We start from the raw sequence: 115343 nt of genomic DNA on the forward strand, positions 1-115343 counted from the left end.
GGTATGTTTTAGTGATATCATCTTTATTTCTTACAATTATAATTAGTGCAATCTCATATCATCTGTTTGAAAAGCAATTTTTAAAACTCAAAAGATATTTTTATTGAAAACAAATAAGCATAAGGTCTAGATTTAACGCTTAATAAATTTTTTGTTCAGAATCTGTCCGTTGGATAAACGGATTTTAGCAATATAGGACGCCTGGCTTAAATTAGTTAAATTGTAGGTTTCACTAGTACTGTTTGCTCTCAAACTATATATTTTCCTCCCCAACATATCCAAAATGGCAATTTGCAAGATTTGTAATTGGTCATCGTTTAGTTCGAATTGAACTTCGTCATTTTGAAGCTCGAAAATTGACAATTGACTAGGGTTTGCAAAGTAATCGTTTGTTGATAACGTATTAGCGGTGAATACAATTTCAAACCGACTATTAAAAGTACCGACTTCCGAAGTGAACGAATAATTGGCCTCAGAAAGATTATGCGTAATGTTGAGTAAATTATCCTTCAAATAAATAGTATTTGACTCCATAAATGCACCTTCTATTTGAGCTATATTTATTGTGTATTGGGTTGATGTTGGCGCCATAGTTTGAAATCCTAAAGGAATCACTTCTTCTAAATTTAAACTTGTTGGGGATTTCCCTTGAATTGCAAAATTTTTATCCGTTCCCTCAATTATAGAATAAAAAGAGGTATACACATTGTAGGTTTGTCTGGGCGCATCATAGGACATGCCATCAAAACTGTCGGTTGCACCTTCAAGGTAACTAATCAAAATTTGACCAAAACTATTGTTGCTTGAGGTCAAATTCAACCAAAGTCTTTCATTGGGAGTGTTATTGGCGGCTTTAAAAAACTGACTGTTGTCATTCGTGTCCTTAACCCTCATATCGTTGTTAAATATGATTTGAGTACTATAAATTGGGCTAGTACCAGTTGGAGTGGCATCATTTTCCATGGTTACAAAAAATCCTTGACAAGAAGGAATGTATCTATCGTTATCTGCTCCAACAATAGGAGAGACACCATCTCCGCCAGCTGTTTGTCCAGACAAATTAATGATGGCATAATCTGCCTGCGAAAAATTTTCATTTTCGTTACCATTTGCGCTGCTAGAAGGCGCTGTGTTTTGCGACCATAAATATATCGCGCCAGCTATTTTTCCTGTAAGATAGTTTTCTTCAAAGAACTTTTCCACGCTAAAGGCAGAAGGGTATGGATTGCCAATAAGATTCCAATTGTCATCGTTAAGTTCTGTGTCATTTCTATAAATATCTACTTCAATACTGCCATTGTTAAATGGGCCTTCAAAGGTATATTTGAATTGAAAGGGAGGAGTTCCTAGTGTGCTGTTGAATAGTCCGGCATTATGGGTGGAAGCATAACCTTTGCCAATTTCCATTAACTCAGAACCTGGAACCCATGTCCAATCGTCGCCATCGTCGTCAATACCATCTTGCCCTGGCGATGCAGTATTATCATTATTGGATTCCATAGTAGCATCCAGATAATTTTCGGCTGTAAATTTGTAGCGTCTATTCACTGAAGATTCGGCCAAACCTGTATGGATTTGTTCATTGGTAACAGGAGAGCTCCAATAGGTGTATTCATACCAATGATTCATTGGGGCAGTAAATTTCTCCACGGTAATTTTTGAAGGGTCATTCAAAACGTCTCCCTCAATTATTCCATCGTCATTGAGTTGGACAAAAGCACCTTGAGAAGCTACAATGATATTGCCATTTACCGTTAAATCATTTGACACCTCTACATAGGTGTTGTTGGCAATAGTAAGCGTATATTCTGAATTTACAATTAGGCTACAGGCTTCGAAACTGGTTTGTCCGTCAAGGTTAGTTCCAGTGTCATAATCTGCATTTATGATTATCGCTTTGTCTGAAGTAGGAGGAGAGGACCACGAGCTGCCATCCCAAATAGCCATGGTGGAAGGAAGGGATATGGCGCTGGAGTTTTGGTAACAGGTAGTGCCGCTTTCCATGACTTGACAATAGTATTGGGCATCTTCAATTTCGGTAGTATCTAAAATGACAAGTGTATTAGAGGAAGTTCCAGAATAGATAGCATTATCAGAAAGTGGCGTCCAATTGGATTGTGATGGGGAAATGTAGAGCCAAAGATAAACCAAGTCGTTCATATCGTCTATTTCGTTGTAGCCCTCGATTGCTTCTATGTTTAGGGAAGTAGAAGTGCATCCTAAACTCGTGGCGTAAATAGTGTTCACGGTAGGAGGTATGCCAGTAGAAAAATCATAGTTTCCTATATCGGAATAATCTACATCGTTACAATCTTCCCAATTGGAAATGTTCCAATCGGAAGTACTAAAAGTAGGGTTGGGCAAGGACAAAGAAGCAATGCGTTCAAAAGTAGCGCCACTTTCTCCAAGCCACAATCCATAGGCCCAAGTTTGATCTCCTAAAACACCAAAGGAATCTATCAAAGCACTGTCTTCATAAAGCCCAATAAAATCATGGCCAATACTGGTATTGTAGTCTTTATGGAAATTAATGCTCACACCAACGGTAGTTATTTCCAATTCGGCCAAAGACCCATCGGCGCCATCGGCAGCACATTGGGTGTCCGTGGTTCCCATCACCACAACAAAGGTATCGTTCTGAAGGATTGTCCCAGAGTTTAAAGTAATAGTATTGTAGCTGGAGGTGTTCCCATTGTTATAGACTCGTAAACTATAATTTGTAGTTGAAAAATCAATGTTAGAATTGGTGGCATTGTATAATTCTACATAAGATAAACTTCCGGTTGGGGAATCCGTTACTTGACTAATGAACAGGTTGTCCAAATTTGCAGAATTACTGGTGTCACATCCAGAGATTGATTGGTCAATTAGGGTGAAAGTATTACTGAAGATACAACCACTGGCCAATTCTACACTGACCGGCCCACCTATGGTTACGTTCGACGGGATACTAACGGTTAGTTCTTCAGAAGAGTTTGAAACTATGGGAAGAGACAAGCCATTAAGTGAAGCAGTTGCTCCCATAAGGTTATCTGTAGAGCTTATGGTGACTTCCGTGCCAATTGGGCCTTCGGTAGGGGTAATTGTGCCACTTGTTGAAGGGCAGGTGGCCGTGCCTTCAATCGTAAACGTATAAGGGTTTTTATTGGGGTCTGAATTTACAATGGAAACAACGCAGCTTCTGGTCCCAGAATCTGTGGTGGGTTGAAAGGTAATGCTGAAGTCTGCATAGCTGCCAATGGAAATGGCGTAGGGAGTGGAGGCCGTTACATAGAAATCGGCCGTATCTCCAGAAAGGGAAATGTTGGAAACTTCAAGAACGTCACTGCCAGTTTCGTTTGCAATGCGAAAACTCTTGGTTTGACTCCCGGAATTGATGGTTTGTGATGCGAAAAGGGTATTGTTTAATCCAGAAGTTGTGGTGCTACCATTAGCAATGGTGGGATTGGCTCCAATCACGCCTCTCACAATAATATTTGGAGCGGGCGTATATCCTTCTCCTAATAAATTGATAACGCAATCTCCTTCGTTATTATCATTGTTAATTATTTCCAAAGTACCATTTAAGAGGCCATCACTAAGAGGAGAAAACCTTATTGTAACAATCGTACTTGAACTGGGATTGACCACAAGAGGCGTTGCAACACTGGGAAGTATTACCGGGGCAACAATTGAAAAATCCCCTGTGAGGTTAAAATTGGTGATTTCCAAATCGGCGTTGCCAATATTTTCAATGGTGAAATTGACATCCGTATAACTATTGTTACTTTCTGTAATACCAAAGTCTATGGTGTAGCCACAATTTTGAGGGTTTGCATCGGCGTCCAAAAGTTTTAATTCTGGACTTGGACTTCCGCTAAAGGCTGTTATTGAAATGTTGTCTATGGCAAATTCATCTCTAGATCCTGTTCCCGAAATGTCATCACCACTCCAACGCAAATAATAAAAGGCACCATCAGCAACAGCCAAATCTGTAAGAGTGATGCTCTTTGATGAGGTATTTAAAGTAGCCGTTGCGGTTTCAGGGGAATTGTAATCCAGTGTTGTTTCGTTGATATATGTTGTGTTATCATCGGAATGTGAAAAATTGAAGCTATTGCTCCGTTCTTGGTCATTAAAACAGAGAATATCATAAGCCAATTCCAAAGAATTAATAAGGTTCCCTGTGTTGTTTTGAATGCGCAGTGTTAGGTCTCCCGGAGTCCAATCGCTACCACCAGGTTGGATTCCTAGTGCGATATCGCCATTATTACTAAAGGCGTACCAACCACCCGTTGATTCGCCATAAGTAGAAGTCCCTCCAGCATAATCTCCTGAATCTCCAGTATCTCCAAAGCTTAGATTTCCATCACTGTTTCCTGTATGGGACCAGGCATCGGAATCTAATTGCCCACTGTTGGGGTTTGGAGACCAGCCACTACCAGTAAAGGCATTGTTGTTTACATTGGTTACGGTGTTGTCAAAATTAATAGTGTAAGGGACACCGGTTGAGTTGATTTCTAATTGTCCAAAACTATATGTTGCCACAAAGGCGATAGCAACAAAACTGAGGGTTGGTTGTTTTGTCATTACGGATTAATTAATTGGTTGGTAAAAAATGAAGACTTAAATATAAGTAAAATATCTAATATTCAGCAAGTTGTGAGTTTTTATGAAATTATTTAATTGTTGTTATTTTTGAAACATGCAAACACACAAAACCTATACGGTAGAGGAAGCCATCAAAAAGCTGGAGCATTATTGCGCCTATCAGGAGCGTTGCCATAAGGAAGTCGTTCAAAAATTACGAACAATGCACATGATCCCTGAGGCCATTGACCATATCGTGGTGCATTTGCTTGAACATAGGTTTTTAAATGAAGAACGCTTTGCCAAAAGTTTTGTGAGGGGAAAGTTCCGAATCAAGAAATGGGGACGAAATAGGTTGAAGAATGAACTAAAGTTTAAGGAAATTTCCGCTTATAATATCAATTCGGCTCTAAAGGAAATTGATGAGCAGGACTATATGGAAGTGTTTCATAGCCTGGCAGAAAAGCAATGTGGAACCATTAAGGAAACCAATACTTTTAAGAAAAAGAAAAAACTAGCAGATTACCTGCTGTACCGTGGGTGGGAATCCCATCTGGTCTATGAAAAGGTGAATGAATTGATCCGATAAAAAAAGGCTGTTTATTAAACAGCCTTTTTTATATATGATTTGTTACTTCAATTTACAGATTGAAGGAAGCTCCAAAGCTAATGGTAAACTGATTGTGCAATTTCTCTGCAGGGGTTAAATGGCCAGTGTCGTAAAAAGCGATTGGGTAGGTAGCTTCGGTAAACACGCCAAAACCTGAGGTAAAGAAATAACGCGCTCCTAAGTGCCCTCCAAAATTCTTGATGCTAAAATCCAATCCAGGGTATAAATCGAAATCTTCGTGAATGTTGATAACATTTCCCAAATGTGCATTAAAGCGTGCTTTAACATCAAAACGGTCAATAAAATCGGCATCAAGGAATTCAGGAACATCCAAAGCGTAGGTAGAAGCGAACCCTAAAGAGATGTTTTCCCCAAGACCGAAGTCGTAGGTCGCGTTGATTCCCGTAGCGCGGTCTTGAAAATTGGCCCCAATTTGGAATTTTTTGTCGCCTTTTCCTTGAAAGGCTTGCGAGTAGGTTAAGGTGGCACATAACAAAAATGCCACAAATAGAATATTCTTCATGTTATTTGGTTTTTTGAGTGGACAAATATAGCACAACCAAAGAAGTTATGCGTTAAGATTTATTCTATTATGGGTCCGTGTAATGGCTTGTTCATTTTTCCAGTCGATCCATTTTTGTCCTTGTAAACGCCTCATGAAATTGTCCAAATATCGCAATACGAAGACATTATAAATGGCGATTCCCAAATTTTTAGGATGTCTTGGAATGGCCCTTAAACTCATAGAAAAACCAGGAGTTAGATATTTCATATAGTGCCAGAAACCTTCGGGCATGTAGAGTACTTCACCATGTTTCAATTGAGTTGTGTAGCCTTCTACATTTTTCAGGGCTGGCCATTGGTTGAAATCTGGATTTGAAAAATCGATATCTTCCCTGGTAATTAAGGAATAGGGGATTTTATAGAGATGTTTGTTTTGGTTTTGATTGAAAAGAATGATTTGTTTGGTCCCTTCAAAATGAAAATGAAAGATGTTTGCCAAATCAATATCGTAGTGCATAAACGTGTGCGAATTTTCTCCTCCAAAGAATAACATTGGCAGCTTCTTCATGAGCTTGATACCAAAATCTGGAAAGGAGAAATCACTTTGTAGTTCTGGGACTTCCTTAAGGATATTCCAAAGAAAGATGCGGTATTTGGTGGGTTCGCTTCTTAAAAGGTCGATGTATTCGGCCATTTTCATGGTGGCGTGTGGTTGATTGAAACCATCTTCGTGATGTACTGGTCGATCATCGTAAAGCGGAACCGTTCTGTCTCCCGAAACAGATTTCATATACTCCAATGACCATTTGGAATAAGCCGGCCAATCTTCAGTTAAAGATTCAATAACCACAGGTTTCTGAGGCTTGAAGTAGTTTGCAATAAAGTCCTCTTTGGTAATAGTTTTTACGCGAGGAATGTTATGAAGCTTCAATAGAAAAGTATGAATAGTTAACGTCTAAAGTTAAGAAAAGGTTAGGACATGATATTCATACTTTTGCTATTGTTGAAAACTTGCTTTTGAGACCTATTTAAAATGATAAGTTACCCCGAACAGTACATTGCCTTTAGGCATTGGTACTAAGTTAGTTTCGTAATATTCTTCGTTGAAAATATTGTTAGCGTAGAGAGATACATCCAATTGTTGAATACTCACGGTAAGGCTTGCGTCCCATACAGTATAAGCCTGTCCTGAGGTGCGTTCGGCGTATTTGTAGGTCAAACTTGGTTGTACAATTTTAAAGAAATGACCACGGTAGGTTGCTGTTGCCTGATGCTTTAAAGAGTTGATAGAATATCTTGAATAGTCGATATCCAAATCTTTAATTTCATCTTCTATAAAGGTATAGCCAAGATCGATGTGTTGTGTGAGTCCAGACAGTTCAAAATGATAATTAAGGTTGGCTTCAAAACCTTTAGTGTTCAAATCTCTTATGTTTTCTGCTTGCCAAAGATCGTCCTCATTTACTTTTACATAATCAATAAGTTTTTGGGAATCTCTGTTGAAGAATGCCACAGTAGCATTGATAGATTTTCCTAGGAATTTAATCCCTATTTCCTCGGCAATGGCCTCTTCAGGATCCAATTGGTCATTTCCTAAAGTTGTTGGGTCGCTGTAGTATAAATCGGTGTAGGTGGGGATGCGGTATGTATAACCAATATTTCCGTAAAGTTTTAATTGATCGGAAACGGAATATCCTACATCTACTCCAGGGAATGCATGGAATTTAAAATCTGAAAAATAGGTTACTGCCACTCCAGGAGTCACGTCGAATTTGTTGTTGAAAAATTTGAAACGGTGCTCCAAGAAGAAGTTGGTCATAAAACGATCACGCTTTCCAAGATTGTTACTTGAGAGGTAGATTTGTGCCAAATCCACTCCAAAACCGGTAGTTCCAATTTTGGTGTTGTAAGAACCGTGAAGTTCCGCCGCAATTTTATTTGTTTGGTGAAGGTTTCTATAGCCTTCGGGGTTGGTTCTTGTATATAAATACATGTCTTGGTTGCGTCTCCAATACACTCTAGGTTTAAGGGTTAGGCTATTATTTCTGTAAGTAGAGGATAGGCCAACCAAGCTAGCTTGTGTCTCTTCATATTGATTTACTGCTGAAGGGGAGGCGTAAAATCCGTTGGCGCCAAAATCACGTTCTTGGAAAGTGGCAATCAAATCGATGGGCATGTGGTTTTTGTTGAAACTGCTTTTCAAAAAGTAATTCTGATTGTCATAATCGGTGTTATAACGATAGCCCTCAGAGGTGTTTCTGGAATAGTGAATGATGTGCGAGGTATTGCTAAGCTCACTACCTACTGTTACCGACGCATTTTTCTGCCCGAAAGAACCAGCTTGTACTCCTAAATCTACTCGGTTGTCCATAGATTTTTTAGTCACAATATTGACTGCTCCCGTGAAGGCATTTTGGCCAAAGACTCTAGCGGCGGGCCCTTTGATGATTTCAATACGTTCAATTACTTCCAAGGGCAATGCCAAGTTCATACTGTGGTGACCGGTTTGTGCATCTTCCAACTTAATTCCGTCAATTAACAATAAGGTCTGGTCAAAACTTCCACCGCGTATATAAAGATCGGCTTGAGAGCCAAAAGTTCCACGACGACGAACATCCACTCCGGCTACTTGTTGTAATAAATCGGGAAGATTGGTAGCGGGGCTTTCCTTGATATCTTTTGAGGTGATTACAGTAATGGTTCTTGAGTTTTCTTTAAAGGGAAGGTCAATACGTGTGGAGGTAATGATGACTTCGTCTAGGGAATCCATTTTTACAGGTTCCACTTGGGCAGTACCTATTAAAGTTGACAATATAAATGCCGATGAGAGTAATTTGCTTTTCATGAATTGATGTAATTTAACCCTGCAAAAGTCGTAACTTTCCGGACGAGTAAACTAGTCCAGTTTTAAAACTATGAATAGTCCGGTTAATAACCTCTTAAAACAGCTGATTTTTTTTGAAAAGTCAAGTTCAACAGCTGTTTATATTCAAATAGCACAACAAATTATCAATGCTATTCAGAGGGGATATCTTTCCAAAGGTACGGCATTGCCGGGAACGCGAAGTTTTAGTCAGATTTTCGGTATCCATAGAAATACGGCTGTGGCGGTTTATGACGAATTGGCCTCACAGGGTTGGGTAGAGATTCTGCCCAATAAAGGAACCTTTGTATTGTTGCCAGAACAACGAACGGCTCCCATTAAGGCCTCGGTACAGCAATTAGATCAGGTTTATAATTATTCTAAAACTACTGGTTTTCCATTTCAACAGTCCTTTCATTTGGCGTCTACGGCTCAGGAAACAAATGCGAAATATACCATTAATGATGGGCAACCTGATTTAAGGCTGCATCCGGTGCATCAATTTTCAAGGTGGTACAGTGCGGCCATGAAGCGAAAGTCGCTAATTTCAAAATGGAACCATACAAGCGAATTGTCGGCTTCTGTATTTGAAACCCAATTGTGCAATTATTTAAACGCTACCAGGGGATTTCACATACAGCCTAATGATCTACTTAGTACGCGTAGTACCGAAATGAGTCTGTACATCGTCTCTCAGTTGTTGATCAAACAGAATGATGTGGTGATAGTGGGGCAATTGGGAAATTATGCCTCAAACATGATTTTTCAGCAGGCTGGGGCTGCGATTAGGACTATTCCTGTGGATGCACATGGGTTGGATGTCGGTTTTATCCGGACACATTTTGTAAAGGGAAGTATTCGTTGTGTATATGTGTGTGCTCATAGGCATTATCCAACCACTAAAACTCTGAGTGCCGAACGACGTTTAAAACTTTTGGAATTGGCGAAAGCTTATCAGTTTGCCATTATCGAAGATGATTATGATTACGATTTTCAATTTGAAGGTTCAGCCATGTTGCCAATGGCCAGCGCCGATGCCAATGGTCTGGTGATTTATTTGGGAAAATTGGGGCAGTCTTTGTTCCCAAGTTTTCAAACTGGCTTTGTAGTGGCTCCTGAGAACTTGATTTTGGAGGCGAAAAACTATTTGCAATTATTGGACCGTCAAGGCGATTTAATTCAGGAGCAAATGCTTTCGGAATTGATTAGTGAAGGGGAAATGTACCGTTTAGTTAAGAAGAATGTCATTGTTTATAAACAACGGCGAGATTATTTGTGTAGTCTGTTGAAGACTTATTTTAAGGATATCATTTCTTATGAAATTCCGGCTGGAGGGTTAGCGATTTGGTTACAATTCAAATCCAAAATTTCTTTGGTAAAATTGGCTGAACAAGCAGAAAAGCATGATTTGTTTTTGCCAAAAACTATTTTGTATCAAGATGCGGAAACCTGCGCCATAAGGTTTGGTTTTGGACATTTAAATGAAGAGGAAATTCAATTTGTCGTTGAACGTTTGAAAAGGGCGTATGATGAGGTGGCTTAACTATATTTTATTTTTTTACGGTTAAAAATTATTGATAAACGATAATTTTTAATAAGTTTGTTTTAAAAGAAGTTGTCCTATGAAGAAATTAATCCTTTTAAAATGGCTAGTGAGATACCTTTGGATTACAGGAGTTCTTGCTATGGGCGTAATGTTATTCTCCTATCTTCATTTTATATTTACCGGTACACTTAATGCCATTGTTAAGATTAATGGTGTTGAAGTGCAAGGAATGACAATTGAAAAGCACATTTTCTTATTGTTAATCTATATTTCTTTGGGCTTGGTGCTTAGAGCGGTTTTTCTTTTGGATGATGTACTGGACTATTTTAAAAACTTAAAACCGTTTAGTCAATCTGTAATCAAAAATTTCAATGAAATAGGAGTTCTCTTTGTTGTTATTGCATTGATTACTGGTATACCATCGTTTTTATTGTCGGTTTATCTCGGAAATGACATTGAACGGACTTTTTCAGTAACTCCAGGACCAATCATAATGGTTATGTGTCTAGGGTTGTTTTTTATGGTTTTAAGTGAGTTGTTTAAAATAGCCAAAGCTGCTAAAGAAGAGAATGAATTAACAGTTTAGGGATGGGGATTATTGTGAATGTGGATGTGATGTTGGCCAAGCGTAAAATGAAAAGTAATGAGCTTGCAGAGGCGATTGGGATTACTACTGCCAATCTTTCTATTTTAAAAACAGGCAAAGCTAAAGCAATTCGGTTTTCTACTTTGGAAGCTATTTGCAGAGAACTCGATTGTCAACCAGGCGATATTTTGGAGTATGTGGAGGGTTAAATTTTATTAACTGAGTCATAAAAACAAAAAAGCCAAACGTAATTGTTTGACTTTTTCTATCTCTAAGTTTCCGAATCTTATTTTTCAACAAGAATGATTACTTTATTGTCTTTCATTTCAACAGTTCCAGAATCTATGTTTAAGGTCAACACCTTGTCATCTGTATGCAACGGGATGATTTCGGCAGGCAATTCCTTAAATCCAGGAAGGCTTTTGGTGTGCGTATGGATTTTAATGGTGCCTTGTTGCAACAACGAGATAATAGGCGCGTGGTTTTGCAACACTTGGAATTCACCATCAACTCCAGGCAACACTACTGAGTCCACTTCTGAACTGAACAATGTAGCTTCTGGCGATACTATTTCTAAATACATAGTTTAGTGTTTTATTAAGCTTCAGCAAGCATTTTTTCTCCAGCTTCGATAGCTTCCTCGATAGTTCCTTTAAGGTTGAACGCTGCTTCTGGCAAGTGATCCAATTCACCGTCCATAATCATGTTAAATCCTTTGATAGTTTCTTTAATATCTACCAATACTCCAGGAATTCCAGTAAACTGTTCTGCTACGTGGAAAGGCTGAGACAAGAAACGTTGTACACGTCTTGCACGGGATACCGCCAATTTATCTTCTTCAGACAATTCTTCCATACCAAGGATGGCGATAATGTCTTGTAATTCTTTATAACGTTGCAATAACTCTTTTACACGTTGTGCACAGTTGTAGTGCTCGTTTCCTAAAATGTCAGCAGTAAGAATTCTAGAGGTAGAATCTAATGGATCTACCGCAGGGTAGATACCTAGCTCAGCAATTTTACGAGACAATACCGTTGTAGCATCCAAGTGGGCAAAGGTTGTTGCAGGTGCCGGGTCAGTTAAGTCATCCGCAGGTACGTAAACCGCCTGTACAGATGTAATAGATCCTTTTTTAGTAGAAGTAATACGCTCTTGCATCGCACCCATCTCAGTTGCCAATGTTGGTTGGTAACCTACCGCAGATGGCATACGTCCAAGAAGTGCAGATACCTCAGAACCAGCTTGTGTAAAACGGAAGATGTTGTCAACGAAGAACAATACATCTTTTCCTTGTCCGTCACCAGCTCCATCACGGAAATACTCAGCAATTGTTAAACCAGACAAAGCAACACGTGCACGTGCTCCTGGTGGCTCGTTCATCTGTCCGAATACGAAAGTCGCTTTAGAATCTTTCATTTTAGACTTATCTACTTTAGATAAATCCCATCCACCATCTTCCATAGAGTGCATGAAGTCTTCACCGTAACGGATAATTCCAGACTCTAACATCTCTCTCAAAAGGTCATTTCCTTCACGAGTTCTTTCACCTACACCAGCAAATACTGACAAACCACCGTGACCTTTTGCAATATTGTTGATCAACTCCTGAATCAATACCGTTTTACCTACACCGGCACCACCAAATAATCCAATTTTACCTCCTTTTGCATAAGGCTCAATCAAGTCGATTACTTTAATACCTGTAAATAATACTTCAGTAGAAGTTGATAAATCTTCAAATTTTGGAGCCTCTCTGTGAATTGGCAAACCAGATGTTCCAGCTTTTGGCAAATCACCAAGACCGTCGATAGCATCTCCAATTACATTAAACAAACGTCCGTAAACATCATCTCCAATTGGCATTTGGATAGGAGCACCAGTAGCGATAACTTCTGTTCCTCTGCTCAAACCATCAGATGAATCCATCGCAATTGTTCTAACAGTATCTTCACCAATGTGAGACTGTACTTCTAGAACAAGAGTGGAACCATCAGGTCTCTTAATCTCTAACGAATCGTAAATTTTTGGAAGTTCTGAATCAGCACCGAATTCAACATCGATAACCGGTCCTACTATTTGTGCAACTTTACCTGTAACTTTTGACATTACTTATATGTTTAATGTTTAGATATTTTAATACTGAAAAACAAGGACTACGCATTGAAGCAGGCTCCCCGTTTTTTGCGCTGCAAAGATATATTTTTTTAATTTAATAATAAAGCCATTTTTTTTAGTTTTTCAGGATAAAAAAACGCCTACTTGATAGAGTTTGACAAGTAGACGTTTTTTATGAAAATTCTTAGCTATTTTATTGAAGGGTAGGAGCGTAGTTTGTTGGGAAGTTTCCTATATCTACTAAATTTCCTGAGGCTTCAAAATTGGAACCGTAAGTTAGGTCTATAGCTTTTAGGAAGGCATTTGCTATAGCCGCGTAACCCCTTGAGGTAAGGTGTACACCATCCAAAGAGATGGCACCTCCGGTAACTAAATTGGCGTTTAGGGTGAAATCTCCATCTGTTAAGCCTCCGTTGGCCAATTGGTGTAGCATTACGTTGGTATCCACCATGGCCAAACCAGCAGAAGAAGCTGCTGCTTGAATAGTCGCATTAAAATTATTAGTGGCAGTTGCTATTTCGGTTTGCTCTGTTGGAATCAATACCCATTTGTCTTCCAGAGGTAAGGTGATCCCCTCTACTGCAAATTGTGCTGCTAAGGCTTGAGGTAATCCTTGAGCCATTAAAGCTCCTGCGTAGGGAGTGTTCACTGTACCAATTACAGTACTACTGGTCAACACAAATAAGTCATTTTCGTTGGCCTGTCTTGTCTGTCCGTAGGTTTGTCCTAATAAAGCGGCTACCAATGGAGCTGCTTCCTCAGGAAGTCCAAATTGACCTATAAAGGCAGGGAAAGTTGGGCTGGCCATTAAGGCTCCCGTAATAGTAGATGAAATATCTTCTAAGCTTTCGTCCTTAATCACTACGGCACTGGCTTCTGTTTCTGAAAACACAATGGTTCTTTCGGGAGCTCCGATAGCTACGTAAACTTGGTTTAAAGCACCAAAAATAGCATTCAAGGTTGGGATTTGAGGCCCGAAATCAGGGTTGGAAGGATCCAGCGGATTGTAAGGAACGGTTGTAAAATGTGGAATTGTTGTGATGTCTGGAATATTGGCCACTACTCCTTTAGCACCTCCTGATGTTAACGTGGTCACCAAGGTAGATATGGCATAATCAAAGGTTGGCTGGTCTGTAATAGGTGAAGACCCATCGGCACCACTTAAAGCATATCCTAAAACGTCATTGTTTCCTATCCACATAGTAAAGAAGGATGGGTTTTGAGCCATGGCCATTTCAATAACACTTGCATCTGGAGTGGCCCCCGTCATTCTTACAAAATAAGGATTGGCCAATCCTGCTGATAGGTTAGCTAAATTTCCATAACCCGGAGCCAAAAGGTGAAAACTTTTTGCCCCTGGAACTCCCATATTGTTGAAAGGTCCGGTTGGATTGTTGGCAGCGATATCAGTGGTAACAGTTACAGGTCCAATCACCGATTCCAAAGATACTGGTCCTGCACCCCCAAACACCAATCTTGGAGCGGCAATGCGATTTCCTGCAAGAGCCAATCCACCGTAATTATCGTTCATTAATGGTTGGGTGAAACTTCCGCCACCGGCCAAACTGAATTGAGAGGCCAAAATGTTCGGGAAGGAATTTTCTTGAGAGGCTATAAATAATGCCCCATCGGTATAACCAGAGGTCAATGAATTCCCCAAAGAAACATAGTTTGAAAAGTCGGCTTCACCCGCAGTCAATTCCGGTAGGGGTTCAGTGCTAGGAGCTATTGTGTCGTCACTGTCGCAGGCCATGAATCCTAAGGAGATGGCGAGCAACCATATATATTTTGTATTCATATTAATGATGTTTGCTAAATGTTATAGGTTATTGATTGTCCATGAAACGTAGTACATAGATCCTATGTATCCTGTACCAATGGCAGTAAAGTACTCGTCACCCAATAGGTTGGTGGCTCCAGCCTTAAAGCTAGACTTGATAGATGGTACTCTGTAGTTTACCTGGGCATCCAAGGTGTGGTATGCAGGAATTGCTCCGTCACCAAAAGTTGCTTGCCAGTAGTAGTCATCGCTCCATCTCCAAGCAAGGTTAAATCCAAAGTTTTTGAAAAGGTCTGTATGTCCAAAAGAAGCCTTTACTTTATGTTCTGGCGTGTTGAAGTTGGTCCTGAAATCTGGGTAAGCGGCTTGATCAAAATCTTGTTTCGTGTACGTGTAACTTCCACCTAAATCGAAATCACCAAATATTTTCGTTGAAACCCCAAGGGAACCACCATAAGAATTTACATCAGCTTCTGAATTTGTATAGGTCTGGTATACATTGTAATCGCCATTTGCAATGGCTGCAATGGAAAGTCCATTATCACCAACTTCTCCATAAAGAGGGGCTACTACATTTTCATTGGAAATAAAGTCTTTATATCTATTGTAGTAAACACTTAAGTCGATAATGTTCTTTTCCAATTTACCACGGTAGCCAACTTCAAAGGAGGTGACACGTTCTGGTTTCACTAGGTCTGGATTTCCTATTTCCAATAGGGCAGGGTTACCTGCTTGGGCAAAGGCTTGTACGGATGATGCTGAATAGGAGTTGTTATAAGCAGCCGCTCCTGTTTGCGAAATATTGGAAGGTTGCCCTAATAATTGTCCTGAAGCACTAATAGCATAATCTCTAGAGTAACGGTCTAAATTGTCTGGGGCTGCACCCACCAAAACAGCGCGTCCGGCATCCAATCCTATAAATAAATCTTGTGTTGTTGGGTTTCTAAATCCAGTTTGAACAGAGGCACGGATGTTATGGTCTTCATTAACCGTTAAACCTGCCGATAATCTTGGTGAAAGAAATCCGTCAAAGAATTCTGATTTGTCATAACGAATGGATCCAGTTAATTTTAGGGACATATCGTTGTCAAACTTGAAAAGTTTCTGCATTTGAGTGTAGATCCCAAATTCAGAATAATCAATTGCTCCGTCGTAATCGGTATAGATGGTTCCAGAAGAATTAAGACTGTACTGTCTGAAAGAACCTCCAACTTGAATTTCTACCACATCCCATAAATGTGTAAAGTTGTAGTTGGCATCGGCGTGGTAATATTTGGAAGCATCTTGGAATTTAGATCCCGTGCTTAAATTTGGATCGCTGATACTTCTGTTGAAAGCCGCCTTGAACTCAGGAGACCCTGGTTCATATCTGCCTGTATCGGCTTGAGCACGTGCAATGGCATGAGCTTGCTCATTCGTAGCTCCAGCCAAGGTGGCCTGTACATAGGTTCCAGTATATTCTCCAAACCAAGTTTGATCGTCTTTCCACGCTCTGTTAATATTGATTCCCGTGAAGACCATGTCGTAAGAATCTCCAGCTTTATCGGATACTACATAACCTCTTACAAAGAAGTTGTTGTTGCGAACTTCCAATTTGTGTTGTTGTTGGAAGAAGTTGTCAATGGTATATCTGTTAGTCCCTTGATAAATAGTTGAACCTGTTCCAACTTTACCAACATAGGCAATTTCAAAATCATCAGCCATAGGTCTGAAATACAATCCCCAATCGGCTTTGATACTTTCGGCGTTATAATCGGTTAAATCACGTTCCTCATACCCTGTTCTACTCACGTCTACTGAAGGGACTAAGGATTCAGCACCGTTTGGAAGAATTCCCAATCCAACTAAGGCAATGGCAACATCTCTAATGTCTGTAGACACTTCATCTCCATAAATATTGTATCCATCATAACCAACACTTTCTCTGGTGGCTCCAGTTCCTGGTTTTCCTTCATAATTGTTGGCAACCCAATCGGTTCCTTTTAACCAACCAAAATTCACCTTGGCGGCAAATTTGTCACTGAATTTGTAGGCAGCTCTAATCCCTGCATCACGATAGGTATTGTCTCCCGCAGCATCCTGTGAAGTGATCCCTTGCTTGTAGTACCCACTAATACCTTGGTGGTCAAATGGGTTTTTACTACGCATGAACAGGATACCATTAAAGGCATTTGCACCGTACAAGGCCGAAGCGGCCCCAGGCAATAATTCCACACTTTGAATATCGGTTTCGTTCATCCCAACCAAGTTTCCTATAGGAAAGTTAAGGGCAGGAGTAGAGTTGTCCATACCATCTACCAATTGCATAAAACGGGTGTTGGAAAAGGTGGCAAACCCTCTTGTATTAATGGCTTTAAAGGTTAAACTGTTGGTGTTAATGTCTACACCTTTCAAGTTTTCTAGTCCATCGTAAAAATCTGCAGAAGCGGTATTTTTGATTTCTTTCAAACCGAAGCGTTCCACGGTTACGGGCGATTCAAAAATTCGCTCTGGAGTTCTGGAAGCAGAAATGACGATTTCGTCCAGTTCTGTCCCCTCGTTCAAAATAATATTGATGGTTTGTGGGTTGGTTGTAACTTCTTTGGTGACACTTTGAAATCCAACGCTACTTACTTGAATGTTAAAAGGAGGTTCTTGATTAACAACAAAGGAATAATTTCCATCAAAATCCGAAATAGTTCCTTCGGAGGACCCAAGAGCGATGATATTTGCTCCTGGAAGAGGTTGGCCATTTTGGTCGGTAATTTTTCCTGATACAGTTGTTTGCGCAAACGAATAGGCACAAAAAAGCAGCATGAGAATCTTAGGGAGTGTTTTCATGTTTTTGAATTAGTTATTAGTGGCGCCAATATATATAAACTTTGAGAACTTTCAATGAAGAATTTTCAAAAAACTATGCGCGCATAGTAGTTTTTGATAAAAAAGATATGTCTATAATAGTAAATAGATAAAAAAAACCTCTAAAAATGCTAATTCTACATTGCATTCTTAGAGGTTTTGTTGTTTTTAAAGAGTTGATTTACATTACTCTACCGTAACGGATTTTGCTAAGTTCCTAGGTTGATCCACATTTTTACCTAACATTACGGCTATATGGTAGGATAATAATTGTAGTGGAATTGTGGTTAATAATGGTGAAAGGGATTCCAAAGTTTCTGGAACTTCAATGACATGGTCAGCCAATTCCTTAACACTTTCGTCACCTTCCATGACAATTCCTATAATTTTTCCTTTTCTGGATTTAATCTCCTGAATGTTGCTTACTACTTTTTCGTAATGTCCCTTTTTGGTGGCAATCACCACAATTGGCATGTTTTCATCAATCAATGCGATAGGGCCGTGCTTCATTTCTGCGGCAGGATACCCTTCGGCGTGGATGTATGAAATCTCTTTTAATTTAAGAGCGCCTTCCAAAGCAACAGGGAAGTTATAGCCTCTTCCCAGATAAAGACAGTTTTTGGAGTCTTTATAGATATCGGCTATTTTCTTTACGATTTCATCTGATTCCAGTGCCTTTTGAACTTTTTCAGGAATAAGTTCCAATTCAATTAAATGATGTCTGAAGTCGGAACTTGATATCGTGCCTTTAGCTCTGGCCAATCTTAGGGCAATTAAAGACAGTACAGTGATTTGTGTGGTAAAGGCTTTTGTTGAAGCGACTCCAATTTCTGGCCCAGCGTGGGTGTAGGCACCAGCGTCCGTTTCTCTCGCAATGGATGACCCTACTACATTACAAACACCAAAAACAAAAGCGCCTTTGGATTTTGCCAATTTGATGGCTGCTAAAGTGTCTGCTGTCTCCCCGGATTGGGAAATGGCGATTACGATATCCTTCTCTGTGATGATTGGGTTTCGGTATCTGAACTCCGAAGCATATTCCACTTCTACCGGAATTCTGGCCAAATCCTCAAAAATATATTCGGCAACCAAACCGGCATGCCAAGAGGTTCCACAGGCTACAATGATAATTCTTTCGGCGTTCAGGAATTTTTTCATGTTGTCCTCAACACCTGCCATTTTAATAATGGCTTGGTCTGTAAGCAAACGTCCTCTAAAAGTGTCTAGAATGGCACTAGGTTGTTCATATATTTCCTTGAGCATGAAATGTGGATAACCTCCTTTTTCAATTTGCTCAAGATTTAACTGTAATTGTTGGATGTAAGGGTCTACTTTAGTGTCATCATAAATCTTACGAATTTTGATGTCCTTGTCGCGACGGATAATTGCCATTTCTTCGTCCTCTAAGTATACAGCATTTTTAGTGTATTCCAAAAATGGAGATGCGTCACTGGCAATAAAAAATTCGCCTTCGCCAATTCCAATGGCCAAGGGACTCCCCAATCTAGCTACAACAATTTCATTAGGTTTTGTCTTGTCAAACACTGCAATGGCGTAAGCACCGATGACTTGGTTTAAGGCTACTTGAACTGCTTTACCAAGTTTCAGGTTTTCTTTCTGCATCACGTCTTCAATCAAATTTACTAATACCTCGGTATCGGTGTCTGATTTGAAGGTAAACCCTCTTTGAATCAATTCTTTTTTTAGGGATTCATAGTTTTCTATGATACCGTTATGAATGATTACCAAATTCCCTGAATTGGAAAGGTGCGGGTGTGAATTGATATCGTTTGGAACTCCATGCGTCGCCCAACGAGTGTGACCAATTCCCAAGGTTCCTTGTGTTGAAATTTCCTTTGTAATACGATCTTCTAAATCTGTAACTTTTCCTTTGGTTTTGGAAAGTTTGATATCGCAATTGTCATAAAGTGCGATCCCAGCACTGTCGTATCCTCTATATTCTAAGCGTTTTAATCCTTTTATGATAATGGGGTGGGCCTCACGATGCCCAATATACCCTACAATGCCACACATAATGTTTTAGTTTTCTGGTTCTGTATAAAAAATCTCCAAATATACTTTTTTGTCTTCATCCGCTGTATTGTTTCCAAAAAGTACCGTTCCTCTAGGGGAAAGCACGGAGCTTACAGGTACTTTTACGTCGTCAGCGGTTAACATCTTGGCTTGGGTGGTAGGTAGTCCAGTGCTACTGTTAATTTCCAAATTAACATTGGTAGAAACCACCAAACCTAATTTTACATTTGTAGAGTCGTTTTCTATAAGGCTTTTTACGTGTTCTGTAATTCTAAGTTTGTACTTGATTCCTTCTCCATCGGTTTCATCATCTACGCGTTCTAGTTTACCTAAATGATTGGTTCTTGAATAAAGAGGTGAAGTGGAGCTTGCAATATCTCCTAGATAATCGGTCAAATATCTTTCATTGTCAATATCGTAAAGATAAATACGGTCTGGCTCTTCACCATTCACTTGCGATTGATCTACATGGAAAACAAGATTTGCTTCGTTGATTAGTCGTCTTCTTTTTACAAACTTTCCTTCCTCATCTGTTTGGGCAAAGAAGTTCTTGAAATTTTCAAAGGTGTTGTCACTTTCTGTATTTTCATCAAGGTCTTCTCCATCAAAAAGTTTTACGATTGCCATAGATCCTTGACCTCCTTTTAGGTAGAGTTTTTCATCTCCGTCCAAATCATTACCGTCCATTAAAGGAAGATTGAATTGGTTTTCCAAAAAGTTAACGCGATTTCCCGAAAAGGTTAGGGTATAAGAGGCTTCGATTCTGTCTCCATCTTCTACACTAGGATCTTTGGTATAGTATATTGTAATGTTTGCGGAAGTAGAAGACATATTAAGCATGGACATATGTCCAGATTCTCCCACTTCTTCAACTTTAAAATAAATGCCTCTAAAGTAGTCGTTGAAGTTGTTGGAGTTACTTAATACAGCATCTCCTTCTTTGGAAATGATTTTTTGATTCCAATATCCAGGATCTAATTTTAATCTAAGTGCAGGAGCCAAGCGCTCGCTCACTTCATATTCTGGTTCCTCTCCCTCTTCAACTTCATCATCGGAAGGTTCGGTAAGGATGATTTGTGCTTCGCTTGGTTTGAAATTTTGAAGTAGAGGTGGTTCGGTATCGCTTAAAAGTTCTGCAATTGGCGTGCCTTCCAAAGCTGTTGGATCAATCATCTCTGTAGGTGATGTAGCTCCATTGGAATAATAGCGTTGGCTTTCATCAAATTCAGAATTTGGATCGAACCCTCTTAAGAAATAAGTGCTTTCATACAGCGACAATTTAATGTAACCGTCTCCAAAAATAGAATCCAGTTCATAAGTGCTTCCGCCTTCATCTGCAGTCCCTGTAACGGTACTGAAGTAAGGAATAGTCATTACAACAGAGTCAATTTGCGTGCCTTCCCCAAAACTTGGATCGGAGGTGGATTGCGCCAATTGGGTTACAAAACTGGCAGTTGTACGTCCGTAAGTAGGGTCGTCATAAATTCCCAGAAGGTTGGACGGTAGATTATTGGTTTGAACGGGTCTGAATTGTTCCCCTTCACCGCCAAGTGCCCTGTTGTAAGTGATTACATCGTAAAGGCTTGTCTCTGAATTGAAGTGGGAGTTGTTATCGCTATTGATAAGGTCCGAATCCAGAGTGGAAAAATCTTCATTACAAGCAATGGTAGCCAAAGATAGTACTGCCAGTACCGCAATGTTTTTTAGGGCAATTGTTTTCTTTTTCATGTAAGCGATTCTTATTTTAAGACTTCGGTAGTGTAAAATTCTGTATAAGGCTCCATAAATTCATCTGGAGCGTAATAGTCAAGTACAGGTTTACCGCAAGCTTTTAAGTATTCGGTCAATTCGTCAGGGATTACCTCAGACCCTTGTATCAACGCATCGGAATGGTCTATGGCCACTTTCATGATGTTGTTGTAGTTTGGGGTTTCCAAAACCTTGACCATATCTTGATCGATATTGTCGAACTTTATTTTGTTGATCATTTCACTATCTAACGTTCCGTCGAAACTTTGATTGTATACCGAAGTTACAATTTTACTTTCATTGAAAAGCGGCTCGTTCTTATAAAATTCTTTTAGGTAAAGAGGAAGCAATGAAGCCATCCATCCGTTTACATGGATGATATCTGGTGACCAATTAAGTTTTTTTACAGTTTCAATCACCCCTTTTGCAAAAAATATAGCACGCTCGTCGTTATCTGGAAATAGCTTTCCTTCTTCGTCGGTCAATGTAGCTTTGCGCTTAAAATATTCTTCGTTGTCAATAAAATAAACCTGGATGCGTTCTTTTGGGATAGAAGCCACTTTGATGATCAATGGCATGTCTAAATCGTTTATCACTAGGTTGATACCGGAAAGGCGAATTACTTCGTGTAATTGATGTCTTCTTTCATTAATGTTACCATACCTAGGCATAAATATTCGTATCTGGCCTCCTTGTTTGTTTACCATTTTTGGAGCTTCAAATGACATCGATGAGATCTCTGTTTCTGGTAAATATGGTACAACTTCGGAAGACACATACAATATTCGCTTATCTTTCATAAAATAGGTTCGATTTAGTAAATTAGAAATAAAAAACATGCAAAATTACAAAATTTTATGCAGATTGCCAGTAAAATATTAGTTTTGCACGCTGTTAATGTTTTGTTGTCACGTGAGAATTTATTATAAATCCAGTGAGTTAAAAAGCACTGTCGAGGAACTCAAAGCCCAAGGACGTAGCATTGGTATGGTACCTACCATGGGCGCTCTGCATAGAGGACATCTGTCCTTAATCCAGCAGGCATTGGATGAAAATGATGCCGTTGTGGTAAGCATTTTTGTGAATCCTACCCAATTCAATAATCCAGAAGATCTTGAAAAGTATCCAAGAATGTTGGAAACCGATGTAGAGCTGTTACAGCAGCTTAGCGACGAAATTATGGTGTTTGCACCTTCGGTGGACGATATTTACGGAGCGGAAGTTGAGTCCATATCTTTTTCTTACGATGGTTTGGAGCATGAAATGGAAGGACGGTTTAGGGACGGACATTTTGACGGTGTTGGAACCATTGTAAAGCGCCTTTTTGAAATAGGTCTGCCCAACAATGCCTATTTTGGCGAAAAGGATTTTCAGCAATTGATGATCATCAAAAAGTTGGTTGAAAAGTATGGAATCCCTGTAAATGTCATAGGTTGCCCAATTTTTAGAGAAGCAGATGGTTTGGCAATGAGTTCTAGAAACATTCGGTTGAAACCTGCGCACAGGGAGGCTGCTCCTTTCATCTACAAAACGCTGCAAGCTGCCAAAGATAAGTTTGGCACAGAAAGTGCTAAAGCAGTTACCGATTGGGTTGAAAGTCAATTTTCGAATAATGAATTGTTGGAATTGGAATATTTCATTATTGCAGATGAACAGACCCTGAAAACAATAACAGAAAAAACGAATACAAATGCATGTCGCGGTTTTATTGCCGTGTATGCAGGTGATGTTAGACTTATAGATAACATTGCCTTAAATTAATATTTTTTGCCTCATGCAAATTCAAGTAGTAAAATCTAAGATTCATAGAGTTAAGTGTACAGGTGCAGATCTGAATTATATTGGAAGTATTACCATTGATGAAGATCTAATGGATGCGGCCAATATTATCCAAGGGGAGAAGGTGCAAATTGTGAACAATGATAACGGTGAGCGATTGGAAACTTATGTAATTCCTGGGCCTAGAAATAGTGGTGAGATTACCTTAAATGGTGCTGCAGCTAGAAAGGTTGCGGTTGGTGATACCTTGATCTTGATCACTTATGCCTTTATGGACATTGAAGAGGCTAAAACTTTTAAGCCTTCATTGGTTTTTCCAAACGAAGCCACTAACTTGTTAAACTAATTCCTAAGATTGAATTCGAAGCTTAAAACCATCCTGAAATTAACACTGCCATTATTGTTGGGTGTTGTTTTAGTGTGGTATTCGCTGTCCAAGATATCAATCGGGGAACTCATTGTATACTTTAAAAAGGCAAACTACTTCTGGATTGTCTTAGGGATTCTTTTTGGGTTTTTAAGTCATTTGTCAAGAGCCTATCGTTGGAAGTTTTTATTGGAACCATTGGGGTATCATCCTAAAATGACCAATAGGTTGATGGCGGTTTTTGCTGGGTATTTAGTGAACTTTACCATTCCGCGGGCAGGTGAGGTTACAAGGGCCACCGTACTCACCAATTACGAAGGTGTGCCTTTTGAAAAGGGCTTTGGGACCATCGTGTCTGAACGTGTTGCTGATCTTGTGGTGCTCCTCTTGATTATAGTGACTACCTTGTTTCTGGAGTTTGAATTCATTTATAATTTCTTCATACAAAAATTTGATGCCATCAAAGTGCTCTCTGCAGGGGGGATTTTACTTGTTTTAGGATTGGGCATGATTGTTTATTTCAAGAAAGGAAAATCCAAATTTGCTGTAAAGGTAAGGGCCTTTGTGGTTGGTTTATTGGAGGGAGTATTCAGTATCTTGAAAATGAAGAAAAAATGGGCATTCATTGGACATACCTTTTTCATATGGATCATGTATCTTTTAATGTTCTACGTAACCTCTTTGGGAATTGAAGAATTACAGCCTATCCCATTAGCTGCAATTTTGGTAGGTTTTATTTCTGCAACCTTTAGTATTGCCGCTACTAATGGAGGAATTGGTTCCTATCCAGAGGCGGTGGTTTTGGCCTTTACCTTGTTCGCATTACCAGTGGATCCAAGCAGGGCTTTTGGGTGGATTATGTGGTCCACACAAACCCTTATGCTTACACTTTTGGGAGGATTATCTTTAATTTGCCTTCCAATCTATAATAGAACCAAATAATTTTATAAATTGCCGTAACAATATAAATGAAGGAAAATTATGCATAAGTTTTTCATGCTTTTGGTATTTGTTTTGGGCTTTCAAACGTTTCAATCCCAAGTGCTGTTCGAAACAATGGAGTCATCCATTTTGGGAGAAACTAGAGAATTGAAAATTCAACTGCCGTCCAATTACAACCCGGAGGATAAAACAGAGTATCCAATTATCATTGTGTTTGATGGGGATTATCTGTTTGAGCCAGTGATCGGTAATGTTAATTACCAGTCCTATTGGGGGGAAATGCCAAAATGTATTGTTGTAGGAATTAATCAGGCTTCTAGTCGAGAGGTGGATTTTTTCTATGATGATGAAACTTATTTTCCTGCTCATGAAGGAGCTCGTTTTTTTGAATTTGTTGGTGTGGAGTTGATTCCTTACATCGAGAGTAAGTTTAAGGCTTCTAAATTTAGAATTGGAGTAGGGCATAATTTAAGTGCCAATTTCATGAATTATTACGTGTTTAAGGAATTTCCAATCTTTAGGGCTTTTGTGGAATTCAGTCCAGATTTGGCCCCGGAAATGGCCAATCGTTTGGAGCAACGCCTAAATAATATTCCAATAGATACCTTCTTTTATTTGGCAACCGCAGAAAATGATTTGGGTAATTTAAACCAAAGTATTGTCAATCTTGACAAAACTTTAAGTGTTATTGAAAACCCAAAATTGCATTATAGGTTCGATAATTTTGATGATGCCAATCATTATTCATTGGTAGGTCTGGCAATTCCAAAGGCCATGAACCAGATTTTTTCTTTGTATAAGCCCATCAATAAAAAGGAATATACTGAAAATGTGCTCCCTTATGAAGGGTCTCCTTATGAATATTTAATGAAGAAATATGAGGATATCGAGCTGTTTTATGGCTTTGAAAAACAAGTTGTGGAAATTGACTTAAAGGCTATTGCAGCTGCTTCAAAGAAAAAGGGAGATATGGAATCTTTAAAAAATGTATCCAAATTGGCGAAAAAAGAGTATCCGGATTCTATGATCAGTGCCTATTACCAAGGTATGTATTATGAGGAAGAGGGCAATATGAAAAAGGCCCTGCAATACTACCAATCAGGTTTGATGCTGAACGAGTCTGAGTACATTGATAAGGACATGCTTCTGGAAAAAGTTTATAGCATCAAAGACCAAAATTAATACAAATAATTGCATTTCATCGATTTTTTTTAGCAGGTTAACTTATTTTTGGTATGTTTACTATCCTAATCCAAACCTACTAAATGATGAATAGAAATCTACTTTTTGTCTTCGCACTACTTACCTTTAGTGTTAGTTTTGCCCAGGTTAAACGAGAAAAGTTTCAGTCCCGAAAGCTAAATACTACTCGAGAAATAAAAATTAAGTTGCCGGCAGGTTACGATCCAAGTTCGCCTTTAAAACATCCTGTAATAGTGGTGTTTGATGGCGATTATCTTTTTGAGGCAGTTGCAGGCCAAGTAGCTTTTCAAACCTACTTTGATGAGATGCCCAAATCCATTATTGTAGGGATTGAGCAAGGGAAGCAAAGATTATATGATAGTTATTACGATGAAGTCACTGGAATGCCAATAGAATCTGGAGAAAGGTTCTACAGGTTTGTTTCAGAAGAATTATTGCCATACATAGATAGCAAGTACAACACGAGTAAATTTAGAGTAGCTGTTGGGCACAATGTGATGGGGAATTTTATCAATTCATTCTTGTTGAGTGCAGACCCAATGTTTAATGCCTATGTTAATTTAAGTCCTGATTTTAAAGGGGAAATGAAGGAGAATGTGGTAAGTCGATTGAAGTGGATTGATGAGGATATCTTCTATTATATGGTGACTAGCGATCATGATTTTGCGCCTTTAAAAGATAATATTCGTGAAGTGGATGCCAATCTTCAAGGCGCCAAAAACAATTCATTGACTTATTATTTTGATGAGTTCAAAGGGGATACGCATTACATGTTGGTTACCGGAGGAGTTTCAAAAGCGTTGGATAAAATCTTTGAGCTGTATAAGCCTTTGGACGAAAAGGAGCTAAAAGAAAAAGTATTCCCGTATGAAGGGACTTTGGATCGTTACATTGTAGATCGTTATAAGAGAATTGAAAACCTCTTTGGAATTTATAAGCCAATAACCGAAGAAGAATTTGAAAAAATTGTTGAGGTAGCCGAAGAGCGCGAGGATGTGGAATCTTTGGAGAAAATAGGTAAATTGGCGAATAAGCAAGATCCTAATTCATCCTTGGGAACCTATTATTTGGCCTTGTATGCCGAGAAAATGGGTAAAACCAAAAAGGCTGTTAAATTATACGAAAGCGCTTTGGAACTTAACGAAATGGCACATATAGATAGAGATTTCATTCTTTCTAAAGTTGAAGATTTAAAGTTTGCAGCCGAAGAAGTAGACGACGAAGCAGAAAACTAAAAAGTACAAAAAAATACCAATCACTCAATTATTTTGCTGTCCCCAATGCCGATGTATTGGGGATTATTTTTTTGCGGTCATTTATTCCTTATTTTAGCCTAAATTTCTAAATATGGCCAAGGTTAAAACTACGTTTTATTGTCAAAATTGCGGTACTCAATATTCAAAATGGCAAGGGCAGTGTACCTCCTGTAAAGAGTGGAATACCATTGCAGAGGAAGTCCTTCAAACTCCTGAAAAGAGTGATTGGAAAAGTCCTGCTTCAGCTTCCAAAAAACGTGCAGCGAAACCTTTGCTTATCAATGAGATTGATGCTTCTCAAGACGCTAGGATAGATGTGGTTGACAAGGAATTCAATCGTGTGTTGGGTGGCGGATTGGTGCCGGGATCCCTGACACTTTTGGGAGGAGAACCTGGCATAGGAAAAAGTACCCTGCTACTGCAAATGGCCTTGCGATTGCCTTATAAAACACTTTATGTTTCTGGAGAGGAAAGCCAAAAGCAGATTAAAATGCGTGCCGAGCGTATCAATCCTAGTTCTAGTAATTGCTATATTTTAACAGAAACCAAAACGCAAAATATCTTCAAGCAGATTGAGGAATTGCAACCAGATGTTGTGGTTGTGGATTCCATTCAGACATTGCATAGCGATTATATTGAATCTTCTGCAGGGAGTATTTCTCAAATTAAGGAATGTACAACTGAGCTCATCAAATTTGCCAAAGAAACAGCGACACCGGTAATTCTTGTTGGGCATATTACCAAAGATGGGCACATTGCTGGGCCTAAAATTTTGGAGCACATGGTGGATACGGTATTGCAGTTTGAGGGAGACCGAAACCATGTGTTTAGAATTTTACGAGCCAATAAAAACCGATTTGGATCCACCAATGAATTGGGGATTTATGAAATGCAAGGAGCAGGCCTTAGGGAAGTGAGTAATCCTTCAGAAATTCTTATTTCCAGAAAGGATGATGAGCTGTCAGGGAATGCGGTAGCAGCCACTTTGGAAGGTATGCGCCCCTTGATGATTGAAGTGCAGGCCTTGGTGAGTACGGCGGTCTATGGGACGCCGCAGCGTAGTGCCACGGGGTTTAATGCGAAACGTCTCAATATGTTGTTGGCAGTCTTGGAAAAACGCGCTGGTTTTAGGTTGGGAGCCAAAGATGTGTTTTTGAATATCACAGGGGGAATTACCGTAGATGACCCTGCCATCGACCTTGGAGTCGTGGCGGCTATTTTATCCTCAAATGAAGATGAAGCCTTGCCGAAAGACTACTGTTTTGCAGCCGAAGTTGGGCTTTCCGGTGAAATCAGACCCGTGCAACGAGTTGAACAACGTATTTTGGAAGCTGAGAAGCTTGGATTCTCGACCATTTTTGTGTCCAAGTACAATAAAATTTCGTTGAAACAAACAGCTATTAAAATTCAGATGATTTCCAAAATCGAAGACTTGGTAGGCTTTATTGTGTAAGTGACATTTTCAAGGTGACCATTTTCCTCCAAATAGCACGGCTATTTCTCTAAAAATCATTAATTTCGCAGGTCCAAAAGAATTAATGACAATATGAGTACGAAATTCCCTGAATATAAAGGTCTTGACTTACCTAAAGTAGCCGATGAAATGTTGGCCTATTGGAAAGAGCATTCCATTTTTGAAAAAAGTGTCACGTCTCGAGACAACGCAAAACCTTTTGTGTTTTTTGAAGGGCCTCCGTCGGCAAATGGTCTTCCTGGAGTGCACCACGTTTTGGCACGTGCCATCAAGGATATCTTTCCTCGCTATAAAACTATGAAAGGGTTTCAGGTAAAGAGAAAGGCTGGATGGGATACTCATGGACTTCCAATTGAATTGGGAGTTGAAAAGGAATTGGGAATTACCAAAGAGGATATTGGAAAAACTATTTCAGTAGAAGATTACAATGCAGCTTGTCGTAAGGCGGTGATGCGTTACACGGATGTGTGGAACGACCTTACTGAAAAAATGGGGTACTGGGTGGACATGGATGACCCGTACATCACTTACGAGCCAAAATACATGGAAAGTGTATGGTGGTTGTTGAAAGAAATCTACAATAAGAATTTATTATACAAAGGCTACACGATTCAGCCGTATTCTCCAAAAGCAGGGACTGGTTTGAGTTCTCATGAGCTGAACCAGCCGGGAACCTATCAGGATGTGACCGATACTACGGTAGTGGCGCAATTCAAAGCTAAGTCAGAATCCTTACCAGAGTTTTTGCAAAACGAAGGAGATATTCATTTCTTGGCTTGGACGACTACACCTTGGACTTTACCGAGTAACACAGCCTTGACTGTGGGGCCAAAAATTGACTATGTATTGGTTGAAACTTTTAATCAGTACACTTTCGAGCCTATCAAAGTTGTAGTAGGAAAGCCTTTGGTAGGAAAGCAGTTTTCGGGGAAATATGTCGTAGCGGAGTCTCAAGCAGATATTGATAATTATTCAAAAGAAAATAAAAAGATTCCCTATCGCATACTTAAGGAATTCAAGGGAGCAGATTTAGTGGGGATTGCCTATGAGCAATTATTGCCTTACGCCTTGCCACATAATAATCCAGAGAATGCCTTTAGAGTGATTTCGGGAGATTTTGTAACAACTGAAGATGGTACTGGAATTGTACATACCGCACCAACTTTTGGTGCCGATGATGCCATGGTAGCCAAACAAGCGACTCCAGAAGTACCACCGATGTTGGTAATGGACGAGCAAGGGAATTTGGTGCCGTTGGTGGACTTGCAAGGAAAGTTCAGACCAGAAATGGGTGAGCATGCCGGGAAATATGTGAAGAACGAATATTATGCCGATGGCGAAGCGCCTGAGCGCTCGGTAGATGTTGAGATTGCCATCCGTTTAAAAGAAGAGAACAAAGCCTTTAAGGTTGAAAAATACAAACACAGCTACCCTAATTGTTGGAGGACCGATAAGCCTATTTTGTACTATCCATTGGATTCTTGGTTTATCAAGGTAACCGATGTGAAGGAACGCATGTTTGAATTGAACGAAACCATCAACTGGAAACCTAAAGCTACTGGAACAGGACGTTTCGGAAATTGGTTGGCAAATGCTAATGATTGGAATCTGTCTCGTTCTCGCTATTGGGGAATTCCATTACCAATTTGGAGAACCGAAGATGGCAAGGAGGAAATCTGTATTGGTTCTGTAGAAGAATTAAAAGCCGAAATGCAACGTGCTATTGAAGCAGGTGTTTTGGCGGAAGATATTTTCAAGGATTTTGAAGTAGGTAATAATGATGATGCCAATTACGCGAAATTAGACTTGCACAAAAACATTGTGGATCAAATCACTTTGGTATCAGCTTCTGGTAAGCCAATGAAGCGTGAAAGCGATTTGATTGATGTTTGGTTTGATTCGGGATCTATGCCGTATGCACAGTGGCACTATCCTTTTGAAAATAAAGAGAAAGTTGATGCTCATACGTCTTTCCCAGCCGATTTTATCGCGGAAGGAGTAGACCAAACGCGTGGATGGTTCTATACGCTTCATGCCATTGCGACGATGGTGTTTGATTCGGTTGCTTATAAGAATGTGGTTTCTAACGGACTTGTTTTGGATAAAAACGGCCAAAAAATGTCCAAGCGCTTGGGGAATGCCGTAGATCCATTTGAAACCTTGGCCAATTATGGTGCCGATGCTACACGTTGGTACATGATTTCCAATGCGAACCCTTGGGATAACTTAAAATTTGACCTTGAAGGCGTAGAAGAGGTAAAACGTAAGTTCTTCGGGACACTTTACAATACCTATTCTTTCTTCACTTTATATACCAATTTGGACAACTTCACCTATAATGAAGCTGATATTCCTTTGGAAGAAAGACCAGAGATTGATCGCTGGATCTTATCTGAATTACATACTTTAATACAAAAAGTTGACGAGTATTATGCCGAATACGAACCAACAAAGGCTGCCAGAGCAATTTCGGACTTTACTCAGGATTACTTGAGTAACTGGTACGTGCGTTTAAGTAGAAGACGTTTTTGGAAAGGCGATTACCAATCCGATAAGATTTCGGCATACCAAACCTTGTATACCTGTATGCTAACCTTGGCGAAACTTGGGGCGCCGATTGCGCCATTCTACATGGACAAAATTTACCAGGACTTAACAAAAGTGACACAAAAAGAAAACTTTGAAAGTGTACATTTGGCAGAGTTCCCTGTGAGCGATCCTGCTTTTATAGATAAGGAGTTGGAGCGTAAAATGGAAAGCGCACAAACCATTTCATCATTGGTGTTGTCATTGCGTGCTAAGGAAAAGATAAAAGTGCGTCAGCCATTACAAAAAATCATGGTTCCAGTGAACAGTGAACAGCAAAAGTCTGAGATTTTGGCGGTTGCAGATTTGATTACTTCGGAAGTAAATGTAAAGGAAATCGAAGTTTTGGAAGATGCTTCTGAGATTTTGGTGAAGCAAATCAAGCCGAATTTCAAAGTTTTGGGCCCTCGTTTTGGAAAAGATATGAAATCCATTGCGCAGATAATCAGTGGATTTACATCTGAGGACATAAAAAAAATGGAGCAAAGCGGTGAAATGGATGTTGAAATTAATGGAAAAAGTATTACATTAGAACGTTCTGATGTGGAAATTACCTCACAAGACATCGAAGGTTGGCTTGTAGCAAACGAAGGAGCTCTAACCGTTGCACTGGATGTTACAATCAATGATGAACTTAAAAAAGAGGGTATTGCAAGAGAGTTGGTAAACAGAATCCAGAACCTTAGAAAAGATTCAGGATTTGAGCTTACAGATAGAATTGCGGTCCACTTGCAAAAGGATGAACAGATTAGTAATGCGGTAAAACAAAATATCGATTATATAAAAACAGAGACGTTAACAGATCAATTGGAAATTTTAGACATTGTAAACAATGGTGTAGAGATTGCCTTTGATGATGTAAATACCAAACTGTTTATTCAAAAATTATAAGATTATGGCAGTAGAAACTAACAACAGGTATTCCGATAAGGATTTGGCAGAGTTTAAAGTATTGATTCTAGATAAAATTGAAAAGGCAGAACATGATTTGGGACTTTTAAAAAGTGCTTACATGAACGACCTTAATAATGGTACTGATGATACTTCACCAACGTTCAAGGCTTTTGAAGAGGGTAGTGAAACTATGAGTAAGGAAGCTAATTCACAACTGGCAATTAGACAGGAAAAGTTTATCCGAGACTTGAAAAATGCCCTTATACGAGTAGAGAATAAAACTTATGGTATTTGCCGTGTAACTGGTAAATTAATCAGTAAGGAGCGCCTAAAGTTAGTGCCACATGCTACATTGAGTATTGAGGCAAAAAACATGCAGCAATAAGTATACTTATAACATTAAAACTGCGCCCTGTATTTTTACAGGGCGTTTGTTTTTTGTGTACTTAAGGATTCTAAATTTATTAAGTACCTACAATCAATTTAATAAATCCTATTTTTGTGTTTCATCAATACTAAACCATGTCAATAAAAAGAGCATTTCTGTTAATCCTGTTGATATTGCTTGTTGACCAAATCAGCAAAATTTACATTAAAACCCATTTTGAACTTAGGGATCGCATTGAGGTTTTTGAATGGTTTCATATTGCCTTTGTTGAAAATGATGGAATGGCATGGGGAACCAAAATCAGTGATTTTGTATCCTTTATTTCAGATAAAACAGCCAAGTTGAGCCTGACACTCTTTAGGATTGTGGCTGTTTTTGGGATTGGCTATTGGTTGGTGTCTTCCATTAACAAAAAGGCCTCCAAAACCCTAATTTGGGCTGTAGCCTTGATTTTCGCAGGGGCTTTAGGCAACATTATCGATTCGGTTTTTTATGGGGTTGTATTCAGTGACAGTATCAATAGAGTCGCTGAATTTATGCCTGAGGACGGAGGTTACGCTGGCTTGTTCTATGGCAACGTCGTGGATATGCTACACTTTCCTATATATAGCGGAATCTACCCAGAGTGGGTTCCTTTTGTGGGCGGGAAGAGTTTTTCTTTTTTTGAGCCTGTTTTTAATGTGGCCGACATGGCTATAAGTACCGGGATAGGAATTCTGATCGTCTTCAATAGAAAAGTATTCCCGAAACCTTCAGATCAATTGGAAGGTTTGGATAAGGAAATTGTAGACAAAAAGGATGCTACTCAGTTAGAGAATGTATAGATGGTTTTTGGAGTGACGCAGTAGTCGAGAGGAATATCGGCTTCATGCATGTCTTCAAATGATGATTCTGCTTCAAAAAATGACAGTCCAATTTTTATGGCATTTGGTTTGCACCTGGCCAAAAATGTATCGTAAAATCCCTTGCCATAACCAATCCTTTGTCCATGGTCGTCAAAAGTCAAAAGTGGAACAAAAATCACATCCAATTTGTCATTGGCAATTTCAATCCCATCTTCAGGTTCCGGAATCCCATAAGCGTTAACCTTTATTACGGTGTTGTCGGTCAACAGAAAATTGGTCATGGTACCCGCCTCGAAATCACTTTTTGAAATAACTATGTTTTTGTCTTTCCCGGAAAGAATGTTCAGGATGAAATCGGTTTGTATTTCTTTCTTAGACGCAATGCTTAAAAACAAATGGTAAAAGGAATGCTTCCAAATGTCCATTTTTAAAAGCTGATTGGCAATATCCATGCTCAATTGGTCAATCTCATCTTCTGTAAGGTTGGCTCGCTTGGATTTATATAGAGTTCTTAATTCAGACTTGGTCATTTTTAAGTTTTGTACTGATATGGAATAAGGCATCTCCTTGATAGACAATAGGGAGTTCGTTTACATTGATAATATATCCCGAATAAATGGCTTTTACAAAATGGTTGAACTTGCCGTAGGGATCAGTAATGTTTCCAATAATCTCGCCCTTGGTGACTTTTGAATTCAGGGTTGCCGAAGGTTTGAACATTCCAGAATAGTTGGCACGCTGCCAACTGCTATCTAGAATGGTTACCGTATCTACTTTTGGTTTGGATGCCTTGAATTTTGTTGAAAGCATTCCTAAGTGCTGCAATACGCGTTTCACTCCATTCACGCCTGTATTTGTAATGTTGACGTCAATATGGGTAGATTTTCCGCCCTCAAATAGTAAAATAGGCTTTCCTTGTTTGCTACAAGTATTCCTAAATGATTTTTTGATGTTTTTGGAATATAAAATAAAAGGCGCTCCAAACACATTGGCCAATTCATCCAATGTAGGGTTGTTTTTGGTAATGCGTACTTGTGGCGCGTTGAACCTTCCCGATCCTCCAGTATGGAAATCCATGATAATATCTACATCAGGAAGCACTTCGCTTACCAATTTATGAGCTACCCGACTGGCCAAAGAACCTTTTTTTGTGCCGGGAAACACACGGTTTAAATCCCTTCCGTCCGGAAATTCACGTTTTAGGTTGATAAATCCGAACACATTGATTATTGGAATACAAATGATGGTGCCGCACTTAGGTTTGTTGATGCCTTTGGCAATGATTTGCCTAATGATTTCAACCCCGTTCACTTCGTCGCCATGAATGCCGGCGGTTAAAAGTAGGACGGGCCCCGGTTTTTTGGAGCGCTCCACGATTACAGGAACATCAATGCTGGAAGTGGTGTGTAAATTGGCTACCCCAAAATTCAATTCACAACGCTCACCCGCTTTAATGTCTTTGCCAAGTATGGATATGATTGGTTTTTGGGTATAGGTCATCTATCGGTTCCTTTCAATATAGGTTATAATGGCTCTCGCAATATTTTTGCCAGTAGCTTCCTCTATGCCTTCCAGCCCTGGAGTAGAGTTCACTTCCAAAAGCAAAGGCCCTCTGTCAGACTGAAGCATGTCTACACCGCATACAGGAAGTTTTAGGGCTCTAGAGGCCTGCATGGCCAGTTTCAATTCCGCTTCGTTAAGTTTAATGATTTTGGCAGTACCTCCCCGGTGTAAATTAGAGCGGAATTCACCTTCTTTTCCTTGGCGTTTCATTGCGCCAACTACTTGTCCATCTACAACCAATGCTCTAATGTCTGCTCCTTTGGCTTCTTTAATAAATTCTTGCACGATTACTCTAGCTTGTAATCCGTTAAATGCTTCTAAAACAGATTCTGCCGCACTTTTGGTTTCTGCCAAAACCACGCCCAAACCTTGGGTTCCTTCCAGGAGTTTTATGATTACCGGAGTTCCCCCAACATGATCGATTACTTCCTCAACGTCTCTGGAATAGTTGGTGAACACCGTTTTTGGCATCCCAATTCCTGCTTTGCTCAGGCGTTGTAGACTGCGTAGCTTATCTCTTGAGCGCTGAATGGCATCTGAGGTTACAATGGTGAAGACGTTCATCATTTCAAATTGACGCACCACGGCGCATCCGTAAAAAGTAATGGAAGCTCCAACCCTAGGGATAATGGCATCCACATAATCCAAATACCGGTCTTTGTAAAAGATGGTAGGTTTTTCTTTTTCAATGATGATGTCGCATTTTAAAGGGTCTATGACTTCAACCTGATGCCCTCGCTTCCGCCCCTCCTCAATGAGGCGTTGCGTAGAATATAAATAAGAATTTCTAGAAAGAATGACTATGTTCATGCGCGTTTACTTGCGTTAAAAGATATGTTTTGCTGATCTACATCAACGAGAAATTTTTTGCTTAAAAACTGTCTGCCAATGAGAACAGGGAATTTCATATCGTCTCTAGTGCTTAAAGTTAAGTTAATCTTGTAGGTTTTACCAAAAAATATGACATCGGTTTTTATTTTAAACCTATTTTCCTTGTAACCATTGCTGCTTTTTACATTGGTTCTGGAATAGGAGTTGAAAGTAACCTGGACACCACTAAAATTTGGATGGCCCTCACTGTGAAATGTGCAGATGAGGCTGTTGTTTTTTTCGATGATTTTTGAGCAATGTATAGCAGAAGTATAGGCGCCAGTATCTATCTTGACATCTACTTCAAATAGTTGTAGCTCAGGAAAATCAATCCTGTCTGTGCGGCCTATGGTTTGTGTTTTCATTGCTGAATTAAAAAGTGTACCAAGTTAGTGAATTACTAATATCAATGTTAGGTTTGTCAATATAATTTTTGGGGCAATTAACATTTTGGCTGCCGAATGAAAACCATGAAAATGGTTACCTTTGAATGATGAGCCAAACTTCACTTGAAATTCAGTTGCAAACCTTGCCAAATCAGCCAGGAGTCTACCAATATTATGATGCTGAGGGGAAGATTTTATACGTTGGAAAAGCAAAGAACCTGAAAAAAAGAGTCAGTTCTTATTTTACAAAACAGCACGATTACGGAAAGACTCGGGTATTGGTGAAAAAAATTGCCAGTATCAAGCATATTGTCGTTGATACAGAGACCGATGCTCTGCTGTTGGAAAATAACCTGATTAAAAAGTATCAGCCCAAATACAATGTCATGTTGAAGGATGATAAATCCTATCCTTGGATTTGTATCAAGAAGGAGCGGTTTCCAAGGGTGTTTTCCACGCGAAGGGTCATTAAGGACGGTTCGGAATATTTTGGTCCATATACCAGTATGAAAACCGTGTCTACCTTGTTGGAGTTGATAAGAGGGTTGTTTCAGCTAAGAACTTGTAATTATGATTTGGCGGAAGAAAAAATAGAAGCGGACAAATACAAGGTGTGTCTGGAATATCATTTGGGAAATTGCAAAGGTCCTTGCGAAGGCTATGAAACGGAAGGGGAATACCATGCCAATATTGCCTCGATAAAGGAGATTTTAAAGGGGAATTTTAAGGACTCCTTGTCTCATTTTAAAAAGCAAATGCAGGTCTTGGCGCAAGATATGAAGTTTGAAGAAGCCCAAAAAATAAAGGAAAAGATTGAAGTGCTGGAAAACTATCAGGCAAAATCTACCATCGTCAATCCGAAAATCAGTAATGTAGATGTGTTCTCCATAGTGAGCGATGAAGGTTATGGGTATGTCAATTTCCTTCAGTTGTCATACGGTTCCATCATCCGTTCCCATACTTTGGAAATCAAAAAGAAATTGGAAGAAACCGATAAGGAGCTTTTGGAGTTGGCGATAACTGAACTTAGGCAGCGTTTCAATTCCAATTCCAGAGAAATCTATGTGCCTTTTAAAGTTGATATTGGAGATAATATAAAAGTGACGGTTCCAAAGTTGGGAGACAAAAAGCATATTCTGGATCTTTCTATCAGAAATGCAAAGTACTACCGTATGGAGCGCTTCAAGCAAGTGAAGATTACAGATCCTGATAGGCATGCCAACCGCATTATGGCACAAATGAAGGCCGATTTACGGTTGCATGAGGAACCGCGGCATATTGAGTGCTTTGATAATTCCAATATTCAGGGAACAAATCCAGTGGCCGCCTGCGTGGTATTTAAAAATGGGAAGCCAAGTAAAAAGGACTATCGGCATTTCAATATAAAAACAGTTGAAGGACCAGATGATTTTGCCTCAATGGAAGAGGTGGTGCACAGACGTTATAAAAGGCTTTTGGATGAGGGGCAACCACTGCCACAATTGATCATTATTGATGGAGGAAAAGGACAATTGTCTTCGGCGCTTAATAGTTTGGAAATCTTAGGTTTACGTGGAAAAATTGCGATCATCGGAATTGCGAAGCGTTTGGAAGAATTATTTTACCCAGAAGATCCAATTCCCTTATATTTAGATAAAAAAAGCGAAACCCTCAAGGTCATTCAGCAATTGCGTAATGAAGCGCACCGTTTTGGTATAGAACATCATAGAAACCGGAGAAGCAAAAGTGCTCTTAATACGGAGCTGGAGACTATTCCGGGTATTGGTGAGAAAACCATTGTGGAACTAATGACACATTTTAAATCGGTAAAACGGATTTCCCAAGCCTCTCTTGAAGATCTCACTGCCGTAGTAGGGCCTTCCAAGGCGCAAAAAATAAAAGCCTTTTATGTAAGCAAATGAAGCAATATCTACTCGTTATAATCATTTTTCTATCTTTTGTAGGTCTTGGGTTGGCCCAAGAAGTTCCTGCCAAGGATTCTTTGAAAATTGGTTTGGTATTGAGTGGCGGTGGGGCTAAGGGATTTGCCCATATCGGGGTGTTGAAAGTACTGGACAGCATTGGACTAAAGGTAGATTATATTGCAGGTTCCAGTATGGGGGCTATTGTTGGTGCGCTCTATTCCTCTGGCTATTCGGGGAAACAACTGGATTCCATTTTTGGAAGTGTTGACTATGACGAGGTGATCACGGATTACTTGCCAAGGGAATCCAAGACCTTCTATGAACGCGAGAATTCTGAAAAATATGCCTTAACCTTACCTTTTAATAGGTTTAAGTTGAAGTTGCCCTCGGCCATTTCCTCCGGGCAAAACATATATAATTTATTGACTTACCTAACCCTTCCTGTCAGTGATGTTGAAGAATTCGACCAGTTGCCAATTCCATTTTTTTGTACGGCAACCAATGTTGAAACGGGAAAGGCCGTCTATTTGGAAAGGGGCAATTTGGCGCAGGCTATTACAGCTAGTGGCGCCTTTCCTTCCTTGTTTCAACCGGTTATAATAGATGATCAATTATTGATAGATGGCGGGGTGACCAATAATTACCCTATTGATGAATTGAAAGCTAAAGGGATGGATGTAATTATAGGGGTGGATGTTCAGGATGAACTGGCTACCAGGGAAGAGCTTACTTCCGCTCCCGATGTGCTTCTTCAAATTAACAACTATAGGACCATAAATGATATGGTATGGAAATCGAAGAAAACAGATATCTACATCAAACCGGATATTAAGGATTTCTCGGTCATCTCATTTAGTGAGGGGCAAAGGATTGTGAAAAATGGAGAAATGGCGGCGAGGGAAAGTCTTCCAGCCCTTGTCGAGCTTTCTAAAAAAGTTTGGGATGCCAATGATGCTCCAAAGGCAGTGTTGAAAAGTCCCGATAGCATCAGAATCAATTCTATTAAGATTAGGGGCTATGAGAGGTATACTAGAGCTTATGTTTTGGGGAAACTGAAGCTTAAAAGTAATTCTACAGTAAGCTATACCGATTTTAGTCGAGGTGTCAATAATTTGATGGCAACCAATAATTTTGACAGTTTTGAGTATCGGTTCCAAAGATCCTATGGAGTTGAAGGCTACGATTTGTTGGCCACCATAAAAGAAAATGAAACCACTAATTTTTTGCGATTTGGATTGCATTATGACGAACTTTATAAAAGTGCTGCCATTTTAAACCTTACCCGCAAGCGGACTCTTTTTGATAATGATGTACTATCCTTAGACGTGGTTCTTGGTGATAATATTAGGTATAACTTGGATTATTTTATAGATAGAGGATTTTATTGGAGTGTTGGCTTACGAACCCGTTTCAACCAATTTCACAGAGGGGTCAATTCGCAATTGATCGTGAGGAGTTTTGAAGAGGAAATGAATAATGTAAACAAGGTGGATATAAGGTTGCAGGATTTTAACACGCAATTTTATGTACAGACCTTATTTAGAAAGGATTTTGCTTTAATTGCAGGTGTTGAGCATAAGCACTTAAGAATTGCTTCCCAAACCTTGGTGAATCAGTTTAGTAACAACAATGACGATGAATTTTTGTTTGAGAATACCGATTATTTGAGTTTGTACGGAAACATTAAGTTGGATACTTATAGCCATAGGGATTTTCCAAAAAGTGGTTTTTATTTTAATGGAGACATTCATTCATATTTTTATGCCTCCAGTTTTAATGAAAATTTTAGACCCTTTACACTTGCCAAGGCAGATATAGGCTATGCTTTTAGGATAACGAAGAGATTGTCCATGAATATTTTGGAGCAAGGTGGGTTTAAAATGGGGGACAATGGGACTTCTTCCTTGGATTTTGGACTGGGAGGTTATGCCAATAATTTCATCAATAACTTCGTTTCTTTTTATGGGTACGATTTTGTGACCATTACCGGGAATAGCTTTGTAAAGAGTACGTTTACCTTAGATTACGAATTTTTTAAAAAGAACCACTTACTGCTCGCGGCCAATATAGCCAATGTTGAAGATAATATTTTTGACACGGGAGAGTGGTTGACCACTCCGAATTATTCAGGTTTTGCTGTGGGCTATTCTTTTGAAACCTTTTTAGGTCCTATTGAAGCTAAATATACTTGGTCTCCAGATACGAAAAGGGATTATTGGTTTTTTAATCTAGGGTTCTGGTTTTAGTGGTTCAAAATATGGCTTAGCGCTTTGAGAATATAAGCTCTTCGGGATTTATTAAAAATCTACAAAAATTTTACGATATTTGCAGAACATCGCATGGTTTTAAGAGAAAACTATAAGGTTGCAAAACGCTCCTGATAAATAGTAAACAAGAATTTTAAGTGACACATTTTTGGACAGGTTTATTGGCGCATCTTCATTTTCTTATCAAGAGAAATCCTGAATAAGTAGGCGTTTTGTGCCTTCTACACAGGCGGAAATGCCGCTTGTTATTTTTACTTTCAACTATTAAAATTATTAACAATGCCTTTTTATCATAAACTAGGGAACATACCCCCAAAACGTCATATACAATTTCGAAAGCCGGACGGCAGTTTGTATAGTGAACAACTTTTTGGAACCATAGGGTTTGATGGCATGTCCACCAACTCCTATCACGAACAACGACCAACTCAGGTCAAAGCTATTCAAAATCAATATAGCGTCGCTCCAAAGATTGCTAGGGAAAACAACATGCAATCCTATCGTTTTAGAGGGTTTCAAGTGAAGCCGGAAAACGATTATTTGGAGAGCCGAAAAACCGTGCTTACCAATAGCGATTGTAGTATTATTTTGGCTGCTCCAAAGCAATCTACAACAGAATATTTTTACAAGAATACTGATGCTGATGAGTTGATTTTCATCCATAAGGGAACAGGGAAATTGCGTACCCATCTCGGAAATCTAGACTTTAAATACGGAGATTATTTGTTAGTGCCTAGAGGCATTATCTACAAAATAGATTTTGATACGGATGATAACCGCTTGTTTATAGTGGAATCACGTCGTCCTATTTACACACCTAAGCGTTACCGCAACTGGTTTGGGCAATTGCTGGAGCATTCGCCATTTTGCGAGCGTGACATCAGACGTCCTGAAGAATTGGAAACCTACGATGAATCGGGAGACTTTCTAATCAAGGTGAAAAAGCAGGATGATATGTTTGATATGGTGTATGCGTCCCATCCTTTTGATGTGGTTGGTTATGATGGCTATTGCTATCCCTACGCCTTTTCAATCCATGATTTTGAACCTATAACCGGACGGATCCATCAGCCGCCACCGGTGCACCAAACTTTCGAGACCGATGCTTTTGTGGTGTGCAGTTTTGTGCCGCGTTTGTATGATTATCATCCAGAAAGTATTCCAGCACCATACAACCATAGTAACATTGATAGTGATGAGGTGCTGTACTATGTGGATGGTGATTTTATGAGTAGGAATGATATTGCCGCAGGGCATATTTCATTGCATCCTGCTGGGATTCCTCATGGACCACATCCGGGAGCAACCGAACGTAGTATTGGGAAAGAGAAAACTGATGAATTGGCCGTTATGGTAGATACCTTTAAGCCGTTAAAAGTTACTGAAGAAGCATTAAAAATAGCAGACGAAGATTATTTTAAATCTTGGTTGGAACACTAAAAAATTAAAGATTATGAGTAAAGAAATTAAGTCGGTTGAATACGGACTGGAAAAAATATTTGAAGGGGCAGAAGACTTTTTGCCTTTGTTGGGGACTGATTATGTAGAGTTGTATGTAGGTAATGCAAAACAAGCGGCTCATTTTTATAAAACCGCTTTTGGATTTCAATCTTATGCCTATAAAGGTTTAGAAACGGGTTCGAGAGATGAGGTGAGCTATGTACTGCTTCAGGATAAAATTAGATTGGTTTTAACGACACCTTTGAATAGTAAATCTCCAATTAACCAGCATATTGTAAAGCATGGAGACGGTGTGAAAGTTGTGGCGCTTTGGGTAGAAGATGCAAGAAGTGCTTATGAAGAAACTACCAAAAGAGGTGCCAAATCCTATATGGTGCCAACCGTTGAAAAGGACGAATTTGGTGAAGTGGTGAGAGCTGGTATTTATACCTACGGAGAAACGGTTCACATGTTTGTGGAGCGCAAAAACTACAATGGACAGTTCATGCCTGGGTTTGTGAAATGGGAATCGGATTATAATCCGACGCCAACAGGTTTAAAATTCATAGACCACATGGTAGGAAATGTTGGTTGGGGTGAAATGAACACTTGGGTAAAGTGGTATGAAGACGTGATGGGCTTTGTGAATTTCCTTTCGTTTGATGATAAGCAAATCCATACGGAATATTCAGCCTTGATGAGTAAGGTAATGAGTAACGGTAACGGTCGTATCAAATTCCCAATTAATGAACCTGCAGAAGGCAAGAAACGTTCTCAAATTGAAGAGTATCTAGATTTTTACGAGGGTTCAGGTGTACAGCACATTGCTGTAGCTACGGATGACATTATCAAAACTGTTTCTGATTTGCGTTCTAGAGGCGTGGAATTCTTGTCAACACCACCGGAAGAATATTATAGAGCAGTTCCTGGAAGGTTGGAAGAGTTCAGTCATGAGCTTCGCGAGGATATCGAAACCTTGAAAGGCTTGGGAATCATGATCGATGCGGATGAAGAAGGATATCTATTGCAAATTTTTACCAAACCGGTTGAAGATAGACCAACCCTGTTTTTCGAGATTATCCAAAGAATGGGAGCGCGTGGATTTGGAGCTGGGAATTTTAAAGCCCTTTTTGAATCCATCGAAAGAGAGCAAGAAAAAAGAGGAACATTATAACAAATTTTTAACGTTCCACGTTTTAAAAAACTCCATCGGGCAACTATGGAGTTTTTTGTTTTTTATACATTTGGAACAGTAATTGTTTGTCAGCTTTTTTAACAGCCTCATGATTTGCCAAAAGTTAGGAGGACAAGATACTTTTAACATGAAATTTAATCTTTTTTTTCTCAGTTTTCTTTTCTTTGCGCAAATTGCTTCGGCTCAGGACAAAACAGCTTTTGAGGGAGGTGAATGGTTCAAGTTTAAGATGAGTTATAGTGGCTTTTTAAAGGCAGGTAACGCAACACTTGAAGTGCATGAAAAAATGCTGGATGGTAAAGAAGTATATCATGTAGTAGGTAAAGGATGGACTACAGGAGCCATTGGTTGGTTTTTTAAAGTAGACGACCATTACGAAAGTTATTTTGATAGGCAAACTGGTGCGCCATATAAGTTCATAAGGAAGATTGACGAAGGTGGCCATACCAAGGATATTGAAATCAAGTTTGATCACGATGAAAACAAGGCTCATGTCAAGAACCATAAAAATGGCGGAAGGCAAGAGTTTGCTACAGAAAAGGATGTGCAGGATATGGTGTCGGCGTTTTATTATTTACGCAATAATTATGACACTGATAGGATAAGGGTTGGAGATGTGGTGAAACTGAACATGTTTTTTGATGAAGAAAACTATGTGTTCAAACTTAAGTTTTTAGGAAGGGAAACCATCGAAACAGAATTTGGTAAAATAAAGACACTTAAATTCCGTCCATATGTAATGGCTGGCAGGGTGTTTAAAGAGCAAGAAAGTTTAACACTATGGGTGAGTGCAGATAACAACAAGATCCCATTAAAAATAAAGGCAGATTTGGCAGTGGGATCGTTACGGGCAGAACTAGAATCCTTCAGGGGGCTGAAACACTCATTCCAAATTCAATTTGACTAACTAACATATGGCCAACCCAAATAAATTTGACAATGTAATAGAAGAACTTGAGGACAAGTTCCAATCCATCAATCAAAATACCGAGGACCATTTAAAAGGGCTGCTTTACAGTAAGCCCATTACATATTGGGATTATATTCAAACAGATGCCCTTTTGGGATTGCAGATTCAGCGTACACAGTTACCTGATGAAATGGTGTTTATTGCCTATCATCAAATCAATGAGCTGTTGTTCAAAATGATTTTGTGGGAAATTGAGCAGGTAGCGGAATGTAAAGAGCTAAAAGCCGATTTCTTTGCAGAAAAGGTAATGCGCGTTAGTCGATATTTTGATATGTTGACCACTTCTTTCAATATCATGCGAGAAGGTATGGAAGTGGAGCAATACATGAAGTTCCGCCATACGTTGACACCTGCAAGTGGTTTCCAAAGTGCGCAGTATCGTATGATAGAATTTGCTTCAACAGAGTTGATCAATTTGATTGATTACAGGTTCCGTGCCACCATAGACAGAAATACACCATATACCCATGCTTTTGAGCATTTGTATTGGCAAGCTGCAGGAAAGGATTACAAAACTAGCGAAAAGTCAACACTTTTAGTTAATTTTGAAAAGCGCTATAAGGATGATTTCTTGAGGTTTATGGAAAGTTATAACACCAAAAACCTTTGGACTAGATTTAAGGAGCTGCCAATGGAAGCTCAAAAAGATGAAAATCTCGTGCAGGCCATGAGGCATTACGACTATACAGTCAATATCACATGGGTGATGGCACATTACAATACCGCAAGGCATTATATTGAAAGTGGTCTTGGAGACGGAGAAGCAACTGGAGGAAGTGACTGGAAGAAATATATGCACCCCAAATATCAAAGGCGTATATTTTTCCCAGAGTTATGGTCCCAAGATGAGTTGGATAACTGGGGAGAGAATATTTAAAATTGATATAATTTAATGCAAACAAGATTATTAACAGCACTATTTGTGTGTGTGACATTTTTATCATGTAAGGATGATAAAAAGGTGAAAGAAGAGAAAATTGAGCCGTTACAAACTTTTGTTGAACCTGCAGAAATTCATGAGTTTGGATTCAATCTTAATGAGTTCATTGTAAAGCGCGATACCATTAAAAATGGGGATAGTTTTGGAGCTATCATGGAGCGCAACAGAATTGGATACCCTCTTATTTACAATATTGTAGAGAGCGCAAAGGATAGCTTTGATATTGCTAGAAGACTTCAAGTAGGAAAGCCTTATACCTTATTGTGTTCCAAAGATTCATTGGAGCTTCCGCAGTGTTTTATTTACCAACCTAATCAGGAGGAATATGTGGTAATTAATTTTAAGGACTCTATCCATGCCTATACCAATAGAAAGCCTATTAAGTATATGGAAAAGGAAGCAACCGGGGTTATTGACAGCAACATTTCTGAAACTTTGGAAGCTCAAGGCTTGAGTCCGCGACTGGCCTATATGATGGCCGATGATATTTATGCCTGGACCATAGATTTTAGACGTCTGCAAAGAGGAGATCGATTTAAGGTGATTTACACAGATAAGTATATTGATGACAGTATTTATGTAGGGGTAGATCACATTAAAGCGGCTTATTTCGAGCATAATAACGAGCCTTTCTATGCTTTTCAATTTAAAACAGATACCGTAAAAGGTATCGTTGACTACTTTAATGAGGAGGCTAAAAATTTACGTCGTGCGTTCCTGAAGTCACCCGTTAAATTTGGACGAATTTCATCTAGATACAATCTTAAGCGTCGTATTGCCTATTATGGATACAAGGTAAGACCACATAAGGGAACCGATTTTGCGGCGCCCATTGGAACGCCTATTATGGCAACTGCCAATGGAACCGTAACCGAATCTACTAGACGCGGTGGTAATGGAAAATATGTGAAGATTAGACATAATGCTACCTACGAGACACAGTATCTGCATATGAAAGCCCAAAACGTTAAGAAAGGGCAATTTGTAAAGCAGGGAGATGTTATTGGTTGGGTTGGTATGACCGGTAATACTGGAGGTCCTCACGTTTGTTACCGTTTCTGGAAAAATGGAAGGCAAGTGGATCCGCTAAGGGAAAAATTGCCAGAAGCCAAACCTATCTCAGATAGTTTGAAAACAAGATACATGGAATATATTTCGCCAATAAGAGGTCGCCTTGATGGAATTCAGTTTGAAGGGATTCAGGAAGAAGAAGAATTTTTGGCGGAAGAAACATTAATTACACAAGCAAAATAAAAATGGCATTAAAAGCAATAAACCCTACGACTACAGAGGCATGGACGCAGCTGAAAGAGCATTTTGAAACCCTTAAAGATGCTCATATGAAAGATTGGTTTGCCCAAGATCCACAAAGGGCAGATAATATGACCATTTCATGGGAAGATTTTTACGTAGACTTCTCCAAAAACAGGATTACAGGAGAAACGCTTGAGCTTTTGCTGAAATTGGCAGAGGAAGTAGATCTTAAGGATGCCATTTCAAAGTATTTTGGAGGTGATGTCATCAACGAAACGGAAGGTAGAGCAGTACTGCATACAGCTTTAAGGGCCCCAAAAACTGCTGAGGTTTTGGTGGATGGTGAAAATGTCATGACCGAAATCTATGAGGTGAAGGAAAAGATGAAGGCTTTTACCAATCAAGTCGTTTCAGGAGAGTTAAAAGGGTATACAGGAAAGGCATTTACCGATATCGTGAACATAGGAATTGGTGGATCTGATTTGGGTCCTGCCATGGTAGTGGATTCACTTACCTATTATAAAAATCACCTAAAGACACATTTTGTAAGCAATGTTGATGGGGATCATGTGAATGAGGTCATCAAGCATCTAGATCCGGAAACAACCTTGTTTGTGGTGGTGTCCAAAACGTTTACTACTCAAGAAACTTTATCCAACGCAAGTACCATTAGGAACTGGTTCTTGATCAATGCGCCGGAAGAAGCAGTCGCCCAGCATTTCGTAGCGGTGTCTACCAATATAGAGCGTGTAAAGGCGTTTGGAATTGATGAAAGCAATATTTTTCCAATGTGGAATTGGGTAGGCGGCCGTTTCTCTTTATGGAGTGCGGTTGGATTGTCTATCAGTCTTTCTGTTGGATTCGAGAATTTCGACAAGTTGTTGTTGGGAGCCCACAAGATGGATGAACATTTTAGAACTACCAGTTTCGATAAAAATATCTCCGTGATATCTGCACTGTTGAGTGTGTGGTATAATAATTTCTTCGGTGTTGAAACCGAGGCGGTGATTCCTTATTCTCAATATTTAAATCAGTTTGCGACTTATTTGCAGCAAGGGATTATGGAAAGTAACGGAAAGAGTATCGACCGAAGCGGGAATCCTGTGAACTATCAAACAGGAACCATCATTTGGGGAGAGCCGGGAACCAATTCGCAACACGCTTTCTTCCAATTGATACACCAAGGGACAAAATTAATTCCAGCAGAATTTATCGGGTTTGCTCAAGCATTACATGAAGATAAAGATCATCAAGACAAATTGATGTCCAACTTTTTGGCACAAACAGAAGCCTTGCTAAATGGGAAGACAGAACAGCAGGTGAAGGATGAAGGTGCTTCAGGTAGTTTAGTGCCATTTAAAGTCTTTGAGGGCAACAAGCCTACAACATCTATATTAATTGAGAAATTAACGCCAGAGAGTCTTGGAAAATTGATTGCCATGTACGAGCATAAGATTTTTGTGCAGGGGGTTGTTTGGAATATTTTTAGCTACGATCAATTTGGTGTGGAATTAGGAAAACAACTTGCCAATACTATTTTGGAAGATATCAACGCATCAGGAAGTGGTAACAGTCATGATGCTTCCACGCAAAACCTTTTGGAGTTTTATAAAAAACTTTCTTAATAAATGTTAAAAAACTTTTAACAGCTTTCATGTTTAATTGTTGATGGTTTGATATTAATCATTAACTTTCAGGTGCTTAATTGCTAACATTGGGGTAATATTTGATTATCATTAATGAGTAATTTTGATAAAACTAATTCAAATTTCAACAATTAAACATGAAAAACATTTACCAGTTACTATGTGCAGCTGCTGTATTTTTATGTACTTCGGCGCTGTTCTCACAGAGCACTATCAAAGGTAAAATCATCGGTTCAGACTTCAGTGAACCATTACCAGGTGCAAACATCATTGAAAAGGGAACATCAAACGGGACAACTACCGATTTTGATGGGAATTTCACAATTACTACACAAGCAACTTCGGGAGAATTGGTGATTACCTATGTAGGGTATACCACTCAAACCATCACCTTTAGTGGTGATCAGGATTTTGGTGTGATTACTTTGGAGTCTAGCGAGGTTGGTTTGCAGGAAGTGCAAATTATTGCCTCTGTAGCGGTCGATAGAAAGACTCCTGTAGCGGTGTCCACGGTAAAGGCTGAAGAAATAGCCTTAAAGTTGAGTACTCAAGAATTTCCTGAAATTTTAAAATCTACACCAGGAGTGTATGCTACTAGAGCTGGTGGTGGATATGGAGATGGAAGGATTAACTTGAGGGGATTTGATTCAGAAAACGTTGCGGTTATGATCAATGGTGTTCCTGTCAACGATATGGAAAACGGAAGGGTCTATTGGTCTAACTGGGCTGGTTTAGGAGATGTAACGTCCACCATGCAGGTGCAGCGTGGTTTAGGGGCCTCAAAGGTGGCTGTGCCATCAGTAGGGGGGACCATTAATATAATTACAAAAAGTACGGATGCCGAAGCTGGAGGAAATATTATTTCCAGTATTGGTAATAATGGGTACTTGAAATATGGGATGACGTATTCCACAGGTTTGACTTCAAAGGGTTTTGCTGCTACAGTAAGCGCTGCTAAAATCTCAGGAGACGGTTATGTTGATGGGACTGAATTTTCAGGGTTTAACTATTTTGTGAGTTTGTCTCAACAGTTGAATGATAAGAATAGATTGACCTTTAGTGCGTTTGGAGCGCAGCAAGAACATGGACAGCGTTACAATAGATCTACTATTTCGGAGTTGCAAGCAACGGAATCTGGACCTAGAAGGGCTAACAAAGATTGGGGATATAAAAATGGGGAAGTATATCATCAATCTTTTAATTTTTACCACAAACCGCAATTGTCTTTAAATCACTTATGGGAAATCAATGATAATTCTGCTTTGTCAACTGCCCTTTATGCTTCTTTTGGTAGTGGTGGTGGACGTAGAGATGAAGGGAATAAAATTGGAGCAAGTGACTACCGAATTGGAAGTTCAGGATTGCAGCCTATAGATTTTGATAGAATTGTGGATGAAAATATTGCTAATGGCGCATCTGGTTCTACAGATATTATTTCTTCATCAAGAAACTCGCACGAATGGTATGGTATTCTTTCAACGTACAAAAATTCACTCAGTGATAACTTGACAATTTCAGGAGGGCTGGATACGCGATATTACATAGGATCGCACTGGTATGAGGTAGATGATTTGCTTGGAGGCCAGTTTTTCCTAGATAATGAGTCGGATACCTTTGCTTATGGCAAACCACTAAAAGTTGGTGATCGTTATAATAAGGATTATGATGGCATTGTGCTTAGATATGGTCTTTTCGGTCAAGCTGAATACCAACTAACAGATGACTTAAACTTCTTCCTTGCTGCGGATGTGTCTAATTCCAACTATAAGAAAAAAGAGTTTATGAATAGTGAAATTACCGGCAGCAGAACTTCAGATGCTGTGGATTTTCTTGGTTTTGGTGTGAAAGGAGGAGGGAACTACAACTTGGATGTCAATAATAATGTGTTTGTTAATGTTGGGTATTTTTCAAAGGCACCTTTTGTAATTTCAGTTTTCTTGGATGAAGATACGTTAGATGCCAATAAGGACGCTACAAATGAAAAGGTCTTTAGTGTGGAAGTAGGTTATGGGTTTAGAGGAGAAAAGCTGTCTGCAAATGTGAATTTGTATCGAACTAGCTGGTTGGACAAAGCTATCAATGGGTCATATCCAGGAGCAACTCCTGAAGCAGATAGAATTTATTATAACCTAACAGGAATGGATGCTTTGCACCAAGGTATTGAAATTGATCTCCGTTATAGGTTGTCAGACGACTTAACTTTTACTGGTATGGCTTCTATAGGAGATTGGAAATGGAAAAGTGATGTGTCGGCAATAATTAGGGACCAAGACGGAGAAGAGATTGATGTGGTTGATGTGTTTGCAAAAGATTTGAAAGTAGGTGATGCCGCTCAAACAACCTTTGCTTTGGGAGCTAATTATAGGTTTGCAGATAGATCTAGAATCTATTTGGATTATAATTATGCGGGGAATATGTATTCTTCCTATTTGGTTACTAGTCGTGGAAGTGCTGATCTCCCAGATACATGGGAAACACCTGCCTATGGGCTATTTGATATAGGTGTAAGTCATACTTTTGATTTAGGCTCCTTTGAAGCCGTTTTGAATGGGAAAATTAATAATGTTTTTAATACAGAATATATCTCAGATTCTAATGACGTGGATGGAACTGCTGCCAGTGCTTTAGTTTATTATGGAGCAGGTAGAACTTATAGTGTAGGTTTAAAACTTAATTTTTAAAGAAAAGTGATGAAAAAAGTATTTTATTTATATGCAATGTTTTTAGGGGCAATTATTTGTTCTTGTAACCCTATGGATGACCTGCACGATGAAGCCAGAGAAAATGCGGCTGGAGTGGTGGAATCATTTGATTTGACTTTAACGGATGATGATTACGATGAGTTGGACCTGCAGTATGGTAGTTTCAATTCAGAAGATGAAGCTAGAGAAATGTTGCCTGACTATTTGGCTGAATTGTATCCCTATTTGGATGCTGGGTCATCTGTTAATGTATTCTATAACCTTTATGTTGGAAATGCAGAAGGGCTGGAAGATTATACAGATGCAGATGTCTATGAATTGACAACTGCAGATTATGCGGCTTCAGGCAGTGATGCTTTTGGGTACTATCCAAACGTCGATGCTACAGAAGAGATTATGTCGGTTTTGGATTCGCAAATAGAATCTCCTTCAGAAGGGCAGATCGTATTGGTGCAATATAGACAGTATTTGGAAGTGCCGGAAGTAGGCTTTGCCAATTTATATGAATATGGGTTTAATGGTACTCTGGATGGATTTGAGAGTGTTAATGTGGTTGGTGATCAAGTGTGGGAAGCAGACTCTTTTGGAGGTGTAGAATATGCCTATATGAGTGGATACGATGGTGGGAGTATCGTGAATGAAGATTGGTTGATTTCTCCTGAATTGGATTTATCGGGGGAGTCCGATATAAGAGTTCAAATTAACCAGGCTATCAATTATGCCAGCGACTTGTCATTATTAGGTGTGTGGGTGACTTCAGACTATACTACAGGAGGAGACGTGTCTGCAGCTACATGGGAAATGATTGATTTTGCCAATGCCCCAGCAGGGAATAATTGGGATTTTATCCTTTCTGAAGATTATGATTTGTCTGCTTATGATGGGCAAACGATTCATATTGCTTTTAAATATGAATCCACTGCAGATGAGTCTGCCTCATGGGAAATAGATGAGTTATTGGTGAAATCGTTAGGTGTTTCTGGAGATTATGATTCCAAAGGAGAGTACTTTGTGTATTCTGAAGGTGCTTGGGAAGTGATGGAGGGTGTCTATTATCTAAGTTCCGTGGATTACAACTCTATGGGTGAAGGCTCTGGACAACCAGGACAGTATGATAATTTCAGTAGTTCTGTTCCTGCAGATAGCTATATACCTACCTTCTTGAGTATTGAGTATCCATACGCGCAAGAAGAAGAGCAGATGTTTGTAATCTATAAGTACTATTCAAGTTCTGCTGGAGCGGTTCAAATAAGAGGAAATTCTTATACGGTAGTTGAAGGCGAATGGACAGCATACCAATCTACTATTGAATCTAGTTTACAATTTGGTTTTGATGGAACAGAATGGGTACCAGACAATACAATTCAATATACTTTAACTGGTGCCGATTATGATTATATAGCTGCAGCTTATGCCGCTGAGCCAGGATTTGAGGCGGCCGCTGGAAATTTGGCAAATTATGGTAACTTTAATAGGACAGGAGGGAGTACATCTTGGAGTGATGAGATGATGTTTACGGTGTTGACAGACCTATTGGCAAATGTTATTGATCCAACGGCAGAAGAAGGACAGAAATATGTACTGAGCTATGATGTTTACAATGGTAGTAGTGCCATTGAAACCATGAGTCTTATTAAAGAAGGCGGTGAGTGGGTGCTCAATGTGAATGACTAGGCAGCTTTAGTTAAATGCATCAAAAAAGCCATCAACAACGTTGATGGCTTTTTTGTTTTTTATGGATATATAATTAGTTCCAGGTAATGGTTTCCATAATATGTTTGATGTCGTTTTTTAAGTACACGGCAGCCGGATAAATGGAGTCGTAATTAGGTTTTGCATAAAAGTACAAAGAACCTGTTAAAAAGTGGTTGACGCTGTCTGTAACATAGAATTGCGATTGGCTGGCGGCATTGCCTCCAACTTCGTAAAACATCCCAAAAACGTTATGTAATTTGTTTTCGTAGGGCTGTTCAATGATCTCATCGGCTTTTACAACGTGCTTTTGTGTAAGGTTTTGGGCATCTTTAATAAGAGACTCCAAATTGTCCTTGTTCACTTGTTTATAGGTTAGGTAAATGGTGCCTTTCATTTCCGGGTACTGAATATCCAAACCAAAGGTCTTTTTTGAAGGATCAACTTTTATGTTGTCTATGTCCTCTGCCAATTCATTTTGTTCAAAAGAAAATGGCAAGGCAGTCCTAACTGAGTGATAAGTAGCTTGAGGGTAGTCTAAACGTAAAAACGCCTTAGGTTTAGGGATGGGGTCTTCTGCGCATGAAAAACAAAGTCCTGCCATTATAAGTGCTACTAATCTCTTCATTTTAATGTGGTATTGTCCTAAAAAGGATTTTTTAGGCGTCTAAAATAGTAAACTTTACCTGTTTAATACGTTTTTTGTCCAAAGCCTCTATAGTGAAAACGTAGTTTTTGAAATTTATTTTACTGTTGCGCTTTGGGAAAAGTCCAGAAATTTCCAGAACAAATCCCGCAATGGTTTCGGCTTCACCTTTATGGTCTTCAAAAACGGATTCGTCATCTATCTTGATGATTTTGTAGAAGTCTTTTAAAGGGGTTTTGCCTTCAAAGGAATAGTTTTTATCGTCAATGATGGTATAGGATAAATCATCGTCATCAAACTCGTCGCTTATATCTCCCACAATTTCCTCGATAACATCTTCCAAAGAAATCACCCCAGAGGTGCCTCCGTATTCATCTACTACAATAGCTAAGTGAACTTTTTTGCTTTGGAATTCCAGCATCAAATCGTCCAACTTTTTGTTTTCGGGAACAAAAAATGGTTCTCTTAGTAGGGCAGTCCAGTCAAATTGTTTTTTGTCAATATGGGGGAGTAAATCCTTAACATATAAAATCCCAATGACGGAGTCTATGCTGTCCTTGTAAACAGGAATCCTGGAATAGCCGTTTTTGGTGATTTGCTCAATAACTTCACTGTACTTCTGGTCGGTTTGAAGAGCGAAAATATCCATTCTGGGTTTCATGACCTGCTTGGTGTCCGTATTTCCAAAGGAGACGATGCCCTGTAAAATTTTATGTTCTTCCCTAGTGGTGTCCTGTTCACTTGTGAGTTCTAAGGCCTGTGATAATTGATCGACGCTTAAATTGGATTTTTGCTTGCCCAATTTGTTATGGATAGCAATGGTGAAATAACGCATTGGGAGGGTGAAAGGAGTAAAAATCACATCCAATACCTGTAGCGGAATGCTCATGAAGGTGGAGAATTTTACTCTATTTCTGCTGGCGTATATTTTCGGAATGATTTCTCCAAACAATAGGATAAGGAAGGTGATGACAACTACTTCCAGAAAAAACTTCATCCAATGACTCTCGATGGAGGCGAATAGGTGTTCTCCCAAAAAGGCAAATAGAATAACAATACCAACGTTTATAAAATTGTTGGCAACTAGGATCGTGGCCAATAATTTTTTGGGACGTTCCAAAAGTTTGGAAATGATTTTAAATGTATTTGGCTTTTCTTCAAGGCCAGTATCGATATCTGACCGGGTCAATGAGAAAAAAGCAACTTCGGCACCAGAAATAAGTGCAGAGCAAATCAATAAAACAACGAGCAGGGCAATTCCAGAAATTAAGGGAATGTTGATGGATAATAATGGTAATATTAAACTCGGGGGTTCAGGGTCCAATTCAAAAAAGATTAGTTAAACATATTAAAATGGAAGATCGTCATTTCCATCCATTGGCTCTGGGGCCGTATTTTGTGTGTTTTCCGTTTGCGGCTGTGGACTGCCTCCAGAATTTTGAGACTCACTTTTGGTGGTTAAAAATGTAAAGTCTGTGCACTGAATTTCTGTCGAGTAACGGTCCATGCCTTTTTCGTCCTGCCATTTCCTGGTTTTGATACGTCCTTCTACATAAATGCGATCCCCCTTGGTGAGGTATTTTTCGCAAATTTCGGCAGCTTTGTTTCTTACCACTATATTATGCCACTCTGTATTGGTTACACGTTCGTTGGTTTGTCTGTTGGTATATGTTTCATTGGTGGCCAAAGGAAAGCGGCCTACACAATTTCCTCCTTCAAAATAATGCAGTTTGACTTCATCTCCCAAATGCCCAATTAGCATTACTTTATTTAAGGTTCCTGACATATAGTTGTGGTGTTTGTGTTAGCAAAATTAACCATTTTTAAATGACTTTCTTAAAAGTAAGAAAAATTTGTGAGTCTTTATAATGGGAATCGAAATTCCTCCAGAAAGTTCCCTATCAGGATAGGGGTCGGGAATTGTTTTAAGTCAACAATTGGAATGCCTTCCTCCGGTAATTGGTCTATTTCTACAACCCAAAACTTGGTGTGCAAGTTCTGGTGGGACAATTTATGGATAATAGTGTCCTTATTATATAAGGAGAATTCAAAATCGCTACCCTTGAAATATTCTTGAACCAATGGATTTGTTTTAAATGACGAAGCGGTTAATGGCTTGTCTGTTTCTATTAAGGGAAATTGATAGAGGTTTTGCCAAATGCCTTTTCCTGTACGTTTCTTAAAAGTGGTTTCTCCTTTGGAAGAGATCAAAACCAAAAAATTGAAATGCTTTTTACTAACCTTCACTTTTTTCAGTTTTACAGGAAGTTCCCCGATGGTTTTGGATTGTAAAGCAACACAAGAATTGTTTAATGGACAAGCACTACAGTCAGGATTTTGTGGTTTGCATTGTCTGGCACCAAACTCCATGATAGCCTGATTGTAATCGCCGGGATTAGATTGGTCCATTAAAGTTGTGGCAAGTTCCTTAAATTCTTTAATGCCTTTGGTACTATTAATAGGAGTGTGGATGCCGAAGTGTCTAGCGAGTACCCGATACACATTTCCATCTACAACGGCGGTAGGTTCGTCAAAGCATATTGAGGCTATAGCGCTTGCAGTATAATCTCCAATACCTTTTAATTGTAAAAGTCCTTTATAGTTGTTGGGGAATACACCTTTTAGTTCGTTTGCAATATATTTGGCTGTAAAGTGAAGGTTACGTGCTCTGGAGTAATAGCCTAGGCCTTGCCAAAGTTTTAAAACCTCCTGTTCGTTGGCCTTGGCAAGCTCGAAGATGGATGGAAATTCCTTAACAAAAGCTTCATAATAGGGTAATCCTTGTTTTATTTGGGTTTGTTGTAAAATAATTTCGGAGAGCCAAATGTGATATGGGTTTTTTGTTTTTCGCCATGGGAGACTTCGTTTGTTTGCTGAGTACCAATGAGTTAATTTCTCCTTAAAATTCATTTCTATTTTTTAATTTTTGCGAAAATAATCCTTTATAAGCTTAAATTTTAATTAATTAGGTTTGAAATATTGAAATTAAAATTCCTATATTTGCATCCCTTAATAATTAATAATAACCCTAAAATTAAATACGATGACAAAAGCTGATATAGTAGCGAAAATTTCCGACAAATTAGGAATGGAAAAAGGCGACGTGCAAGCAACAGTAGAAACTTTCATGGAAGAAGTAAAGGCTTCTTTAGAGAATGGAGACAATGTATATTTAAGAGGTTTTGGAAGTTTCATCATCAAAACTAGAGCAGAAAAAACAGGAAGAAATATTTCTAAAAATACAACTATCAAGATTCCTGCTCACAATATCCCAGCGTTCAAACCTGCAAAAGTATTTGTAGAAGGCGTAAAAACAAATGTAGAAGTTAACTAACTTTTTAACCTAAATATTAATTTTTAAAAATACAATTTATGCCAAGTGGTAAAAAGAGAAAGAGACACAAGGTAGCGACGCACAAGCGTAAAAAAAGAAGACGCGCTAACCGTCACAAAAAGAAATAAAATGAAAAAGTAGTTTTTTAACTACTTTTTCATTTTTTTAAGTAACGTTCTTTGATATTTAGTTCATGACAATTTTGCCCTTACCTTGGCAAAACATGAGCTTAACGGAAAATACTTTCTGTGTCAAAAATTAAGAGTATAATCCATCTGCCTCCAAAGCTTTTTTGGGGTGGATATAAATTTACAGTATGGATAAAGAATTGATTATAAGATCAGGTTCCGATATTGTTGATTTTGCCTTATTGAAAGATGGAAAACTTATTGAATTACATAAAGATGAAGAAGACAACAACTTTTCGGTTGGTGATGTGTTTATAGCCAAAATTAGAAAAGCTGTTCCGGGTCTAAATGCCGCATTCGTGAATGTGGGTTATGAAAAAGATGCTTTTTTGCACTATCATGATTTAGGTCCAAAACTACCTTCGCTTTTAAAATTCGTAAAACGTGTAAGCACAGGAAAAAACACCGATTTTTTACTCAAAAACTTTCAATTTGAAAAGGATATCGATAAGGATGGCAGCATTTCAAATGTGTTAAAAGCCAACCAATCTATCTTGGTTCAGATTGTAAAAGAGCCAATTTCCACCAAGGGTCCCCGTATCAGTTCAGAACTGTCTATTGCAGGGCGCTATTTGGTGTTGGTGCCGTTTTCGGATCGCATTTCAATTTCTCAAAAAATTGAATCCAAAGAGGAAAAGGACCGTTTGAAACGCTTGGTAAAAAGCATTACTCCAAAAGGATTTGGAGTTATTGTACGTACCGTAGCAGAAGACAAAAAGGTTGCCGAATTGGATAAGGATCTGCAAAACTTGCTCAACAGGTGGACGGCCATGTGTAAAAAATTGAACAGAGCACATCATCCAAGTAAAGTGCTGGGAGAAATGAACAAAGCATCCTCTATTTTGAGGGATATTTTTAACGATTCATTCTCAAGCATTATTGTTGATGATGAAGCTATGTACACTCAAATTAAAGATTATGTGCAAGAAATTGCACCTAACAAAGAGTCTATTGTAAAGTTGTATAAAAATGGCGTGCCAATATTTGAAAAATATGGCATTGAACGCCAGATAAAAACATCTTTCGGACGTACAGTGTCTATGGCCAAGGGCGCCTATTTGGTAATTGAACATACCGAAGCCCTTCACGTTATAGATGTAAACAGTGGTAATCGCTCCAACAAACAAAAAAATCAGGAGGACACTGCTTTAGAAGTCAATTTAATATCAGCATCAGAAATAGCCCGACAGCTGCGCTTGCGCGATATGGGTGGGATCATCGTAGTGGATTTCATTGACATGGGGAAAGCAGAGAATCGTAAAAAACTGTACAATCATCTCCGCGAAGAAATGCAGGATGATAAAGCAAAACATAAAATATTGCCTCCTAGTAAGTTCGGACTGGTACAAATTACTAGACAACGTGTACGCCCAGAGCGCAATATTGAAACCAAGGAAGAAAATCCTAATGGTGCTGGAGACGAAATAGAAGCACCAATTAAAATTGTGCAGAAGATTACCCAAGACATGGAACGTATTTTCAAAAAAGACTACAAAAAGGTGACCCTAAACACACATCCTTTTATAGCAGCCTTTTTAACCAAAGGTTTTCCTTCAATACGTTCTAAATGGTTTTTAGAACATAAAAAATGGGTAAAAGTATTGCCCAGAGATGCTTACACGTATCTTGAATACCATTTTTATGATAAAAATGGTAAGGAAATCAAATAATATCAAAAAATTAACCCCTTTCAAATAGTTTTGGAAGGGGTTTTTTGTTTTTAATGACGATGTGTTTAAGTGGCTGGATTTGGTATTAAAGTATGCACTTCATTGATAGCTTTTAAAATATCATCATTTAAGGTGATATGGATACTTCCGATATTTTCTTCAAGCTGTTCTAGGTTGGTAGCTCCAATAATATTACTGGTTACAAAAGGTTGCTGCGTCACAAAAGCCAAAGACATTTGGGCCAATGTCATATTGTTATCTTCAGCAATTTCTAAGTAGCGTTTTGTAGCTTCGGTACATTGTTCGCTGCTATATCTAGAGAATCTAGGAAAGAGTTTTAATCTAGCATTGTCTGCTGCCGTACCTTTGATATATTTTCCAGACAAAACGCCGAAGGCCATTGGTGAATAGGCTAACAAACCAATATTTTCACGCATGGAGATTTCTGCTAAATCGCCCTCAAAAGTTCTGTTTAAAAGAGAGTAGGCATTTTGAATGGTTTTCATTCTAGGTAAGCTGTTCTTTTTGGATTCTTCCAAAAAGCGCATGGTTCCCCAAGCCTTTTCATTGCTTAAACCAACATGACGAATTTTTCCAGCCTTAATTTGAAGGTCCAGTTTATGAAGCACTTCCTTAAAGTTGTCTTCCCAAGCATCATTGGGATTGTGTTTGTAATCACGAGTTCCAAAGGTGTTGGTTTCACGTTCTGGCCAGTGAATTTGATAAAGGTCTATATAATCCGTTTGAAGGCGTTTTAACTCAGTATTTAAGGCTTCTTGAATAGAATCTCCCTGAAGTCCTGTAGTTCTAATATGGGCTGTATAATCACTAGGGCGGCCTACAATTTTACTGGCGATAATCACCTTGTCGCGATTTCCCCGTTCCTTTAACCAGTTGCCGATAATCGTACTGGTTGATCCTTGTGTTTCAGGGCTCGCAGGTACTGGATACATTTCGGCAGTGTCAAAGAAATTGATGCCTTTATCCAAAGCCATATCCATTTGGGCAAAACCTTCTTCTTGGGTGTTTTGGTTTCCCCAAGTCATGGTGCCCAAACAAATTTTACTAACTTTTATATCGGTATGAGGTAATGTGGTGTATATCATTGTAAGTTGCTGTTTTGTATTTGAAAAAAAGAAGCTTAAAGATAAAAAAACCTTTCCGCGCTAAACATGGAAAGGTTTTAAAACTATGTTAATGTTATTTTTAGATATCCTCCAACAGTTTGGAGATTTCGTCCAATTTAGGTGTTAAAATCACTTCAATACGTCTGTTTTTAGCTCTCCCTTCTGCAGAATCATTGGAAGCTATTGGCGCAAATTCTCCACGTCCGGCAGCCGTCAAGTTTTCTGGGTTAATGGAAGGGTTTTCCCTTAAAATGTTTACAATGGCTGTAGCACGTTTTGTGGATAAATCCCAGTTTCCTTTTAACTGCCCATTGCCCTGGTAAGGCACGTCATCTGTATGGCCTTCAATTAAAATAGCAATATCTGGATTTTCTGCCAATACGCTACCCAACTGCTGAACGGCCTCTTTACCATTGGCGCCTACAGCCCAGCTTCCAGATTGGAATAACAATTTATTTTCCATAGAAATGTAAACTTTTCCACCACGTTGCTCAACGGTTAATCCTTTGCCTTCAAAGTTGGTCAAGGCTTTGGAAATGGCATCCTTAAGTTGTCCCATGGCCGCATCTTTGGAAGCAATCACACGCTCCAATTCTGCCACACGTTGTGAGCGGGCTTCTAATTCTTGTTTTAGTTTCTCTAAGCGGGCATTTTCATTGGCCAAAGCTTGTTCTTTAGCTTCCAATTGCGCTAAAAGCTCGCGGTTTTTCTGTGCGTTCTTTGCAATTTCCGAAGAACTGTTTTTCTCAAGGGCGTCGTAAGACGACTTCAAGTTGGATAAGTTGGCTTTGGCAGCTTCGTAGTCACTTTTTGAGGCGTCACGCTGTGCCACGGCAGCATCGTATTCTTTTTGCAATCTGTCAAGATCGTTTTTGGTCTTGTTCAAGTTTTCCGAAAGGCTGCCGTTTTGGTCAGCCAAATCGCGATTCTCTTTCTTCAATTCGGCATATTTGTCTTCCAAATCGGTGTAGATCTTTTTGGAAACACAAGAGGTGGCCAACATAAATGAAAGGGCAACAACTGAAATTTTTTTAAGCATACGGGATAAATTTTTAAATGTTGTTTAGTAATGAAATTTGGTTTAAGCTTCTATTTCCAATAGAATTGGACAGTGGTCGCTATGAACTGCTTCTGATAGGATAACGCTCCTTTTGATTTTTTCTTGTAAAGGCTCGGTTACCATACTGTAATCCAAACGCCAGCCTTTATTGTTGGCTCTGGAATTAGCTCTATAGCTCCACCAAGTGTATTCTTGTTTTTTTGGGTGCAAATGTCTAAAGGCATCTATAAATCCACTTTCGATAAATTGTCCTAGCCATTCGCGTTCTTCGGGTAAAAAACCAGAGACGCCTTTCATTTTTGGGTTATGAATATCGATTTCTTCATGACAAATATTGTAATCGCCACACACAATTAGGTTTGGGTGGGTTTCACGCAAGTTGTCTAAATACTCATGAATCATGTTCATATACTCAAATTTGTGGGCCAACCTATCATCATTGGTTCCTGAAGGCAAATACATGCTCATTACGGAAACGCCATTAAAGTCTGCTCTTAGGTTGCGGCCTTCAAAATCCATGGACTCAATTCCCGTGCCATACTCCACATGATCGGGTTCAATTTTACTTAAAATGGCAACCCCGCTATAGCCTTTTTTTTGCGCACTAAACCAGTAGTTGTGGGTGTAGCCTGCTTCGGTAAAAAGATCGAGGTCCAATTGGCTTTCCATGGCCTTTATTTCTTGAAGACAGACAACATCGGGATTTGCACTTTTGAGCCAGTCCATAAATCCTTTGTTAATAGCTGCCCTGATGCCATTGACATTGTAAGAAATGATTTTCATATATGATTGTAAATTAAATAGAATGCTGCCATTTGTTCTGTTTTGTACAGATGCGATTTAAGAAACGGCAAATTTCAGCTAAAATAAATAATACAGTACTTTTACGCCATTATTTTATGGAGCTTTTAACGATAAAATAATTTTTATCTTATGAAGTTTTAGTATCAGATGAAATACTACCGACTTAAAGGCTGTGCCAATGGGAGAAGTATTTCATTTACTGATATGGAAGTTTAAATCCCGTAATGAGAATACCGCTAAGTGTAATATGTTTGTTCCTGTCGTTTTGTGCGTTTGCGCAGGAACTCCCGTCACATTACAGGACTAAAAAGTTGGCGGTGCGCGATACCATACAAATAGATACGGTAAGCATTAATTCCAGTAGATTTTTGGTGAAAACCAAACAGAACAAGGTTTTAGATTCTTCCTTTTATTCCATCGATTTTTCAAAGGCCTTACTGGTGTTTAAAGAGCCAATTGAAACAGACTCTATTGTTGTAGACTATTTGCGGTTCCCCGATTTTATGACCCGTCGCTATTTTCAGTTGGACGACAAAATCATCGTTGAAGATACCAAAGACATGCAGCGTTTGTACAAACTGCAGCAGTCCACGATTGAACGTAGTTTTACGCCCTTTGAAGGGTTGTCTACTTCAGGAAGTATTTCTCGTGGAGTGACCATTGGGAACAATCAAAACTCTGTGTTGAATAGTGAATTGGACTTGCAAATTTCTGGAAAATTGAGTGATAAAGTATCGCTTAGGGCATCTATTCAAGATGCCAATATTCCTATGCAGGAAAGTGGTTATTCCCAGCGTTTGGATGAATTCGATCAGGTGTTTATTGAATTGATGAGCGACCGATGGAACATCAGGGCGGGAGATATCGATTTGGGTACGACCAATACCTATTTTGGAAATTTTAGTAAGCGGGTGCAAGGGCTTTTGGTAAATGCCAATTTGGAACATCCCAATTCCAAAACCAATTTGTTTGCCTCAGGTGCTTTGGTGAGAGGGCAGTTTACCACGAGTAAATTTACTGCAGAAGAAGGAAATCAAGGGCCTTATAAATTGCGTGGCCCCAATAATGAGTTGTTTGTGCTTATAGTGTCTGGAAGTGAAACGGTGTATGTGAATGGAGTACCTGTGGAGCGAGGTGAAAACAAGGATTATATCATAGATTACAATGCGGGAGAGATTATTTTCAATTCTACCTATCCTATTACTTCGGAAATGCGTATCACGGTCGATTATCAATTCAGTGAGCGCAATTATTCCAGATTTATAGTGTTTGGAGGTGGGGCTCACGAAACCGAAAAACTCAAAATTGGAGCTTCTGTCTATTCCGAAGTGGATGCAAAAAATCAACCTTTGCAGCAAAATTTGTCTGATGATCAAAAGGAAATTTTATCCAACGCAGGTGATGATAATTCGTTGATGGTTGCGTCATCTGCCATTCCTGAAACCTATAGTGAGAACAGGATTCTCTACAGGAAGGAGATTGTTGACGGAGAAGAAATTTATATGTTCTCCAGTAATCCTGGGGATGAGTTGTACAGCGTAAAGTTTACTTTGGTTGGCGACAATCAAGGCAATTATATTTTGGTGAGCAGCGATGCTATCTCTAATATTTATGAATACGTTGCACCGATAAATGGTGTGCCACAAGGAAATTATGAGCCTGTTGTAAAACTGATAGCGCCAACCAAATTGCAATTGGCTGTAGTAAACACTTCCTATCAACCTACGGATAAAACTGATATTTATTTTGAAGTAGCTGGGAGCAAAAATGATGAAAACCTATTTTCTACTTTGGACGATGGCAATAACGATGGTTTTGCGGCGAAGTTGAAAGTGAAACAAGCTTTGGTCAAAACCGATAGTTTGTGGAACTTAAATGTGTTTGTGGACGGGGATATCATCCAGAAGAACTTTAAGACTATTCAACGGTTGTACTATGCCGAATTTAACAGAGACTGGAATTTGGAAGATCCTTTGGGAAATCAAAGCCTATTGACTGGGGGTATGGAATTGTTACACTCTAAAAAAGGGATGGCCAATTATAGATTTGAACATCTCAATTTTTCAGAAAACTTTAATGGCAATAAGCATAATGTTTTTGCCAACTTGTATTTTAATAAGTGGAGTATTTATTCAAATTCTAGCTTTTTGGATAATAGAAGTAGTTTGACCACCTCTACATTTTTAAGAAGTTTTAACCGGGTCACTTACAGTTTTAAAAAGCAATGGGTAGGCACTAAATTCGCCATGGAAGATAATGAGCAGCGGGAACGTGCTACAGATGAACTTACAAACTTGAGCCAACGTTTTACAGCCTATGAAGTATTTACCGGAGTTGGAGACAGTACAGGAGTGTTTGTGGAGTTGGGCTATAAACATCGTGTCAATGATAGTTTAAGGGAAAACAGAATTACTAAGGTGAGCCATTCCAATACATACTATTTGAAATCCAAACTCATACAAAATGCCAATACCAACCTTGGGGTGTATGTTAATTACAGGAATTTAAAGTCGGCGGATGCTGAGGTTGAAGATGAACAATCTTTAAATTCAAGGGTGGTGTTCAATCAAAAGTTATTCAACCAAATCGTGCTATGGAATACCATTTATGAAACCAACTCGGGGACTTTGCCTCAACAGGACTTTACCTATGTAGAAGTGGAGCCTGGACAAGGAAGTTATACTTGGATTGATTACAATGAGAATGGAGTACAGGAACTCAACGAATTTGAAATAGCCCAGTTTCAGGATGAAGGTGAATTTATCAGGGTGTTGTTGCCCAATCAAGTATTTGTAAAGACCCATCAAAACAGATTGAGCCAAACCTTGACCTTAAATCCTGCCCAATGGTCTGTTGCTGAGAAAGGAGCCAAAAAAGTGCTGTCACATTTTTACAACCAAACTTCTTTTTTGATTGATAGCAAAAACAAAAGGGAAGGAGGAGAGTTCAATTTAAATCCGTTTGTAACGGAAGAGGACGAGCTCTTGGCCTTGAGTCAAAGTATTCGGAATGTGCTGTTTTTTAATCGTGGCAAACAACGTTATACCACTTCCTATACGTTTTTGAGCAATCGAAACAGGACGGTGTTGTCTATCGGATTTCAAGAAAATAAATTGAAAAGCCATCAACTTAATTTCAACCATAAGTTTGCCGAGAGTTGGTTGTTTAATTTTCAGAATAGTTTGGGGACCAATGAAAGTTTAAGTGAAAACTATGCCAGTAGAAATTATGAGATTGAAGAGCTGAGATGTCATCCAAAACTATCTTATTTATTCAATGAAAATGCCCGCTTTGATGTGTTCTATCAATACACTTCCAAGGAAAATGTCATAGGCGGTATGGAGGTATTGTCACAGAACAACTATGGAATGTCTTTTACTTATAACAAGGCCCAAAAGGTATCTTTAACGGGAGAGCTTAATATGTTTCAAAACACCTTTGAAGGAAATCTGAATACACCGGTGTCCTATCAAATTCTAGAGGGGTTGCAACCCGGTAAAAATTTTACTTGGACACTTTTGGCGCAAAAGAAACTGACCAAGTTTTTAGATCTCAATCTCAATTATTTTGGACGTAAAACCGAAACCTCCAAAACCATCCATACAGGTACGGTGCAATTGAAAGCATATTTTTAAGGTTGATAATACAATTCTTACGCAACCTTTTTGTAGATTTCACATCTTAAAACAGATAACCAATCAATCATTAATGCTATGAAACATTTTAAAAAAATGACTTTGGCAAAAGTGCTTACGTTTTGTGCTTTTGCATTGTTTTCTTCTGTGGTTTTGGCTCAGGATAACTTTAAAGGTAATGACGATGGACCTAAAAGGATGGAACTTAAGGCCAATGCGTTTAACCTCATTATCTATAAAACGGTAGATATTTCGTTTGAATATTTAATCGATTCGGAATCTTCCGTTGGGGTCTCCGCGCTTTTTAATTTAAACAATACTAAGGATGTGGATTATGATGAGCCTAATTACAATGAAAGGTTTGCCTTAACGCCCTACTATCGTCGTTATTTTTCGAGTAAATATGCTTGGGGATTCTTTTTGGAAGCTTTTGGGATGTACAATATTCAGGAAGATGGCTATTGGCAATATTCCTATGACACTGTGAATGAAATCCAGAATGAAAAATATATTGAAGAAACCTCGAGTAATGTTGCTTTTGGGATGTCCGTTGGCGCTAAGTTTGTAAGTAGCAAAGGTTTTTTGTTTGAGTTTTATGGAGGAGTTGGAAGAAATATAATTGCTTCAAATGATGATGTTGCTACAGAGTTGGTGCCTCGTTTGGGTGTTACCTTTGGATATCGATTTTAATATTTCATTTTAAGATGCATAAAAAAATCCCAATCATTTGATTGGGATTTTTTGTTCTATAATAGAGATGAATTTACATCTTCATCAACCAGTTTTTTACATCAACCTCTTGTTTGATAAGGTCTCGTAGTTCTTCAATTTTCACACGCTTTTGCTCCATAGTGTCTCTATGACGGATGGTAACTGTTTGGTCTTCCAAAGTGTCGTGGTCTACGGTAATACAAAATGGCGTTCCTAAGGCGTCCTGTCTTCTGTAACGTCTTCCAACAGCATCCTTTTCATCATATACTACGTTGAAATCCCATTTGAGGTCTTCAACAATTTGTCTTGCAACTTCTGGTAAACCGTCTTTCTTCACCAATGGCAAAATAGCTGCTTTCGTAGGAGCTAAAACCGCAGGTAATTTCAATACCGTTCTAGTTGTATTGTTCTCTAACTCTTCTTCTTCCAAAGCATTTGAGAACACGGCCAAGAACATACGGTCCAAACCAATAGATGTTTCCAATACGTAAGGTGTGTAGCTGGCGTTTTCTTCAGGATCGAAATATTGAAGTTTTTTACCAGAAAACTCTTCGTGCTGTTTCAAGTCGAAATCTGTACGGGAATGGATCCCTTCCAATTCCTTAAACCCGAATGGGAACTTGAATTCTATATCGGTAGCAGCATCTGCATAATGCGCTAATTTTTCGTGATCGTGGTAACGGTAGTTGTCAGCTCCAAGGCCTAAAGACAAATGCCATTTCAAACGCGCTTCTTTCCAGTGGTCGAACCATTCTTTTTGGGTGCCCGGTTTGATGAAAAATTGCATTTCCATTTGTTCAAACTCACGCATTCTGAAGATGAACTGTCTTGCTACAATTTCATTTCTAAACGCTTTTCCTGTCTGCGCAATTCCAAAAGGAATCTTCATACGGCCCGTTTTTTGAACGTTTAGGAAGTTAACGAAAATCCCTTGAGCTGTTTCTGGACGCAAATACAAATCCATCGCGTTTTCTGCCGAAGCACCAAGCTTGGTCCCGAACATGAGATTGAATTGCTTCACATCGGTCCAATTTTTGGAACCTGTTAGTGGATCTGCAATTTCCAGTTCTTCAATCAGGGCTTTAACATCTGCCAAATCTTCGTTTTCCAAAGATTTTGCCATGCGTGACAAGATGCTGTTGATTTTCTCCTGGTATCCTAAAACTCTTGCGTTGGTAGAGACAAATTCTTCTTTGTTGAAAGCTTCTCCAAAACGCTTTGCAGCCTTGGCTACTTCCTTGTCGATTTTAGCCTCTATTTTAGCGCAATAGTCTTCAATTAAAACATCGGCTCTGTATCGTTTTTTGGAATCCTTATTATCTATCAATGGGTCGTTAAAGGCATCTACGTGCCCAGACGCTTTCCAGGTTGTAGGGTGCATAAAAATTGCGGCATCAATACCTACAATGTTTTCATGCATCTGTACCATGGCTTTCCACCAATAGTCGCGTATATTTTTCTTTAGTTCAGCACCATTTTGTGCGTAGTCGTAAACAGCACTCAATCCGTCATATATTTCACTGCTTTGAAATATATATCCGTACTCCTTTGCGTGCGATATTACTTTTTTAAATTGATCGTCTTGATTTGCCATGCTGCAAAAATAAAAAACCGCTCTGATTATGGGAGCGGTTTTTTAAAATATATTTAAGGATTATTGTAACGTAACTTGCGTGGCTCCCAGTTTTCTGTCTTTGTGAAAGACATTCACAAAATAGGTGCCTTTTGAAAGTGGTTTTTCATTATTGTTAGGTTCAATATCGACGGTAATGTCCATAACGTCACCTCGATAGTTGACTGTTTTCCTGGAGCTGTAAATAAGCGAAGAATCTCCAAAAGTTGTAGAGCCTTTATCCGCCATTACATTGTTGTTGGGATTTACAATTTGAATGTACAGTTCCTTTTCGCCTTCTTCGGCCAAAGCGTTTTGGGCTAGTGTGAAATTAACCTCTATGTGGTCTGCCTTGGTAGCTCTTCTAGTCTCTTTTTTGCGTCCTAAAAAGCTTTTGTATGCTCTGGCTTCAAAGGAATTGGCAGTAAGAAGTGCCCCTTTCTTAATGTGCTCGCTCAGGATTTCATTTTCTTTCTTAAGGCTGTTGTTGGTACTGCGCTCTTTTTTTAGTGCATTATACGCTAAAAGTTTTTCACGCTGCAATAACAAATTGGCGTCCTTAAGTGAGTCGATGGCCTTGAACAGGTGATCGTTTCTGGTTTTTAAAAGGGTAAGCTGGTGCTTGAATTTAGAGATGACAGATAGGTCGCTGCGAAGGATTCGAAGAGAATCTAAGGTGAGTTCTGCATTTCTTTTCGCCTCTTTTACCTGAGAGGACATTAAATTATTGGACTCCATAATGTCGTCGTACCTCAAGATCATTTGAGATAGTTCGTTTTCCATTAAGTGTTTTTCACTCTCTAAAAATTGCTCGTTAGCTCTAATGGATTGGTAACTTGTAAAACTATAAACAGTTAAAACAGCTAAAGCAATAATTAATGAACCAATAATTAATCTGTAGTTAAAAAATTGAGGGTTAACTATCATTATTAATTCGCTATTTATCGCGCCCAAAATATAGTTTTATGTTAAGTTTAGATTATTTTTATCGATGAAGTGATGAAAAATTTGTTAAACTTATTCTTTCCGAAGGTTTGTGTAGGCTGTAGTGGCCATTTAGGGGATTATGAAGCCTATATTTGTTTGGAGTGTCGGCATCAGTTACCTCTTACAAATTTCCACTTTAATGGAGATGAGCGAGTTAAAAATGTACTCTACGGAAGGGTGCCTTTGCAGCAAGCTACTTCCTTGTTACATTTCTCGAAAAAGGGGATTGTCCAGCAAATATTACACAACCTAAAATATCGCGGTCAGGAAGATGTTGGAACTTTTTTAGGTGCATGGTTGGGAGCAGAACTCAAAAGTTTGGAGGCCTATCAAGATGTTGACTTAGTCGTGCCAGTGCCTATTCATAATAGGAAATTGCGAAAGCGGGGCTATAATCAAGTGCATAAATTTGGAGAAGAAGTTGCCAGTGCTTTGCAGGTGCCATTCAATATGGATGTCCTTCAAAAGCAGGCACCCACCAAAACACAAGTATTTAAGGATCGCTTACGACGTTTGGATACGGATACATCCAACTTTAGGGTTGTAAATGGGCAACAATTAAAGGGAAAACATGTCTTGCTTGTAGATGATATCATTACTACAGGAGCGACCGTGGAGGCTTGTGCCCAAGTATTGCTGAATATTGAAGGCCTGTCCCTGAGTTTGGCTACCATGGCCATTACCGATTGACAAAATGACTTTGGTGTAATTTTGGAATCCTTTTACATGCGACAATTTTCAACATAGCATGCCGTTTGTATACCAAATAAGTTGTTAATTTGCGTAAAAATTAAGCCTTAGGATGTTACAAAAGTGTTTTAAAACGTTAGTGGTGTTTACTGTAGTTCTTTGTATTGTGGGGTGTGCCAATAGAGGGACGCCAACAGGAGGAGAAAAGGATGTGGAACCCCCAAAAATTGTAAAGTCCGTTCCAGAAAATTATTCGACCAATTTCAAGGCTTCCGAGATTAGAATTTACTTCGATGAATACATCAAGGTGAAAAACATGCAAAAGCAGTTGATCATTTCACCCCCTATGGAGTATCAACCGGATATCACACCATTGGGCTCTGCCAGTAAGTATATCAAGATAAAAATAAAGGACACGCTTCAGGCTAATACTACCTATGCCTTCAATTTTGGGCAAAGTATTGTGGATAACAATGAAGAAAACCCTTATCCTTACTATAAATACGTGTTTTCCACGGGAAGTTATATCGATTCGCTTTCGGTGAAAGGTTTGATTTTGGATGCAGAAAATAAAGAACCGGATACATTTGTTTCGGTGATGCTTTATGAGAAGGATTCTACTTATACGGATTCTGTGGTGTATAAAAAGAAACCGAAGTATGTCACCAATACACTTGATAGTTTGACCACTTTTAGCCTAGAGAATCTGAAGGAAGGAGAATATATGATGGTGGCCCTAAATGATAAAAATGGGAACTTTACCTTTGAGCCTAAAGTTGACAAAATTGGGTTTCACAGAGGTGTTGTAAAGGTACCAAACGATACTATTTACGCGTTAAAGCTGTTTTCCGAGGAATTGGACTTTAGAGCCATTAAACCAAAGCAGATTGGTGGTGAAAAAATAGCATTTGGTTACGAGGGGAATGCCAAAAACATGAAAATCGGGCTATTGGAAGACATGCCTTCCAATTATGAAACGAGAATTACCAAAGATGCCAAAGCAGATACCTTGTATTATTGGTACAAGCCTAAAATGGAAATGGATTCGGCGCGATTTGTGGTTAGAAATGACAAGTATACAGATACTTTGATTCATAAATATAGGGAGTTGGAACGAGATAGTTTGGTGGTGAAACCTCTAAAGTCGGGAACCATATCTTTTAATGAGGATTTCGCTATTGAAGGTACTACGCCTTTTATGAAAATCGATGAGCAAAAAATTAAAATTACCGATAAGGATACTTTGGAGGTAGTTTACAAAACAGAATTCGACACATTAAACAATATCTATACGTTTAAGTTTGATAAAACCGAATCTAACAGTTACAGCATTGAAATGTTGCCGGAAGCCTTGACAGGGTTCTTTGGACATGTTAATGACACCTTAAATTTCAATTGCAAGACCAAAAACTATGCAGATTACTCCAACATGCGGGTGACCTTACAGAATGCCAAGTTTCCGGTGATTGTGCAGTTAACAACCGAAAAAGGGGAGGTGAAATACGAACAGTTTGCTGCCGAAAATAGAGTATTCGACTTTAGGTATATTGAACCTGTAAATTACTACTTAAGAGTGATTTTTGATACCAACGGCAACCAAAAATGGGATACGGGAAGTTATTTGCAAAAACGGCAGCCAGAACGTATCAGTTACTATCCAGAACTGATCAAGGATGCTAGAGCCAATTGGGATCCAATTATCGAGTTTCCATTATTGGATTAAAAACGTATCCCTATCGTTTAAAAACTTCAGTTTGTTTCTGTAAAAATTTAGGTGGTTACGCTCCAAAGTAAGGATGCCTACATATTCCTTATTGGGTCTAATGGGGGAAATATTGTTTCCCAAAATGTCGTAGGCGGTGGAATGGCCGCAATACTCATTGTCTTTTTCGTCCAAGCCAACTCTGTTCACGCCAATAGTGTAGCACATATTTTCAATGGCTCTAGCTTTTAATAAAGTGTCCCAAGCCACAATGCGGGGTTTGGGCCAATTGGCAACATAGATCAAGAGGTCGTAGTCTTCTTTGTTACGGCTCCAAACGGGAAAGCGAAGGTCGTAACAAATTAAAGGGCATATTTTCCAACCGCGATAGTCTACAATCAGCTTTTCTGTTCCGGAAGCATAAACCTTATCTTCTCCTACCAAGGAAAAGGTGTGGCGCTTATCATAATGTTGAATGTCTCCGTTGGGATGAACAAACAACAGGCGGTTGTAGACTTTGGAATCGTCCTCAATAATCAGACTTCCCACAATGGTAGCATCCTTTTCCAAAGCCAGTTTCTTCATCCAATCTACAGATTTGCCATCCATGGTTTCAGCCTGTTCTTTGGCATTCATGGTGAACCCCGTAGTGAACATTTCCGGTAGAACAATGAGGTCTACCTTTTGGTTGATACTTTCAATGGATTCCTTGAACTGTTTGCGGTTCTGCTTAGGATTTTCCCAAACAAGTTCCTGTTGGATAAATGCTACTTTAAGTTGGTCCTGCATACAGTAAATGTAAGCATTCTGCTCAAAAAACAATGCGCAGTGATGGCTATTTTTTGTAAGCGAGTTCTTGCGTTAAAGGTTTGATAAAGAGTCCTTCATTTTCAAAGGGGTTTCTTAAATTTGCGCCTCTTAAAAACTTACTTATGAAATATTTCAAGATACTATTACTCTTTATTACTTTTCAGCTGACTGCCCAACAAGGTGGAATGTGGATTCCTTCGCTTTTGGAAGGGATGAACGAAGCCGAAATGGAGTCTTTAGGAAGCAAACTGACCGCGCAGGATATTTACGATGTCAACAATTCCAGTTTAAAGGATGCTGTAGTGCATTTCAATGGCGGATGTACCGCTGAGGTGATTTCCCCAAAGGGGTTGATTTTGACCAACCACCACTGTGGTTATGGGCAAATACAATCGCATTCTTCATTGGAAAATGATTATTTGAAGAATGGATTTTGGGCCATGAGCTTGGAAGAAGAATTGCCAAATAGTGATCTTTATGTGGAATTCATTGTAAGAATTGATGATGTGACCGAGCAAGTTTTGGCAGGAACCAATGCTGAAATGACTGCCAAGGAATTACAGTCTTTAACCGATTCTAATAGTAGCAAAGTGCTCAAAGAAGTGAGGAAAGAAGATTGGCAGAGAGCAAAAATCAAGTCTTTTTATAAAGGAAACCAGTACTTTTTGTTTGTAACAGAGCGCTTCGAGGATGTGCGTTTGGTGGGGACGCCTCCAAACAGTATTGGGAAGTTTGGTAGCGATACCGACAATTGGGTGTGGCCTCGCCATACCGGAGATTTTTCTATGTTCAGAATTTACGCAGATCAAAATAACCGCCCAGCAAAATACGCAGCAGACAATGTGCCTTACAAGCCTAAACACTATTTACCGGTATCCTTGGACGGGGTTTCCGAAGATGATTTTACTATGGTATTTGGGTTTCCAGGTCGTACCAATGAGTATTTGCCAGCAGTTGCAGTTGAGCAGATTGTGAAAAAGGTAAACCCAAGCAATATCGCTATTAGGGAAGCGGCTCTAAAGGTGATTGATAGTTATATGAAACAGAACGACGAAATAAGAATTCAATATGCCTCAAAGCAAGCTAGAATAGCCAACTATTGGAAAAAATGGATAGGTGAAAACCTAGGTCTGGAAAAAAGTAATGCCGTTGCCATCAAACGTAACATGGAGGCTGAGTTTACGAGTCTTTTAAAAGAGAAAGGATTAGTTGAGGAGTATGGAGGTGTACTGCCCCAATTAGAAAAATTGTATGCGCAAATTGAAGCTGTCAATGTAAAGCGTGGAAATTTCAACGAAATTTTTAAGCGTAATAATGAACTTATGGGCATCATGTTCAGATTGGATCAAATGGAGCGTGCTGCAGCGAAAGGTGAGGAAGCTTTTGATCGTTCAAGAGATATCGTTGTAGATAAGTTGATTAGTATTTATAAGGATTTTAATGCAGATGTAGATCAAGGTGTTTTTGAAGCCATCATGCCTTTGTATACGCAGAATGTGGATACCTCCATTTATAAAAACAGCAGTTTCACCGATTTAAAATCGGCCATGAAAGTATTGGATGGTGATGCCAAGGAGGTTATTAAAAAACTGAATAAGGATAAGGCCTATAAATATGCGAAACCTTTTATTGAGGAATATTACAGCTCTTTAGATCCTGATTTTAACACCTTGAATTCTGAAATCAACAAATATCAAAAACTGTACATGAAAGCCTTGATGGAGGTAATGCCTGATGAGCGTTATTTTCCAGATGCCAACAGTACGCTTCGTGTAACTTATGGAAAGGTGAAAGGATACGAACCTAAGGATGCCGTGTACTATGACCCTATCACCTATTTGGATGGTGTGATGGAAAAATATGTGCCTAGTGATTATGAGTTTGATGTTCCAGAAAAGTTGAGAGAACTGTATGTTTCCAAGGATTTTGGAAATTATGCCGATACTAATGGGAAATTGCCAGTATGTTTTATCGGGACGAACCATACCACAGGAGGGAACTCAGGAAGTCCAGCCTTGGATGCCCATGGCAACTTGATAGGCCTGAATTTTGATCGTGTCTGGGAAGGCACTATGAGCGACATTTATTACAGCCCTGAAATTTGTAGGAACATTATGGTGGACGTCCGCTATATTTTATTCGTGATTGATAAATATGCGGGAGCTTCGCATTTAATTGAAGAAATGACGTTGGTACACCCCAAGCAAGAACAAAACCTAAACTAAACAATGAGCGCTTTCAAATTTTGAAAGGGCTTTTTTGTCTTATTTATTGAGTTTGCCTACCAATCATTCCGGCCTGTAGAGATATAGACCAAAACATCATTGATACATTGGTCTAAGTTGGTTTTAATTTCGTGTGCCCAAAACCTGAAAACGGTAAATCCCATGGCTTCCAATGCTTGGTTTACTTGATAGTCTCGCTGCATATTGCGTTCTATCTTGGGAATCCAAAACTGACGGTTGCTTTTTATCTGATTCTTTCGTTCGTCCCAATTGTAGCCATGCCAAAATTCCCCATCAATAAAAATGGCAAGATTATACTTTTTGATGGACACATCGGGTTTTCCAGGTAAGCTTTTACTATCCACGCGATACCTCACATTTTTTTGCCAAAGCGCTTTCCTAAAACGCAGCTCTGGGTTGGTGTTTTTGCCACGAATACGACTCATAATCTTGGAGCGTTTTTTAGTGGTGTAAAACCCGGCTTCCTCACTAAAACGAGGCACTTTAATATTGTCTTCTGAATATACCATGATGTCTATGAAATATAAGGATTTTCTTGGAGATATTTAGGATTGAAACTTCAGCAGAAAACAAAAAAATCCCAAACCTTGAGGCTTGGGATTTCTATGAATAAGAATTTAAATTCTCTTAGTATCTGTAGTATTCTGGTTTGAATGGGCCTTCAACTTGTACACCGATATAATCGGCTTGGTCTTGTTTCAATTCAGTAAGTTCCACGCCAATTTTGGCAAGGTGCAATTTGGCTACTTTCTCATCTAAATGCTTTGGCAACATGTATACTTTGTTTTCGTAAGCATCTTTGTTGGTCCAAAGTTCAATTTGCGCCAAAGTTTGGTTAGTAAAGGAGTTGCTCATTACAAAACTTGGGTGTCCAGTCGCACAACCAAGGTTTACCAAACGTCCTTCTGCTAAAAGGATAATATCATTTCCGTTGATAGTGTATTTGTCAACCTGAGGTTTGATTTCAACTTTTGTTGCTCCATGATTTGTTTTCAACCACGCAACATCAATTTCGTTGTCAAAATGCCCAATGTTACATACGATGGTTTTATCTTTCATAGCTTCAAAGTGCTCACCACGAACGATATCTTTGTTTCCAGTTGTAGTAATCACGATATCAGCTTTTCCAACAACTGTTTCCAAACGTTTTACTTCGTAACCATCCATTGCTGCCTGTAAGGCACAAATAGGGTCAATTTCAGTCACGGTTACAATACTTCCAGCGCCTCTAAAAGAAGCTGCAGTACCTTTACCTACGTCTCCATAACCACAAACTACAACACGTTTTCCTGCCAACATCACATCGGTAGCACGACGAATAGCGTCAACCGCACTTTCGCGACATCCGTATTTGTTGTCGAATTTAGATTTGGTTACAGAATCATTCACGTTGATAGCAGGCATTGGCAATGTTCCAGCTTTCATACGGTCATACAATCTGTGAACACCAGTAGTCGTTTCTTCGCTTAAACCATTAATACCTTCAACCAAATGAGGGTACCGGTCCAATACCATATTGGTAAGGTCTCCACCGTCATCCAAAATCATGTTAAGCGGTTGGCGGTCTTCACCAAAAAATAAAGTTTGCTCAATACACCAATCAAACTCCTCTTCGGTCATATTTTTCCAAGCATAAACAGCAGTTCCCGCAGCGGCAATAGCAGCGGCAGCCTGATCTTGGGTAGAAAAAATGTTGCAAGAACTCCAGGTAACTTCTGCACCAAGGGCTTGAAGGGTCTCAATCAAAACAGCCGTTTGAATGGTCATGTGCAAACATCCTGCAATACGAGCACCTTTAAGCGGTTGAGACTCTTTGTATTCCTCACGCAAGCTCATCAGCCCAGGCATTTCGGCTTCTGCCAATTCAATCTCTTTGCGTCCCCAGTCAGCCAATGACAGGTCTTTTACCTTAAATGGCTCGTAAGCCACAGTTTTTGTATCCATGTTTTATGTTTTTCTAGTGTTATAAGATGACACCTTTGGCAATACTCCCTAAAATGGTTAAATTCGCTTACCCAAAGTGGCATTGCTTTTTAAGCGGTGCAAAGATAACCAATAACTTTCAGAAAAGTAAATGCCTCTATATAAAACCCTTAATCCTAGTACACAAACTTCTGTTAAAATCTGGAAAATAACAGAGTCCTATCAGGAGTTGTTTCAGCCTGTTACGCTAAAACCAGAAAGTTTACAGCGGGTGCAAAATATGAAAAGTGAATTGCACCAACGTGGGTTTTTAAGTGTACGCCATTTACTAGCTGAGTTTGGCTATACTGACGAGGATTTATTTTATGATGAAAATGGGAAACCCCATTTAAAAGATGGAAAGCATATTTCCATAAGCCATTCTTTTACCTTTTCTGCCGTAGTGGTAAGTGATGATGTGGTTGGGATTGACATTGAAAAGCAACGAGAAAAAATAGGGGTGATAGCTCATAAGTTTATGGACTATGAGTTTAAGTATTTGAAGAATTCCCAGGCCGATTATATCAATAAACTTACAGTAATTTGGTGTGTTAAGGAGTCTTTGTATAAACTTTTTGCAACACCAGGATTGAGTTTTTTGCAGCACACTTTAGTGATTCCGTTTATGATGCATGATGGAGAAACCACGGCGTGGATAGATTATAAAAACAGAAAGAGTCGCTATCACGTGGCCTTCTTGGAATTTGAAGGATTTACCTGTGCTTATACACTTCCGTAGATGATGATTTATAAGGATATTTTAAGAAGAATCGCTGTAGGCGAACGATTGTTGGCAGTGTTGTTGGACCCCGATAAACTTCAAACTGATAAGGTGGCCAATTTGATGGAGAAGGTGAATCAATCCATTGCCACCCATATTTTTGTTGGCGGGAGTGAAGTTGATGAACATGTTACTCCAATTTTGGTGGCAGAGATAAAGAAACACACTTTACTGCCAGTAATCATTTTTCCTGGAGATGTCTCCCAAATTTCAGAAAAGGCTGATGCCCTTTTGTTTTTGTCCTTAATTTCAGGAAGAAACCCCGATTACCTTATCGGGAAACAAGTGCAGGCGGTTCAAAAGTTGAGAGAAGCCAATTTGGAAATCATCCCAACAGGTTATTTGCTTATTGAAAATGGGAAGGAAACAGCGGTTCAGCGTGTGACGCATACTTTGCCAATGTCAAAAGATAATGTTCAGAATATTGTAGATACGGCTAAAGCAGGGGAATTGTTGGGAATGAAATTGATTTATTTGGAAGCAGGTAGTGGTGCAATCCATCCTATTGATGCCGAAATTATCAAGAAAGTAAAGGAAGATTTAAAGATTCCTTTGATTGTTGGAGGAGGCATCAGAAATATGGAAGCCTTAACTCAAGCCTATACTGCAGGGGCAGATATGGTAGTGATTGGTACTGCTTTTGAACAGGACGAGACCTTTTTTGAAAGACTTCAGCAAAAAGAAATCATTCTAGAAACACCAAAGCCGTTGAACGGATTTGGTTGAACAAAAACATAACTATAAATAGGACCTATTAGGGAATTTAAACACCATGAAAATTTCAGTAGAATTAACGTTGACGCCGCTTCAAGATAACTACGAACCGGCGATTATTCACTTTATAAAAAAACTGCGAGCTTCTGGGCTTACCGTTTTGGAAAACCCTTTGAGTACTCAAGTGTATGGCGATTATGATGAGGTTATGGGCTTGCTGACAAGCGAAATCAAGGAAGCTTTTGAATTGATAGAAAGAGGATTGTTGTACATGAAACTTGTGAAATCCGACCGTCACGACTATGAACCACATTTTTGATTTTTTCATAGACCCTTATCGTGGTACTCCTGCATTGTTTATTGTCTTGGAAGCCATTGCCTTTGTCTTTGGCATTTTAAGTGTTTACTATGCCCAAAAGGAAAATATTTTGGTGTATCCAACAGGCTTGGTGGCCACAATAATCACGGTTTACCTATTGTACAAGGCTGGGTATTTGGGAGACATGATGATGAATTTTTACTATTCCGTGATGAGTATTTACGGGTGGTGGAACTGGGCCAGAAAAAAAGAAGACAAGCATGTGGTGGCTATTTCCAGAACCAATACCAAAGAAAAATTAATAGGAGTTGGCATGTTTTTGTTGACAATGTTGGTAACTTATTTGGTCTACACAGCTTATGGTTACCAATTGGAAATTCCTAACTATATAGACATCTTTACTTCGGGTATTTTCTTTACGGCAATGTGGTACATGGCCATCAAGAAGCTGGAAAATTGGACCCTCTGGATTTTCGCCGACCTTATTACCGTTCCGCTTTATGCTTATAGAGGATTAGGAATGTTATCTTTACAATATCTCATTTTTACATTTTTAGCAATTCAAGGATATCGCCAATGGAAGCGCAGCTTAGACAACAAGATTCAAACTGCATAAAAGTGGTGCTCTTTGGTCCTGAATCTACAGGGAAGACGGTGTTGGCACAACGCTTGGCCAAGCATTACAAAACGCTGTGGGTCCCTGAATTTTCAAGAAGTTATGCTGAAGAAAAAATGAGAATGGGAGAGGACCTCACCAAAGCGGATGTGTTGCCCATTGCCATAGGGCAAATGAAACTGGAAAATGAACTGACTTCAAAAGTCGAAAAATTATTGATTTGCGATACCGATTTGTTGGAAACAAAAGTTTATAGTTCAATGTATTATGATGGATTTTGTCCTGAAATTCTGAATAAAATAGTTGGAAAGAATCGGTATAATCTTTATTTTTTAACTAATATTGATGTGCCGTGGGAAGCGGATGACATTCGTGACAGACCTAATGAAAGGGAGCGCATGTTCCAAGCTTTTGAAACGGCTTTAATAACACATAACAAACCCTATGTTTTACTAAAAGGTTCTGAAGAGGAACGCTTTAAAGTGGCAGTAGAGCATATTGATAATCTAATAAACCAGACTTGATGAAATTTTCTGAAGCAGATTTAGAACAGATTGAAAAAAAGGGACTCACCCCTAAAAAAGTAAAACAACAGATTAAAATTTTTAAAAACGGACTGCCGTTTACTCACCTTGTTTCTGCGGCTACGATTGGTAAGGGAATTACCAAATTGAACCCAGAAGAGGAGGAGAATTACATTAAAATATTTGAAGAGAAGAAGAATGAAAGCGAGCTGTTAAAGTTTGTACCTGCTTCAGGGGCGGCAACAAGAATGTTCAAATTTTTATTTCAATTTCAGCAGGATTACGATCCAGAAGCGGAAAGTTTAAATTCCTATATCAACAACACCGATGCTAAGGATCTCTCTTTATTCTTTCTAGGGCTAAAAAAGTTTCCGTTTTATGATGAGGTCATGGCCAAACTTTTAGAAACCTATCCCGATTATAACAAAAAGTCAAGAGATAAAAAGTCCTGGTTATTCGTAAAAGCCATGTTGGATGAGGATATGTTGGATTATGGAAACTACCCAAAGGGACTCTTGCCGTTTCACGAATATAAAAACAAGGTGATTTCAACAGCTTTTGAAGAGCATTTGTTTGAAACCGCTCTGTATTCGTCTGATAATTGTAAGGCAAAATTGCACTTCACCATTTCAGAAAAGTATAAAGATAAGTTCAAAAGTGAGTTTGAAAGAATTCAACAGAAAGTAGAGACCAAAACGGGGGTGAAGTTTGAAATTTCATTTTCTTATCAAAAAGAATCTACAGATACCATTGCCGTAACCCCAAAAAACAAGTTGTTTAGGGAAGAGGATGGCTCTTTGTTGTTCAGACCTTCAGGACATGGTGCGCTTATTGAAAACCTAAACGACCTTGAAGCTGATGTCATTTTTATGAAGAACATAGACAATGTGGTGGTTTATAAATACAAGGAAGAGGTAGCCAAGTACAAAAAAGTGCTTGCCGGAATTTTAATGGAACTTCAAGAGCAGGCCTTTGCCTACCTAAGAAAATTGGATGAAGACAATTTAGAAGAGAAGGATCTTAAGGAAATTGCCAAATTCTTGAGCAAGAAAATGGACGTTAAGATTTCTCCAGAATTCAAAAAATATAAATCTAAATATCAAATAGAATACCTTCAGGAAAAACTCAACCGTCCTATCCGTATTTGCGGAATGGTGAAAAATGAGGGAGAGCCAGGTGGAGGACCTTTTTGGGTAAAGGATGAAGATGGGGTAATTTCACTTCAAATTGTGGAATCGGCCCAAATCAATATGAAGGACAAGGGCCAAAAATCCATTTTGACGAAATCAACTCATTTCAACCCTGTGGATATTGTGTGCAGCGTTAAGGATTATAAGGGTGAAAAATTCAATTTGACCAAGTTTGTCGATCCTTCGGCCGCGTTTATAACTGAAAAAACCAAAAATGGGAGAAATCTCAAAGCTTTGGAGCTTCCAGGGCTTTGGAACGGTAGTATGGCCAATTGGAACACAGTGTTTGTGGAGGTACCATTGATAACCTTTAATCCTGTAAAAACGGTGAACGATTTGTTGAAAGCACCACACCAAGTTCTTAATGGACATTAATCAGGAAGCACTTATTTCAGAACTGACCTTTAAGGCGGTTCGAAGTTCAGGATCGGGAGGGCAACACGTTAATAAAGTAGCTACCAAAGTGGAGCTGTTTTTTGATGTGGTGGCCTCCAAGGTTTTGGAGGAAGATGAAAAACAGCGGGTGCTTCACGCGCTTTCCAATAGGGTGAACAAAGGGCAGGTGTTGGTGTTGTATAGTGATGACAGCCGAAGTCAATTCAAAAATAAAAGACTTGTCATCCAAAAGTTTTTGAACATGATTGAGGAGGCTTTAGCGGTTCAAAAGGAACGTGTGCCGACTAAAATTCCAAAAGGCGTAAAGAAAAAGCGACTTCAGGATAAACGAAAACAGTCTGAAAAAAAGAGTTTTAGGAAACCGCCAGACCTCTATTGAAAATAATGCTGTTTCGGTAGGTTAATTCTCTATTCTTCCCTAAATTTGCCCCGTTCTCAAAAAGGGGTGCCTAATATCGGCTGAGATCATACCCATTGAACCTAGAACAGGTAATGCTGTTTAGGAATGAAGCATTAAAAATGTCTGCAGACTGAGCAACGGGCACGTTGCAAACCACCAAGTTTTGGTGATTATAAATTTTAATGCGTGGTAAAATGAAGCATTGGCTTCAAAATCAATTTTAATAACAACAAAAGAATAATGACCTCTTTTTATTCGATTATAATTTTTAATCGATATGAAAAACATATTTCTTTTCTTAACACTATTGGTGCTATCAGTCACCGCAATTGCACAAGAACAACCACAACAAACGAAAGATTCTACCGAAGTTGAAAAACTGGATGAAGTTCTAGTAAAGGCCGTTAGGGTAGAAGCCACGTCTCCAATCACACACTCCAATGTTAGCAAGGAGCAGTTGGAAAAGCGCAATTTGGGACAGGATATTCCTGTGCTCTTAAATTATTTGCCGTCGGTGGTAACGTCTACAGATGCCGGGGCGGGAATTGGATATACCTATATTCGTGTGCGTGGTATCAATGCCCAATCTACCAATGTGACCATTAACGGGATTCCTTATAACGATGCGGAATCGATGGGAACCTTTTGGGTGAATTTAGGTGATTTTGCCTCTTCAGTAGAAAGTTTGCAGTTACAGCGTGGCGTTGGAACTTCCACCAATGGTTCTGGGGCTTTTGGAGCCAGTATTAACGTACTGACTGATGCCGTTTCTAAAGAAGCGAGTGCCGAAATTTCCAATTCCTTCGGAAGTTATAACACACGCAAACATACGGTGAAGTTCAGCACTGGATTGATGAACGATCACTTTGAGTTCGCTGGGCGTTTGTCGAAAATTAAATCGGATGGCTATATCGACAGAGCATCTTCCGATTTGCAATCTTATTTTTTGCAAGGGTCTTATGTAGATGAGAATACCTTGATTAAAGCCTTGGCATTTGGAGGAAAGGAGAAAACCTATCAGTCTTGGAATGGTTTGGAGGATTTGGATCTATTGGAAAATGACAGAACCTTTAATACGGCGGGAATGTATTTTGACGCCGATGGAAACATGCATTTTTACGACAATGAGGTAGATGATTACAAACAAGACCATTACCAACTGCATTGGAACCAACGTTACAATAACCATTGGTCTACCAACTTGGGACTGAATTACACCTATGGTCGGGGGTTCTTTGAACAATATAAGGAAGACGAAGATTTTGCCGATTACGATTTAGCAGAAATTCAAATTGGAGGTGAAACCATCAATACTACCGATTTGATTCGTCGTCGTTGGCTGGATAATGATTTTTATGTGGTAAATGCCAATGTCAACTATAAAAACGATGCTTTAAATATGACTTTGGGGACTTCGTATAGTTTTTATGATGGTGACCATTTTGGAGAAATTATTTGGGCACAGTATGCAAGTGACAGCGAAATAAGAGACCATTATTACGATGGTAATGGAAAGAAAGGCGATTTTAGTGTGTTTGCCAAGGCTACCTATAGGTTTAATGAGAAGTTGAGCCTTTATGGCGATGTTCAGGTTCGAAATGTAGATTACACAACATCGGGCTTGACCTCTGATAGAGTTCCTTTTAATGTGGATGAAAATTACACCTTTTTCAATCCAAAAGCTGGGGTGACCTATAAGATGAATGACTATAATAACTTGTATTTCTCTTATGCTAGAGCCAATAGAGAGCCTAACAGAGACGATTTTGAAAACAATGCCACTGTAAAACCTGAGCAGCTTAACGATTTTGAATTGGGTTGGAGACACGACGCACAAAAACTGAGATTGAATGTGAATGCTTATTATATGCTATACAACGAACAATTGGTACTAACGGGTAACTTGGACGATGTAGGGAACCCAATCAGAACCAATAGTGGAGACAGTTATCGTTTAGGATTGGAAGTGGAAGCAGCCGTAGCCTTATCTAAAAAGTTTTCCATTCAGCCTAACTTTACTTTGAGTTCCAATAAGAATAAAGAAACCTTTGCTTCCTTAGATGGAGAATTGGTCAACTTAGGAAAAACAAACATCTCTTATTCACCAGAGTTTATTGCGGCCAATGCTTTAGTGTTCCAGCCAATGGCAAACCTGCAAATGTCTGTGTTGAGCAAATACGTAGGCGAACAATTTATGGGGAATACCAATGCTGAAAATTCAAAATTGGACAGCTATTTTGTAAACGACTTCAACATCACTTACGAGCTAAAAACGAAATCAATCTTTAAATCCATTTTGTTTACAGGATTGGTGAACAATATTTTCAATGAAAAGTATGTATCTAATGGGTATTACTATACTTATGATGATACTTGGTCCGATCCAAACCAAGTAACCACCATTGAAGGTGCAGGCTATTATCCTCAGGCTACCACTAACTTTTTGTTGGGAATGACCTTGAAATTCTAGAAACGTTATTTTTTAAAACTAAAAAGCCAAAACGACACTTCAGTTTTGGCTTTTTTTATTTCGATTGGATATTTTTTAATTGTATACGTACAGCATGTTGCCACTTTGTTCTACCACATACATCCTCAGGCCACAGGGCAATTCGGAGTTATAAAGCGGTTGTCCTGTAATCAAGCTATAGGTGTTGGCATCGCTACAGCCACAAACGCCTTCAATGCCATCAATACTTAAAGTTGAACAATTGCTCACAGCATGGTTCGGGTCGGCAGCATCAAAAGCCATAAATCCAAAACCTGTATTCACCACAAAAAAACCTCCAACACTTCCTTGATTGCCCACATAAACAGGGTTGCTTGGAAATTGCAATTGGCTGTATTGTGGTAAGTTCATATTCAAAGATGCATTCACACCGACATTGGGCAGGAAATTGCATTCGTTTTGGTCGTCGTTACCACCGCAGGCTACCAATAATGGAAGCAGGGCGAAAAAGGGCATTAGTTTTTTCATAGCTGTAAAATAGAAGTGCAAATTACGATAAAATTAACGCTTTCGGTTAGGCTTGCATATGAGTCCATTAAAAATTTAACGAATAATTATAAAGTACCGCGAGCTTTGCTCTCCCATTTTTTTAGTTACCTTTAGACCTAGTTAACATTTAAAAAAATTGTGTAAATTTGTATGTAATCTCGTGCTAGCGGGATTTTTTTTATGCTGAATAAGAGTTCGGCTACGATTTACAATTTAAATAATGAAGTTATGAGTAAAGTATCTTATTACACTGCGGAAGGACTGAAGAAATTAAGGGACGAGTTAAGACAACTTAAGGATATAGAACGCCCAAAAGCTTCCCAAGCTATTGCGGAAGCAAGAGACAAAGGGGATTTGAGTGAAAATGCCGAATACGATGCTGCCAAAGAGGCGCAAGGGCTATTGGAAATGAAAATTTCCAAATTGGAAGATATTTTGGCAGGGGCACGTTTGATTGACGAATCGCAATTGGACACCTCGAAGGTTTTGGTGCTTTCAAAAGTGAAAATTAAAAACCAAACCAATGGTATGGAAATGACCTATACCTTGGTTGCCGATGGAGAAGCCGATTTGGCCTCTGGTAAAATCTCTGTAAACTCGCCAATTGGTAAAGGCTTGTTAGGTAAGTCTGTTGGAGAGGTTGCGGATATCCAAGTACCAAATGGGGTCATGAAATTTGATATTTTAGAAATTTCAAGATAATAAACGGTCTTGATAGACAGGTTTAATAATTAAGTAAAAGATTCCCGTTCTGCGGGAATCTTTTTATCTTTAAATCTAATTCTGAATACCATGGCATCAATATTTACAAAGATTATAAATGGCGAGATTCCTTGCTATAAAGTTGCTGAAACAGATGAGTTTCTAGCGTTCTTGGACATCAACCCTAATGCAAAGGGACATACTTTATGTATTCCAAAAAAGGAAGTTGATAAGATTTTCGATTTGGACGAAGCTACCTATATGGGTTTAATGGCGTTTTCAAGGCGAGTAGCCATTGCATTGGAAAAGGCGGTTCCTTGTAAACGCGTGGGTGTCTCGGTGATTGGTTTGGAAGTACCTCATGTGCATGTACACTTAATTCCGTTAAATAGAATGGACGATGCCCGTTTTCTTTCCAAAGAGAGTTTGCAGCCTGAAGAATTTGAAGCGATTGCTAAGGAAATTGCCTCCCATTTGTGATTGATCAACTGTCAAAAACACCAAAAACGTATAGAATGATCGCTAAGATCAGTAAAAGGTCTATTATGATAAGGAACCATGACAATTTGGTGAGCTTTAAAGACCTTGGTTTAGCGGGAATGGCCCGTTGTTGGTAGGCAAATACCTGTTCTATTTCATGGGTCCATTGTACCGGATAGATTTCGTTGTTACAGGTGTGACAGTAAAGGGTATGTGTCGTGTCTTTGGTGACGGCTTTATAAAAGGCATTCTCTACCAGCTTTTGCTTAAAGGTTAAATGTAAGCCTTTTGTAGAATAGCATTCGGGGCAATTGTTGTTTAGATCAACTTCCTTTAGGGTAAAAAATGATGCGCTCATAAACTCAAATTTACGAAAGAATTTTTAAACTTATCTGCATGGTCGTACCCTTGCCAATTTCGGAGTGTAGGACCTTTATTTTGCCATTATGGTAATCTTCTACGATACGTTTGGCTAAGGATAGACCAAGGCCCCAACCGCGCTTTTTACTGGTGTAACCAGGTTCAAATATTTGGTGAAACTGTTGTTTGGAAATTCCTTTTCCAGTATCGGTAATATTTACTTTTACATATTTGCTGTCTTGCTCCATGGCTACACTTAACTTGCCTTTGCCCTTCATGGCATCAATGGCATTTTTTACCAAGTTCTCAATTGTCCAACTGTAGAGTTGAGAGTTGAGCTCCACAAAAATTTCGGTTTTGGGAACGGATATGTCAAAGTCAATTAATTTGGATGATCGTGATTTGAGGTAGGCATAGCTATCTAGAGTTTCTTGCACAATATCCGTTTTGGTAAGGGTGGGCATGGAGCCTATTTTACTAAAGCGCTCCGTAATGGTTTGGAGGCGTTGAATGTCTTTTTCCATTTCCAAAATGTAATCTGGATCGACGTTTTCCGACCTTAAAATTTCAATCCATCCTACAAGTGAGGAAAGGGGCGTGCCTATTTGGTGAGCCGTTTCTTTGGCCATTCCAGTCCAAAGTTTGTTTTGTTCGGCATTTTTATTGCTTCGGTAGAAAAAGTAAACCACAGCGCCAAATAAAAATATGATAAGCAAAAGGGCCAAAGGATAATATTTTAGCTTATTCAAAAGAGGCGAATTGCCATAATACAAGGTTGAAAGTACTTTGTCTTTATAACGAATTTCAATAGGGCGGTTTTCACTTTTAAATTTTTCAATAAGGGATTGAATGTATAGAGAATCCTGAGCCTTGGTTTCATCAATATTGTTGTAGGTAATGCCTTCTAGGCTTACCAATATCATGGGGGTCGTGGTATTGCTCTTTAAGATTTCTAAAGGGAGTTCCCCAACATTGGATTTTAAATCGGTAACCTTGCTCACTTCTTCCTGAGCCAGAGACCAATTTTCCATTTTGGTACGCTCTTCGGCCTTAAAATTTTGAAAGAAAATGTAGGTGTTCCAAAGGATGAGAGAAATAGTAACAAAAGACACAACGATGATGGTCCAACGTAAAATGTTTCTATTGGTGGATAAGGTCATTCTAAATTTTTTGTAATTCTAAATATAATGGAATTCTGTTAATAATATTGTGCGTTAAGGGTTTCAAATCATTTTTATTACTTTGGTAATATGGTTACATTTGTGCCAAATCAATTTTGCCTATGATCTCATTTAATCCCAAGGACATGTCTACTGCAAAGGTGCATGGGTACCTGTTAAGTGCCGTGGCGCCTAGGCCTATTGCATTTGCCAGTACCATTGATGAAGAGGGTAATCCTAATTTGTCGCCTTTTAGCTTTTTTAATGTGTTCAGTGCCAATCCGCCCATTTTGATTTTTTCACCGGCGCGCCGGGTAAGGGACAATACGGTAAAGCATACTTTGGAAAATGTGGAAGCGGTTAGAGAGGTAGTGATTAATGTGGTAAATTACGATTTAGTTCAGCAAACCTCCTTGAGCAGCACGGAATACGCAAAAGGGGTTAACGAATTTGAAAAGGCTGGTTTAACCATGTTGAAATCGGATATAGTGAAGCCTTTCAGAGTTGCCGAATCTCCTGTCCAATTTGAGTGTAAGGTAAACGATATTGTAAAATTGGGTGATGAAGGTGGCGCAGGAAACTTGGTGATATGTGAAGTGGTAAAGTTCCATGTCTCTGAGGAAGTCTTGGACGAGGAACAGCGGATAGATCAAGAGAAGTTGGACTTGGTAGCTAGGGCTGGAGGAAGTTATTACAACAGAGCCAAAAGCGGCTTTTTTGAAATTCCGAAGCCACTACAAACCTTGGGAATTGGTGTGGATGCCCTTCCTGAGGAAGTTAAGAACAGTATGATCTTGACGGGGAATGATTTGGGAATGTTGGGGAATGTAGAACAATTGCCTTCGGCACAAGATATTGCGGCCTTTGTAGAGGATATTAGTGAGCGTTACCCAAATATTACAAGTATGACACATCGGGAAAAGCATAAATTGGCTCAAAATTATTTGAGCTATGGCGATGTAGCAAGCGCATGGAAATTATTGCTATCTTAATCCGGTGGCAGAAACAGATAAAAATACAAATTAGAATAAATAGTAAGAAGAATGGAAATTCAGGGAAAAATTAAAATGATTGGAGAAACCCAAACTTTTGGAAGCAACGGGTTTAGAAAAAGAGAGATTGTAATTACTACAGAAGAGCAATATCCACAACATATTATGGTGGAGTTTGTACAGGATAAAACCGATTTATTAAATACTTACCAAGTAGGGCAACCAGTAAAGATTAGTATCAACCTAAGAGGAAGAGAATGGGTAAACCCTCAAGGAGAAACCAAATATTTCAATTCCATTCAAGGATGGCGTATTGAGGCTGTTCAAGCTGATGCTGGTAATATGCCACCGATGCCTCCAACAGATGCTTTTGAGCCTGCTGGAAATCTTAACGAAGAGGAGCATGATGATTTGCCTTTCTAGGAATTAGAGCATAAATTTTTTTAAGAAACCCCACTTTGTAGTGGGGTTTTTTGTATGTTGAAATCTATTGAACTTTCCTTTCATGTACTTTAAAAAAGAATGTATTTTTAAGGGACCTCATAAAAAAAGCTCCGAAGAATTCAGAGCTTTAGTATTGTGGTTTTAGGTGTGGCCTCCAATAAGTAGTTATCAAAATGCAATGATGAATAAATAATTTATTGTACAGGCCATTTCAAATTTGATAAAAATTATTGTCTTTTGAAAGGAAAGTTGTGTGAATATTCACGAAAACGTTGTAGTAAATGGTAAGTATTCTTACAAATGAACTCAAATTTCCAGATGTTAGGGAAACCTCTCCAGAAGGGCTTTTGGCCATTGGTGGAGATTTGTCTGTGGAGCGCTTGCTGTTGGCCTATCGCAGTGGCATTTTTCCGTGGTTCGATGATGATGATCCAATTTTATGGTGGGCGCCAGATCCACGCTTTGTGCTTTTTCCAGAACGCTTAAAAGTCTCTAAGAGCATGAAGCAGGTACTTCGTAATACAGATTTTGTAGTGACGGTTAATAAGGCATTTTCTAAAGTGATCAGGTCCTGTTCTAAAATTAAACGTCATGGGCAGCCTGGCAGCTGGATTACACAGGGCATGATCGATGGCTATTCGGACTTACATGAGTTGGGTTATGCGAAATCTGTAGAGGTGTGGTTGGACAATGAATTGGTAGGCGGTCTATATGGTGTAGATTTGGGCAATGGCGTGTTTTGTGGGGAAAGTATGTTTTCCAAAGTAAGCAATGCCAGTAAGGCGGCCTTTATAACTTTTATTCAAAATACAAATTACAGACTTATAGATTGCCAGGTATACACCAATCACCTGGAAACCTTGGGGGCTGAGGACATGCCTAGAGAGGAGTTTTTAAAGTATTTGAAAATTGGGGATTGATATGTTTTTAAAGTTTAAACTTCTGTATATCTAAAACATTTGGTTTCGTGGTCGTTTACCATACCGGTGGCCTGCATATGGGCATAGACTACCGTAGAGCCAACAAACTTAAACCCTCTTTTCTTTAAATCTTTACTGATGGTATCGCTCAAAGGGGTTGTGGCTGGAGCGGTTTTATAGTGTTCTATCTTATTGGTAATGGGTTGTCCATCTACAAAGTCCCAAATATAGTTGCTGAAGCTTCCAAATTCGTCCTGTACTTTCATAAAGGCCTGGGCATTGGTAACAGTCGCTCTTACTTTTAGTCTATTTCTTATAATACCGGCATCTTGAAGCAGGGCTTCTATTTTGTCGTCAGAGTACTCCGCAATGGTTCTATAATCAAAATTATCAAAGGCATTTCTGAAGTTTTCACGCTTTCTAAGGATGGTTATCCAGCTTAATCCGGCCTGAAAGGTCTCCAATATCAAAAACTCAAAAAGCTTGGCGTCATCATATACGGGAACGCCCCATTCTTCGTCATGATAGGTCTCATAAAGTGGGTCTCCAAGGCACCATCCACATCTGTGTTTTTCCATGGTAATTTCTGTTGAAAAATGAAGGGTTTAATGTAACAACGGTTACCTAAAAATAGGCATTTTAGCCTTAATTTTGTCAAAAAATTTTAGAGTATGGATATATCACAAATTAACAGAGTAGACGAGATTGTCAAAGCGAGCTTGGCACATAGTATGACCTATGAGCAATATCGTGAAAAGGTCAAGGGCCTTGTAGCCCAACAATCAACCTCGGGACCTGAACAGTCAGAGGAACGTGTTAATTTTACAGTACTCAATGACCGCCGTATGAAGCGGTGGGACAAAACTATAAAAGTGGCCCAAGACATTCGGGAAGCCGTGGAGAAATTCCAGACCAAGGTAACTTGGTTGGTGATTACCGAAAGTTGGTGTGGCGATGCTGCCCACGTAGTTCCGGCTATTAACAAGGTAGCCGAACTTAATGACAATATTACACTCAAGCTTGTGTTTAGAGATGAACATGAAGCTTTGATGGATGAATTTTTGACCAATGGAGGACGTTCCATTCCAAAATTGATTATGGTGGAAGATACCACAGGAGAGGTGGTCAGTACCTTCGGGCCAAGGCCAACCAAAGCTACGGAAATGGTAGAAGCTTTTAAGACGGAACACGGTGCATTGACTCCTGAATTTAAGGAAGAGCTACAGGTTTGGTACAATACCGATAAGGGACAATCTGTAATTGGTGATTTGGTACGGTTATTGCTGTAAATATAATAAGAAGCCAATTTGATATAGAAGTTGGCGCAATAACATAACCGTAATAGATTTTAGATGATGACAACAATAGTAATAGCTGCCGCAATGCTCCTAATGTCAGTATTAGGTTTAAGAATTTATAAAACAAGAAAACAATTGGTACCACAAAGAGTACCGGTAAAGCATAAAGACAATAATAGTAGGTTTTAATTAGATTGGTTAATATGTGTAAAAAGGCCTCGCAGAAATGCGGGGCTTTTTTTGTAATGTTTTGTTCGTGAAGTTGTCAATTTACTGTTGTAGTTTTTCAATGTTTTCAAAGGTTCCTTCAGGTATATATCCCAAAGTGACCAGTTCATTGAGGTCCTTAAGTGATTTTAAAAAGCCATTTTGCAAATACACAATACGGTCTGCCAAATGGATGACATTTTCATAATCGTGGTCTGTGATGATAAAGCCTTTGGAAGATTTCAGTCCATTGATGTACTCAATAACATAGGTTTTCATAATTGGACTTAGCCCATTAAAGGGTTCATCCAATAACACAAAGTGTGCATTGGAATGTGCCATCAGCAAAATTTCAACAATGCGTTTTTCGCCACCGCTTAACTGTTGATTCTGTTTTTTTAGTAGCGGTTGTATGTATTCGTTTTCAAGTACTGTTTCTCTATGTGCTTTCTCTAGAAACAAATTGATCAAAGACTTTATAGAAACATTGTTGGGCAAGAAGTTGTCCTGGGGCAGGTAATTGATCAACCGTCTACCGTCTTTAACTGATTTGATAATAGTTTGGCCCACACTTACAAACTTAAAATCGGCTTTTTCAATACCAAAAACAATTTTGAGCAAGGTAGATTTACCTGAGCCATTGCGTCCAATCAAACCAACCGTCTCCCCTTTTTTGCAGGACATATACACATCGCTTAGGATGACCTTGGTGTCGTAGCTTTTTGAAACACTATCTATATGTAGGTGACTCATATTATAGACAGTATTATTAGGTTGATCAAGCAAATGCCCATGGTTGATCCCCACAGCGTACCCTTACTCAAACCTAGATTGTAGTAATAATAGTATTGCTGTTTGTCTTTAAGGTCGTAGAAGAAGAACTGCATTTGTGGAGCCGTAAACAAAAAGCACCAACCAATGGTCGCGGGCTCCCCTCCAAATAAAAGCCCAAGTACAATGGCTATGGCATAGGCTATAAAGAAATGGGGTTTTTGAAATAACAAAAGGTTTTTTAGGAGTCTCAAGCTATAAGTATAGAGTTAAGTTGGTTGCTGCAATTTAAGAGGGTAAAAAGGTTTTGAAAAGTAGGTGTTCAATATTTCAATTCCAAATCCAGTTGCCTTCCCTCGGCTTGAGCCTTTTTGTCCTTTTCTGAACCGACAGCAATGCCCATAGCCATGCCAATAGGAAGTCCAATACCTAAAAAAGCCATATTTCCGAGGCTGGTACCAAAGACCACCCCAAGTGGAATCCCAAAAACAGATATTCCAATAGCCATCCATTTCTGTTGGTAATAATTTTTTGGGACTAATTGTAATTCCTTCTCCAATAATGTTACAATCTTTTTCAGGTGCTTTTTTAGTTGCGTTCGCAAGGTTTTTTCATTGTCGGGTAGTGCGTTTAGGGCTTCAATATAGGGGTTGATGGTATTTACAATAGCTTCTGGAAGGTCTCTTTTTTGCAGTTCGTTAAGGAGTTTTTCAAATTGAATATAGGCCCTTTCCAGTTTAGGGGTGTCTTTAATGATGGTGCGTGGTTTAAGAGCAGTTAATGTCATTTAAAATGTATTGGTTGTTGGGACTAACCTTGATAATTATAAAAGTACTTGGATTTAAATTCTCTTCAACTGATTTTCGTTTATAAAAAAGTCATCACGCTCAATGTTGTTTTCAAAGAAGCTTATGAGCTCCGATTCTGATGTGAATTCCTTTTTATGAAGCTTATCATTTACTTCGGAAAAGGTTAGAGTATTGTCCTGCACTGTAAAGCCATAAAACGTATATATAGTCTTGTCTTTGTATTCAGTTTTAACATTCATGATGGAAACCCCTTTAATGGTCTTTTGATGTCCCTGCAATTCCTCTATTTCTTTACCATCTTTAATGGCTAATTTGTAGGTTGTGTCACTGGCTTTTTGAATAGTAATTTTTTCAATATCATTGTTGGAGAAGCCCCATTCTCCAAGAAGTTCATGGTTGATGCTTTCATCGTTAGGTAATCCAAATTCAGATTCTATGGCACAGCCCATCAGTAAGAGGAATGCTAGGCATCCTAAAATATTTTTAACCGTATTCATGTGTTCTTTGTTTTGGTTGGTTCGCTATCTAAATTAATAAAAAAAGACTCAAGTCTTTTTGAAAGTTTAGTTTTAAGCCTAAAAAGCTAAACTGGGGAATCCTTCTTTTTAGTTATTTAAATTCATATTTAAGGTTCCAGATTCGTCAATGGCCTGTTTGCCACTTGCCGGTAAAGTGAATCTTAAATCAGTCCAAGCTGTTCCCTTTATACCTTTAAGTATAAACCAGTTTTCAGTTTTGGTTATTGTAAAGAGAAAATTGACTAAATTCGGTTCTGTATTTGGATAATCTTTACTCAATTGTGACATGCCGTATTGGTCCACTGCTTGGGGTTGATTGGGTTTTAGGCTAAAAGATAGTTTAAGCCATGCAGTCCCTTCTATCCCCATTTGTTTAATACCGTTTTCAACTTCTTCAATAACAATTGTAAAATTCTCTAATGTTGCTGGTTGTTGTTCCTTAGCAAGTGATTGGAAACTATAGAAGAGCGTTAGTAGAGCAAATAATGTTTTTAAAAATTCGGGTTTCAATATTATCTGATTTTTCATTGTTCTCAATACAATTTTTTAAAAGAAACTGCTAATGGTAACCATTGTGCAAATGGCTAATGTCAATAAACTAATTATCATCAGTACATTTTTTTTGTTTTTTATGAAATGCATTATCCCTATAATCAAAAATACAATTTGTGCTGCAAGAAATGGCAGTGTCAATAGTTCTCTAAATACGCCAACTAACACAAAATCAATGTTATAAAAATTAATAAGCCAGATAAGACCAAAGTAGGCTACAATTACAAAATTTATAATTATTAAATTTCTATTCGTAATTAGGTTGTTCATGTTTCTTAAATTAGTAAGGTCTCGGGTGTATATCCACAGGTTGAATGTGGTTTTGGTGGTTTAAATTACCATAGTTTACTTCCATTAAGAGACCAAGTTAGTAATTATAAAGGTTTTTTCCTACAAATATGTTAGAAGCAATAAATCATGTAGATATTAGCTACTAGTTTATTTTAAGTGTTTTTTTGTTTCAGATAATTCCATAACCACCGAGCTTAATCTTACATTAAAACATGCCCTTTTAATGTCATAATCTAAGTTGAAAACCATTTGATTTTTATTTGTAAATGAAATGCCTAATTCAGTTAGCTTATGTTTATCTGTTTATTCTGTTTCTAGTGAATGTTTTTAATTTCCAATTTTTAATATCTATCGCTAACAATCCATTCCAATACCAATCGGTATCTGGTTGGAAACCGGAATAGATGTATGTCAATTCCTTATCGGTTGCTAAAGGAATAGGCTTCATGTCCTCAATAGCTAGATATTCAGTAATCAGGGAGTCTCTTATCATTCCGTTTTGTATTAAAAATACACTGTAGGTGCTCTTTGGGTAACTGCCTGAGGAAACAACTGAGATAGTATCTTTATTGTGAATAAGTGTAGATTCTGAAAAGATAGTGTTATATGTTTTATTAATAAGGCTTTTATAGCTCATTTCTGTACTGTCTTTTGTAATGGTTTCAGGCGATTTGTTAAGTAAACCTGTAAGATCCTTATTTGTGGATATGGCAATTATAGGGTCATCTTGCGCTTCCTTAATTTCGTAGCTAGCAACATAGTAGGATTCTATGGAGGCATCGTAGAACTTATATTTATTTCTGTAAATGGTGTCAAATACATCTTGTTGGGAGTTAACTAATAGTAAGCGGTCTATCCCTGTTGTTGAAAAATGTACATTGATAATACTATCTGGCATTTCATAAATTGTTTCCAAATCTCCCTTGTGTACAATTCCAGTAGAAGCCTTATATAGTTGCTCCCATAGTTCATCTGTGTAATTAGAAGTTAAACTTAAAGGGAGATGATAATCCTTATGATTTTCAAACTTCGAGATATAATCAACAAGTATCGTGGTGTCTTTAATGCGGTATTTACTTAATGGAACAGCACTGCTTTCTGTTTGGATAGAATTTGTTTTATCGAATTCTGAGGCTTGTAAGTCACCTTTGTTTGGATTTTGTTTTTTCTGTCCGCAAGAAAATATTATGACTGTTATCGTAATTATAACGTGATTAAAGTATTTCATTTTAAAGATGGTGGGATTAGTGAGGAAGGGAGGTGTTATAAAAATATGTAAGTGAGGAGTTAGGGTGGATAGCTAATATTCTGTAGTAGGTCTAGTTTTTTCATTGTGTTGGAGTTGGTTTAAATTAATTTTAATGATGTCATTAATTAAATAGTAGCCTTTCTATTCTATTGGTTCAGCTTCTTTTACTTCTCAAAGAATTATTTTGAGGACAAGAGCTAGATTAAAACAAATTCCTCTATTTCCCCTTAAAATAAAAGGTAATGGACCCCAATTGGCTATTACTACTGCCATTGTTAAACTGTGCCGATTTTGCGTATTCCAAAGCATGGTCCAAAAGGCATTGGTTGGTGGAGGTTGAGGATTTATTAATGTAGGCATCGGTGACATCACCTGTGTTGTTAACCGTAATATTCACTACAATTTTACCACTATCTTCACACAGGTAACGGGGTGTTTCATTACTTAAAAGTTCACGACCTTTTAGGGAATAGGTTAGGGTACTTAGAGGATTGTTATTGGCATTTTTCTCGTTGCTGTCGGCCGTTTTCATGGCCAGCATGTCCTTGGCCTTTTTATAACGTTCCAATTCGTCTTGGTTTACACTATAGTCGCCAGAGCCGTTGAAGGTATTTGTAGAGGTTACTACATCGTTGGCCTCCATCTCGGCGGCTTCTACTTCCTCCAATTGTTGGGTTGTTTTTTCAAAATCGTTCGCGTTCATGGACTTGAAGTTTTTCATCATGTCCTTAAACTCTTGGTCTTCGTTGTACGCTTGGTTAGTAGTTTTGCCCAAGGCTTCTTCCAAAGCTTCCAGTTCCTTGAGTTCTTCGATTTCCTCCGGGGTGGGCGGTTCCATTTCATAATAACTTTCGGAGATGGTGGCCTGTTGCTTGGTTATGTGAAAGCTAAAGAGCATCATCACCACAATTCCTGTAATGAGCGTGGTGATTATTAAGGCTTTATGTTTTTCTATTAATTCCAAATTTGCGACTTGAGTGCATAAATATATACGTTAATTTAACTAAAATGGATTAAAAGAGCATAAATTCGATGAAAATGGCTACACTGGAAAGTTTCTCTTCCTGTCTGTACCCAAAGCGTTTTCTGCTAAAATCCAGTCCAAACAGCCAGGAATTTCTATAATTGGCATCAAAGGTCTGTATGCCTATACCGGCCTTATACATGGTGCCGTTTTCAAAATGTGCGCCCATGTCGAAGAGTTTTCCATAACCTGCACGAAGGAACAATCGGTCGTCAAAATCCAGTACATTGTAGCGGAAGGTGGCATACACCGGCATAAAGTTGAAACTCTGTTTAAAGTAATGGTCGTACTCTACGTTTAGGGCCACACTGGCACGCCTGTCAAACTGATAGCCTAGGGAGTTGTTGATGAACAGTCCGTTTAGTTGAATTAGGGTGTTGCCGTCGTCTCGGGTTACCACATAGTCTGAATTGGTCCTAAGGGTAGCGGCCAGTGAAAATTTGTAGAAAATGCCTTTGTTTTTAAGTCCGCCTTGGGCAAAAGTGGATACACTTACAAGGAGACATATGGCAAAAAGGGATGGTTTCATAGAGGTTGATTATTTATGAAAACCCTTACACAAAAACTATTCCGAAACTAGGGTCTTTATAAAATTTTCTGGGGTGAGGGCATTGGCCACATCAAAATCGCCAATCTTGGTACGGCGCAAAACCGAAAGGTGCCCGCCAGAATTCAAGGCTTTCCCAAAATCGTGCGCCAAGGAACGGATGTAAGTGCCCTTGCTGCATACCACCCTAAAATCGACTTCGTTCTCCCCAATGCGGGTGATTTCAAATTCAGAAATATTAATGGTTCTTGGTTTTACTTCAACCTCTTCACCAGCTCTGGCAAATTCATATAAGCGTTTCCCGTCTTTTTTTATGGCCGAAAATACGGGTGGGTATTGTTCTATATCGCCCAAAAAGCTTTTGGTGGTTTCGTAGATCAATGCTTCGGTGATATGGTTGGTTGGATAGGTGGTATCAATGTCGGTTTCCAAATCGTAGGAAGGCGTAGTGCTTCCCAAAACAATGGTACCAGTATATTCCTTAATCTGTGCCTGAAAAGTGTTTATCTGCTTGGTCATTTTTCCGGTACAGATCACCAAAAGCCCAGAGGCCAAAGGGTCTAAAGTTCCGGCGTGGCCTACTTTTATCTTTTTAATATTATGGGCATGCCTGATTTCCCAGCGCAGTTTGTTCACCACTTGAAAGGAAGTCCAGGTAAGGGGCTTGTCTATTAACAGTACTTGTCCGTCTTTAAAATCTTCAGCAGTCATCATCACAAAATCAAATTAGATTAAAGCTACTACAATGGCAATTAGGCCCACAATGGCACAGTACACAGAGAAATAGGCAAGTTTGCTTTTCTTCACCAAGGCAATCATCCAGGTACAGGCAAAAAGGCCCGCCACAAAGGCCGCCACAAAACCAATACTAAGAGCGGTAAAGTTGGAGCTTTCGTAGCTCAATTCGCCGCCAAGGAGATCTTTGGCAATCTTTCCAAAGATAAGGGGCACCACCATTAAAAATGAAAAACGGGCCGCTTTGGTTTTGTCGTTCCCCAACAGTACCGATGTGGAAATAGTCGCTCCAGAACGCGAAATACCGGGCAACATGGCAACGGCCTGCGATATACCAATAACAAAGGCGTTGCTAAAACTTACTGGTTTGTTGGTGTTTTTGGCACGGTCTGCCAAAAATAACAGGGCGGCAGTTACCAATAGCATACAGCCAACCAAGAGGATGTTACCGCCAAAAAGTTCTTCTAACTCCGATTCAAAAAACACCCCGATAATTACAGCGGGAATCATGGATAGGGCAATCTTGGAGGCAAACTGAAGGTCTTCGTTCCATTGGAACTTGAAAATACCCTCCAATAGGCTTAAAATATCCTTTCTAAACACGACGATGGTGCTTAGGGCGGTGGCAAAATGCAATACCACGGTAAACATTAAACTTTCTTGAGGAATGGAGCTGTCTCCCAAAATGGCTTTTCCTAACTCGAGGTGGCCACTAGAGGATACGGGTAAAAATTCGGTAAGCCCTTGTACAATTCCAAGGATGATGGCGTCGATAATGTCCATGCGGTATAAATATCAATAATGGGATGTCAAACAGAACGGCGAAGGCCTTAACTAGTTGTTGGATTTTGGCGCTTTATGCGGGTTGAGCAAGATGGCATAGATCTCAATTGCAAAGCCAATAAGCACTAGGGTAGGAGCCACACGGATGCGTCTGAAATTAAAAATTTCGGGGTTGAATACATTAGGGTCGTCACTACCGCCTCCAGACATTAAAATAAATCCAAGGGCAATACAGGCCAAGCCAATAAGCATGAACTGGTAGTTTTTCTTCCCGAAAAGAAAGTCTTGTTTGTTGGTTTCTTTTTGCTTTTGTGCTCCCATATGCTGTAAAATTTTTTGAAACAAATTGCATTGCCAACAACCTGGGCAATGGCCTTGGTACTACTAGGCACTTTAGGCAAGTGCAAAGTAACGGTTTTATTTAAAACTTTCGCGTTAAGGAGCTGTAAATTTGGAGGGAGCTGCGATAATCCTTTGGGATTTTAAAGTAGGGGATATTAAGGGGAAATGCCGATAGAAATGTTAAATGTTTTGAAAGTATTTTCTGAATAAAGATACGAATCACTATTTTCGTCCTTAACCAATTATACCAACCTATTTAATGAATTATCTAAAAGCCCTATTGGCCCCTAATCGGCTAAATCCTATTTTATTTATTGGAATCGGTTTAAAGATATTGTCCCTGTTGGGCATTGTTGTCGTGATGCTTTTTACGGATCTAGGTGCCGATTCAAGTGACTATGAAACAGAAACCTATAGTTCGGTTTTTTACTTTGTTCTAAGAATTCTATCAATGGTACTCATTGCCCCTATTTTGGAGGAACTGCTTTTTGATGGTGCCTTTTTAAGGTCTAAGTATTTTAAGATCCTAAGTTATATAGCTTTGCCTATTGCAATATATGTTATAAGGTTGCACGTGCCTGCTGTTTTATTGTATTTGTTATTTTGTGGTGTCAGTTATTACGACCATAAAACAGCTTCAAAAAAAGATTCACTGTTGCATATAAGGATTGTGGTTAATGCACTCTTGTTTTCGGTATTGCATTTGGACTTTAATAATTTAGGTGAGTTATGGATGTTTTCACTTTTGTCAAGATTTGCAGGACACCTAATTGCTTTATGGTTGGTACTTAATTATAAACTTATCTATGCTATGGGATATCATTTTCTGTGGAATGGAACTATAGCATTCATATTATTTTTTAATGTAAGTTTTGAAAAGGATCCGGATGTTCCGAGTGATGTTATCAATAATGAATCGTTTTGTGTAGAATATTCGGAAACAGCATTTATTTCGAAACATGAGGTTAATATTAGGGGAGATAAATGGAGTTGTACTTCATGCACATTTGAAACTTTGATGGAGTTCCACGGTTGGAGCGATGCCAGGTTGTTTCAGCAGAAACAGGAAGGATATGTATATGATATTGAAGTGAATTTTATGGAAAACTTCAATAGAGAGGATGTACCAAAATTACTAGAAAAGCTCTCGAAGGCTTTAGTTGAAAAAGAAGTATTGGTTAGAATTGCACCTTGATATTATAGGTAATACGAATAAATATTAACAGACTTTGAAGAACCAATAAATAATACCCAACCATTATGAATATCACTAAACCATTTTTATTAGCCTTGTTCCTTTTAAACACGGCAATAGGCTTTGCCCAGCAAGTAGCCATAAAAACTGCCACGGGAGAGGGTATCCCTTATGCTACAATCACTTTTTTAAAACAGGATTCCATTGTTGGGGGGATGTATGCCAACGAAAAGGGCTTGGCTATGATTGCACCTGATATGGATATTGATGTTTTGTTGATTTCCCATTTAGGATTTGGTACACAAAAGGTGACTTGGGAGCATAGCAATATAGACGTTGTATTGGAAGAGTTACTTAATGATTTGCCAGAAGTAGTTATTACCCAACGAAAAGAAGAAGCTGTGTGGATGGGGCATGAGTTTGTACGAAAGAGAAGTGCTTTTTGTTCAGCACAAAGAGGGATGGAAATAGTAACGTTTGTCCAAAATAACAAACAATTAAGTAATCTTGAAATGACTGCCTTTAAGTTTAAAGTTAGAAGAAGAAGTGAGGATAAAACGGCCGTGTTAAAGATTAATTTCTATACCAATGAGAGCAATACCCCAGGTAAGAGGATCAATGCTTACCAAGATATCACTGTTGCTCTTGCTAAGGGGGAAAGGGGAGATGTGGTTTTGGATTTAAAGACCTATCATATGATCTTTCCTGAGGAAGGTGTGTTTGTAGGTATTGAATGGATGGGTTTTGCAGATGATGAGGGCACTTTATTGCAAAACAACACCTATAATGACAGCAGTATCGCCTATAGTGCTTGTAGTACAGAACAATTGACCTTTATGAGGTCTGCCTTTGGAACTGATAAATGGAGTAGAATGACATTTTGGGATGGCCGAAAGGATACCTTTGTTCCTGCGTTTTCAATTGAGGTAAAATAAATAGGTTAAGGTTGTTATATTTGAGTTTCAAAAGCGATGTGATTTTATGAAGAGTGAAGTACCTTATGTTTTCCTAGGTTTTACAGTCTTGTTTGTGACTTTGAAGACAGGTTGATTTAAAATAGTTTAAATAATAAATGATAATAGTTTGAAACAATATGTTATTTATATTCCTTTTATAGTTCTCCTTGTTATTCAATATTTAGATAAAAAGGATGATTATTTTTATTTGCAGATAATAATGGTTTGCTTAACAATTATTTTTGCCCTTATTTTTCTAGTGAAAAAAAGAAATAAAGGTAAGGAGGATTGGTAAATAAAGGTAGTATATCACAGAGTGTGTACAGTTGCGATGATCGGTGTTAAATCGTTCTATAATTTTTTGATTTAATCTAAAATGAAAAGAACTTATAGTAATAGTTTTAATACATGCAAAAGATAGTTATTTATGGTCTTTAATTTGAAATACTCTCTTTTACATTATGTCTTTTAAACACCGTCAACCGTTCTCCTAAACTCTCAATAACCAAGTTGAATGTATCTGCAATATACCTCATGGTTTGTTCGGTATAGATAAATACGTGGGTGGCATCCTTGCGGTAATACCAAGTGTTGAAATCTGGATGGCCTTGGTACAAATGCGTCATGATGTACAAACGACCTTCGGGTTGTAAAAGGGCTACCAATTGGGCAATCTCCTGTTTGGGATTGTAAAAGTGTTCAAAGACTTCACAGCTAAAAATATAATCGTAACGGTGGTTTTTGTAAGCTGGATCTGGATAAAAATAAGGGTCGAATAAGTTTATTCGATACTGTTGTTCCTGAAGCATTTTGGTGATTACGGGACCACTGCCACAGCCATAGTCCAAGCCTAAATGCTCAGGAGTCTGTGCTTTTAAAATGGCATTGGTAATTGGGGATGTAAATGTTTGGTAACCTTGGTCGTTGACATCGTTGTTGTGGGACTCGTAATGGGCTTTTTCCTGTTCGGTTGTAAAATAGTGGGCCTTGTCCATTACATAGGCGCCACAGGTAGGGCAGATAAAATAATAGGCATCGGACTTTTGGTTGAGCTGGCTGTCACAAAGGGTACAATGCATAATGTGTTGTGTTCTGCCTTAGGTTGCTTAATAATACAACTGGTCTGTTTTCAGGTTCAAGAAACGTTGGGTGGCAATAAAAGTACTGATCCAAGTAATTAAAATTCCCAATAAGAATACCGCCGCAAACAAGGCTGCAATCAATACCGGCTGCCCTAAAAGGCCTAGTTCAGGGAAAGTTTTGTTGAGGTAATGTAACACTACGGCCATTCCTGCCAGAGCAACGATAGAGCCAATAATGCCCAACTGAACATTTTTCAACACAAAAGGTCTTCTGATAAAGCGTTTGGTTGCCCCAACCATTTGCATGGTCTTGATGATAAAACGTTTGGAGTAAACGGCCAACCTAATAGAACTGTTGATCAATAATACCGCAATGAGGGTAAACAGTCCGCTAATAACCAACACCCAAAAGGTGATTTTCTTTACGTTATCGTTCATGAGCTCTACCAAGTCGTTGTCGTAACGGATTTCCTCAATAAAAGCTTTGGTAGAGAGTTCTTCGGTAATTTCATCTAAGGTCGCGTTGGTAACATAATCGGCCTTTAGGTATACGTCGATGGAGTTCTGTAACGGGTTGTAGCCTACAAAATCCATAAAGTCCTCACCGGTCTCTGCTTTCATGAGTTCGGCAGCTTCTTCTTTCGAAACATAGGTGATGGATTTGGTATAATCGGCCATGGAAAGGCTCTTTTCAAGTTGGTTCACCTCCACTTCCTTGGCAGAATCGTTCAAATAAATGGTCAGTACCACCTGCTCTTTAAAGTGGTCTGCCACCTTTTTGGCATTCAACACCAAAAGGCCCAAACAACCTAATAAAAACAGTACCAGTGCAATACTGATGACCACTGAAAAATAGGATGAAATTAACTTGCGCTTTTGGTATCTGTCAAAAGAAGAGCTCATATGTAATGTTGTTAGCGACGTAAAAATATAAAAGAATTCTATACCCCTTAGGTTTACAACGTTTAAACTTTCAACATTGTTATATTAAGCTTAAATTTGCCCTTTTAAAATCCTAATAGGAAGATACTAGCAAACATTTTGGATAAATACGGTCACACTGAGCTTGTCGAAGTGCTGGCGGAACTAAAATAATTCCTATTGTAGAAGCAGACATTGTTATGACATATAATTTCAACGAGATAGAGGCCAAATGGCAACAATATTGGGCCGACAACCAAACCTTTAAAGCCGAAAACAACAGCGATAAACCCAAATACTACGTATTGGACATGTTCCCTTACCCAAGTGGCGCAGGTCTGCATGTTGGGCACCCACTGGGATATATTGCTTCCGATATTTATGCGCGTTACAAGCGCCATAAAGGGTTTAATGTATTGCACCCACAAGGGTACGATAGCTTTGGTTTGCCGGCAGAACAGTACGCCATCCAAACAGGACAGCATCCTGCCATCACCACCGAAACCAATATTGCGACCTACAGAAGGCAGCTGGATAAAATTGGTTTTTCATTCGATTGGTCTCGTGAAGTGCGTACCAGCAATCCAGAATATTACAAATGGACACAATGGATCTTTATCCAATTGTTTGAGTCTTGGTATAATTATGACAACAACAAAGCAGAGCCTATAGAGACCCTAGTGGCAAAATTTGCTGCGGATGGGAACGCAAATATCAATGCGGCATGCGATGATACTATAGACGCGTTTTCAGCAGAGGAATGGAACCAATTTTCTTCTGAAAAACAACAGGAAATCCTTTTGCAATACCGTTTGACCTATTTGGCAGAAACCGAAGTTAACTGGTGTCCTGCTTTGGGAACGGTTTTGGCAAATGACGAAATTGTAAATGGTGTGTCCGAACGTGGGGGGCATCCCGTAGTACGTAAAAAAATGACGCAATGGAGCATGCGTATTTCTGCCTTTGCAGAGCGTTTGCTGCAAGGTTTGGAAACCATCGATTGGACGGATTCGCTAAAAGAAAGTCAACGTAACTGGATTGGGAAGTCGGTTGGAGCTAGCGTCACCTTTAATGTGAATGGTCATGATGAGGTGATCGAAGTGTTCACTACACGTCCTGATACCATTTTTGGGGTGAGCTTTATGACCTTGGCGCCAGAGCATGACTTGGTGTCAAAAATCGTAACCGATGATCAAAAAGAAGCGGTGAACGCCTACATTGAAGCGACTGCAAAGCGTAGTGAGCGGGAGCGTATGGCCGATGTAAAGACCATTTCTGGAGTGTTTACTGGGGCTTATGCAGAGCACCCGTTCAGTAAAGAGCCTATTCCAATTTGGATTGGCGATTATGTATTGGCCAGCTACGGAACAGGAGCGGTAATGGCCGTGCCTTGTGGAGATCAGCGCGATTATGATTTTGCGAAGCATTTCAATATTGCCATTCCTAATATTTTTGAAGGCGTGGATATTTCCGAGGAGGCTTTTGCCGATAAAGAAGCTACCATTATTGCCAACAGCGATTTCCTAAACGGATTGAATTATAAAGACGCTACCAAAAAGGTCATCGAACAATTGGAGGCCCTTGGTCAAGGTAATGGAAAAACCAATTACCGTTTGCGCGATGCGGTATTTAGCCGTCAGCGTTATTGGGGTGAGCCGTTCCCAGTGTATTATGTGAATGGCATGCCACAAATGATTGATCAGGCACATTTGCCAATCACCTTGCCAGAAGTTGAAAAATACTTACCAACAGAAACAGGGGAGCCGCCATTGGGTCGCGCCGATGTTTGGGCCTGGTGTACCGAAACCAACACGGTGGTAAGCAACGATAACATAAACAACACAACGGTATTTCCTTTGGAATTGAACACCATGCCTGGATGGGCTGGGAGTTCTTGGTATTTCTTCCGTTATATGGAAGAAGCCGCCAAACGCGGTGAAGCCTTTGCAAGCGAAGAGGCTTTAAAATACTGGGAAAACGTCGATCTATATATTGGAGGAAGTGAGCACGCCACAGGGCACTTGCTATATGCCCGTTTTTGGACCAAGTTCCTTAAGGATCGTGGGTATGTAGGGGTTGAAGAACCATTTAAGAAGTTGATCAACCAAGGAATGATTTTGGGGACTTCGGCTTTTGTGTATCGAGTTGAAGGTGAAAATAAATTCTTGTCAAAAGGATTAATTGAAGGGCAAAAAGTACAGCCAATCCATTCGGATGTATCTTTTGTAAATGCTTCGGATGAATTGGATGTAGAAGCGTTTAAAAACTGGAGAGAGGAATTTAAGGATGCTGAGTTTGTATTGGAAGATGGGGTATATAAAGTAGGTCGCGAGGTTGAAAAAATGTCCAAATCCAAATACAATGTGGTGAATCCAGACAATATCTGTGAGGAGTACGGAGCGGACAGTTTACGTTTGTATGAAATGTTCCTTGGGCCATTGGAGCAGGCCAAACCTTGGAATACGGCGGGAATTACAGGTGTGCATGGTTTCCTAAAGAAACTTTGGAAATTGTTCTTTGAGAATGATGCCCTAAAAGTAACGGATAGCGAAGCCACTAAGGATAACTTAAAGACCCTTCATAAAACCATTAAAAAGGTAGAAGAGGATATTGAGCATTTCTCATTTAATACCTCGGTGTCTACTTTTATGATTGCCGTGAATGAGTTGACTGCTCAAAAATGTACCAGCAAAGCAGTGTTGGAACCTTTGTTGGTGTTGATTTCTCCTTATGCGCCACATATTGCTGAGGAACTTTGGAGCCAATTGGGAAATGAAGGAAGTATTTCTACAGCGGCTTTCCCTGTGTTTGATGAAAAGCACTTGGTGGAAAGCAGTAAAAACTACCCTATTTCCTTCAATGGTAAAATGCGTTTTACGCTTGAGCTGCCGTTGGATATGAGTAAAGAGGACATCGAAAAGACGGTGATGGCTCATGAGAAAACCCAAGAGCAGTTGCAGGGACGTACCCCTAAAAAGGTCATCATTGTACCTGGAAAAATTGTGAACATTGTAGGCTAATTGGCCTAATGTGATATAGCTTTGAGGCTCCAATTTCGTATCGGAGCCTCTTTTTTTTAATAGTATCCCAACCGTCAGCTCGCGTGGATTTCTGCAGGAAATCTGTATCGAGAACATTGCAGTAGTTTGCTTATATGCTTTTACATTCATTAGTGTACATAATCTTTATGTCATTCCGACATCGGAAGAATCTCTGCCTAACTAGAGATTCTTCACATGGGTTCAGATTGACAACCATTATTCGTCAGATAAAGTGTTTAACAATTTCTATGGCGTCAGTTCGAGTGAAATTCTTGAAAAGAATTTTGTATCGAGAACATTTACTAGTTTCAGTTCTTTTTCTCGATACAATAGGTTTCCATTAACATTCCAACCAATCACTCGAAATGACGAACTGATAAAAATGGTATTCCTTTTCAATTAAAAAATCCTTTAAATGGAATGCACTTTTTGAGGATTCTATAAAAATCCCAAAAACCTGATTTTCATTTATATGCTTTGGTAGATTCCTTGTATCTTTAAGTCCATCATAACCTTAAAACCTTCGATACCATGAAAATTGGCGTTCCAAAAGAAATTAAAAACAACGAAAGTAGAGTGGGCATGACCCCCGCCGGTGTGTTCGAATTAATCAATAGAAACCATACCGTTTATGTGCAATCCACTGCCGGCGAAGGAAGTGGATTTTTTGATGAAGATTATTTGGAAGTGGGTGCCATTATCTTGGATACCATTGAAGAAGTGTATGCGTCGAGTGATATGATTGTAAAGGTAAAGGAACCCATTGCTTCCGAATATCCTTTGGTGAAACCCAACCAAATCATCTTTACCTATTTCCATTTTGCTTCCAGTGAACCCTTGACTTTGGCCATGCTCAAAAGTGAAGCGGTGTGTATTGCCTACGAAACTGTGGAAGATGAGGATGGAAGCCTGCCATTATTGACTCCAATGTCTGAAGTTGCCGGGAGAATGGCTATTCAACAGGGCGCAAAGTATTTGGAAAAACCGATCAAGGGAAGAGGCGTGTTGCTAGGTGGTGTGCCTGGTGTGCCTCCGGGAAAAGTGTTGGTGTTGGGAGCAGGTGTGGTTGGGATTCAGGCGGCTAAAATGGCGGCCGGTTTAGGAGCCCATGTCACCATTATGGATATTAATATGAAACGGCTTCGTTATGTAAATGACATCATGCCCAATCACGTAGTTACGGAATTTTCAAGTGTGTACAATATTAAAAAGCATATCAAAACCCATGATTTGATTATTGGAGGAGTCTTGATAAAGGGTGGAAAAGCACCTAAATTAATTACAAGGGACATGTTGAAAGAGATGCGGCCTGGAACCGTGTTAATTGATGTGGCAGTAGATCAAGGCGGTTGTATAGAAACCACAAAACCAACCACGCATGAGAATCCTACTTTTATTATAGACGATATTGTGCATTACTGTGTGGCCAATATGCCGGGAGCGGTGCCTTATACCTCTACTATGGCACTCACTAATGTTACTTTGCCTTACGTGTTGAAATTGGCAGATATGGGCTGGGAAGAGGCTTGCAAACAGGATGTTTCATTGTCTAAAGGATTGAACATTGTCAAAGGTGAAATTGTATATGAAGGAATTGCGGAATCCTTTGGGTGGCCGTCAGATTATGTGAGTAACTGACAAAATTTCCTTACCATAAAATGGCCTGCTTTTTGTTATCTTTATAGAACAAATTTTAAACTCAAGAACTATGGGCGGATATATGGGGTATTACTTGCTAATTGGTGGTATTGCACTGGTAAGCTGGTTGGTAAGTAATCAATTAAAACAGAAATTTAAGCAGTACTCTAAAGTCCATTTAAGAAATGGCATGAGCGGAAAGGAAATTGCCGAAAAAATGTTGGCCGATAATGGCATTACAGATGTGCAGGTGATTTCTACCAGAGGGCAATTGACAGATCATTACAATCCTAAAAATAAAACGGTGAATCTTAGTGAGTCGGTGTACAGCCAGCGTAATGCTGCGGCGGCGGCCGTGGCAGCCCACGAATGTGGACATGCCGTACAGCATGCCACGGCATACAAGGCCTTGCAAATGCGTTCGGCATTGGTGCCTGTGGTGAGCATTACCTCGAGCATGTCGCAATGGCTGGTGATAGGAGGCTTGGTATTAGGTGCCGCGGCTGGTGTTGGAATGGGCTTTTGGATAGCCGTATTGGGTTTGGTGTTTATGGGAGCAGCAACACTTTTTAGCTTTATTACATTACCGGTGGAGTATGATGCCAGTAACAGAGCCTTGGCATGGTTAAAAAACAAACACATGCTTACACCTGAGGAGTATGCAGGTTCTGAAGATGCCTTAAAATGGGCGGCACGTACCTATTTGGTGGCGGCGATAGGCGCTTTAGCATCCTTATTGTATTGGGCCATGCAAGTATTTGGTGGCCGGGATTAGTAAGGACTATCTTATAAAAATTAGAAGTCAGGTGGAAGCATCTGACTTTTTTTTGCTACTTTCAAAACCTAAACCAATAAACTAACTTATATTTTATGGAACAGAATGTTCAACCCAAATTCTTGTTGAACCAACTGGCAGAAACCGACCGTGTTGAGTTTTACAAAAAAACCTATGCCCATGTTGCAGGTGGCGTATTGGTATTCGTACTTTTTGAATACCTCTTGTTACAGAGTGATGCTGTTGTCAACTTTATGTCTATGCTGGATGGCTTTAAATGGCTCTTGTTATTGGGAGGCTTCATGTTGGTGACCAATTATGCAGAGAGTACCGCAATGCGTTCTGAAGACAAAAACATGCAATATTTGGCCTTTGGAATTTATATCTTGGCCGAGGCCTTTATTTTTGTGCCATTGATTTATATGGCCATTAATTTCACCCAATCGGGTCCTGAATTGCTCAATCAAGCAGCTATTGTAACTTTAGCTTTGTTTACGGGCTTGTCGGCAGTGGTATTCTTTACAAAAAAGGACTTTTCATTCTTGAAAACAGGATTGACCATTGGATTCTTTATTGCTATAGGTTTGATTATCGCCGGGACTATTTTTGGTTTTAACTTAGGCTTATGGTTTTCTGTAGGGATGTGTGTGTTGGCTGGTGGTACCATTTTATACCAAACTTCCAACTTAGTCAATAAATATACCGCAGACGATTATATTCCAGCAGCTTTGGGCTTGTTTGCATCCCTTATGCTTTTGTTTTGGTATGTACTTAGAATTTTAATGTCGAGAGACTAGAAGATAAGTGCTTACAACTTATAAAAAAAAGAGTCCTAATTAAGGGCTCTTTTTGTTTTATGAAATTTTGTTGTTTTTGGAATAGCTGAATTAAATGGCATTCAACCTAAACATTAATCTGTCTGTCGATTTGTTGCGCCAAGGATATAAAGGTTTCGGTTCTGGAAACCCCTGTAATGGATTGGATGTCTTTGTTCAGTAGATGCATGAGGTGTTCATTGTCCTTACACAATACTTTTATGAAAATGCTCCAGTTCCCTGTGGTGTAGTGACATTCAATAACCTCTGGTATTTTTTTAAGTTGTTTTACAGCTTCTGGATTGCTCACGGCTTTATCCAAATAAATCCCGATAAAGGCCATGGTAGTATAACCTAAAATTTTTGGGTTGATTACAAATTTGGAGCCTGCAATCAAACCAGATTTTTCCAATTTACGCAGGCGTTGGTGGATGGCAGCCCCAGAAATACCTACCTGTCTGGCAATTTCCAAAATAGGCGTACGGGCATCTTCCATAAGGGCCCTAAGGATCTTTTTATCGATCCCGTCTATTTGGATATTTTGATTAACGACTTTCATGACAAATCATAGATTTTCAAAAATTCAAAACCAATGCAACATTGGTTTTGAAAGTATAAAGTTAACAAACAGTCACCAATTTATTCGCTTTTTTGACTAAAGTATTAGCGGATTGTAGCCTAAGTAAGGGACCTCGTACTCTTTAAATACAATGTCATAGCTTTCCAGTTCCTTTAAAATAGGTTCGTATACTTCTTTATGAATTGGTATTTGCACACCTGGCCTAGTGATTTTTTCGTTAAGCACAGCCAAGGTAGTAATGGCTACGGGCAGCCCAACAGTTTTTGCCATGGCCGTATAGGTTTTATCTTCTCCCAAGCAAACCATCGTGGCATCAATTTGGTGTTTTCTTCCATAGAGTTCGTAGCCAAATTTATGGTACATAACAATCATGTCTTTTTCATCATTACCTAAGGTCCAGCTATCCTCTAATATTTTCTGAAGAATCTCGGCTGGAGTAGCTTTTTTCAATCCAACCTTTTTGGTGTCGCTAAAAATATCAAGCTCCACGAGTTTGTCCCAAACAATGTCGTCTTGGTCAATTTTAAGGGCATGGCGCAGTTTCAACTCTACAGAATCTGTAGGACTATAAGGTAAAAAGGCGTTTACAAAATCCCGGTAGCTCATATCCTCGCTATCGTCCATGGTAAACGCGTCATCTGTCATGCCTAACTGGACAAAAATGTTCCAAGCCCTACTAAAGCCCACTTTACGAATGGTTCCGCGGTACAAAGTTTTGGCATCATCAAGACCATAGACGCTCTGGTATTTAAGGGAATCCCTGTTGGCATAGGCTTCAAAACGGCCATAACCTTCAATGTCCAAAAATTCTGTACGTCTAAAGAGGCGGTTGTAAGGGATGTATTTATAAGTTCCTTCCTGTAAAAATTTGGCCGTACCACCTTGCCCGGCCAATACTACATTTCGAGGGTTCCAGGTAAATTTATAGTTCCAAAGGTTATTGTCGCTTTCCGGTGCAACCAAACCTCCTGTGAAGGATTCAAACAATACCATATTGCCGCCCTGTTCCCTTATGCGGTCTATCACTTTCATGGCACTCATATGGTCTATACCAGGGTCTACACCTACCTCATTCATAAATACGAGATCTTTCTCCTTAGCAACTTTGTCCAATTTTTGCATTTCCTCACTCACGTAGGAAGCCGTGACCATGTTTTTATTAAACGAAATACAGTCTTTGGCTATTTCTACATGCATGCGTGCCGGTAGCATCGATACGACGATATCTGCATTTTGAATGGCAGCCTGTCTAGACCTTCTGTCTTTGACATCCAAAACAATCGCTTGGGCATTATGGTGATGGTTGATTAATTTTTTGGCATTGGAGAAATTGATATCCCCGACAATTACGAAAAGTTGTTCCTCGTCGGATTTTTCCAATAAATACTTAATCAGGTAAGACGCAGATTTACCTGAACCAATCACTAAAATTTTTCGCATAATGAGAATAGTTAGTTAATTTTGTTACGAATGTAATAAAATGTTAAGGCATTAAAAACCAAATTTTTAAAATATATGAATAAAACCATTTTGATTTCAGCGTCGCTTTTAGGAGGCATTAGTATTGTTTTAGGGGCCTTTGGCGCTCATGGTTTAAAGGAATTAATTGACGTGGAGGCACAGCAAACATTTGAAACTGGTGTGCGCTACCAAATGTACCACGCCTTACTGCTGCTGTTTGTGGGAAGCACACAGTGTATTCAGCCAAAAACAAAAAAAATAATGCTCTATTTGGTCTTGGTGGGTGTCTTGTTCTTTTCGGGATCTATTTATGGGTTGGCCACTAACAATCTTACGGGATTTAACTTCAAAACCATTGGGTTTGTCACTCCAATTGGCGGGCTGTTTCTTATAGCGTCCTGGGGCCTTATGTTTGTGGACTTTTTGAAAATGAAAGCCGATAAATAAGGTTTTAGGTGGAACTTTAAAATATTGTTGTTAATTTTGCCGGACAAACAACACAAACAAAATTATGGTAGAAAATACCCAAACTACGAAAACGATTTCGCTAGATAGCTACGGAATCAAGAATGCAAAGGTACAATATCAATTATCCCCAGAAAAATTACACAACACTACAATTGCCACAGGACAAGGCGTGGAAGCGTCCTCAGGAGCTTTGGCAATAAATACAGGAGAATTTACCGGAAGATCTCCAAAAGACCGTTTTATTGTTAAGGACGACATTACAGAGGACAAGATTTGGTGGGGCGACATCAACATTCCATTTGAGTCTGACAAGTTTGAAAAACTGTATAATAAAGTAACAGATTACCTTTCTGGAAAGGAAATCTTTGTTCGTGACAGCTACGCTTGCGCCGATGATAACTATAGGTTGAACATTCGTGTGATCAATGAGTATCCATGGAGCAATATGTTTGCCTATAACATGTTCTTGCGTCCTACCGAAGAGGAATTGCTAGGGTTTGAACCAGAATGGACCATTGTAAATGCGCCGGGTTTTATGGCTAATCCTGAAGAGGACGGTACCCGCCAACATAACTTCGCCATTTTGGACTTTACCAGGAAAGTGGCCTTAATTGGTGGTACTGGATATACTGGAGAAATCAAAAAAGGGATTTTCTCTGCCCTTAACTTTATTTTGCCAGTTTTCAAAAACACCTTGCCAATGCACTGTAGTGCCAATGTGGGAGAAGATGGTGATACAGCTATTTTCTTCGGATTGTCAGGTACAGGAAAAACAACACTTTCTGCAGATCCCAACAGAAAATTGATAGGAGATGATGAGCATGGATGGACCAAGGAAAATACAGTGTTCAATTTTGAAGGAGGGTGTTACGCCAAGGTAATCAACCTTTCAGAGGAAAACGAACCGGATATTTTCAATGCCATTAAAAAAGGAGCCATTCTTGAAAACGTGATTTTGGATGACAATGGAGTTGTTGATTTTGCAGATACATCCATTACCCAAAATACACGTGTCAGCTATCCTATCCACCATATCAATAATATTCAACAACCATCCATAGGTAAAAATCCTAAAAACATCTTCTTTTTGACAGCGGATGCGTTTGGGGTATTGCCTCCAATCTCTAAGCTTACACCGGCTCAGGCAGCGTATCATTTTATATCTGGATATACGGCTAAAGTGGCAGGTACAGAGGCAGGTGTATTGGAGCCACAGCCTTCCTTCTCGGCATGTTTTGGGGCGCCTTTTATGCCATTGCACCCAACCAAATATGCTGAAATGTTAAGCAAAAAAATGAAGGAAACAGGGGTGAATGTATGGTTGGTGAATACAGGATGGACCGGAGGGCCTTATGGCGTAGGTACCAGAATGAAATTGAAGTATACAAGGGCCATGATCAACGCGGTGTTGAATGGTGATTTAGGATTGTACAATTATGATGATTATCACATTCACTCTGTATTTGGAGTAGCACAGCCAAGAACCTGTCCTGGAGTTCCTACTGAAGTATTGAGTCCAAGAACAACTTGGAACGACGATGAGGCTTATTACACAATGGCCTTTAAGTTGACCAATGCGTTTAGAGAGAACTTCAAGAAGTTTGAAAGCTACGCAAACGAAGAAATTAGAAGAGGAGGGCCACAGCGTTACGCCTTCTAGAAACTATAATATGAAAAAGGAAAATAAAAAAGCGATTCAATTTTGAATCGCTTTTTTTATGATGTAGAGTAAAGGTTTATTTTCCCTTATTCACTTTTTCAATGTACTTTTCCAAGGCCATGGTCATGGATGGCGTTTCAGGTGTTGGTGCGGCTATATCCACACGCAATCCTTTTTCTTCCACAGCTTTTATAGTGGTATTGCCAAATACGGCAATACGGGTATTGTTTTGCTTGAACCCCGGGAAATTATGGAATAATGACTCAATTCCTGAAGGACTAAAGAATACCAAAATGTCGTAAGTAACATTTTCAAGGTCCGAAAGGTCACTGATTACAGTTTTGTAAAATACAGCTTCTTTCCATTTTACGTTCAGGGCATTCATGGTTTCAGGTACCTCCGGTTTCAATTTATCCGTAGTAGGCAATAGGAAATTTTCGTCCTTATATTTTTTAATCAACGGGGAAAGCTCCGCGAATGTGCGTTTTCCAACATAAATTTTACGCTTACGGTACACAACGTATTTTTGCAGGTAATAAGCCACGGCTTCAGACTGGCAAAAATATTTCATGGTATCTGGCACTTTAAAGCGCATTTCATCGGCTACTCTAAAAAAGTGATCCACAGAATTTCTACTGGTAAGTATAATAGCAGTGTATTGGCTCAAATCTACTTTTTGTTGTCTGATTTCCTTGGCAGGAACTCCTTCAACATGAATAAAAGGGCGGAAGTCTATTTTTACTTTTTGTTTTTCCTGAAGATCAAAATAAGGCGAATTTTCTATTTTAGGTTCTGGTTGCGACACTAAAATTGTTTTCACTTTCATAGGCTTTGGTATAGGTTTAAGCTTAGTAATTGATTAATATGTGATATAAAATTAGATAAGGACCAATTTCAAGAGCGCAAAGATACAAAATAAAATAGAATAAGTTATTCATTATCATATTTTGGTGGCTTTTGAAAGTGGTTACAAATCCAATAATATTGATAAGCACCATCAGGGCTAATGTGCAAAAAATAATAAGCTTAGACGGGGCTATGGTATATATCAGTAAAATGTTGATTGGCAATAAAAACAGTCCGCTCAAGTTCTTGAAGCTGGTCTTCTGGAACAGATATAGATCCATGAATTCGTCTATTTCAAAAAGACTGCCCAAAAGGCGTTCCAAAAGTACTTTTATAAGGAGCAGCGCACCTATGCCAATAAGGAGCTTTGAAAAAGCCATAAGGTTGAAATTGGCCGGGTCAATAAATGTGCTGTAGCTTATATAAGCGAAAATGGATACAGAAATGATCAGGTTCAAAAACAAAAGACTGTCAAACCCATCCACAAACTTCTGGTCTCTGCTGTAGATTTTCAGGTATTTGGAATTCCCGATAAGGACCAAAAAGTCATAAAAGCGGTGCTCAAACATAAATTTGGCCATTGCTATCAAGCCTAAACTCATAACAATTAAAATAGTAAACCATTCGTTAGAAACAACCTCTCTTAACATAGCGCTAAATTACTAAGAATTTTTTAGCTGTTTAACTTTTAATTAAGGACTTTTCGATAAAAATAATACATTAAAAAACTTACTTTTGCTAAAATTTGATTGCATGAGGGATGCCATTGTCATCATACCAACCTATAACGAAATTGAAAATATTGAGGCCATCATCAGGGCCGTATTTACTCAGGACAAGGCCTTTGATATTTTGGTGGTTGATGATAACTCCCCTGATTTAACAGGACTTAAGGTAGAAGAACTTCAGGAGGAGTTTCCAAATTCCTTATTTTTGTTGAAACGTAAAAGCAAAACTGGTTTGGGAAGGGCCTATATAGATGGGTTTAAGTGGTGTCTTGAAAGACCTTACGAGTACATCTTTGAAATGGATGCCGACTTTTCTCATGACCCTAAAGATTTGGCAAGGCTTTATAATGCCTGTGCCGTTGAAGGCGCCGATGTGTCTATTGGTTCGCGCTATATTAAAGGGGTGAATGTGGTCAATTGGCCCATGAGCCGAGTGTTGATGTCTTATTTTGCATCGAAATACGTAAGGTTGATTACCCGAATGAAACTCCAGGACACCACGGCAGGTTTTGTCTGTTACAAACGGTATGTTTTGGAAGCTATCAATTTGGATGGCATCAAATTTGTTGGGTATGCCTTTCAAATTGAAATGAAGTTTAAGGCGTATCTTAAAAAATTTAAAATAATAGAAGTACCCGTGATCTTCACGGACCGCTCCAAAGGGAAATCGAAAATGAGCAGTGGTATTATTTCTGAAGCCATTTTTGGAGTGTTGAATATGAAATTAAAAAGCTTAGTTGGGAAATAGTATGAAAACAAGTACGGTACTTATTAAAAATGCCAAAATTGTTAATGAGGGCAAAATTGTTGAAGGGGACATTTTAATTGAAGGAGAGTATATCAAGGAGGTTGCAGATTCCATAAGTGCAAAATCTTCCAATGTCAAGGTGATTGATGCCGAGGGGAATTTTGTACTCCCGGGAGCCATAGATGACCAAGTGCATTTTAGAGAGCCAGGATTGACCCACAAGGCCAATATTGAAACAGAATCCAAAGCGGCCATTGCAGGAGGGATTACGTCTTTTATAGAAATGCCCAACACAGTTCCGCAAACCACGACCATAGAAAAATTGGAAGAGAAATTTGCCATAGCTGCCGAAACTTCGCATGCCAATTACTCTTTTATGTTTGGTGGTACCAATGATAACCTGGAGGAAATTTTAAAAGTAGATGAAAAGAATGTTGCTGCTTTGAAATTGTTCTTGGGTTCTTCTACAGGGAATATGTTGGTGGACGATCCAAAAACCTTGGAAAAAATCTTCAGCAGTACCAATTTGTTAATTGCCGTACACTGCGAGGACGAAGAAACCATCAAGGCCAACATGGCCAAGTATACGGAAAAGTATGGAGATGATATTCCAATTAAGTTCCACCCTGAAATTAGAAGTGAGGAAGCTTGTTATCTGTCTTCTTCCAAAGCCATTGAATTGGCTAAGAAAACAGGAGCTAGATTACATATTTTCCATTTGTCTACTGCAAAGGAAACAGAACTGTTTACCAATAAAATCCCACTTAAGGAGAAGAAAATTACGGCTGAGGTTTGCATTCACCATTTGTGGTTCAGTGATGAAGATTATGATGCCAAGGGAACTTTAATCAAGTGGAATCCTGCCGTAAAATCCGATAAAGATAGAGAGGGGCTTTGGAAAGCCTTGTTGGATGGCCGTATTGATGTAATTGCGACCGATCACGCACCTCATACTTTAGAGGAAAAGAAAAATGTGTATACTAAAGCGCCTTCGGGAGGACCGTTGGTACAGCATGCCTTGGTTGCCATGATTGAGGCCTATCACAAAGGAAAAATTTCACTGGAGAAAATCGTGGAGAAAATGGCTCACAACCCGGCCATTTTGTTCCAAATTGAAAAGCGCGGTTACATCCGTGAAGGCTATTTTGCCGATTTGGTAATTGTAGATGTCAACAGTCCGTGGTCTGTGAAAAAGGAGAATATTCTTTATAAATGTGGTTGGTCTCCATTTGAAGGAACCACCTTTAAATCTCGCATTACCCATACGTTTGTAAACGGTAGTTTGGTATATAACAACTTTAAGTTTACCAATGGTAAAGCTGCCAAGCGATTAACTTTTGATAGATGAAACAACTACTGATTTTTT

Annotated in this window: 103 protein-coding genes and 1 riboswitch (1 of these 104 running past the window's edge); of the genes, 55 read left to right on the forward strand and 48 right to left on the reverse strand. The window is 39.0% G+C overall.

Going from position 1 to position 115343, the window contains the following annotated elements; all coding sequences use genetic code 11:
* Positions 1-132 precede the first annotated feature (132 nt).
* The gene (locus tag ZA05_RS15800) at positions 133-4569 is read right to left on the reverse strand and encodes a choice-of-anchor D domain-containing protein (RefSeq protein ID WP_053992660.1); all 4437 of its coding nucleotides are present in this window, start codon (positions 4567-4569) and stop codon (positions 133-135) included.
* A gap of 115 nt (positions 4570-4684) precedes the next feature.
* Between ZA05_RS15800 and ZA05_RS15805 the strand changes: the two genes are divergently transcribed.
* Positions 4685-5158 carry a regulatory protein RecX gene (locus ZA05_RS15805; protein ID WP_053992661.1) on the forward strand — a complete coding sequence of 158 codons (474 nt, stop codon included), beginning with the start codon at positions 4685-4687 and terminating at the stop codon, positions 5156-5158.
* Positions 5159-5210: 52 nt separating this feature from the next.
* Here ZA05_RS15805 and ZA05_RS15810 read toward each other — a convergent pair whose 3' ends face one another.
* The 3 genes from ZA05_RS15810 to ZA05_RS15820 all read right to left on the reverse strand — a co-directional run bounded on the left by ZA05_RS15810 (position 5211) and on the right by ZA05_RS15820 (position 8528).
* The gene (locus ZA05_RS15810; protein WP_053992662.1) at positions 5211-5702 is read right to left on the reverse strand and encodes a DUF6646 family protein; all 492 of its coding nucleotides are present in this window, start codon (positions 5700-5702) and stop codon (positions 5211-5213) included.
* Positions 5703-5747: 45 nt separating this feature from the next.
* Positions 5748-6614, reverse strand: coding sequence for a cupin-like domain-containing protein (locus ZA05_RS15815; RefSeq protein ID WP_053992663.1), 867 nt, complete (start codon positions 6612-6614; stop codon positions 5748-5750).
* 93 nt (positions 6615-6707) lie between these two features.
* Positions 6708-8528 (reverse strand): TonB-dependent siderophore receptor, encoded by a 1821-nt coding sequence (locus tag ZA05_RS15820; RefSeq protein WP_053992664.1) that lies wholly within the window; start codon positions 8526-8528, stop codon positions 6708-6710.
* Positions 8529-8598: 70 nt separating this feature from the next.
* Here ZA05_RS15820 and ZA05_RS15825 point away from each other — a divergent pair, with 70 nt between their 5' ends.
* From ZA05_RS15825 to ZA05_RS15835, 3 genes are all read left to right on the forward strand, one after another.
* The gene (locus ZA05_RS15825) at positions 8599-10089 is read left to right on the forward strand and encodes a PLP-dependent aminotransferase family protein (RefSeq protein ID WP_053992665.1); all 1491 of its coding nucleotides are present in this window, start codon (positions 8599-8601) and stop codon (positions 10087-10089) included.
* 79 nt (positions 10090-10168) lie between these two features.
* Positions 10169-10678 carry a DUF2975 domain-containing protein gene (locus ZA05_RS15830; protein ID WP_053992666.1) on the forward strand — a complete coding sequence of 170 codons (510 nt, stop codon included), beginning with the start codon at positions 10169-10171 and terminating at the stop codon, positions 10676-10678.
* Positions 10679-10680: 2 nt separating this feature from the next.
* Positions 10681-10887 (forward strand): helix-turn-helix transcriptional regulator, encoded by a 207-nt coding sequence (locus tag ZA05_RS15835; protein WP_053992667.1) that lies wholly within the window; start codon positions 10681-10683, stop codon positions 10885-10887.
* A gap of 77 nt (positions 10888-10964) precedes the next feature.
* On the opposite strand, the gene ZA05_RS15840 is transcribed toward ZA05_RS15835, so the two are convergent.
* The 7 genes from ZA05_RS15840 to ZA05_RS15870 all read right to left on the reverse strand — a co-directional run bounded on the left by ZA05_RS15840 (position 10965) and on the right by ZA05_RS15870 (position 21994).
* Positions 10965-11261, reverse strand: a complete 297-nt coding sequence (locus ZA05_RS15840; protein ID WP_053992668.1) for a F0F1 ATP synthase subunit epsilon — start codon at positions 11259-11261, stop codon at positions 10965-10967.
* A gap of 14 nt (positions 11262-11275) precedes the next feature.
* The gene (gene atpD, locus ZA05_RS15845; protein WP_053992669.1) at positions 11276-12784 is read right to left on the reverse strand and encodes a F0F1 ATP synthase subunit beta; all 1509 of its coding nucleotides are present in this window, start codon (positions 12782-12784) and stop codon (positions 11276-11278) included.
* A gap of 202 nt (positions 12785-12986) precedes the next feature.
* Positions 12987-14591: an SGNH/GDSL hydrolase family protein gene (locus ZA05_RS15850; protein ID WP_053992670.1), complete on the reverse strand. Its 1605-nt coding sequence runs from the start codon at positions 14589-14591 to the stop codon at positions 12987-12989.
* 21 nt (positions 14592-14612) lie between these two features.
* Complete coding sequence (locus tag ZA05_RS15855) at positions 14613-17393, reverse strand: TonB-dependent receptor domain-containing protein (RefSeq protein WP_053992671.1); 2781 nt, start codon at positions 17391-17393, stop codon at positions 14613-14615.
* A gap of 204 nt (positions 17394-17597) precedes the next feature.
* Positions 17598-19445: a glutamine--fructose-6-phosphate transaminase (isomerizing) gene (gene glmS / locus ZA05_RS15860; RefSeq protein WP_053992672.1), complete on the reverse strand. Its 1848-nt coding sequence runs from the start codon at positions 19443-19445 to the stop codon at positions 17598-17600.
* A gap of 6 nt (positions 19446-19451) precedes the next feature.
* Complete coding sequence (locus tag ZA05_RS15865) at positions 19452-21173, reverse strand: DUF4270 domain-containing protein (RefSeq protein WP_053992673.1); 1722 nt, start codon at positions 21171-21173, stop codon at positions 19452-19454.
* An 11-nt stretch (positions 21174-21184) separates the two neighbouring features.
* Complete coding sequence (locus ZA05_RS15870) at positions 21185-21994, reverse strand: glycogen/starch synthase (protein ID WP_053992812.1); 810 nt, start codon at positions 21992-21994, stop codon at positions 21185-21187.
* Positions 21995-22106: 112 nt separating this feature from the next.
* Here ZA05_RS15870 and panC point away from each other — a divergent pair, with 112 nt between their 5' ends.
* From panC to ZA05_RS15915, 9 genes are all read left to right on the forward strand, one after another.
* Positions 22107-22955: a pantoate--beta-alanine ligase gene (panC, locus tag ZA05_RS15875; RefSeq protein WP_369793865.1), complete on the forward strand. Its 849-nt coding sequence runs from the start codon at positions 22107-22109 to the stop codon at positions 22953-22955.
* Positions 22956-22968: 13 nt separating this feature from the next.
* Complete coding sequence (panD, locus tag ZA05_RS15880) at positions 22969-23319, forward strand: aspartate 1-decarboxylase (RefSeq protein WP_053992675.1); 351 nt, start codon at positions 22969-22971, stop codon at positions 23317-23319.
* 9 nt (positions 23320-23328) lie between these two features.
* Positions 23329-24282 carry a lysylphosphatidylglycerol synthase transmembrane domain-containing protein gene (locus ZA05_RS15885; protein ID WP_053992676.1) on the forward strand — a complete coding sequence of 318 codons (954 nt, stop codon included), beginning with the start codon at positions 23329-23331 and terminating at the stop codon, positions 24280-24282.
* A 39-nt stretch (positions 24283-24321) separates the two neighbouring features.
* On the forward strand, positions 24322-25464 hold the full coding sequence (locus ZA05_RS15890; protein WP_053992677.1) for an alpha/beta hydrolase: 1143 nt from the start codon (positions 24322-24324) through the stop codon (positions 25462-25464).
* A gap of 83 nt (positions 25465-25547) precedes the next feature.
* Positions 25548-26720, forward strand: a complete 1173-nt coding sequence (locus tag ZA05_RS15895; protein ID WP_053992678.1) for an alpha/beta hydrolase-fold protein — start codon at positions 25548-25550, stop codon at positions 26718-26720.
* A 112-nt stretch (positions 26721-26832) separates the two neighbouring features.
* Positions 26833-28194, forward strand: coding sequence for a DNA repair protein RadA (radA, locus tag ZA05_RS15900; protein ID WP_053992679.1), 1362 nt, complete (start codon positions 26833-26835; stop codon positions 28192-28194).
* A 93-nt stretch (positions 28195-28287) separates the two neighbouring features.
* Positions 28288-31692, forward strand: a complete 3405-nt coding sequence (gene ileS, locus ZA05_RS15905) for an isoleucine--tRNA ligase (RefSeq protein ID WP_053992680.1) — start codon at positions 28288-28290, stop codon at positions 31690-31692.
* Between the two features lie 4 nt (positions 31693-31696).
* On the forward strand, positions 31697-32080 hold the full coding sequence (locus ZA05_RS15910; RefSeq protein WP_053992681.1) for a TraR/DksA C4-type zinc finger protein: 384 nt from the start codon (positions 31697-31699) through the stop codon (positions 32078-32080).
* Between the two features lie 137 nt (positions 32081-32217).
* Positions 32218-32907 (forward strand): lipoprotein signal peptidase, encoded by a 690-nt coding sequence (locus ZA05_RS15915; RefSeq protein WP_053992682.1) that lies wholly within the window; start codon positions 32218-32220, stop codon positions 32905-32907.
* Here the strand turns inward: ZA05_RS15915 and ZA05_RS15920 are convergent.
* The 4 genes from ZA05_RS15920 to ZA05_RS15935 are packed head-to-tail and all read right to left on the reverse strand — an operon-like array spanning position 32889 to position 35726.
* On the reverse strand, positions 32889-33458 hold the full coding sequence (locus ZA05_RS15920) for a 5-formyltetrahydrofolate cyclo-ligase (RefSeq protein WP_053992683.1): 570 nt from the start codon (positions 33456-33458) through the stop codon (positions 32889-32891). The genes ZA05_RS15915 and ZA05_RS15920 overlap by 19 nt on opposite strands.
* Entirely contained in the window at positions 33445-34428 is a 984-nt protein-coding gene (locus ZA05_RS15925) for a succinylglutamate desuccinylase/aspartoacylase family protein (protein WP_053992684.1), read from the reverse strand. Before ZA05_RS15925 ends, ZA05_RS15920 begins: the two co-directional genes overlap by 14 nt.
* Entirely contained in the window at positions 34429-35301 is an 873-nt protein-coding gene (rimK, locus tag ZA05_RS15930; RefSeq protein ID WP_053992685.1) for a 30S ribosomal protein S6--L-glutamate ligase, read from the reverse strand. It lies immediately after the preceding gene.
* Positions 35298-35726 carry a RimK/LysX family protein gene (locus ZA05_RS15935; RefSeq protein WP_053992686.1) on the reverse strand — a complete coding sequence of 143 codons (429 nt, stop codon included), beginning with the start codon at positions 35724-35726 and terminating at the stop codon, positions 35298-35300. The genes rimK and ZA05_RS15935 overlap by 4 nt, the downstream gene beginning before the upstream one ends.
* A 128-nt stretch (positions 35727-35854) precedes the next feature.
* Here ZA05_RS15935 and uvrC point away from each other — a divergent pair, with 128 nt between their 5' ends.
* The 10 genes from uvrC to ZA05_RS15985 all read left to right on the forward strand — a co-directional run bounded on the left by uvrC (position 35855) and on the right by ZA05_RS15985 (position 51739).
* A complete protein-coding gene (gene uvrC / locus ZA05_RS15940; protein ID WP_053992687.1) occupies positions 35855-37648 on the forward strand; it encodes an excinuclease ABC subunit UvrC in 1794 nt (597 codons plus the stop codon).
* The gene (locus ZA05_RS15945; protein WP_053992688.1) at positions 37645-39897 is read left to right on the forward strand and encodes a patatin-like phospholipase family protein; all 2253 of its coding nucleotides are present in this window, start codon (positions 37645-37647) and stop codon (positions 39895-39897) included. The genes uvrC and ZA05_RS15945 overlap by 4 nt, the downstream gene beginning before the upstream one ends.
* Positions 39898-40197: 300 nt before the next feature.
* A complete protein-coding gene (locus ZA05_RS15950; protein ID WP_053992689.1) occupies positions 40198-41358 on the forward strand; it encodes a homogentisate 1,2-dioxygenase in 1161 nt (386 codons plus the stop codon).
* Between the two features lie 13 nt (positions 41359-41371).
* Entirely contained in the window at positions 41372-42532 is a 1161-nt protein-coding gene (gene hppD, locus ZA05_RS15955; RefSeq protein ID WP_053992690.1) for a 4-hydroxyphenylpyruvate dioxygenase, read from the forward strand.
* A 148-nt stretch (positions 42533-42680) separates the two neighbouring features.
* Positions 42681-43460 carry a DUF3108 domain-containing protein gene (locus ZA05_RS15960; RefSeq protein WP_053992813.1) on the forward strand — a complete coding sequence of 260 codons (780 nt, stop codon included), beginning with the start codon at positions 42681-42683 and terminating at the stop codon, positions 43458-43460.
* 7 nt (positions 43461-43467) lie between these two features.
* Positions 43468-44400, forward strand: a complete 933-nt coding sequence (locus tag ZA05_RS15965) for a tryptophan 2,3-dioxygenase family protein (protein ID WP_053992691.1) — start codon at positions 43468-43470, stop codon at positions 44398-44400.
* Between the two features lie 15 nt (positions 44401-44415).
* A complete protein-coding gene (locus ZA05_RS15970) occupies positions 44416-45717 on the forward strand; it encodes a peptidoglycan DD-metalloendopeptidase family protein (RefSeq protein WP_053992692.1) in 1302 nt (433 codons plus the stop codon).
* A 2-nt stretch (positions 45718-45719) separates the two neighbouring features.
* Positions 45720-47342, forward strand: a complete 1623-nt coding sequence (gene pgi / locus ZA05_RS15975; RefSeq protein WP_053992693.1) for a glucose-6-phosphate isomerase — start codon at positions 45720-45722, stop codon at positions 47340-47342.
* 158 nt (positions 47343-47500) lie between these two features.
* Positions 47501-50044, forward strand: a complete 2544-nt coding sequence (locus tag ZA05_RS15980) for a TonB-dependent receptor domain-containing protein (protein ID WP_053992694.1) — start codon at positions 47501-47503, stop codon at positions 50042-50044.
* Between the two features lie 9 nt (positions 50045-50053).
* Positions 50054-51739 carry a choice-of-anchor J domain-containing protein gene (locus tag ZA05_RS15985; RefSeq protein ID WP_053992695.1) on the forward strand — a complete coding sequence of 562 codons (1686 nt, stop codon included), beginning with the start codon at positions 50054-50056 and terminating at the stop codon, positions 51737-51739.
* A gap of 73 nt (positions 51740-51812) precedes the next feature.
* Here the strand turns inward: ZA05_RS15985 and gldD are convergent, their stop codons facing one another.
* The 4 genes from gldD to mutY all read right to left on the reverse strand — a co-directional run bounded on the left by gldD (position 51813) and on the right by mutY (position 55313).
* Positions 51813-52385, reverse strand: a complete 573-nt coding sequence (gene gldD, locus ZA05_RS15990; RefSeq protein WP_053992696.1) for a gliding motility lipoprotein GldD — start codon at positions 52383-52385, stop codon at positions 51813-51815.
* 31 nt (positions 52386-52416) lie between these two features.
* Positions 52417-53727 (reverse strand): gliding motility-associated protein GldE, encoded by a 1311-nt coding sequence (locus ZA05_RS15995; protein WP_053992697.1) that lies wholly within the window; start codon positions 53725-53727, stop codon positions 52417-52419.
* A 24-nt stretch (positions 53728-53751) separates the two neighbouring features.
* Positions 53752-54189: a single-stranded DNA-binding protein gene (locus ZA05_RS16000; RefSeq protein WP_053992698.1), complete on the reverse strand. Its 438-nt coding sequence runs from the start codon at positions 54187-54189 to the stop codon at positions 53752-53754.
* A gap of 77 nt (positions 54190-54266) precedes the next feature.
* A complete protein-coding gene (gene mutY / locus ZA05_RS16005) occupies positions 54267-55313 on the reverse strand; it encodes an A/G-specific adenine glycosylase (RefSeq protein ID WP_053992699.1) in 1047 nt (348 codons plus the stop codon).
* 133 nt (positions 55314-55446) lie between these two features.
* Between mutY and ZA05_RS16010 the strand changes: the two genes are divergently transcribed.
* The gene (locus ZA05_RS16010) at positions 55447-55737 is read left to right on the forward strand and encodes an HU family DNA-binding protein (RefSeq protein WP_053976877.1); all 291 of its coding nucleotides are present in this window, start codon (positions 55447-55449) and stop codon (positions 55735-55737) included.
* Between the two features lie 316 nt (positions 55738-56053).
* Positions 56054-57595 carry a ribonuclease E/G gene (locus ZA05_RS16015; RefSeq protein ID WP_053992700.1) on the forward strand — a complete coding sequence of 514 codons (1542 nt, stop codon included), beginning with the start codon at positions 56054-56056 and terminating at the stop codon, positions 57593-57595.
* Positions 57596-57660: 65 nt separating this feature from the next.
* Here ZA05_RS16015 and ZA05_RS16020 read toward each other — a convergent pair whose 3' ends face one another.
* From ZA05_RS16020 to ZA05_RS16030, 3 genes are all read right to left on the reverse strand, one after another.
* Entirely contained in the window at positions 57661-58701 is a 1041-nt protein-coding gene (locus ZA05_RS16020) for an aldo/keto reductase (protein ID WP_053992701.1), read from the reverse strand.
* 100 nt (positions 58702-58801) lie between these two features.
* Entirely contained in the window at positions 58802-59761 is a 960-nt protein-coding gene (locus ZA05_RS16025; protein WP_053992702.1) for an OmpA family protein, read from the reverse strand.
* 42 nt (positions 59762-59803) lie between these two features.
* A complete protein-coding gene (locus tag ZA05_RS16030) occupies positions 59804-60565 on the reverse strand; it encodes an exodeoxyribonuclease III (RefSeq protein ID WP_053992703.1) in 762 nt (253 codons plus the stop codon).
* Positions 60566-60810: 245 nt separating this feature from the next.
* Here ZA05_RS16030 and ZA05_RS16035 point away from each other — a divergent pair, with 245 nt between their 5' ends.
* The gene (locus ZA05_RS16035) at positions 60811-64221 is read left to right on the forward strand and encodes a hypothetical protein (RefSeq protein ID WP_053992704.1); all 3411 of its coding nucleotides are present in this window, start codon (positions 60811-60813) and stop codon (positions 64219-64221) included.
* Positions 64222-64299: 78 nt separating this feature from the next.
* A complete protein-coding gene (locus ZA05_RS16040; protein ID WP_231632508.1) occupies positions 64300-64911 on the forward strand; it encodes a DUF3575 domain-containing protein in 612 nt (203 codons plus the stop codon).
* A gap of 73 nt (positions 64912-64984) precedes the next feature.
* Here ZA05_RS16040 and ZA05_RS16045 read toward each other — a convergent pair whose 3' ends face one another.
* Complete coding sequence (locus ZA05_RS16045) at positions 64985-66526, reverse strand: glycine--tRNA ligase (RefSeq protein ID WP_053992706.1); 1542 nt, start codon at positions 66524-66526, stop codon at positions 64985-64987.
* A gap of 60 nt (positions 66527-66586) precedes the next feature.
* Positions 66587-67327 (reverse strand): hypothetical protein, encoded by a 741-nt coding sequence (locus tag ZA05_RS16050; protein WP_157514732.1) that lies wholly within the window; start codon positions 67325-67327, stop codon positions 66587-66589.
* Between the two features lie 216 nt (positions 67328-67543).
* On the opposite strand from ZA05_RS16050, the gene ZA05_RS16055 reads away from it, so the two are divergent.
* Positions 67544-68221, forward strand: coding sequence for a ComF family protein (locus ZA05_RS16055; RefSeq protein ID WP_053992708.1), 678 nt, complete (start codon positions 67544-67546; stop codon positions 68219-68221).
* A gap of 112 nt (positions 68222-68333) precedes the next feature.
* A complete protein-coding gene (locus ZA05_RS16060) occupies positions 68334-69944 on the forward strand; it encodes an Ig-like domain-containing protein (protein ID WP_053992709.1) in 1611 nt (536 codons plus the stop codon).
* Here the strand turns inward: ZA05_RS16060 and ZA05_RS16065 are convergent.
* The gene (locus ZA05_RS16065; RefSeq protein WP_053992710.1) at positions 69933-70712 is read right to left on the reverse strand and encodes an amidohydrolase; all 780 of its coding nucleotides are present in this window, start codon (positions 70710-70712) and stop codon (positions 69933-69935) included. The genes ZA05_RS16060 and ZA05_RS16065 overlap by 12 nt on opposite strands.
* 143 nt (positions 70713-70855) lie before the next feature.
* On the opposite strand from ZA05_RS16065, the gene ZA05_RS16070 reads away from it, so the two are divergent.
* On the forward strand, positions 70856-72958 hold the full coding sequence (locus ZA05_RS16070) for a S46 family peptidase (protein ID WP_053992711.1): 2103 nt from the start codon (positions 70856-70858) through the stop codon (positions 72956-72958).
* A gap of 56 nt (positions 72959-73014) precedes the next feature.
* Here ZA05_RS16070 and ZA05_RS16075 read toward each other — a convergent pair whose 3' ends face one another.
* Both ZA05_RS16075 and ahcY read right to left on the reverse strand, forming a co-directional pair.
* Entirely contained in the window at positions 73015-73488 is a 474-nt protein-coding gene (locus ZA05_RS16075; RefSeq protein WP_053992712.1) for a very short patch repair endonuclease, read from the reverse strand.
* Between the two features lie 118 nt (positions 73489-73606).
* Positions 73607-74923 (reverse strand): adenosylhomocysteinase, encoded by a 1317-nt coding sequence (gene ahcY, locus ZA05_RS16080; RefSeq protein WP_053992713.1) that lies wholly within the window; start codon positions 74921-74923, stop codon positions 73607-73609.
* A 130-nt stretch (positions 74924-75053) separates the two neighbouring features.
* Between ahcY and ZA05_RS16085 the strand changes: the two genes are divergently transcribed.
* The 8 genes from ZA05_RS16085 to ZA05_RS16120 all read left to right on the forward strand — a co-directional run bounded on the left by ZA05_RS16085 (position 75054) and on the right by ZA05_RS16120 (position 82351).
* Positions 75054-75680, forward strand: coding sequence for a 4'-phosphopantetheinyl transferase superfamily protein (locus ZA05_RS16085; protein WP_053992714.1), 627 nt, complete (start codon positions 75054-75056; stop codon positions 75678-75680).
* Positions 75681-76448 carry a geranylgeranylglyceryl/heptaprenylglyceryl phosphate synthase gene (locus ZA05_RS16090; RefSeq protein WP_053992715.1) on the forward strand — a complete coding sequence of 256 codons (768 nt, stop codon included), beginning with the start codon at positions 75681-75683 and terminating at the stop codon, positions 76446-76448. It abuts the gene before it with no gap.
* Between the two features lie 46 nt (positions 76449-76494).
* The gene (locus tag ZA05_RS16095) at positions 76495-76755 is read left to right on the forward strand and encodes a thiamine-binding protein (RefSeq protein WP_053992716.1); all 261 of its coding nucleotides are present in this window, start codon (positions 76495-76497) and stop codon (positions 76753-76755) included.
* Complete coding sequence (gene pnuC / locus ZA05_RS16100) at positions 76739-77371, forward strand: nicotinamide riboside transporter PnuC (RefSeq protein WP_053992717.1); 633 nt, start codon at positions 76739-76741, stop codon at positions 77369-77371. The genes ZA05_RS16095 and pnuC overlap by 17 nt, the downstream gene beginning before the upstream one ends.
* Positions 77332-77895 (forward strand): AAA family ATPase, encoded by a 564-nt coding sequence (locus ZA05_RS16105; RefSeq protein WP_053992718.1) that lies wholly within the window; start codon positions 77332-77334, stop codon positions 77893-77895. The genes pnuC and ZA05_RS16105 overlap by 40 nt, the downstream gene beginning before the upstream one ends.
* Positions 77895-79460: a DUF4301 family protein gene (locus ZA05_RS16110; RefSeq protein ID WP_053992719.1), complete on the forward strand. Its 1566-nt coding sequence runs from the start codon at positions 77895-77897 to the stop codon at positions 79458-79460. Before ZA05_RS16105 ends, ZA05_RS16110 begins: the two co-directional genes overlap by 1 nt.
* Positions 79450-79860: an alternative ribosome rescue aminoacyl-tRNA hydrolase ArfB gene (gene arfB, locus ZA05_RS16115; RefSeq protein ID WP_053992720.1), complete on the forward strand. Its 411-nt coding sequence runs from the start codon at positions 79450-79452 to the stop codon at positions 79858-79860. The genes ZA05_RS16110 and arfB overlap by 11 nt, the downstream gene beginning before the upstream one ends.
* Positions 79861-79912: 52 nt before the next feature.
* Positions 79913-80004, forward strand: a riboswitch (TPP riboswitch).
* Positions 80005-80158: 154 nt separating this feature from the next.
* On the forward strand, positions 80159-82351 hold the full coding sequence (locus ZA05_RS16120; protein ID WP_053992721.1) for a TonB-dependent receptor: 2193 nt from the start codon (positions 80159-80161) through the stop codon (positions 82349-82351).
* Between the two features lie 75 nt (positions 82352-82426).
* On the opposite strand, the gene ZA05_RS16125 is transcribed toward ZA05_RS16120, so the two are convergent.
* Entirely contained in the window at positions 82427-82858 is a 432-nt protein-coding gene (locus tag ZA05_RS16125; protein ID WP_053992722.1) for a hypothetical protein, read from the reverse strand.
* A 249-nt stretch (positions 82859-83107) separates the two neighbouring features.
* Here ZA05_RS16125 and greA point away from each other — a divergent pair, with 249 nt between their 5' ends.
* Both greA and ZA05_RS16135 read left to right on the forward strand, forming a co-directional pair.
* Positions 83108-83581, forward strand: coding sequence for a transcription elongation factor GreA (gene greA, locus ZA05_RS16130; protein ID WP_053992814.1), 474 nt, complete (start codon positions 83108-83110; stop codon positions 83579-83581).
* 90 nt (positions 83582-83671) lie between these two features.
* On the forward strand, positions 83672-84061 hold the full coding sequence (locus tag ZA05_RS16135) for an HIT family protein (protein ID WP_053992723.1): 390 nt from the start codon (positions 83672-83674) through the stop codon (positions 84059-84061).
* A 4-nt stretch (positions 84062-84065) separates the two neighbouring features.
* Here ZA05_RS16135 and ZA05_RS16140 read toward each other — a convergent pair whose 3' ends face one another.
* Complete coding sequence (locus ZA05_RS16140) at positions 84066-84419, reverse strand: hypothetical protein (protein WP_053992724.1); 354 nt, start codon at positions 84417-84419, stop codon at positions 84066-84068.
* 10 nt (positions 84420-84429) lie between these two features.
* Positions 84430-85581 carry a HAMP domain-containing sensor histidine kinase gene (locus ZA05_RS16145; protein ID WP_053992725.1) on the reverse strand — a complete coding sequence of 384 codons (1152 nt, stop codon included), beginning with the start codon at positions 85579-85581 and terminating at the stop codon, positions 84430-84432.
* Between the two features lie 122 nt (positions 85582-85703).
* Here ZA05_RS16145 and ZA05_RS16150 point away from each other — a divergent pair, with 122 nt between their 5' ends.
* The 3 genes from ZA05_RS16150 (at position 85704) to aat (ending at position 87937) form a co-directional block, all read left to right on the forward strand.
* Positions 85704-86573 carry a flavin reductase family protein gene (locus tag ZA05_RS16150; RefSeq protein ID WP_053992726.1) on the forward strand — a complete coding sequence of 290 codons (870 nt, stop codon included), beginning with the start codon at positions 85704-85706 and terminating at the stop codon, positions 86571-86573.
* Between the two features lie 51 nt (positions 86574-86624).
* Positions 86625-86996: a DUF3127 domain-containing protein gene (locus tag ZA05_RS16155; protein WP_053992727.1), complete on the forward strand. Its 372-nt coding sequence runs from the start codon at positions 86625-86627 to the stop codon at positions 86994-86996.
* Positions 86997-87298: 302 nt separating this feature from the next.
* Positions 87299-87937, forward strand: coding sequence for a leucyl/phenylalanyl-tRNA--protein transferase (gene aat, locus ZA05_RS16160; RefSeq protein WP_053992728.1), 639 nt, complete (start codon positions 87299-87301; stop codon positions 87935-87937).
* Positions 87938-87951: 14 nt separating this feature from the next.
* On the opposite strand, the gene ZA05_RS16165 is transcribed toward aat, so the two are convergent.
* The gene (locus ZA05_RS16165; protein ID WP_053992729.1) at positions 87952-88515 is read right to left on the reverse strand and encodes a DNA-3-methyladenine glycosylase I; all 564 of its coding nucleotides are present in this window, start codon (positions 88513-88515) and stop codon (positions 87952-87954) included.
* 93 nt (positions 88516-88608) lie between these two features.
* Here ZA05_RS16165 and ZA05_RS16170 point away from each other — a divergent pair, with 93 nt between their 5' ends.
* The gene (locus ZA05_RS16170; protein ID WP_053992730.1) at positions 88609-89226 is read left to right on the forward strand and encodes a thioredoxin family protein; all 618 of its coding nucleotides are present in this window, start codon (positions 88609-88611) and stop codon (positions 89224-89226) included.
* A 279-nt stretch (positions 89227-89505) separates the two neighbouring features.
* Here ZA05_RS16170 and ZA05_RS16175 read toward each other — a convergent pair whose 3' ends face one another.
* The 11 genes from ZA05_RS16175 to ZA05_RS16230 all read right to left on the reverse strand — a co-directional run bounded on the left by ZA05_RS16175 (position 89506) and on the right by ZA05_RS16230 (position 97042).
* Positions 89506-90195: an ATP-binding cassette domain-containing protein gene (locus ZA05_RS16175; RefSeq protein ID WP_053992731.1), complete on the reverse strand. Its 690-nt coding sequence runs from the start codon at positions 90193-90195 to the stop codon at positions 89506-89508.
* Positions 90192-90467, reverse strand: a complete 276-nt coding sequence (locus tag ZA05_RS16180) for a hypothetical protein (RefSeq protein WP_053992732.1) — start codon at positions 90465-90467, stop codon at positions 90192-90194. Before ZA05_RS16180 ends, ZA05_RS16175 begins: the two co-directional genes overlap by 4 nt.
* 68 nt (positions 90468-90535) lie before the next feature.
* On the reverse strand, positions 90536-91000 hold the full coding sequence (locus tag ZA05_RS16185) for a hypothetical protein (protein WP_053992733.1): 465 nt from the start codon (positions 90998-91000) through the stop codon (positions 90536-90538).
* A 54-nt stretch (positions 91001-91054) separates the two neighbouring features.
* Positions 91055-91519, reverse strand: coding sequence for a hypothetical protein (locus ZA05_RS16190; RefSeq protein WP_157514733.1), 465 nt, complete (start codon positions 91517-91519; stop codon positions 91055-91057).
* Positions 91520-91627: 108 nt separating this feature from the next.
* On the reverse strand, positions 91628-92068 hold the full coding sequence (locus ZA05_RS16195; RefSeq protein ID WP_053992735.1) for a hypothetical protein: 441 nt from the start codon (positions 92066-92068) through the stop codon (positions 91628-91630).
* A gap of 610 nt (positions 92069-92678) precedes the next feature.
* Positions 92679-93611 (reverse strand): hypothetical protein, encoded by a 933-nt coding sequence (locus ZA05_RS16205; RefSeq protein WP_053992737.1) that lies wholly within the window; start codon positions 93609-93611, stop codon positions 92679-92681.
* Between the two features lie 238 nt (positions 93612-93849).
* Positions 93850-94596: an energy transducer TonB gene (locus ZA05_RS16210; RefSeq protein WP_053992738.1), complete on the reverse strand. Its 747-nt coding sequence runs from the start codon at positions 94594-94596 to the stop codon at positions 93850-93852.
* 49 nt (positions 94597-94645) lie between these two features.
* The gene (locus ZA05_RS16215) at positions 94646-95185 is read right to left on the reverse strand and encodes a hypothetical protein (protein WP_053992739.1); all 540 of its coding nucleotides are present in this window, start codon (positions 95183-95185) and stop codon (positions 94646-94648) included.
* Positions 95186-95221: 36 nt separating this feature from the next.
* A complete protein-coding gene (gene truB / locus ZA05_RS16220) occupies positions 95222-95914 on the reverse strand; it encodes a tRNA pseudouridine(55) synthase TruB (RefSeq protein WP_053992740.1) in 693 nt (230 codons plus the stop codon).
* A gap of 15 nt (positions 95915-95929) precedes the next feature.
* The gene (locus ZA05_RS16225; protein ID WP_053992741.1) at positions 95930-96721 is read right to left on the reverse strand and encodes an undecaprenyl-diphosphate phosphatase; all 792 of its coding nucleotides are present in this window, start codon (positions 96719-96721) and stop codon (positions 95930-95932) included.
* A 51-nt stretch (positions 96722-96772) separates the two neighbouring features.
* Complete coding sequence (locus ZA05_RS16230; protein ID WP_053992742.1) at positions 96773-97042, reverse strand: DUF3098 domain-containing protein; 270 nt, start codon at positions 97040-97042, stop codon at positions 96773-96775.
* 280 nt (positions 97043-97322) lie between these two features.
* On the opposite strand from ZA05_RS16230, the gene ZA05_RS16235 reads away from it, so the two are divergent.
* Together ZA05_RS16235 and ZA05_RS16240 are read left to right on the forward strand one after the other, a co-directional pair.
* On the forward strand, positions 97323-98258 hold the full coding sequence (locus tag ZA05_RS16235) for a CPBP family intramembrane metalloprotease (protein ID WP_053992743.1): 936 nt from the start codon (positions 97323-97325) through the stop codon (positions 98256-98258).
* Between the two features lie 65 nt (positions 98259-98323).
* Positions 98324-99193 carry a hypothetical protein gene (locus tag ZA05_RS16240; RefSeq protein WP_053992744.1) on the forward strand — a complete coding sequence of 290 codons (870 nt, stop codon included), beginning with the start codon at positions 98324-98326 and terminating at the stop codon, positions 99191-99193.
* 455 nt (positions 99194-99648) lie between these two features.
* Here ZA05_RS16240 and ZA05_RS16245 read toward each other — a convergent pair whose 3' ends face one another.
* On the reverse strand, positions 99649-100293 hold the full coding sequence (locus tag ZA05_RS16245) for a class I SAM-dependent methyltransferase (RefSeq protein WP_053992745.1): 645 nt from the start codon (positions 100291-100293) through the stop codon (positions 99649-99651).
* 27 nt (positions 100294-100320) lie between these two features.
* Positions 100321-101199, reverse strand: coding sequence for an ABC transporter permease (locus ZA05_RS16250; RefSeq protein WP_053992746.1), 879 nt, complete (start codon positions 101197-101199; stop codon positions 100321-100323).
* A gap of 218 nt (positions 101200-101417) precedes the next feature.
* Between ZA05_RS16250 and leuS the strand changes: the two genes are divergently transcribed.
* The 4 genes from leuS to ZA05_RS16270 all read left to right on the forward strand — a co-directional run bounded on the left by leuS (position 101418) and on the right by ZA05_RS16270 (position 107468).
* Positions 101418-104237 (forward strand): leucine--tRNA ligase, encoded by a 2820-nt coding sequence (leuS, locus tag ZA05_RS16255; protein ID WP_053992747.1) that lies wholly within the window; start codon positions 101418-101420, stop codon positions 104235-104237.
* 552 nt (positions 104238-104789) lie between these two features.
* Positions 104790-105896: an alanine dehydrogenase gene (ald, locus tag ZA05_RS16260; RefSeq protein ID WP_053992748.1), complete on the forward strand. Its 1107-nt coding sequence runs from the start codon at positions 104790-104792 to the stop codon at positions 105894-105896.
* A 70-nt stretch (positions 105897-105966) separates the two neighbouring features.
* The gene (locus ZA05_RS16265; protein WP_231632509.1) at positions 105967-106671 is read left to right on the forward strand and encodes a zinc metallopeptidase; all 705 of its coding nucleotides are present in this window, start codon (positions 105967-105969) and stop codon (positions 106669-106671) included.
* Between the two features lie 95 nt (positions 106672-106766).
* The gene (locus ZA05_RS16270; RefSeq protein ID WP_053992750.1) at positions 106767-107468 is read left to right on the forward strand and encodes a Bax inhibitor-1 family protein; all 702 of its coding nucleotides are present in this window, start codon (positions 106767-106769) and stop codon (positions 107466-107468) included.
* Between the two features lie 106 nt (positions 107469-107574).
* On the opposite strand, the gene ZA05_RS16275 is transcribed toward ZA05_RS16270, so the two are convergent.
* Both ZA05_RS16275 and ZA05_RS16280 read right to left on the reverse strand, forming a co-directional pair.
* On the reverse strand, positions 107575-108045 hold the full coding sequence (locus tag ZA05_RS16275) for an Lrp/AsnC ligand binding domain-containing protein (protein WP_053992751.1): 471 nt from the start codon (positions 108043-108045) through the stop codon (positions 107575-107577).
* Between the two features lie 96 nt (positions 108046-108141).
* The gene (locus ZA05_RS16280) at positions 108142-109506 is read right to left on the reverse strand and encodes a saccharopine dehydrogenase family protein (protein WP_053992752.1); all 1365 of its coding nucleotides are present in this window, start codon (positions 109504-109506) and stop codon (positions 108142-108144) included.
* A 75-nt stretch (positions 109507-109581) separates the two neighbouring features.
* On the opposite strand from ZA05_RS16280, the gene ZA05_RS16285 reads away from it, so the two are divergent.
* Positions 109582-109974, forward strand: coding sequence for a DUF423 domain-containing protein (locus ZA05_RS16285; protein WP_053992753.1), 393 nt, complete (start codon positions 109582-109584; stop codon positions 109972-109974).
* 64 nt (positions 109975-110038) lie between these two features.
* A complete protein-coding gene (gene pckA / locus ZA05_RS16290; protein WP_053992754.1) occupies positions 110039-111655 on the forward strand; it encodes a phosphoenolpyruvate carboxykinase (ATP) in 1617 nt (538 codons plus the stop codon).
* Positions 111656-111731: 76 nt separating this feature from the next.
* On the opposite strand, the gene ZA05_RS16295 is transcribed toward pckA, so the two are convergent.
* Complete coding sequence (locus ZA05_RS16295) at positions 111732-112481, reverse strand: uroporphyrinogen-III synthase (RefSeq protein WP_053992755.1); 750 nt, start codon at positions 112479-112481, stop codon at positions 111732-111734.
* 22 nt (positions 112482-112503) lie between these two features.
* The gene (locus ZA05_RS16300) at positions 112504-113151 is read right to left on the reverse strand and encodes a DUF4271 domain-containing protein (protein WP_053992756.1); all 648 of its coding nucleotides are present in this window, start codon (positions 113149-113151) and stop codon (positions 112504-112506) included.
* 103 nt (positions 113152-113254) lie between these two features.
* Here ZA05_RS16300 and ZA05_RS16305 point away from each other — a divergent pair, with 103 nt between their 5' ends.
* The 3 genes in view from ZA05_RS16305 to ZA05_RS16315 are tightly spaced (at most 1 nt apart) and all read left to right on the forward strand, a layout consistent with a single transcriptional unit that may run on beyond the window.
* Entirely contained in the window at positions 113255-113977 is a 723-nt protein-coding gene (locus ZA05_RS16305; protein WP_053992757.1) for a polyprenol monophosphomannose synthase, read from the forward strand.
* A 1-nt stretch (position 113978) separates the two neighbouring features.
* Positions 113979-115325 (forward strand): dihydroorotase, encoded by a 1347-nt coding sequence (locus ZA05_RS16310; RefSeq protein WP_053992758.1) that lies wholly within the window; start codon positions 113979-113981, stop codon positions 115323-115325.
* Positions 115322-115343 carry the start of a DUF4296 domain-containing protein gene (locus tag ZA05_RS16315; protein ID WP_053992759.1) on the forward strand. The gene runs 476 nt beyond the window's last position, so only the first 22 of its 498 coding nucleotides appear in the window; the start codon lies at positions 115322-115324; its stop codon lies beyond the right edge, outside the window. The genes ZA05_RS16310 and ZA05_RS16315 overlap by 4 nt, the downstream gene beginning before the upstream one ends.

Source organism: Mangrovimonas sp. TPBH4 (genome assembly GCF_001280505.1).
Taxonomy (GTDB): Bacteria; Bacteroidota; Bacteroidia; order Flavobacteriales; family Flavobacteriaceae; genus Mangrovimonas_A.

Bases quoted from the DNA above. Each gene is read 5' to 3' on its own strand.
- ZA05_RS15800 (WP_053992660.1), bottom strand. From the start codon at position 4,569: ATGACAAAACAACCAACCCTCAGTTTTGTTGCTATCGCCTTTGTGGCA.
- ZA05_RS15805 (WP_053992661.1), top strand. From the start codon at position 4,685: ATGCAAACACACAAAACCTATACGGTAGAGGAAGCCATCAAAAAGCTG.
- ZA05_RS15810 (WP_053992662.1), bottom strand. From the start codon at position 5,702: ATGAAGAATATTCTATTTGTGGCATTTTTGTTATGTGCCACCTTAACC.
- ZA05_RS15820 (WP_053992664.1), bottom strand. From the start codon at position 8,528: ATGAAAAGCAAATTACTCTCATCGGCATTTATATTGTCAACTTTAATA.
- ZA05_RS15825 (WP_053992665.1), top strand. From the start codon at position 8,599: ATGAATAGTCCGGTTAATAACCTCTTAAAACAGCTGATTTTTTTTGAA.
- ZA05_RS15830 (WP_053992666.1), top strand. From the start codon at position 10,169: ATGAAGAAATTAATCCTTTTAAAATGGCTAGTGAGATACCTTTGGATT.
- ZA05_RS15835 (WP_053992667.1), top strand. From the start codon at position 10,681: ATGGGGATTATTGTGAATGTGGATGTGATGTTGGCCAAGCGTAAAATG.
- ZA05_RS15840 (WP_053992668.1), bottom strand. From the start codon at position 11,261: ATGTATTTAGAAATAGTATCGCCAGAAGCTACATTGTTCAGTTCAGAA.
- atpD (WP_053992669.1), bottom strand. From the start codon at position 12,784: ATGTCAAAAGTTACAGGTAAAGTTGCACAAATAGTAGGACCGGTTATC.
- ZA05_RS15850 (WP_053992670.1), bottom strand. From the start codon at position 14,591: ATGAATACAAAATATATATGGTTGCTCGCCATCTCCTTAGGATTCATG.
- ZA05_RS15855 (WP_053992671.1), bottom strand. From the start codon at position 17,393: ATGAAAACACTCCCTAAGATTCTCATGCTGCTTTTTTGTGCCTATTCG.
- glmS (WP_053992672.1), bottom strand. From the start codon at position 19,445: ATGTGTGGCATTGTAGGGTATATTGGGCATCGTGAGGCCCACCCCATT.
- ZA05_RS15865 (WP_053992673.1), bottom strand. From the start codon at position 21,173: ATGAAAAAGAAAACAATTGCCCTAAAAAACATTGCGGTACTGGCAGTA.
- ZA05_RS15870 (WP_053992812.1), bottom strand. From the start codon at position 21,994: ATGAAAGATAAGCGAATATTGTATGTGTCTTCCGAAGTTGTACCATAT.
- panD (WP_053992675.1), top strand. From the start codon at position 22,969: ATGCAAATTCAAGTAGTAAAATCTAAGATTCATAGAGTTAAGTGTACA.
- ZA05_RS15890 (WP_053992677.1), top strand. From the start codon at position 24,322: ATGCATAAGTTTTTCATGCTTTTGGTATTTGTTTTGGGCTTTCAAACG.
- ZA05_RS15895 (WP_053992678.1), top strand. From the start codon at position 25,548: ATGATGAATAGAAATCTACTTTTTGTCTTCGCACTACTTACCTTTAGT.
- radA (WP_053992679.1), top strand. From the start codon at position 26,833: ATGGCCAAGGTTAAAACTACGTTTTATTGTCAAAATTGCGGTACTCAA.
- ileS (WP_053992680.1), top strand. From the start codon at position 28,288: ATGAGTACGAAATTCCCTGAATATAAAGGTCTTGACTTACCTAAAGTA.
- ZA05_RS15910 (WP_053992681.1), top strand. From the start codon at position 31,697: ATGGCAGTAGAAACTAACAACAGGTATTCCGATAAGGATTTGGCAGAG.
- ZA05_RS15915 (WP_053992682.1), top strand. From the start codon at position 32,218: ATGTCAATAAAAAGAGCATTTCTGTTAATCCTGTTGATATTGCTTGTT.
- ZA05_RS15920 (WP_053992683.1), bottom strand. From the start codon at position 33,458: ATGACCAAGTCTGAATTAAGAACTCTATATAAATCCAAGCGAGCCAAC.
- ZA05_RS15925 (WP_053992684.1), bottom strand. From the start codon at position 34,428: ATGACCTATACCCAAAAACCAATCATATCCATACTTGGCAAAGACATT.
- rimK (WP_053992685.1), bottom strand. From the start codon at position 35,301: ATGAACATAGTCATTCTTTCTAGAAATTCTTATTTATATTCTACGCAA.
- ZA05_RS15935 (WP_053992686.1), bottom strand. From the start codon at position 35,726: ATGAAAACACAAACCATAGGCCGCACAGACAGGATTGATTTTCCTGAG.
- uvrC (WP_053992687.1), top strand. From the start codon at position 35,855: ATGAGCCAAACTTCACTTGAAATTCAGTTGCAAACCTTGCCAAATCAG.
- ZA05_RS15945 (WP_053992688.1), top strand. From the start codon at position 37,645: ATGAAGCAATATCTACTCGTTATAATCATTTTTCTATCTTTTGTAGGT.
- ZA05_RS15950 (WP_053992689.1), top strand. From the start codon at position 40,198: ATGCCTTTTTATCATAAACTAGGGAACATACCCCCAAAACGTCATATA.
- hppD (WP_053992690.1), top strand. From the start codon at position 41,372: ATGAGTAAAGAAATTAAGTCGGTTGAATACGGACTGGAAAAAATATTT.
- ZA05_RS15960 (WP_053992813.1), top strand. From the start codon at position 42,681: ATGAAATTTAATCTTTTTTTTCTCAGTTTTCTTTTCTTTGCGCAAATT.
- ZA05_RS15965 (WP_053992691.1), top strand. From the start codon at position 43,468: ATGGCCAACCCAAATAAATTTGACAATGTAATAGAAGAACTTGAGGAC.
- ZA05_RS15970 (WP_053992692.1), top strand. From the start codon at position 44,416: ATGCAAACAAGATTATTAACAGCACTATTTGTGTGTGTGACATTTTTA.
- pgi (WP_053992693.1), top strand. From the start codon at position 45,720: ATGGCATTAAAAGCAATAAACCCTACGACTACAGAGGCATGGACGCAG.
- ZA05_RS15980 (WP_053992694.1), top strand. From the start codon at position 47,501: ATGAAAAACATTTACCAGTTACTATGTGCAGCTGCTGTATTTTTATGT.
- ZA05_RS15985 (WP_053992695.1), top strand. From the start codon at position 50,054: ATGAAAAAAGTATTTTATTTATATGCAATGTTTTTAGGGGCAATTATT.
- gldD (WP_053992696.1), bottom strand. From the start codon at position 52,385: ATGAAGAGATTAGTAGCACTTATAATGGCAGGACTTTGTTTTTCATGC.
- ZA05_RS16000 (WP_053992698.1), bottom strand. From the start codon at position 54,189: ATGTCAGGAACCTTAAATAAAGTAATGCTAATTGGGCATTTGGGAGAT.
- mutY (WP_053992699.1), bottom strand. From the start codon at position 55,313: ATGAATTTTAAGGAGAAATTAACTCATTGGTACTCAGCAAACAAACGA.
- ZA05_RS16010 (WP_053976877.1), top strand. From the start codon at position 55,447: ATGACAAAAGCTGATATAGTAGCGAAAATTTCCGACAAATTAGGAATG.
- ZA05_RS16015 (WP_053992700.1), top strand. From the start codon at position 56,054: ATGGATAAAGAATTGATTATAAGATCAGGTTCCGATATTGTTGATTTT.
- ZA05_RS16020 (WP_053992701.1), bottom strand. From the start codon at position 58,701: ATGATATACACCACATTACCTCATACCGATATAAAAGTTAGTAAAATT.
- ZA05_RS16025 (WP_053992702.1), bottom strand. From the start codon at position 59,761: ATGCTTAAAAAAATTTCAGTTGTTGCCCTTTCATTTATGTTGGCCACC.
- ZA05_RS16030 (WP_053992703.1), bottom strand. From the start codon at position 60,565: ATGAAAATCATTTCTTACAATGTCAATGGCATCAGGGCAGCTATTAAC.
- ZA05_RS16035 (WP_053992704.1), top strand. From the start codon at position 60,811: ATGAGAATACCGCTAAGTGTAATATGTTTGTTCCTGTCGTTTTGTGCG.
- ZA05_RS16040 (WP_231632508.1), top strand. From the start codon at position 64,300: ATGAAACATTTTAAAAAAATGACTTTGGCAAAAGTGCTTACGTTTTGT.
- ZA05_RS16045 (WP_053992706.1), bottom strand. From the start codon at position 66,526: ATGGCAAATCAAGACGATCAATTTAAAAAAGTAATATCGCACGCAAAG.
- ZA05_RS16050 (WP_157514732.1), bottom strand. From the start codon at position 67,327: ATGGAAAACGAACTATCTCAAATGATCTTGAGGTACGACGACATTATG.
- ZA05_RS16055 (WP_053992708.1), top strand. From the start codon at position 67,544: ATGAAAAATTTGTTAAACTTATTCTTTCCGAAGGTTTGTGTAGGCTGT.
- ZA05_RS16060 (WP_053992709.1), top strand. From the start codon at position 68,334: ATGTTACAAAAGTGTTTTAAAACGTTAGTGGTGTTTACTGTAGTTCTT.
- ZA05_RS16065 (WP_053992710.1), bottom strand. From the start codon at position 70,712: ATGCAGGACCAACTTAAAGTAGCATTTATCCAACAGGAACTTGTTTGG.
- ZA05_RS16070 (WP_053992711.1), top strand. From the start codon at position 70,856: ATGAAATATTTCAAGATACTATTACTCTTTATTACTTTTCAGCTGACT.
- ZA05_RS16075 (WP_053992712.1), bottom strand. From the start codon at position 73,488: ATGGTATATTCAGAAGACAATATTAAAGTGCCTCGTTTTAGTGAGGAA.
- ahcY (WP_053992713.1), bottom strand. From the start codon at position 74,923: ATGGATACAAAAACTGTGGCTTACGAGCCATTTAAGGTAAAAGACCTG.
- ZA05_RS16085 (WP_053992714.1), top strand. From the start codon at position 75,054: ATGCCTCTATATAAAACCCTTAATCCTAGTACACAAACTTCTGTTAAA.
- ZA05_RS16090 (WP_053992715.1), top strand. From the start codon at position 75,681: ATGATGATTTATAAGGATATTTTAAGAAGAATCGCTGTAGGCGAACGA.
- ZA05_RS16095 (WP_053992716.1), top strand. From the start codon at position 76,495: ATGAAAATTTCAGTAGAATTAACGTTGACGCCGCTTCAAGATAACTAC.
- pnuC (WP_053992717.1), top strand. From the start codon at position 76,739: ATGAACCACATTTTTGATTTTTTCATAGACCCTTATCGTGGTACTCCT.
- ZA05_RS16105 (WP_053992718.1), top strand. From the start codon at position 77,332: ATGGAAGCGCAGCTTAGACAACAAGATTCAAACTGCATAAAAGTGGTG.
- ZA05_RS16110 (WP_053992719.1), top strand. From the start codon at position 77,895: ATGAAATTTTCTGAAGCAGATTTAGAACAGATTGAAAAAAAGGGACTC.
- arfB (WP_053992720.1), top strand. From the start codon at position 79,450: ATGGACATTAATCAGGAAGCACTTATTTCAGAACTGACCTTTAAGGCG.
- ZA05_RS16120 (WP_053992721.1), top strand. From the start codon at position 80,159: ATGAAAAACATATTTCTTTTCTTAACACTATTGGTGCTATCAGTCACC.
- ZA05_RS16125 (WP_053992722.1), bottom strand. From the start codon at position 82,858: ATGAAAAAACTAATGCCCTTTTTCGCCCTGCTTCCATTATTGGTAGCC.
- greA (WP_053992814.1), top strand. From the start codon at position 83,108: ATGAGTAAAGTATCTTATTACACTGCGGAAGGACTGAAGAAATTAAGG.
- ZA05_RS16135 (WP_053992723.1), top strand. From the start codon at position 83,672: ATGGCATCAATATTTACAAAGATTATAAATGGCGAGATTCCTTGCTAT.
- ZA05_RS16140 (WP_053992724.1), bottom strand. From the start codon at position 84,419: ATGAGCGCATCATTTTTTACCCTAAAGGAAGTTGATCTAAACAACAAT.
- ZA05_RS16145 (WP_053992725.1), bottom strand. From the start codon at position 85,581: ATGACCTTATCCACCAATAGAAACATTTTACGTTGGACCATCATCGTT.
- ZA05_RS16150 (WP_053992726.1), top strand. From the start codon at position 85,704: ATGATCTCATTTAATCCCAAGGACATGTCTACTGCAAAGGTGCATGGG.
- ZA05_RS16155 (WP_053992727.1), top strand. From the start codon at position 86,625: ATGGAAATTCAGGGAAAAATTAAAATGATTGGAGAAACCCAAACTTTT.
- aat (WP_053992728.1), top strand. From the start codon at position 87,299: ATGGTAAGTATTCTTACAAATGAACTCAAATTTCCAGATGTTAGGGAA.
- ZA05_RS16165 (WP_053992729.1), bottom strand. From the start codon at position 88,515: ATGGAAAAACACAGATGTGGATGGTGCCTTGGAGACCCACTTTATGAG.
- ZA05_RS16170 (WP_053992730.1), top strand. From the start codon at position 88,609: ATGGATATATCACAAATTAACAGAGTAGACGAGATTGTCAAAGCGAGC.
- ZA05_RS16175 (WP_053992731.1), bottom strand. From the start codon at position 90,195: ATGAGTCACCTACATATAGATAGTGTTTCAAAAAGCTACGACACCAAG.
- ZA05_RS16185 (WP_053992733.1), bottom strand. From the start codon at position 91,000: ATGACATTAACTGCTCTTAAACCACGCACCATCATTAAAGACACCCCT.
- ZA05_RS16190 (WP_157514733.1), bottom strand. From the start codon at position 91,519: ATGAATACGGTTAAAAATATTTTAGGATGCCTAGCATTCCTCTTACTG.
- ZA05_RS16195 (WP_053992735.1), bottom strand. From the start codon at position 92,068: ATGAAAAATCAGATAATATTGAAACCCGAATTTTTAAAAACATTATTT.
- ZA05_RS16205 (WP_053992737.1), bottom strand. From the start codon at position 93,611: ATGAAATACTTTAATCACGTTATAATTACGATAACAGTCATAATATTT.
- ZA05_RS16215 (WP_053992739.1), bottom strand. From the start codon at position 95,185: ATGAAACCATCCCTTTTTGCCATATGTCTCCTTGTAAGTGTATCCACT.
- truB (WP_053992740.1), bottom strand. From the start codon at position 95,914: ATGACTGCTGAAGATTTTAAAGACGGACAAGTACTGTTAATAGACAAG.
- ZA05_RS16225 (WP_053992741.1), bottom strand. From the start codon at position 96,721: ATGGACATTATCGACGCCATCATCCTTGGAATTGTACAAGGGCTTACC.
- ZA05_RS16230 (WP_053992742.1), bottom strand. From the start codon at position 97,042: ATGGGAGCACAAAAGCAAAAAGAAACCAACAAACAAGACTTTCTTTTC.
- ZA05_RS16235 (WP_053992743.1), top strand. From the start codon at position 97,323: ATGAATTATCTAAAAGCCCTATTGGCCCCTAATCGGCTAAATCCTATT.
- ZA05_RS16240 (WP_053992744.1), top strand. From the start codon at position 98,324: ATGAATATCACTAAACCATTTTTATTAGCCTTGTTCCTTTTAAACACG.
- ZA05_RS16245 (WP_053992745.1), bottom strand. From the start codon at position 100,293: ATGCATTGTACCCTTTGTGACAGCCAGCTCAACCAAAAGTCCGATGCC.
- ZA05_RS16250 (WP_053992746.1), bottom strand. From the start codon at position 101,199: ATGAGCTCTTCTTTTGACAGATACCAAAAGCGCAAGTTAATTTCATCC.
- leuS (WP_053992747.1), top strand. From the start codon at position 101,418: ATGACATATAATTTCAACGAGATAGAGGCCAAATGGCAACAATATTGG.
- ald (WP_053992748.1), top strand. From the start codon at position 104,790: ATGAAAATTGGCGTTCCAAAAGAAATTAAAAACAACGAAAGTAGAGTG.
- ZA05_RS16265 (WP_231632509.1), top strand. From the start codon at position 105,967: ATGGGCGGATATATGGGGTATTACTTGCTAATTGGTGGTATTGCACTG.
- ZA05_RS16270 (WP_053992750.1), top strand. From the start codon at position 106,767: ATGGAACAGAATGTTCAACCCAAATTCTTGTTGAACCAACTGGCAGAA.
- ZA05_RS16275 (WP_053992751.1), bottom strand. From the start codon at position 108,045: ATGAAAGTCGTTAATCAAAATATCCAAATAGACGGGATCGATAAAAAG.
- ZA05_RS16280 (WP_053992752.1), bottom strand. From the start codon at position 109,506: ATGCGAAAAATTTTAGTGATTGGTTCAGGTAAATCTGCGTCTTACCTG.
- ZA05_RS16285 (WP_053992753.1), top strand. From the start codon at position 109,582: ATGAATAAAACCATTTTGATTTCAGCGTCGCTTTTAGGAGGCATTAGT.
- pckA (WP_053992754.1), top strand. From the start codon at position 110,039: ATGGTAGAAAATACCCAAACTACGAAAACGATTTCGCTAGATAGCTAC.
- ZA05_RS16295 (WP_053992755.1), bottom strand. From the start codon at position 112,481: ATGAAAGTGAAAACAATTTTAGTGTCGCAACCAGAACCTAAAATAGAA.
- ZA05_RS16300 (WP_053992756.1), bottom strand. From the start codon at position 113,151: ATGTTAAGAGAGGTTGTTTCTAACGAATGGTTTACTATTTTAATTGTT.
- ZA05_RS16305 (WP_053992757.1), top strand. From the start codon at position 113,255: ATGAGGGATGCCATTGTCATCATACCAACCTATAACGAAATTGAAAAT.
- ZA05_RS16310 (WP_053992758.1), top strand. From the start codon at position 113,979: ATGAAAACAAGTACGGTACTTATTAAAAATGCCAAAATTGTTAATGAG.